Source organism: Streptococcus sp. F0441 (assembly GCF_000314775.2).
In the GTDB taxonomy this organism is placed as follows: domain Bacteria; phylum Bacillota; class Bacilli; order Lactobacillales; family Streptococcaceae; genus Streptococcus.
On record NZ_KB373321.1, the window covers coordinates 1,896,810 to 1,986,577 of the forward strand.

General features: G+C 39.2%; 91 protein-coding genes, 10 tRNA genes and 1 pseudogene. 5 read left to right on the plus strand and 97 right to left on the minus strand.

Annotated elements, in window-relative coordinates; all coding sequences use genetic code 11:
* Positions 1-461: 461 nt before the first annotated feature.
* From HMPREF9188_RS09395 to HMPREF9188_RS09540, 30 genes are all read right to left on the minus strand, one after another.
* Positions 462-533, minus strand: a tRNA-Glu gene (locus tag HMPREF9188_RS09395).
* Positions 534-597: 64 nt separating this feature from the next.
* Positions 598-1,071, minus strand: coding sequence for a hypothetical protein (locus HMPREF9188_RS09400; RefSeq protein WP_009730717.1), 474 nt, complete (start codon positions 1,069-1,071; stop codon positions 598-600).
* Positions 1,072-1,191: 120 nt separating this feature from the next.
* Positions 1,192-1,728 carry a transcription termination/antitermination protein NusG gene (gene nusG, locus HMPREF9188_RS09405; protein ID WP_000376728.1) on the minus strand — a complete coding sequence of 179 codons (537 nt, stop codon included), beginning with the start codon at positions 1,726-1,728 and terminating at the stop codon, positions 1,192-1,194.
* A gap of 51 nt (positions 1,729-1,779) precedes the next feature.
* Positions 1,780-1,956, minus strand: a complete 177-nt coding sequence (gene secE, locus HMPREF9188_RS09410; protein ID WP_000505776.1) for a preprotein translocase subunit SecE — start codon at positions 1,954-1,956, stop codon at positions 1,780-1,782.
* A gap of 9 nt (positions 1,957-1,965) precedes the next feature.
* On the minus strand, positions 1,966-2,118 hold the full coding sequence (gene rpmG / locus HMPREF9188_RS09415) for a 50S ribosomal protein L33 (protein WP_009755504.1): 153 nt from the start codon (positions 2,116-2,118) through the stop codon (positions 1,966-1,968).
* A 402-nt stretch (positions 2,119-2,520) separates the two neighbouring features.
* A complete protein-coding gene (locus HMPREF9188_RS09420; protein ID WP_009730718.1) occupies positions 2,521-3,858 on the minus strand; it encodes an ISLre2 family transposase in 1,338 nt (445 codons plus the stop codon).
* Between the two features lie 109 nt (positions 3,859-3,967).
* Positions 3,968-4,294, minus strand: a complete 327-nt coding sequence (locus tag HMPREF9188_RS09425) for a hypothetical protein (RefSeq protein ID WP_009730719.1) — start codon at positions 4,292-4,294, stop codon at positions 3,968-3,970.
* Between the two features lie 20 nt (positions 4,295-4,314).
* On the minus strand, positions 4,315-4,695 hold the full coding sequence (locus tag HMPREF9188_RS09430; protein ID WP_009730720.1) for a replication initiator protein A: 381 nt from the start codon (positions 4,693-4,695) through the stop codon (positions 4,315-4,317).
* A 26-nt stretch (positions 4,696-4,721) separates the two neighbouring features.
* A complete protein-coding gene (locus HMPREF9188_RS09435; RefSeq protein ID WP_009730721.1) occupies positions 4,722-4,994 on the minus strand; it encodes a hypothetical protein in 273 nt (90 codons plus the stop codon).
* Complete coding sequence (locus HMPREF9188_RS09440) at positions 4,991-5,809, minus strand: ParA family protein (RefSeq protein WP_000701737.1); 819 nt, start codon at positions 5,807-5,809, stop codon at positions 4,991-4,993. Before HMPREF9188_RS09440 ends, HMPREF9188_RS09435 begins: the two co-directional genes overlap by 4 nt.
* A 123-nt stretch (positions 5,810-5,932) precedes the next feature.
* On the minus strand, positions 5,933-6,523 hold the full coding sequence (locus tag HMPREF9188_RS09445) for a hypothetical protein (RefSeq protein WP_009730722.1): 591 nt from the start codon (positions 6,521-6,523) through the stop codon (positions 5,933-5,935).
* A 14-nt stretch (positions 6,524-6,537) separates the two neighbouring features.
* Positions 6,538-7,878: a CHAP domain-containing protein gene (locus HMPREF9188_RS09450; RefSeq protein ID WP_009730723.1), complete on the minus strand. Its 1,341-nt coding sequence runs from the start codon at positions 7,876-7,878 to the stop codon at positions 6,538-6,540.
* Between the two features lie 15 nt (positions 7,879-7,893).
* Entirely contained in the window at positions 7,894-8,145 is a 252-nt protein-coding gene (locus HMPREF9188_RS09455) for a hypothetical protein (protein WP_001107251.1), read from the minus strand.
* A gap of 19 nt (positions 8,146-8,164) precedes the next feature.
* A complete protein-coding gene (locus HMPREF9188_RS09460; RefSeq protein WP_009730724.1) occupies positions 8,165-10,111 on the minus strand; it encodes a hypothetical protein in 1,947 nt (648 codons plus the stop codon).
* Positions 10,112-10,121: 10 nt separating this feature from the next.
* Positions 10,122-10,769, minus strand: coding sequence for a hypothetical protein (locus HMPREF9188_RS09465; RefSeq protein WP_009730725.1), 648 nt, complete (start codon positions 10,767-10,769; stop codon positions 10,122-10,124).
* On the minus strand, positions 10,769-11,077 hold the full coding sequence (locus HMPREF9188_RS09470) for a DUF5592 family protein (RefSeq protein ID WP_006154524.1): 309 nt from the start codon (positions 11,075-11,077) through the stop codon (positions 10,769-10,771). Before HMPREF9188_RS09470 ends, HMPREF9188_RS09465 begins: the two co-directional genes overlap by 1 nt.
* Positions 11,078-11,224: 147 nt before the next feature.
* Positions 11,225-11,506, minus strand: coding sequence for a BRCT domain-containing protein (locus HMPREF9188_RS09475; protein WP_009730726.1), 282 nt, complete (start codon positions 11,504-11,506; stop codon positions 11,225-11,227).
* 8 nt (positions 11,507-11,514) lie between these two features.
* Positions 11,515-13,554: a pLS20_p028 family conjugation system transmembrane protein gene (locus HMPREF9188_RS09480; protein ID WP_033588945.1), complete on the minus strand. Its 2,040-nt coding sequence runs from the start codon at positions 13,552-13,554 to the stop codon at positions 11,515-11,517.
* A 122-nt stretch (positions 13,555-13,676) separates the two neighbouring features.
* Positions 13,677-14,174, minus strand: a complete 498-nt coding sequence (locus tag HMPREF9188_RS09485; protein ID WP_009730728.1) for a hypothetical protein — start codon at positions 14,172-14,174, stop codon at positions 13,677-13,679.
* Positions 14,175-14,257: 83 nt separating this feature from the next.
* Complete coding sequence (locus HMPREF9188_RS09490) at positions 14,258-17,386, minus strand: VirD4-like conjugal transfer protein, CD1115 family (RefSeq protein ID WP_009730729.1); 3,129 nt, start codon at positions 17,384-17,386, stop codon at positions 14,258-14,260.
* A gap of 4 nt (positions 17,387-17,390) precedes the next feature.
* Entirely contained in the window at positions 17,391-17,636 is a 246-nt protein-coding gene (locus tag HMPREF9188_RS09495; protein WP_009730730.1) for a hypothetical protein, read from the minus strand.
* Positions 17,637-17,807: 171 nt separating this feature from the next.
* Positions 17,808-18,245: a single-stranded DNA-binding protein gene (locus HMPREF9188_RS09500; RefSeq protein WP_009730731.1), complete on the minus strand. Its 438-nt coding sequence runs from the start codon at positions 18,243-18,245 to the stop codon at positions 17,808-17,810.
* 76 nt (positions 18,246-18,321) lie between these two features.
* Complete coding sequence (locus tag HMPREF9188_RS09505) at positions 18,322-22,611, minus strand: SspB-related isopeptide-forming adhesin (protein WP_009730732.1); 4,290 nt, start codon at positions 22,609-22,611, stop codon at positions 18,322-18,324.
* 26 nt (positions 22,612-22,637) lie between these two features.
* Positions 22,638-23,444, minus strand: a complete 807-nt coding sequence (locus HMPREF9188_RS09510) for an LPXTG cell wall anchor domain-containing protein (protein WP_009730733.1) — start codon at positions 23,442-23,444, stop codon at positions 22,638-22,640.
* 16 nt (positions 23,445-23,460) lie between these two features.
* On the minus strand, positions 23,461-24,534 hold the full coding sequence (locus HMPREF9188_RS09515; RefSeq protein WP_009730734.1) for a hypothetical protein: 1,074 nt from the start codon (positions 24,532-24,534) through the stop codon (positions 23,461-23,463).
* Positions 24,535-24,547: 13 nt separating this feature from the next.
* Positions 24,548-24,886 (minus strand): hypothetical protein, encoded by a 339-nt coding sequence (locus HMPREF9188_RS09520; RefSeq protein ID WP_009730735.1) that lies wholly within the window; start codon positions 24,884-24,886, stop codon positions 24,548-24,550.
* Between the two features lie 92 nt (positions 24,887-24,978).
* A complete protein-coding gene (locus tag HMPREF9188_RS09525) occupies positions 24,979-26,829 on the minus strand; it encodes an AAA family ATPase (RefSeq protein WP_009730736.1) in 1,851 nt (616 codons plus the stop codon).
* A gap of 2 nt (positions 26,830-26,831) precedes the next feature.
* Entirely contained in the window at positions 26,832-28,577 is a 1,746-nt protein-coding gene (locus HMPREF9188_RS09530) for a type IA DNA topoisomerase (RefSeq protein ID WP_009730737.1), read from the minus strand.
* A 161-nt stretch (positions 28,578-28,738) separates the two neighbouring features.
* Positions 28,739-34,240, minus strand: a complete 5,502-nt coding sequence (locus HMPREF9188_RS09535; RefSeq protein ID WP_009730738.1) for a PBECR4 domain-containing protein — start codon at positions 34,238-34,240, stop codon at positions 28,739-28,741.
* An 11-nt stretch (positions 34,241-34,251) separates the two neighbouring features.
* Positions 34,252-34,512 (minus strand): hypothetical protein, encoded by a 261-nt coding sequence (locus HMPREF9188_RS09540; protein WP_006155102.1) that lies wholly within the window; start codon positions 34,510-34,512, stop codon positions 34,252-34,254.
* A 183-nt stretch (positions 34,513-34,695) separates the two neighbouring features.
* Between HMPREF9188_RS09540 and HMPREF9188_RS09545 the strand changes: the two genes are divergently transcribed.
* On the plus strand, positions 34,696-35,433 hold the full coding sequence (locus HMPREF9188_RS09545; protein WP_009730739.1) for a DUF3553 domain-containing protein: 738 nt from the start codon (positions 34,696-34,698) through the stop codon (positions 35,431-35,433).
* Positions 35,434-35,585: 152 nt separating this feature from the next.
* A complete protein-coding gene (gene acrIIA6, locus HMPREF9188_RS09550; protein ID WP_009730740.1) occupies positions 35,586-36,137 on the plus strand; it encodes an anti-CRISPR protein AcrIIA6 in 552 nt (183 codons plus the stop codon).
* A gap of 140 nt (positions 36,138-36,277) precedes the next feature.
* On the opposite strand, the gene mobP2 is transcribed toward acrIIA6, so the two are convergent.
* The 23 genes from mobP2 to pbp2a form a co-directional block, all read right to left on the minus strand.
* Entirely contained in the window at positions 36,278-38,647 is a 2,370-nt protein-coding gene (gene mobP2, locus HMPREF9188_RS09555; RefSeq protein WP_009730741.1) for a MobP2 family relaxase, read from the minus strand.
* 18 nt (positions 38,648-38,665) lie between these two features.
* On the minus strand, positions 38,666-39,226 hold the full coding sequence (locus HMPREF9188_RS09560; protein WP_007520048.1) for a hypothetical protein: 561 nt from the start codon (positions 39,224-39,226) through the stop codon (positions 38,666-38,668).
* A gap of 10 nt (positions 39,227-39,236) precedes the next feature.
* The gene (locus HMPREF9188_RS09565; RefSeq protein WP_009730742.1) at positions 39,237-39,686 is read right to left on the minus strand and encodes a hypothetical protein; all 450 of its coding nucleotides are present in this window, start codon (positions 39,684-39,686) and stop codon (positions 39,237-39,239) included.
* Positions 39,687-39,696: 10 nt separating this feature from the next.
* Positions 39,697-40,485, minus strand: a complete 789-nt coding sequence (locus HMPREF9188_RS09570; protein WP_009730743.1) for a DNA/RNA non-specific endonuclease — start codon at positions 40,483-40,485, stop codon at positions 39,697-39,699.
* A gap of 2 nt (positions 40,486-40,487) precedes the next feature.
* Positions 40,488-40,835 (minus strand): hypothetical protein, encoded by a 348-nt coding sequence (locus tag HMPREF9188_RS09575; RefSeq protein WP_009730744.1) that lies wholly within the window; start codon positions 40,833-40,835, stop codon positions 40,488-40,490.
* A complete protein-coding gene (locus tag HMPREF9188_RS09580; protein WP_009730745.1) occupies positions 40,828-41,163 on the minus strand; it encodes a hypothetical protein in 336 nt (111 codons plus the stop codon). Before HMPREF9188_RS09580 ends, HMPREF9188_RS09575 begins: the two co-directional genes overlap by 8 nt.
* 404 nt (positions 41,164-41,567) lie before the next feature.
* Positions 41,568-41,855: a hypothetical protein gene (locus HMPREF9188_RS09585; RefSeq protein ID WP_009730746.1), complete on the minus strand. Its 288-nt coding sequence runs from the start codon at positions 41,853-41,855 to the stop codon at positions 41,568-41,570.
* Positions 41,856-41,887: 32 nt separating this feature from the next.
* On the minus strand, positions 41,888-42,244 hold the full coding sequence (locus tag HMPREF9188_RS09590) for a hypothetical protein (RefSeq protein ID WP_009730747.1): 357 nt from the start codon (positions 42,242-42,244) through the stop codon (positions 41,888-41,890).
* 120 nt (positions 42,245-42,364) lie between these two features.
* Positions 42,365-43,201 (minus strand): hypothetical protein, encoded by an 837-nt coding sequence (locus tag HMPREF9188_RS09595; RefSeq protein WP_009730748.1) that lies wholly within the window; start codon positions 43,199-43,201, stop codon positions 42,365-42,367.
* A gap of 16 nt (positions 43,202-43,217) precedes the next feature.
* Positions 43,218-44,219: a hypothetical protein gene (locus HMPREF9188_RS09600; RefSeq protein WP_033588988.1), complete on the minus strand. Its 1,002-nt coding sequence runs from the start codon at positions 44,217-44,219 to the stop codon at positions 43,218-43,220.
* A 10-nt stretch (positions 44,220-44,229) separates the two neighbouring features.
* Positions 44,230-44,715 carry a hypothetical protein gene (locus tag HMPREF9188_RS09605; RefSeq protein ID WP_009730750.1) on the minus strand — a complete coding sequence of 162 codons (486 nt, stop codon included), beginning with the start codon at positions 44,713-44,715 and terminating at the stop codon, positions 44,230-44,232.
* On the minus strand, positions 44,702-44,923 hold the full coding sequence (locus HMPREF9188_RS09610; protein WP_000284343.1) for a hypothetical protein: 222 nt from the start codon (positions 44,921-44,923) through the stop codon (positions 44,702-44,704). The genes HMPREF9188_RS09605 and HMPREF9188_RS09610 overlap by 14 nt, the downstream gene beginning before the upstream one ends.
* A 9-nt stretch (positions 44,924-44,932) precedes the next feature.
* On the minus strand, positions 44,933-45,163 hold the full coding sequence (locus HMPREF9188_RS09615) for a hypothetical protein (RefSeq protein WP_009730751.1): 231 nt from the start codon (positions 45,161-45,163) through the stop codon (positions 44,933-44,935).
* Positions 45,156-45,602, minus strand: coding sequence for a thioredoxin domain-containing protein (locus HMPREF9188_RS09620; RefSeq protein ID WP_009730752.1), 447 nt, complete (start codon positions 45,600-45,602; stop codon positions 45,156-45,158). The genes HMPREF9188_RS09615 and HMPREF9188_RS09620 overlap by 8 nt, the downstream gene beginning before the upstream one ends.
* The gene (locus HMPREF9188_RS09625; protein WP_009730753.1) at positions 45,599-46,021 is read right to left on the minus strand and encodes a hypothetical protein; all 423 of its coding nucleotides are present in this window, start codon (positions 46,019-46,021) and stop codon (positions 45,599-45,601) included. The genes HMPREF9188_RS09620 and HMPREF9188_RS09625 overlap by 4 nt, the downstream gene beginning before the upstream one ends.
* Before the next feature lie 15 nt (positions 46,022-46,036).
* Positions 46,037-46,240, minus strand: a complete 204-nt coding sequence (locus HMPREF9188_RS09630) for a hypothetical protein (RefSeq protein ID WP_009730754.1) — start codon at positions 46,238-46,240, stop codon at positions 46,037-46,039.
* A gap of 8 nt (positions 46,241-46,248) precedes the next feature.
* Complete coding sequence (locus HMPREF9188_RS10535; protein ID WP_009730755.1) at positions 46,249-46,410, minus strand: hypothetical protein; 162 nt, start codon at positions 46,408-46,410, stop codon at positions 46,249-46,251.
* Positions 46,411-46,498: 88 nt separating this feature from the next.
* Entirely contained in the window at positions 46,499-48,001 is a 1,503-nt protein-coding gene (locus HMPREF9188_RS09635) for a primase C-terminal domain-containing protein (protein ID WP_009730756.1), read from the minus strand.
* Between the two features lie 320 nt (positions 48,002-48,321).
* A complete protein-coding gene (locus tag HMPREF9188_RS09645) occupies positions 48,322-48,633 on the minus strand; it encodes a hypothetical protein (RefSeq protein WP_009730757.1) in 312 nt (103 codons plus the stop codon).
* Positions 48,634-48,657: 24 nt separating this feature from the next.
* Complete coding sequence (locus HMPREF9188_RS09650) at positions 48,658-49,329, minus strand: DUF2786 domain-containing protein (RefSeq protein ID WP_009730758.1); 672 nt, start codon at positions 49,327-49,329, stop codon at positions 48,658-48,660.
* 1 nt (position 49,330) lies between these two features.
* Positions 49,331-49,792 (minus strand): hypothetical protein, encoded by a 462-nt coding sequence (locus HMPREF9188_RS09655; protein ID WP_009730759.1) that lies wholly within the window; start codon positions 49,790-49,792, stop codon positions 49,331-49,333.
* Positions 49,793-49,795: 3 nt separating this feature from the next.
* Positions 49,796-50,296: a hypothetical protein gene (locus HMPREF9188_RS09660; RefSeq protein WP_009730760.1), complete on the minus strand. Its 501-nt coding sequence runs from the start codon at positions 50,294-50,296 to the stop codon at positions 49,796-49,798.
* A gap of 256 nt (positions 50,297-50,552) precedes the next feature.
* Complete coding sequence (pbp2a, locus tag HMPREF9188_RS09665; protein WP_009730761.1) at positions 50,553-52,757, minus strand: penicillin-binding protein PBP2A; 2,205 nt, start codon at positions 52,755-52,757, stop codon at positions 50,553-50,555.
* A gap of 86 nt (positions 52,758-52,843) precedes the next feature.
* On the opposite strand from pbp2a, the gene HMPREF9188_RS09670 reads away from it, so the two are divergent.
* Positions 52,844-53,719: an RluA family pseudouridine synthase gene (locus HMPREF9188_RS09670; RefSeq protein ID WP_083888905.1), complete on the plus strand. Its 876-nt coding sequence runs from the start codon at positions 52,844-52,846 to the stop codon at positions 53,717-53,719.
* Positions 53,720-53,791: 72 nt separating this feature from the next.
* Here the strand turns inward: HMPREF9188_RS09670 and gap are convergent, their stop codons facing one another.
* The 27 genes from gap to tgt all read right to left on the minus strand — a co-directional run bounded on the left by gap (position 53,792) and on the right by tgt (position 79,086).
* On the minus strand, positions 53,792-54,802 hold the full coding sequence (gene gap, locus HMPREF9188_RS09675) for a type I glyceraldehyde-3-phosphate dehydrogenase (RefSeq protein ID WP_009730763.1): 1,011 nt from the start codon (positions 54,800-54,802) through the stop codon (positions 53,792-53,794).
* Positions 54,803-54,979: 177 nt separating this feature from the next.
* Positions 54,980-56,281 carry an ABC transporter permease gene (locus tag HMPREF9188_RS09680; RefSeq protein ID WP_198006247.1) on the minus strand — a complete coding sequence of 434 codons (1,302 nt, stop codon included), beginning with the start codon at positions 56,279-56,281 and terminating at the stop codon, positions 54,980-54,982.
* Positions 56,250-56,933, minus strand: coding sequence for an ABC transporter ATP-binding protein (locus HMPREF9188_RS09685; protein WP_009730765.1), 684 nt, complete (start codon positions 56,931-56,933; stop codon positions 56,250-56,252). Before HMPREF9188_RS09685 ends, HMPREF9188_RS09680 begins: the two co-directional genes overlap by 32 nt.
* A gap of 187 nt (positions 56,934-57,120) precedes the next feature.
* Positions 57,121-58,041, minus strand: a complete 921-nt coding sequence (locus HMPREF9188_RS09690) for a helix-turn-helix domain-containing protein (RefSeq protein WP_009730766.1) — start codon at positions 58,039-58,041, stop codon at positions 57,121-57,123.
* Positions 58,042-58,165: 124 nt separating this feature from the next.
* Positions 58,166-60,817: a bifunctional acetaldehyde-CoA/alcohol dehydrogenase gene (gene adhE / locus HMPREF9188_RS09695; RefSeq protein ID WP_009730767.1), complete on the minus strand. Its 2,652-nt coding sequence runs from the start codon at positions 60,815-60,817 to the stop codon at positions 58,166-58,168.
* A gap of 295 nt (positions 60,818-61,112) precedes the next feature.
* On the minus strand, positions 61,113-61,526 hold the full coding sequence (locus HMPREF9188_RS09700) for an MORN repeat-containing protein (RefSeq protein WP_000413199.1): 414 nt from the start codon (positions 61,524-61,526) through the stop codon (positions 61,113-61,115).
* Entirely contained in the window at positions 61,513-61,956 is a 444-nt protein-coding gene (locus tag HMPREF9188_RS09705) for a low molecular weight protein-tyrosine-phosphatase (RefSeq protein ID WP_009730768.1), read from the minus strand. The genes HMPREF9188_RS09700 and HMPREF9188_RS09705 overlap by 14 nt, the downstream gene beginning before the upstream one ends.
* Positions 61,957-62,003: 47 nt before the next feature.
* Positions 62,004-62,324, minus strand: coding sequence for a preprotein translocase subunit YajC (gene yajC / locus HMPREF9188_RS09710; protein ID WP_001069055.1), 321 nt, complete (start codon positions 62,322-62,324; stop codon positions 62,004-62,006).
* A gap of 119 nt (positions 62,325-62,443) precedes the next feature.
* Positions 62,444-64,420, minus strand: coding sequence for a transketolase (gene tkt, locus HMPREF9188_RS09715; RefSeq protein WP_009730769.1), 1,977 nt, complete (start codon positions 64,418-64,420; stop codon positions 62,444-62,446).
* 96 nt (positions 64,421-64,516) lie between these two features.
* Complete coding sequence (locus HMPREF9188_RS09720; RefSeq protein WP_009730770.1) at positions 64,517-65,161, minus strand: hypothetical protein; 645 nt, start codon at positions 65,159-65,161, stop codon at positions 64,517-64,519.
* A 55-nt stretch (positions 65,162-65,216) separates the two neighbouring features.
* Positions 65,217-66,203 carry an RNA-binding cell elongation regulator Jag/EloR gene (gene jag, locus HMPREF9188_RS09725; RefSeq protein ID WP_000242594.1) on the minus strand — a complete coding sequence of 329 codons (987 nt, stop codon included), beginning with the start codon at positions 66,201-66,203 and terminating at the stop codon, positions 65,217-65,219.
* Positions 66,204-66,217: 14 nt separating this feature from the next.
* Positions 66,218-67,045, minus strand: a complete 828-nt coding sequence (locus HMPREF9188_RS09730; RefSeq protein WP_164497116.1) for a membrane protein insertase YidC — start codon at positions 67,043-67,045, stop codon at positions 66,218-66,220.
* Positions 67,020-67,391, minus strand: a complete 372-nt coding sequence (rnpA, locus tag HMPREF9188_RS09735; RefSeq protein WP_000748120.1) for a ribonuclease P protein component — start codon at positions 67,389-67,391, stop codon at positions 67,020-67,022. Before rnpA ends, HMPREF9188_RS09730 begins: the two co-directional genes overlap by 26 nt.
* 149 nt (positions 67,392-67,540) lie before the next feature.
* Positions 67,541-68,731 (minus strand): acetate kinase, encoded by a 1,191-nt coding sequence (locus HMPREF9188_RS09740; protein WP_009730772.1) that lies wholly within the window; start codon positions 68,729-68,731, stop codon positions 67,541-67,543.
* 50 nt (positions 68,732-68,781) lie between these two features.
* Positions 68,782-69,735, minus strand: coding sequence for a class I SAM-dependent methyltransferase (locus HMPREF9188_RS09745; protein ID WP_009730773.1), 954 nt, complete (start codon positions 69,733-69,735; stop codon positions 68,782-68,784).
* A gap of 60 nt (positions 69,736-69,795) precedes the next feature.
* Positions 69,796-70,383: a class I SAM-dependent methyltransferase gene (locus HMPREF9188_RS09750; protein WP_009730774.1), complete on the minus strand. Its 588-nt coding sequence runs from the start codon at positions 70,381-70,383 to the stop codon at positions 69,796-69,798.
* 32 nt (positions 70,384-70,415) lie between these two features.
* Positions 70,416-70,829 carry a competence type IV pilus minor pilin ComGG gene (gene comGG, locus HMPREF9188_RS09755; protein ID WP_009730775.1) on the minus strand — a complete coding sequence of 138 codons (414 nt, stop codon included), beginning with the start codon at positions 70,827-70,829 and terminating at the stop codon, positions 70,416-70,418.
* A complete protein-coding gene (comGF, locus tag HMPREF9188_RS09760; protein ID WP_000250702.1) occupies positions 70,807-71,268 on the minus strand; it encodes a competence type IV pilus minor pilin ComGF in 462 nt (153 codons plus the stop codon). Before comGF ends, comGG begins: the two co-directional genes overlap by 23 nt.
* Positions 71,231-71,533 carry a competence type IV pilus minor pilin ComGE gene (gene comGE / locus HMPREF9188_RS09765; protein WP_009730776.1) on the minus strand — a complete coding sequence of 101 codons (303 nt, stop codon included), beginning with the start codon at positions 71,531-71,533 and terminating at the stop codon, positions 71,231-71,233. Before comGE ends, comGF begins: the two co-directional genes overlap by 38 nt.
* The gene (gene comGD / locus HMPREF9188_RS09770; RefSeq protein ID WP_033588946.1) at positions 71,496-71,930 is read right to left on the minus strand and encodes a competence type IV pilus minor pilin ComGD; all 435 of its coding nucleotides are present in this window, start codon (positions 71,928-71,930) and stop codon (positions 71,496-71,498) included. Before comGD ends, comGE begins: the two co-directional genes overlap by 38 nt.
* Entirely contained in the window at positions 71,893-72,216 is a 324-nt protein-coding gene (gene comGC / locus HMPREF9188_RS09775) for a competence type IV pilus major pilin ComGC (protein WP_009730778.1), read from the minus strand. The genes comGD and comGC overlap by 38 nt, the downstream gene beginning before the upstream one ends.
* A 1-nt stretch (position 72,217) precedes the next feature.
* Positions 72,218-73,234, minus strand: coding sequence for a competence type IV pilus assembly protein ComGB (gene comGB, locus HMPREF9188_RS09780; protein ID WP_009730779.1), 1,017 nt, complete (start codon positions 73,232-73,234; stop codon positions 72,218-72,220).
* On the minus strand, positions 73,182-74,123 hold the full coding sequence (comGA, locus tag HMPREF9188_RS09785; protein ID WP_009730780.1) for a competence type IV pilus ATPase ComGA: 942 nt from the start codon (positions 74,121-74,123) through the stop codon (positions 73,182-73,184). Before comGA ends, comGB begins: the two co-directional genes overlap by 53 nt.
* 62 nt (positions 74,124-74,185) lie before the next feature.
* Positions 74,186-74,551: a DUF1033 family protein gene (locus HMPREF9188_RS09790; RefSeq protein ID WP_000286397.1), complete on the minus strand. Its 366-nt coding sequence runs from the start codon at positions 74,549-74,551 to the stop codon at positions 74,186-74,188.
* A 152-nt stretch (positions 74,552-74,703) separates the two neighbouring features.
* A complete protein-coding gene (nagA, locus tag HMPREF9188_RS09795; RefSeq protein WP_009730781.1) occupies positions 74,704-75,855 on the minus strand; it encodes an N-acetylglucosamine-6-phosphate deacetylase in 1,152 nt (383 codons plus the stop codon).
* Between the two features lie 140 nt (positions 75,856-75,995).
* Positions 75,996-77,813, minus strand: coding sequence for an acyltransferase family protein (locus tag HMPREF9188_RS09800; protein WP_009730782.1), 1,818 nt, complete (start codon positions 77,811-77,813; stop codon positions 75,996-75,998).
* 130 nt (positions 77,814-77,943) lie between these two features.
* The gene (gene tgt / locus HMPREF9188_RS09805; protein ID WP_009730783.1) at positions 77,944-79,086 is read right to left on the minus strand and encodes a tRNA guanosine(34) transglycosylase Tgt; all 1,143 of its coding nucleotides are present in this window, start codon (positions 79,084-79,086) and stop codon (positions 77,944-77,946) included.
* A gap of 116 nt (positions 79,087-79,202) precedes the next feature.
* Between tgt and HMPREF9188_RS09810 the strand changes: the two genes are divergently transcribed.
* Positions 79,203-80,060 carry a DUF975 family protein gene (locus tag HMPREF9188_RS09810; RefSeq protein ID WP_009730784.1) on the plus strand — a complete coding sequence of 286 codons (858 nt, stop codon included), beginning with the start codon at positions 79,203-79,205 and terminating at the stop codon, positions 80,058-80,060.
* Between the two features lie 40 nt (positions 80,061-80,100).
* Here HMPREF9188_RS09810 and HMPREF9188_RS09815 read toward each other — a convergent pair whose 3' ends face one another.
* The 8 genes from HMPREF9188_RS09815 to HMPREF9188_RS09850 form a co-directional block, all read right to left on the minus strand.
* A complete protein-coding gene (locus HMPREF9188_RS09815; RefSeq protein WP_009730785.1) occupies positions 80,101-80,463 on the minus strand; it encodes a DUF1304 domain-containing protein in 363 nt (120 codons plus the stop codon).
* A gap of 10 nt (positions 80,464-80,473) precedes the next feature.
* On the minus strand, positions 80,474-80,899 hold the full coding sequence (locus HMPREF9188_RS09820; RefSeq protein ID WP_009730786.1) for a MarR family winged helix-turn-helix transcriptional regulator: 426 nt from the start codon (positions 80,897-80,899) through the stop codon (positions 80,474-80,476).
* Positions 80,900-81,057: 158 nt separating this feature from the next.
* A complete protein-coding gene (locus tag HMPREF9188_RS09825; RefSeq protein ID WP_000184913.1) occupies positions 81,058-81,921 on the minus strand; it encodes a DUF2262 domain-containing protein in 864 nt (287 codons plus the stop codon).
* A gap of 149 nt (positions 81,922-82,070) precedes the next feature.
* Positions 82,071-83,294 carry a LysM peptidoglycan-binding domain-containing protein gene (locus HMPREF9188_RS09830; RefSeq protein WP_009730787.1) on the minus strand — a complete coding sequence of 408 codons (1,224 nt, stop codon included), beginning with the start codon at positions 83,292-83,294 and terminating at the stop codon, positions 82,071-82,073.
* Between the two features lie 164 nt (positions 83,295-83,458).
* Positions 83,459-84,079, minus strand: coding sequence for an HAD family hydrolase (locus HMPREF9188_RS09835; protein ID WP_009730788.1), 621 nt, complete (start codon positions 84,077-84,079; stop codon positions 83,459-83,461).
* Between the two features lie 3 nt (positions 84,080-84,082).
* Positions 84,083-85,363 carry an MATE family efflux transporter gene (locus HMPREF9188_RS09840; protein ID WP_009730789.1) on the minus strand — a complete coding sequence of 427 codons (1,281 nt, stop codon included), beginning with the start codon at positions 85,361-85,363 and terminating at the stop codon, positions 84,083-84,085.
* 60 nt (positions 85,364-85,423) lie between these two features.
* Positions 85,424-86,908, minus strand: a complete 1,485-nt coding sequence (gene thrC / locus HMPREF9188_RS09845; protein WP_009730790.1) for a threonine synthase — start codon at positions 86,906-86,908, stop codon at positions 85,424-85,426.
* A 75-nt stretch (positions 86,909-86,983) separates the two neighbouring features.
* Positions 86,984-88,261 carry a hypothetical protein gene (locus tag HMPREF9188_RS09850; protein WP_009730791.1) on the minus strand — a complete coding sequence of 426 codons (1,278 nt, stop codon included), beginning with the start codon at positions 88,259-88,261 and terminating at the stop codon, positions 86,984-86,986.
* A 225-nt stretch (positions 88,262-88,486) separates the two neighbouring features.
* Here HMPREF9188_RS09850 and HMPREF9188_RS09855 point away from each other — a divergent pair.
* Positions 88,487-88,881, plus strand: a pseudogene (locus HMPREF9188_RS09855) (transposase); the annotation flags it as partial.
* A 113-nt stretch (positions 88,882-88,994) separates the two neighbouring features.
* On the opposite strand, the gene HMPREF9188_RS09860 reads toward HMPREF9188_RS09855, so the two are convergent.
* From HMPREF9188_RS09860 to HMPREF9188_RS09900, 9 genes are all read right to left on the minus strand, one after another.
* A tRNA-Leu gene (locus HMPREF9188_RS09860) sits at positions 88,995-89,078 on the minus strand.
* 9 nt (positions 89,079-89,087) lie between these two features.
* Positions 89,088-89,159: transfer RNA gene (locus HMPREF9188_RS09865), tRNA-Gln, on the minus strand.
* A gap of 13 nt (positions 89,160-89,172) precedes the next feature.
* Positions 89,173-89,245: transfer RNA gene (locus tag HMPREF9188_RS09870), tRNA-His, on the minus strand.
* Between the two features lie 14 nt (positions 89,246-89,259).
* Positions 89,260-89,330: transfer RNA gene (locus HMPREF9188_RS09875), tRNA-Trp, on the minus strand.
* Between the two features lie 11 nt (positions 89,331-89,341).
* Positions 89,342-89,422: transfer RNA gene (locus tag HMPREF9188_RS09880), tRNA-Tyr, on the minus strand.
* Between the two features lie 17 nt (positions 89,423-89,439).
* A tRNA-Phe gene (locus tag HMPREF9188_RS09885) sits at positions 89,440-89,512 on the minus strand.
* A gap of 4 nt (positions 89,513-89,516) precedes the next feature.
* A tRNA-Met gene (locus HMPREF9188_RS09890) sits at positions 89,517-89,590 on the minus strand.
* A 10-nt stretch (positions 89,591-89,600) separates the two neighbouring features.
* A tRNA-Ser gene (locus HMPREF9188_RS09895) sits at positions 89,601-89,690 on the minus strand.
* Between the two features lie 6 nt (positions 89,691-89,696).
* A tRNA-Glu gene (locus HMPREF9188_RS09900) sits at positions 89,697-89,768 on the minus strand.

Sequence of the window (89,768 nt, forward strand, 5' to 3'; positions counted from 1 at the left end):
TTGCACCTTTCAATGGATTATCATGCGATAATCCATTTTATGCGGTATTAGCTATCGTTTCCAATAGTTATCCCCCGCTACCAGGCAGGTTACCTACGCGTTACTCACCCGTTCGCAACTCATCCGCTCGGTGCAAGCACCAAGCTTCAGCGTTCTACTTGCATGTATTAGGCACGCCGCCAGCGTTCGTCCTGAGCCAGGATCAAACTCTCATTAAAAGTTTGAGTTCTCACTCATTTCTGTCACTGACAGATTTATTGTTTTTTTCATTGTTCAGTACTATAACCTTAGTTATAGTGCCCTGCACATTGGTTCGTCTTGTTCAGTTTTCAAAGGTCTTTGTCACTCAATCTCTCTCAAGCGACAACTATATTAGTATATCACAGCTCCCCGCCCCTGTCAACACTTTTTTGAAACTTTTTTGAACTTTTTTCATCAAGTGTTCCATCCGCAACATACCATAGTCCGTACGGGATTCGAACCCGTGTTACCGCCGTGAAAAGGCGGTGTCTTAACCTCTTGACCAACGGACCTTGAGCTTTTCAACTCTTTCTATTATACCTACTTTTCCTCCTTTGTCAAGAACTTTTTTCAAACCTATACAAATTCTTGGAAGACGATAGAAAGCTCCCTCAATAACGCCTTGCGTCCTCTGAAGACTTCCCCTCCCATGAGACGGTCCACTAACTCTTGTTTCTCCTCACTTTGCTTGGATTTGTAAGTCTTTAGAAGTTCGTGAAAGAGATAATAATCATCCAGTCTGAGTCCTTTTTCTCCTAGGCGATGGCTAATCTCACTCACCTCTTCATAGGGTTCTTTGTTGAAACGGCGCTTATGGCTTTCCTGTTTTCGAATATTATCCAGGATGCGATTTCTAAATTTTGTTTTAAAGCAGACATATAGTCGATGGCGCTCACCCTCTAGCAACTCTGGATGGCTACTGACCAGTTCATAGAGGCACATCATGCCCTCCTGGTCCCAGTCCTCTTTCTCCCACAGATGTAGATGATAATCTTTGCGACACTTATGGACAATCCCCTTCGTTTCTTCGTATAGTTCTTTCAGATTCATAGACCTCTCCTTTCTGCATTTAGTTTAGCAAAATGCACGAACCCATGAATCTATTTCCTCTATTCTATACTTCTTTCTCTCTCAACGGCACATAAAAAGAGAGGCAAGGCCTCTCTGGGATTATAATTCTGCAATTTGGTTTAGGTTTACTTCTGCAATCGTATCATTACCAAACATAGAGATAATCATCTTCACTTTGTTGTTATCAATTTCAGTAATTTTACCTGTGTAGTCTGCAAAAGCGCCATCAATGATGCGGACTGTCTGACCAACTTCAACATCAATATCAAACTCTTGAACAGTTTGTCCCATTGAAACCAGAATATCACGAATTTCTTGTTCCAATAGCGGAGTTGGTTTTGATCTGTTGCCGTGGGATCCGACGAATCCTGTTACGTTCGGTGTGTTTCGAACGACGAACCATGCTTCATCTGTCATGACCATTTCTACAAGGACATAACCTGGAAAGCGATTCTCTTCAATTTCTTTTTTCTTTCCATTTTTCTCAACTTGCACAGTTTGTGTTGGAATCTCAACACGTAGAATATTATCCAACATGTTATACGTTTGTGCACGTTGCAATAGATTTTCTTTTACCTTATTTTCATAGCCAGAATAAGTTTGTAGAACAAACCATCCTTTGTCAAAACTATCCATGATATTTCCTTTCATAATAGAAGAAACTAGCAGAAGTTCTCCGCCTTTCTTCTAAAAAATGTTAATAAATCGAATCAAACCTGAAACAATCAACTGGTCAAAAATGTAAATGATGACCACAAAGAAGGCTGTGTATTCCATAATAGAGCGAAAATCTCTCCAGCTTTCCTTGCGAGTTGGCCACGTTGTTTCTTTAAGAAGTTTAAAAATATCCTTAATAAAACCCATCGTTCTCTCCTATCTCGTTTCTCTATGTGTCGTATATTTCCCACAATGTTTACAAAATTTATTTACTTCTAGTCGTGTTGGCTTGGGGTTCCCACTAGTTTTGATTGAGTAATTCCTTGAACCGCAAACTGCACAAGCTAGGCTTGCTTTTTTTAGTGCCATAACGCCTCCATCTTATCTATTATAACAAGAAACCTAGGCTTTGACAAGCCTCTTAACGAAATAGTATGCGGTAGAATTTTTTAGAACGCCTAAATTCATACAATTTTTAGGAGAACATCACCGAGTTTTAAAAAAAGACTGAACAAATTTCTTGCTCAGTCTTGACATTGATACACTTATCAGGTATCATTAATTAAAGACTGAGTAAGAAGGACGAGTTCTTACTCGGTAAGGCGAGAAGTGTTAGCGCACTTTTCGTCTTTTTTTATTCGATTAATTTAAGTAAATTATAACACATTTTTACATACCGTGCAAGCATTTTATGTTTGATTGTAGCACAAAAAGACCTTTTTTTACAAAGGTTATTGTTATATAACTTTTTATATACTTTGTTATGTACTTCTATTGTTTTCGGAAGTAGGATAATCTTTTGCTATCAGGGTAACATTGATATCTAGATGTATTTTCTTTATCCGTTTTACTCATTCTCTTTTTAATGGTATAAGCAGAAACTTCCTCTAAAGAAATAAATTTTTCATAATCTTCTCTCCAGGTGCCGAAGAATAATTCTCTCAAGGAATCCTCATAATTCAAAACAATAATTCGACTCATCGTTTCAGCTCCAGCAAGAGTCCAATACATTCCTCTTTTTTTCATTCTATAAGTGACCTTACGATGCTGACTCTCCATTATCCCGATTCCTGCATGACTGAATCCTCTCTGTTCGGCTGGTTTGGTATATTGGAAATTTCTCAATATTTTACTCTTGAACTTCTCAAACAACTCTTGTTCTTCTTCTGTATCGATGTAACTTTCGGTCGTATCTAGGACAGTTCTCATTAACTGCTTATCATGTTGCTTAATCGCCTGGAAAGCTCTCTCTAATAGATCCTCAGAGTAAAATTTTAGATAATTCTTCAACTCCTTATTTACATGATACTCATCCCAGAAATGTTCGTGGCGTTTAATTCGCAGAACCTTCGCAATCTCTTTGAAAACATAGGGTGTATATCCATGACCTCCATCAGAGTTCGTAATCAATAAAGTCTGATTCGTAATTTCGTAATTATTGAACAGATAATCGATCACCTGCTCCCTCACTAAGCGATTGTCAAGGCCAATAAATTCTTTTTTGTCCTGGAGTTCAAATCGATTGCTGCCAACTTTCTGGCTTCCTGTATGGACTACAAAATGGGATAAATCATAATGTTTATTATCCTTCTGTGTGTCACGTGCTTTAACCATCACACCATCACCCTCAATATAAATAACCTGGGCTTTTCTTTTGCGAACTTCTTTATTCTCTTCATAATATCGATAGTCTTCTCTTTCCTCCAACAACTTCTCACAAATTTTTACAGCCTTTACTACAATTGGCTTTGTGATAGAGATGTGATAAGTCAATTGGATCACCTGAGTTACTTTATCATATGGCATTAAAGTAGATAATTTAGCCACCTGATACATAAATTCCCAGGAGAAGCGGACGTTCTTCTGAAGCCCTAACTTTTCATCTACTGGAATAACCCAATGATCTCCCTTTTTCCAACGTCTTCTTCTGAAAGTAAACTCACCAAATGTGAAGGCAACGGTTCGCTCCATAGAGTGAATACAGGTATAGCCCTTTGCTTTCATGACTGGAATCATCTCCTCATCATACCTAGAAACAAAGTTATAAAATTCTTTTGCATTTTGAAACAGCAATTGATTTTTTAGTTCTCTCTCATCAAAGAAAGCCATTCAGAATCCTCCCTTATTAAAATTACGCTTATTTTAATAAATTTTGACCTGAATGTTCAAATAATCCTTTATTCTGACAAAAAAAGAGCCTATCTTTTCAGATAAACTCTTATTTGTCATACCAGGGTTTCTCTTTCTTACTAAAATAGGATTTGCTCATTTCAATAGTAGCTATCCCCATAGGAATCAAAATAATACTCCATAAAACCGTCACAATTCCATCTGCAATAAAGGAAAAACCGCCTGTAAAGTGAAGTCCCAAATACAGCAATAATACAACTGGTAAGAAAGCTGGAGCGAATTTTAAAACGGCCAACCCTAAAACGATTATAAACACCATACTAAGACCAAACGTCTTATAGAATACATAGACCGCTATAGCTCCGATAAAAATAAAGAATAGCTGAACAAGTCTTTTAACGTCAATGAAAATCATTATAGATTCCTCCTACTTCATCAGTAATATTTTAAAATCTCATCTGTTAGATAAATTCTATTGGGTAGATTGGATTCTTGGTGGACTTCTTCAATTAAACCATGATTCTTTAGCTTCTTTTTCAAAGAAATTACTTTGCTTTTACCTGCTTGAAGAGCCTCCATTAGCTCCTCTACAGGGTAACATACAAAAGTATTTCCATTTTCATCATATCCTTTTAATTCAAAGTCAACTGCTCCTCTTAAACGATTTAATAACAGCATGTAGAGAAAGATTCCGCTACTCTTCAAATCATTGAACTGTGGGTTGTCTATTATTGGACGAGGAATAAAGAATTGTCTTGAATCTGTTGCTGCTGAAGAAAACTCTGGAATCTCTGATAGATTTGATAAGTATTTCATTGCTACATTTCCTTTCTTATGGAACTCTATTTTTTCTTTCGCTCCATCTTTTCCCATTCTCTTATAATCAGATTCTCAATATAAGATGAAGCTGATTTTTCACCGTGATACTCTACTAAAGCATCTAACATATCATATCGAACATTATGATGCAGAGAGAAAGGGAAACGTTGCTTTTTATTGTAGCTTTCAGGAGACTTTCTTGCCTCCTGATTTTGTTTCCTAGACGAAGGAATCTTTTCTCTCTTTGGTGTACTTTGGAATGTTTGTTTTACTTGTGCGAATCGATTCTCTGTCATGCTACCTCTCCTTCTAACACACTCAAAATATTTTCATATACGTAGTTTATATTATCATAAAACTTTTGATGTGTCTCTTGTTGGTTAGCTGTCATCTCTTCATGCTGCTCAAAGACACTCTGACTGATCACAAGACTTTTGGCCATGAGCTCTTTCTCCTGGATAGATCCCAGGTAAGCCTGATCTTCTTCAACAACTTCTAAAAATTGTTTACAGGTGTCTGTTACATTGTTTCCAACGTACTTAATCTTATTTCCAATAAGATAAGGTTCTGCTTTAACATAACTTTTCTTGGTAATAACTTCGATAGCTTCGCTCTTAATGAAGTCTACAAAATTTTTCAAAGATAACCAGGCACGAAAACCATTAAGAGAGGCATCAGAAACAGCCAAGACAATATCTGATACAGCAATAAAATTTGCTGTAACTAAACTCTCATCATTGTGCGTATCAATCAGAATGACATCAAATTGTGCTTCTAACTCTTCGTAATGTTCGCTAAACCACATAAACAACTGGAGATACTTGTTGTTTCGACTAGCAAGATCTAACTGCTCATCTGTCAAACGCTCATCACCACAAATCAAACTGAGATTTTCTGATATTGGAACAATCTCATACTCTCCAGTCGTAAATATATCATAGACGGTTTTCTCACATTTTACATCAAATGTTCTTGTCAAATTACATTCCCAAGCTCCATCAATGAGTAGTGTTCTAAGCCCCTTAACACGTGCCAACCAATCCCCTTCATTAAAGGTATCTGTAGTCTTACCACCGCCACCTTTTCCTAAGTTTGTAGTCTGAATCTTCATGATTCCCTCCTTGGATAATTGTATATTTTGTTATATAACTTTTTATATACTTAATTATATCTAAAACAACTTTATTTGTCAATATAAAAGCACAAAAAGTTATATAACTTTTTGTGCAACTTATTATCCGTATGTACCACCTATATTTCCGCCAACATAGGCTTTTAGCTGGATTTGTTGAACCGTAGTATTGAAATTTCCAACGAAATAGCTGTTCTCTTCTCCATTTTTAGTTAGAACAACCAAAAATTGAATCACATCATCTGATTCAGTTGGCATCACTTCCAATTGTTTAGGTTGAAAATCATACTGATTCGTCAGAAGAGCCATCGCAAAGGTTTGAACCATCGCATTCTGTGTCATAGATAAATGATTCTCGATTGTCCCCTTGACATTTGGCAGAAAATTCGTCTTTTTTATATCTGCTACTGCTTCTTCAAAGGCTTTTAACACTTCTTTTTTGTCTTCTGGACTTGCCTCTGCATAGGGGCGTTCTAGTTTTAGCTTAGCTGTCCGATAATGCTTCTCGTCTGCTGTTTCCTCTTTGGAAGACGGCTCGTTTTGTGCGGTTCCTGAAGAACTCACCTGAGCAGCTTCTTCTATTTTAGTTTGTTGAGACGGCCTGAAACTCGATACAATCCCTATCCCTGCCAAAACCAATAGAATACCTACTACAATCGATACAACCATATTTTCCTTTATCCAATCAATCATCTTATATACTCCTTTTAATTTGAACTTAATTTAGCTTCTCTGTCATCTGGATAAGCAAAAGAGATTACCTGTTCTTGTTGTTGTGATTTAGTCCAAATACGATAATTCCATGTATATGGAGTTTTGAACTGATCCCAACCACTCAGAGGTGTATTTTGTTCTACAAATAAGATAGAGCCATTCTCAAAAACATGACATACAATTCCAGTATGGCCATATCCTCCGCCTCCTACCTGTGAAGAAAAAATAGCGCCTCTTTTAGGTGTATTCTTAACTGAATTTCCAAATATTGCAGCCCATGCAGCCGCTTGATCTTTCCCATTTCCTTGTACTGATCCAGAATGGCCCCATAAGTGATTTCCCATGCTAATTGTAAGATTCACACATTGACCAGCATCCTCGTCGTTTCCAGGATTGTACCATCCTGTAGACTTGGCATAATCCATGCCTAAGCTCTTAGGATCAATAATGAATGGTTTCAAGCTATCTGGTAAGTCTTCTGGTTTATACCCCCACGCAGTCGCATCCGAAGGGACAGTTCCCGTTCCATCGGTACTGTTACCTGACTCTCCACATCCACTTCTTTCAGCTGAAGAAGATACCGCACTATCTGAAGAACTGATATCTTGTGTACTGGATACTTCATAAGGTTTCTCGCCATGAGCAGCAATAGCTTCCTTATCAAGCCACTGATACTTCGTACCTAGTTTTTGGTACATATCAGTTAGTTTGCTCTTATAAGTTCCATCTGTGGCCCATCCGCCATCTGCTATAGCAGATAGGCTAGCAATGCCATTTGTATTGTTTATAGCCCCTTTATAAAGTGTCTGGTGAGCCATAAACTCAGCTTTCCCTACGATCCCTGCATCGTAGCTAGAGAACCAAGTATAAGCTCCTCCTGTACCGTCTCCGACATTCGCTCCAGGCTTTGTCCCACTTAAATCAACACTATCTTCACCATACGTCGCAAGAGTAACTGGAAAATTACTTTTACTAGAGGTTTTAACACCTCCCATATTGTGAGCTTTCCAGAAGGAAGTACCATTAGGATTCGTAAAATTGAAGCCATTCTCTATCATTGTTTGAGTGATAGAAGCTGAAGGTAGGAAACCTCCTGCCTTCCAAGACAGGATATAGGCTTCCTTGTGCTTTTTTACAAATTCATCGATGGAACCATCAGCTGAAGAAACTGTGGAGTCGCCAGTTGAAGATGTTGTTTCTACAGCACCACAATCATTTCTTCCATTATTGGTTACAGCTCCCATTATCCCAACTAACATGGTTATCCCAACATTGATAATTAATAGGAGAGCCACAAAAGGAATGAGGATCTTCAGTTTAAATATTTTTTTCATGGATACCTCGCTTATCTACCACAATCCTAATATTGTTCGCAAAATTCCATAAAAAACCAAAAATACAATAAATCCTATTCCAATCTTCTTGAGACCGTTCAAAAACTCCTTATCTCGTTCTTTTTGTGCTTCCAGGCGTTTTGGATCAGATTCTCCCTCTGAAGCGAAATAATCTCTTTCTTGTTGCATGCGATATTTACGAATCAATACGTATTGATCAAATCTCTGCTTAGTCCTGGCAATCATTCCTAGTTTATTTTTGGCCATTCTGGTTTACCTTCCTTTCTTACTCAATACCGCCATAGCGCTCAACTTCAGGGGCTAACAGCTGTTGGTTAAAGACCAGATTTCCTACCCCTGCAATATTCATGAATAACTGTCCTTTCTTCAGACGAGGCAAAGTCTCTAGTTCAGACTGGTTCATTGATCCAGATAAGGCGTTAGCTAGTAGAGGAACACTGGTTTCGTCCGTCTGAGCAAAAACTCTATATTGCATCAGACCAAAAATCCTCTGGACTGCCGTTACGTACGGATCCTTATGAGTGCCAATCCCCGTCTCAAACAGAATCCCTCGCAGTGAATTAACAGACAATACAACACCAGCAAAGTTTTCGCCCATTGTATCAATCATATCGGCCAGAAGGTTGACACTACTTTCATGCTTAGGGTCAATGAGTGTCTGTGCCCCACTAATATTGACAATATAGTGCTGCATATCCATCTCCGTTAAGTCAGGACGTCTCTTCAGTAATTGCTTACAGCGTTTTCCGTTATTGACAATATCAGCTGAGACAAGTGAAAGAACAGAGAATATCTGAACATTTAACAAATGTGGGGCGTTCTTCAACCCTGAGAAGTCAAATGTTACAACTTGCTCTGAAGAAATATCTTGAAATTTGGTTGTCCCCTCGAAAATTTCTGCGTTTGTTGTCAATAGTTCGTTAAACGTATTGTAAATACGCTTAACAGCCTTGTGTTCGGCTTTATCCGCACTAGTTTGTTCCAGTCGACGTTTGTAGGCATCAACAAACAAAATAAAATCAGACAGAATAGGATACTCTTCCTTCACAATATCTGTCGCTTTCAGTTTTTCTGGATTCAATGAAGGATTTCGAGCCCACATATTTCCCTCAATATAAAACTCATTCAGGAGAGTTCCAAATGTGATTAAATCGTCTCCTGTCACTTCATTATTCAGGAGTTTATAGATACTCTTCAGTTTCTCGATATGAAGGTTGTAAGATTTCTTCTTATCGATTTCAGTTCCTGCTTCATTGGTTACTGTTGGAAATACCTGGAAGATATTGATACGGTTAGCCTCACCTGATAAATCAAGAATCAATCCATGTTGTTTTCGTGTCTGATCAAGAAACTGGCCAGTAGCATCAAAGTTACGAATATAATGCCCCTTCGCATAGAGACCGTCTGTGTGTTTCATAAGAAAAGATCGCTGTCCCATCTTTGGATTTCCAGATAGGATCATAAAGGAGCGTGTTCTTTTCTCGTCACGTTCTAGAAAATTGAAATTTACCGCTCCATTTGTTGGAGTCCAACCCAGATAAAAACCCTTCTCATCTTCTAGTTTCGTATGATTAAAGAAATATCCACCAGCTATTGAGTGAGCTGGAGTCGGTATTCCTCTTCGATGATTGGGCAAATCAATCTGATATTCAGCTGGAATAAATGGAGCATGGTATTCAAAATCTAATTCTCCAGACAGAATAGTGGATTTGAATTTCGACGTTTTGTCTTTGACCTCTTCAACCTTCTTGAATAATTCTTCTTTGGTTGATGCGAACGTAAAGACACGAATATACATGCCGTACATAGCTATATTTTGCTTATCAATTTCACGGCTTAGTTTATTCAGATTGTCAATTTCATCTAGTTCTTTCCGATTATTGGTTAGTTTGCTATTGTTTGTAATCCGTGTTGACTTCTCTTCAATAGAGTCCTCAATCTCTTTTTGAAGCTGTCTGTTATCCTCCTTGTACAGTGACAGGAAGGAACGTGTACCAGGAATCAACAACAATTCAGAAAGCCAAAAACGATCCATCCCTTCAGTTGGATACTCATAATAGTGTAAGACCGTATGGTGCCCATCTCCACTTATCCAGGAGCGGTCATCCTTTTGAAAATCAATATTTCCTTGCGGTTGAATCTGACTAAGAAAAGCAAGGTCATATCCTTCATTTTTTAGTTGTCTTTGTCTACGTTTTGATAAATCAGGCATGCTATCTCTCCTATACTTTCTCATTCATATTGTTGTATTGCTTTATTATCTGAATTTTCTTCCTGTAGTTGATATCTTGCGGAACAAAATCATTATTTCCATAGGTTTTAGCCTTCCGAACCAATTCGTCCAATTCGGTTGTTGTGGGCGCAAATAGCCACAGAATGAATTCTGTATTATAGACTTCTTGTCGGATACTTTCTTCAACCTTAATTTGGCTTTGAAGCCAAATTTCACGATCCTTGAGTTGTAAAAAACGTCTATCGTTTACTGATAACTTAGACATATCTTGTCGCACTAAATCCAAATGATGGCGCAAGTCAGAAATTTGCGTGTCTGTATTTGTTGGCAAAGTTGTCGTCTCCACTTGGATATTCGGTCCAAATCGAGTCAACCAGGTTTCAAAATTTTCAATGGTTCTCATAACCTCGTTATAAGACATCGATCCTAAATCTTTACCTGGTATCTCCATCAGCTGCAAGTATCCATAATCAACTAACTGGATATAAGCCTGGCTGTTTGGAATGATTGATTTTACATCCAACAACTCAACGCAAGAATGCAAATCAAAATATTCCTGCGTTTGTTTCTTTGTTTCTTGAATACGTCCCAGCGGACGTTTCTTATTTTTTGGGGGTTGAGTTTGTTTAATCGCCATTATGGTTTTCTCCTTCTGATGTAATTTAAGCTGATATAACGTTTTCTTCTTCGTCTGAAGAAAAGAAACATGCTGTGCCAATTCTTTTTGCCACCGTTGGCTGGCAATACAAGATATAGACTCATGACTGGTGTCAACAAAATGAATGCGAACATCTGTATCCACTGGCTTTTAGGAAAGATCTTTAGCCCAACGCTCAAAGCGATTACGCCAGTAATTCCTACAAAAGCAATATCTAGAATAAGAAGACCTATAATCTTGATTTTGGCATAGATATCTCTAGGTACACCGTATTTTTCACCGTACATTGATTTCTCCTTTACATTTGTTTTGACACTCACATTATAATGAATAATCGAAAATATCTTTTAAAGGGACAATAGCATTTTTGCCATTGTCTTTCAGGAAAGAATTGTACAAAAAGTTATATACTTTTTTGAACAATAAAAGAAGCCTCAATCTTGAGACTTCTTAACTAGATCAAAGAATGATTCTTCAGAAAGGAAAGTGATGAATTGACCGTCTGATATTCGTCTAAGCGCTTCATCATGCTTTTTAGACCTTTTATCTAGATCAAAAAGATTCAACTGCTTGTGTCCTAAAACCAATATATCTGTCCTTGAAGATATATAGTTTTGAACGACAGCTCCTTTACTTTCTAAAAAGCGTATGGCTTCTTCTCGAGTTAGAGGACGTAGACTTCCTGTGATAACAATGTTCTTTCCTGTTAAATCCATAGTTCAGCCTATTCTTCTTCGTCCTCACTCTCAGCACCTGTGATATGACGACCTCCCTGCATACGCTGTCCTGCTTGTTGCATTTGTTGGTTCATGTAATTCATTTGATTCATGCTCTTTTGAAATTTTTGTTGAGAAGAATCAGGCTGTGCTGGTGGTTGTGATTCTGAAACTGGTGCATCTGCAGGTGGATTTGGATCTTGAATTGGGGACTCCATTTCTTCAGCTGGAGGAGTTGGATCGACAATAGGTGCATCGGTTGTTCCTGGATCAATTGGAGGCTCAGGAATATCAATTGGTCCAGGCTGCTGATCAATTCCAGGAACAGCATCATTTTTCAGAGCGTTATAGGTCGCATTTTGAGCAGAGGCAGCCTTATCATCCAGCTTATCTAATGCGCTACCAACTGCCCCTTTCGTATTTTGCATGGCTTCAAATGCTTTCCATTCTGCCAAATCAACCATATTGCTTACACCACCTTTGGCCGCATTCATAAAGCCTTGGTCTTTTACAGAGTTCAAAGCACCTTGAATACCACCTCCAGTTCTGGCAAGGCTATTTCCTAGGATCTGACTTCCTTTAGACAAGGCATCTGGAGCTTTTTTAGCCATATCCATACCAAATTGGCCAAGTGCCATACTGCCATTAAAGAGACCGCCTGCTCCAGCCGCAAAGGCATTCCCCATCATCATAGCACCCAACAATTGTTGAGCTGTTTCACTATGACCAGTCGAAACTCCAAGCCAGCGCTCGATCATGGCCACTCCTTGCATGGCCGCAAAGAATACTCCAACATATACAAAGGCAGCGGCGAGACACTGTTCCCACATGTTGAGTCCGTCAAAGAATCCGCCAGAAAGCTTCGTTACAGCTGAAACAGATAGGATCGGTAAATCTCTGAAAATCTCAAGTGTTACACGCATAATGATAACTTCAAAGAAAATTCCTGCTAAAGCACCACCAATCGTTCTTAACAGCTCTTTGTATTTCTTTGAGTTTGATAGGGAGCTATAACCAAGAATCGGAGAAATCATTGCTTCAATCAGAATATCAAAAACTGATTTGACGAGCTTGATGATCATGCTGACCAAAAGAACAACAAGGATAATATACTGGAGGAACATCCCTATCCAGTTGACTTTATAGCGCATATAAACTGATTCAAAAGCACTCAATTGATTGATGAGACGGTGTTCTGTTATGCTTTCAACTCCAGTATTATTGGAATTCAACTTATGGAGGAACAAGCCTTTAATCCCTGCTATTTTGTCGGTTTCCTGCATATCCTTTAACAGTTTTGGATTGGTCGTACCATAGTTTGCCCCAAAATCAATCTTGGTCGCAAAATCAGTCGTGTCCCGCTGTGCAGGGTCATCCGTGATATTATTGACAGGAGTTGACCCCTCCTGAACGGGCTTGATATAGCCATAATCATCCATTGGAAACAACTCTGTAGAAAAATCCTTGTAGATCAAAACTTTTAAGTCTACCACATTATTTTTCATGGGCTGAAGAGCCAAGGAGGAAGTTGGTTGACTACCAGATGGCGCTTCACTGGTGACCGTCTGGATAGACATGGCATCCTGCGCCACTGCGGTTGAGATAGTGGTCAAAGCTAGTGGCAATACGGCAGTTACAGCAGTCACCAAAAGGAAATTCGTAATGACCCCTTTGTATTTGACTGGTTTTGTAAAAACTCCTGCAACAGCCGACACAACCAAAATCAGGGTAAACAAGGACGTCCCCAATAACTGAAACCAGTAAAAGAACTGGCCTATAATCGTCTTCTGGTCGCCTAGATAACCGAAGAGACCAAAGAGCTTGAACATATTATTAAAAACATGTTCTAGGCTGGAAGTGATTTGATAAAGAGCCTTGGCAATCCCTCCTGGTAAATAAGTGAGAAATGCCATAAATGCAGGAGTCGGTTCTAAATAGTTGCCCCAGTAGGAATAAAATTCCGCCAGCTTTTTTGCATTCTCGCCTGTGATTTCACCATTGAGATTCTTGACCTCATTCATCAAATCTGAAAAGGTTTGATAGTGCACTAAAGGTACCTTCTTTCTTTCTAAGATACCCCTATCATATTCGATAATGGCAAAATCGTTTTTAAAGGGACAATGAAATTCTGACAATAAAAAAAGCCTCAAATAATTGAGACTTTTGTAAGTTAATCTGCTGTTCCATTGAAATCATAGAAAGCATTGTCTTCTTTATAGCCACGAAGTAATTCAATGACTCTAATTTTTTTACCACCTTCAGTCAAGACGACTTGATAGTAAGCACCAGCCTCTTCAGGCTTATCTGCGTTATCACCAACAGCTATAGTAAAATTATCCTTTCCTTTCAGTTGACTTTCTAAACTAACAATAGTTCCTCTGAAAGAGGCTGGAATTGCCTTCACTTGTTCTTCTGAAAGAACACTGTACCTAATGCTTTTACCGTCATTATTTGAAATGGTTCGCTTTTCTTTATCGAATTTTAAAGTAGATCCTACTCCACCACTAAAAATAGAACTATCATAACTATCTTCTTGTGAAAAGCCTGTATAGCTATCTTTTAGCACATTTTTAGCAATAGAATCAGGTGATTTTTGACCACATGCCCCTAGTAAAATCAAGGCTAACCCTACTAAAACAATTCTTAAAAAGTGCTTTGCTTTCATCATTTTTTCTCCTAATCATTATTTATTTCATTATAACAAACATCATTTTTTCTTGCAAGTGTTTATATAACTTATTGTACATCTTTTTAGATAACTTCATCCGCAAAGAAGTCGTCTCCGTCATCATAATAATCATAGTCACCGTGAATAATACTAGCTGCAGCTGCCTGGAATAATTCATCTGTGGAAGTAAAGGGTTGGGATTGTACCTTTTGCCCTTTACTGTGACGGCCTGATAGTTTAGGAGTTTCTCCATTGTTGCTGAGGAGAGGCATGGTCAAACGTTGCCTCCAGTCTATGATGTTGTTGAAGGCTGTACCAGCATCAACTGCTATTTCCTGGAGCTCTAGCTCACGGTGTGCACTTTCGACTGGAATATCCGCAAGAGTCATCGATGTATCAAACTCCTCTTGTAAAAACATGTACTTGTAAGGGAAGCTGTTCTTATCATGTGCGAAGATTGGATCCGTTGTGACCTTACGTCCAACATTATCCCGTCCTTTAACCCCACGTAAGATAACTGCTTCTCCCTCCTGAAGCTTGGCCAATTGTGTTGGTGTCAACAACTCTTGTTTTGGATTCTCGACAGCTACATTTGGATTGGCTTCGTCCAGGATATTGCTGGAGCGCCGTCTTCTGGTGATGGTACGTGTACCCAACTCCCCACTAAATCTCTTATTGGTATCTGGAGACGTCGTTTTGACGTAAACTTTCAATGAACAGTTATCCAGAATCGTTTGCGCAACATTTTCACCATAGACATTAACCAATTGTTCCAAGTTTTGAATCCAAAGATAATAGAGAATGTTTTGTCCCAATCCGATAGAAATTTTCGTATCCATGTGAGGAATAGCTGGAATGTTTGTAAACTCATCCAAGATATGGAGAATACGATTGATACATTTCCGCCCATTTGATAGGGCAAGGTCATAGTTGGCATTGTACAACTGATCCAAGAACAAAGAAACAATCCCATTATACTCTGTTCGGTTTGGTGGTGTTACCAGATAGACGACTCTTGGTTTATCGGAGTAAATCAGTTCAATATCCGACTCTTGGAGAAGATTTTGAGTGTCTTCTTTGCTCTTCAGAACCCTTACATCGATATGATCTAAAATCGGCTTCTTGGTATACTCATCTAGTTCTAAACTATCTCCATCTTTTCGATAGACTTTTTCAGCTGAGAATTGGAAGACCCGATCCCGAACTGGAGACTTACCATTTTTCTTATGATTAAAATCAATCGTAACCGTAAACTGATCTGGAAGTTTAGGTTCGATGGCATAAGTCAGATAGCCTTCTCCATCAATAAGAGCTGTCGCTTGCTTCACATAGTCGACTTGCTTTTCAACTTTGCCCCATTTCTTCAAGCCTGTAATGGTTACCCTAGCAGTCTTATGCTTGAACTCATTTTTTAATTGACTGTTGGTGCTTGATCTCAACTTAACAGACAATCGACGTGGGAAGGCAAAAGACTCTAAATCAATCGAGTTTTTGGAAGTGAGCTTCGCCACGTTGTCTTGCAAGAACAGGTTGATTCCTGTCATCATGCTAGAGTAGACATTTCCTTTAGTCTCATCACCACCAAAGTCTGAAGCACGAAATTCGATATCCGCCATTTGTCTAAATTTCGAGAATTGTTTTTGATTGACTTGTCTCAAATTATCAAAATAGACTGTGATTTTTGACTTCTTGGATACCTGTTGTTCTCGGCTTGGATTCTCAACGATTTCACCAGCACCATCTACAAAGACTTCTTCAGACCCCATTGTCGCCAAGAATTTCGCAACGTTAGGGATCGTAATGGTATCCCAGGCATCGTCTTCACCATTTTGATAAGTTTCATTAGCCCGATCCATCAAAGCCATTGTAAGAGCGTTAAACAAGGATATAGAAGACTTACGAAAATACTCCGCATTTCCCTTCTCACCACCTTTTTGTTTGGGAAAAATGGATTCTGCAACTGCATTGACATAGGTTTGCGTTTTCTCATAGTAACCTTTCTTGGCAGCTGCAATAGCTAGAGCCAAAGGATTGTAGGACATAGACCAATCCATATTTTGGAAAGAAAGCACATCAACTTCATAGCCACGTTGCCTCATCGTTTTGTAAGAGGCTTGGTAGTGTTCTCCTTTCGGGTCTGCCAGAACTAGCGATGGCTGCAACTCCGCACGACTGTTGATATCAATCGCTGTCGTGATCTGACCTTCCCCCTTACCTGAGCGAGTCATCCCAATCCCTAACAGATTCGTCGGCTTATCTTCAATGTAATAATATCCCGAAGGAAAAGATTGCATGCCCAAAATGCGCTCCGCATTGGTCACGTATCGACTGATTGTCTTATTTTGCCATAACATTTGCGTTCGGAGTGTTTGTCCTGCCAAATCATGAGTCAGTTCATGAAATACAGGAGCCCCACCTTCACCTGGATAAGTTAGAGCTTTATTGGGAATCTTTTTGTATTGACGACGAATTTCATCAACCGTCACAAAACGGTCATCCCCCTCCTCATTATGGTTGTAGTCACGAAACTGCTCAAAGTTGATCCAAGCAGATTTCCAAGCAAGGACTAGACCCATCAGAAAGAGAGGAAAAGCTAAAATCGGGGCAATCCAAAAGACTTTTACATTCAATAAACTTTGAAACAAGAGGCTGTTTAAGTCAAAGTTTACGGCCTTACTAGCATCTTTAAACGACCAAATACTAAAGTAGAGAAAGCGGATTGTAGCCCTCAAAACAGTAACCAGGTAATTGGTTAAGATAAAAGCAATAAAGCTAAAACCTAATCCCATATAGACGAAGCTACGATAACTTTTAAAATAAAGAATGGGTTTCATTTCTTTATCAAACCGTTTTCGTTCCTGTTTTACAAAGGGAATCATATAAACAATTCGAAAGAGAATATTCCAAAGAATGAGGGAGACAAGCGCAATGATTTTTGGAATCAATAACTTTACCCATTTGAACAGCCCTCTGGCTGATTGCTTCCATACCTGTTCCCAATCAATCGCTTTGCGACCTTTCCAACCTCTTTTAAAAATCTGCTGAAGAAAACTCTTGCTTTTTAGCAACCGCTGATACTGCCTTAAAAAATACGGCTGGAAGAGTTTGAATAGGTAATAACCTGCGACTCCTAAAAAAAGGAAGGTATTGAGCCAACTGGCTCGAATCACTTGGATAAGGGTATAAAACACTACTTCAAATAACTCAAACAAACTACTACCCCCTTACACCTTCCAAGAACCATTCCATTTTTCGAGTATAGAAGCTCGAAAAGAGAAATATGTGAAACTGTAGCCTTGGAGAGGCTTTCTCATAACGGTTAAAGTAACTTTCTAACCATTTCTCCCCATCCAACTGAAGAACATTCAATCGACTAGATCGACTTTGTTCTAAGTAATTGGTCACCTGAAGAGATTCTGCAATCAATTCATCAGACAGATAATTGTATTTTTGTCTTGCCATTGTTGCACTCCTTTCTTATTATCTCTTAATTCCCCTCTATTCTAAAGGATAATATCAAATTCTTTGTTAAAGGGACAAAAGATATTGTTATATCATAAGTTATATAACTTTTTATACAATAAATAAGCAACAAAAAAAGCATACAAGTGTTCTTGTATGCTTTCAATCCCTTTAGAATGGGGAATCCGCATCTATTGGTTCAGGATAGGATGTAGGAATAGAACTTGGTGTCGGCTGAGAAAAGCCTTGTTGTTCCTGCTTACGTCGGTTTGATGCTTCCCTATTTTCAAGGAAAGTGATTCCTCCTTGTTGACTTGGGGAAATAAACTGATACGTCCGACGTTGACCTTGTTCATCATTATATGGTCGTTGGATAATTTCTCCTTTTAAGAGGATTGGAGAGCCTTTAGATAAGCTCTGAGCCATCAATTCCGCTTGTTTCCCATAAACTTGCACATGGAAGAAACTAGGAATTGGTTTATTTGTATCATCAGTCATGCTAGAGTCACAAACAAACTCAAATTTAAAACTGACGTGACCGTTTTGAGTTCGACCTACTGCATCGCTTGGGATGAATGCAACACGTCCAGAAGCAATAAATTCTTGCATTTTTTCTCCTTTCAATAAAGACCACAAGAGAGTCTTTATTCAACTTGTGGTCATCATTTCATTTTAGTTCGTCAAATTAGTTTTCTTTCGACCTACGAAGGCCTGCAAGACTCAACAATCCCAAAATCATTCCCACAACTGGAAGCATGCTTGCTGCTGTTCCTGTATTTGGAAGTGATGGCTGCGGTTGTGGCTTGCCTGGTTCTTTAGGCTCTGGTTTTGGAGGTTCTGGAGTGCGGGTTGTTACCTTCGCAATCATTTCCTGTCCATTGACAATATTGACAAAAGTATTCTCAACTTCTCCAGCTGCAATACGCTCAACCTCGATGTAGAAGTCAGCATCAAAGGTACCTTTAACTCCTAGAGAGTTCAAGAAATCTTGATTGATAACATAAGACCATACCCCTGTTTTCTCGTTCCACTTAATAGTCACAAGTTTCTTGATAAACTCAGAATTTGTGCCTTGGTTGAACTCAAAGGTAAAGGCATAAGAGCTACCTTTGGCAATCTTATCACCTGCTTTGATAACCTTACCATCCTTAAGGATAACATCGTAAGGCAACGTTAGGTCTTTTTCTGCTGTGTATTCTGTACCCTTGATGACACCTTTCCAATTACCTGTATAACGGTCATGCTTCATATCGAGCTTATCCAAACCGTCATATTGGTACAACGTATGGTGTCTTTCTGGAACAGTTGCACCGTCAAGAAGGTACTGAATCAATTCACCCATTTGAACTTCTTTACCGTCAAGAACTTTCTGACCTGTTTTATCAAGCGCATGTTTTTCTGGGTGTTTTGGTTTAGGTGGTTCTGGTGTACGAGTAATAACCTTAGCGGTCATTTCTTGTTTATTGACAATATTGATGAAGGTATTCTCAATCTTATCACCAGTTTCAATACGCTCAACCTCGATGTAGAAGTCAGCATCAAATGTTCCTTTCACTCCTAGGGAGTTAAGGAAGTCTTGATTGATAACGTAAGACCATTGACCACCTTTGGCATCCCACTTAACAGTCACAAGTTTCTTGATGAACTCTGAATTGGTACCTTGGTTAAACTCAAATGTAAAGGCATAAGTGCTACCTTTGGCAATCTTATCCCCTGCTTTGATAACCTTACCATTTTTCAATGTCACGTCATAAGGCAACACAAGCTCTTTTTCTGCTGTATATTCTGTACCCTTGATGATACCTTTCCAATTACCAGTATAGCGATCATGCTTCGTATCGAGTTTATCCAAACCGTCATATTGGTACAACGTATCATGTTTTTCTGGAACAGTAACACCGTTAAGAAAATACTGGATATAGTCGCCTAATTGAACTTCTTTGCCATCAAGAACCTTTTTACCTGTTCTATCAAGCGCATGCTTTTCGGGTTTCACGTTAGGAACTTCAACTGTTACAAGATTTGACTGATAACTATTACCAAAATCGATCTGTTTAAAATCGTTCTTCACGATTTCCCCTGCTTTAACCAGAAGCTTAGCTGGAAGATCAATCGTCACGTTTTTATTTCGCTTCACGTAATTTTGGTAGAAACTCTGAGAGTTCTTCGGTGTCCAAAGATAGAACTCACCTTTAGGGTTCAAGTTTAATTCTTTCAGAATCTTATTGATTGCATCTGTACGTCCTTTGTCTGAAAGGACGTGATGCATCTCAAAGAGATCTTTCACATCTTGTCCTGCAGCAGTCATCTTGATCTTGCTGTGGTCAACTGTGAAGGCATTGTCTTGAACATCATCCAGGATAGCAAACTTCTTACCAATCGCTTGTGTTGAAGCAAGTGTTTTGGTGTAAGGGCTGTAATCTGTCATCAATCGGAAAGTCACGTTGCGATCAAATGTTGTCGCCCCGTTTATATTCTTACCAGAACGATCCAGGACAGCTTTGACTGGTTTTGGTGGTTTCGGTGTGTAGTTCGTAACAGGGTTTGAGAAAACTTCATAGTCGTTTACTAAAACCTTGTAGGTATTATCGTAAAATCCTTTATCATAGATTGGCTTCCAGGTAATCACTGGAGCTTCTAGGCGTTTTCCTTGATAGGTAGCAGTAAAGGTATATGTGTTCTTTCCTGCATTATATGAAACAGTCCATCCTGCTTTCTCTGCCGCTGCTTTTGTGACAGCTACATCAGGAACTGCTCCAGCTTCGAGTGGATCAATGATGGTAATCTTGTCCCCTTTTTTCAGGTTCGCATAGATATTGTCATGGGTCAATGTATAAAGCTGAGTAGCGTTTTTAGCTACCGTTTTACCATCTGTGTTGGTCTTATCTGTGTCTGCTACAGATTTTCTGACAACTGGCTTATACTGCAATTTGTAGCCGTGGTAGCTTGCAGATAATTTCTGATTTTTGGTTTCAGAAAGAGTTTTAAGCGCCAAGGTTGGCTTGGCTGGATTTTTCGCTTTGACCAATTCAGCTGATACAGGGTCAGTTTTGACAGGTTTCACAGTTGTTTTTACGATAGTTGCCGTAGTTGGAACTTCAACAACTGGTGCTACAACCTTCGTATTCAAAGCAAACCAGTAAGTTTGACCATTTGACTCTGCAGGGCCGTCCCATTGGATAAATTCGGTTGTAAAGGTTGTTCCTTGTTTGAACACACCTAATGCTGCTCCCTTGTACTGATACGCTGAGGATGAAGTATCCCAAAGATGACCTACCTCTTCCTCACGGTTATAGTCTTCTGCATAAACATATCCATAATCCTTGTTTTGAGTAACAGTTGAGCCATTGATTTCAACATGGGTACCATTGATAGCTTTTGCACCTTCCCAACCGATAGGATTGTGGTTCAGAGACGAGTAAGTTAAGGCTGCAGGTGTCTTTTCAGAAGCCTTGAAAGCTACTTCTTTGCCGTCCTCATTGTAGTAGTAAGTATCTGTAACCAGGAAATTCATGTAGTCCGCAGCTCCACCTGTTCCATCGTTACGAGCTACTACGAATCCTTCTGTTGGATCATTCAAGACATAGACATCATTCAATCCTGTCTTCCCTTGATTAAGAAGCTCGAATTTTCGATGGATACGAGAAATATCATGCTTTTTACCATCTGCAGTTGAAACAGTCAAACCTTTCAGATTAGTGTAGTCAATTTCTGTTTTCCATCCATTGCCCACATCTTTGTATTTCAAGACTTTAGTCGAGTCAAGAACACGAGTATAGCCTGATGTTCCATTTGATGAAGCGATGTAATCTTTAGTAGTTACCTGCGCTCCTGAAGCAGAGGACTCTACTGTTGCTTCAGGATTAGCTGTTGCAAGACTTAGAGCCTGTAAGACAACCTCTTTTGTGAACCCTTCCGTACTTGTTTTAGATTGAAGTTCATTGTATTTCTTCTGCCATTCAGCCTGGGTCTGCTTAGCTTTATCAAAGGCCGTTTGGTTTTGTTTGGCAATTTTGTTGGCTTCATCTACTGAAGAAACTTCCTGTGTTTTAGAAGTTAAAAGTACACCAGAATTTTTCAAATCCGCTGACTTACGATCAGCATCTTGATTGACTTGATCACTAGCATTCTTCTTCTCTGTGTAGGCAGCCATCAGGGCTTTGTTAAGCTCCACTTTGCCTTTTGCAGTCGCAATAGCCTGGTCATTTTGTTTCTTCAATGCTTCTACTTCTGCGACTGAAGAGACCGTACGTGTAACGACTTTAACGTCAACCTTTTCTTTCTTCAGCTGTTCAGATGCGCTTTCTACCGCTTTGTTTAGAGCAGTAGCTTGTTCAACAGTAGCATCATAGTTAGATTTTTCACCCAGGTATTTTGTTACTGCTTGTTGGTTATCTGACAAGACCTGTTTAGCTGTTTGAATAGCTTTCTTGTTTTGGTCTGCTGAACCATCTGTGGCAGTCGAACCGTCATTCGTCACTGTGACAGTTGTTGCTCCTTCATGCTTGGCTTTTTCATCCGCTACAAATTGATTGTTAGCGTGAATAGCTTCTTGCGCCTCCTGGAAGGCTTCATTGTTTTTGACTTGTTTTGTAGTCGTTTCTTCCAGTTCCTTGACTTGCTTGTCCTGATCTTGTTTAATCTCAGACTTAGACTGTTCAAGTTTTGGAGCAGTGGTATCTGTTCCCTTATCAATGCTTGATGTTTCAGATACAACTACTCCAGCTTTTTTGGCATTGTCAGCAGCCTTTGTGACTGCTCCATTATCAATCGCTACAGACTGGCTTCCTGTTGTTTTGCCAGCTTGTTTAGCGTATGCGTTGTTGTCGTTTTTAGTTTCAGGCTGTACTGCTTCATCCGCCAATACAGAACCTGCAGAGAAGGCTACAATACCTGCAACTGCAATTCCTGATACTAAGCCTTTAGCCCATTTTTTCTTACGGAAATATCCGTGTCCTTGTGTTTTTTCTGTCATTTAATTGTTTCCCTTTCCATTTCACCTTAAAACATTTTCTTCTTGTAGACGTAGCTGACTGCCGTCAACAACATAGCCCCAATAGCACCCAGAATGCTTTCTGCCGTTCCTGTATTTGGAAGAGTTTTGAGCTTCCCATCTTTGTCAGTAACAGAGATAGTCTTATCTTCGTTAACTGTTCCACCGACCTCTTCAGGAGCTACTACAGAGCCATCTGAAAGGACTACGTTTCCGCTTTGAGTGCTAACAATTGAAGCTCCTGTATTCGTTTCAACTGGTTCTTTTGTTACATCATGCACCACTTGACCTGTTGAAGTTGAAGTAGTTCCAATTTGTGATTTTCCTTGCTCATTGGCCTCATCTGTTGTTTTTGGCTTTTCAGCTGGGACTCCATCAAGGCTACCTGCGTTATCCTTGTCCTGTGGCTTGTCTGAAGGTGCTGGTTTATCAGCTGGCACTCCGTCAAGGCTTCCTGCGTTGTCTTTGTCTTGTGGTTTATCTGATGGTGTTGGAACACCATCGAGGCTACCTGCATTATCCTTGTCCTGTGGCTTGTCTGAAGGTGCTGGTTTATCAGCTGGCACTCCGTCAAGGCTTCCTGCGTTATCCTTGTCTGAGGGAGTTGTTGGATCAACTGGAGTAACTGAAGGCTCTGTTGGCTGAACTGCTGGAGCCTCTGTTTCTGTTGAAGCGCTAGGTACTGTTGGCGTAACTACTTCTGTTGTTGGAGCTGAAGAATCAATTGGTGCAAGTTCGTCTGCTGATACATAACCAGCTTGTGCAAGTGCGATAGTTGAAAGTGCTAGTGTAGCTAATACTTGTTTCTTGTTCATTTTGATTTTTCCTTTTCTAATTTTTAAGATAATTTGATTCTTTTGGTTCTGTTTCTACAACAAATCCATATTTTGAAGAATCAGAAGCTTTTACATCAAAAGTTAATCTAACGCTAGATGATTTATCCCCTCTTTTGACAGACAGGATATAGGAAACCGTATATCTTTGAGTTTCTGAATCATAATTCAATTTCTCTAAAATAACGGACTGTAAAATTCCTTCTTTCGGTTTGGTAAATTTTGCATCACCTTCAGAAAGAAAATCTACTAGGTTTTCTTTTTTGCCCGAGTAATAAGAAGGTAAGAAATAACGGCTAAATACATCAACTTCATTTTTCGTTGAAATGATAAGTTGAGTATTTTTTTGTTCCTGGTATAAGAAATTTACTTTTTCGGACTGGCTTGATAGTTGAGCGAAAGCAAAAAATACGCAAATGATATTTATTACTAACAACACTCCCAAACCACCTAAAAATAGATAAATTTTCTTCAGGGAAACTGACTGCTTTTGAGCAATAGGAGGGGCAACAGTTATTTGACCTCCTGCTTTTAGATCATGTGATGGACGATTTGGTTGTGAAACAGCCTCTGTCTCACCTTCAGCTGGAAAAAGCGGAAGAGAAGAATCGGATAATCCCAAACTTTGTTTATATACAGGATAAATCTGGTTCTCAAAATACTCCCTTTTTTCTTGATAGCTATAATTCGCAAATTCAGAGCGAGTAAGTATCGCTTGAATGAGAGGGAGCAAGAGGTTTTCATAGTCTTCAGTAATGAGGAATGGACTAGCATAAACCTCACCTTCTGTCACCACGCTTTTTCCTTCCAGATGGGCAATTGCTACTTTTTTCAGCTGAAACCGTCCATACACCTGTTTCAACTCTCTAAATAACAACTCGGCTTGTTGAAATGTTAGGTAGGGCAAACTTTTTGCAATCGGCTGAGAAAAATCAGAAAGATGATCCAATCCCTCGATAATATCAAGCAACTCAATATCATCCTCTGGACCTCTTCCATCTTCCCAGGTGATTTCTAGAAATAAGTCATCTGCAATCGTACAGCGACCTTTATTAAAGAGCGCAAAAGCCATATATCACCACCCCTTAATTTTTCACAAAATCAAAAATCCATTCAATGATACTTGGACCTGCAGAAACACCAATAATTGCAATTGCAATTGAAATCCAATTTTTTTTCATTGAGGCTTTTAACTCTCGTCCACCAAACGCATAAATGAGCGAAGTGACAACGGCAGCTAGACCAAATAGCGCAACACTGACTAGCTGAACTTTTGTAATTCCTTGTTTCGCCAAGTTATCCGACTTAGCAAATGGATCGTCCGCATAGACTGTAGATCCTGTTAGAAACAGGGAAAGGCTCAATAAAAACATCTGTGATTTTGTTTTTACTTGCTGAAGTTGTCTTGTCAAATAATTTTTCATAGAAATCCTCCTTTGTTTTTTTGACAACGTTAGTATAATAGATAATTGAAAAAAATTTTTTAAAGGGACAATCATTTTTTTTAAGGTGAATTTTAAGAAAATAATGCTTCACCAAATGACGTCTTTTCAGTTTCAACATCGAATAATATTTTTCTTTTATCTTCACGGTGATGCTCATCTGGTGCATCACCTTCTACCCAAAGATGAAAATGATACTCTTGATTGTGATCAGATAAGTTCAGAAACTCTTTAGAAATTAAAGGGAGAACTTTATGTTTAATCACTCTTTCCAGTGGCCGTGCCCCATCCTTTATATTGGTTCCTACATCCAATAAATAAGTAACCAAACTTTCTTCATAAGAGAGAGTCAACTGTTGATTCTTCATTCTTTCTTGAATTTCTGATAGTTGTTTGACAATAATTTCCTTATTCACTTTCTCGTCTAACATGTTGAAAATCAATTTATATTCAATTCGATTGAGAAATTCTGGTCGGAATTTAGTTTCCAACTCCAACGTCATGCTCTTTTCAAACTGAACTTTATCCCTATCTGTTAGTTTTTTAAAATTCCCTTTCAATTCATATTGCTTAATAATTTTTTCAGAACCAATATTCGTAGTAATAATGACGATCGTATTCTTAAAGCTCACTTGCCTTCCAGTTGAATCAGTCAAGCGCCCTGCATCAAGCACCTGCAAAAATAAATCTACAACTTCTGAATGTGCTTTCTCCACTTCGTCGATCAGAATAACGCTATAAGGTTTTTGTTTAACCTTCTCAGTCAATTGTCCTTTCGTTCTAGTTTGACGATCGCCAATCAGCTTTGTGATATCTCCCTTTTGTTTATACTCAGACATATCAAAGCGAATGATTGCCTCTTCATCATCAAACATTCCCTCTGCTAGTGCCAAAGCAAGCTCTGTTTTACCAACCCCAGAAGTTCCTAGAAACATAAAGGAGGATAGGGGCTTTCTTTGATCCTGTAAACCAGCTTGTGCAACAGTTATAGCATCCACAACAGCCTCTACAGCCTCATCTTGGCCTTTAACACGTCGTGATAGCTTTTCTTTTAAACCGTCAAGTCTTTCCTTGTCACCTTTCAAAATCGTCGTAACAGGAATACCTGTTTTATTTTTCAGCACCTCTGCAATTTCTTGCTTTCCGACATGAACCAATCCATTTGTAGAACAAATAGTCGCTGCTTCATCTATCAAGTCAAAGGCTTTATCAGGTAAAAATTGATCAGGTATGTAGCGAACAGATAGAAGTACAGCTTGTTTTACAGCTTCAGAGCTAATAGACACCTGGTGAAAGTTTTCATAAATAGTTTTAGCTTGTTCAAGAATTTCAATCGCTTGAGTAGTTGTAGGTTCAGAAACCATAATTGGCTGCATCCTTCGCTCAAGCGCTCGATCCATTTCGATATATTCATGAAATTCATCCAATGTAGTTGCGCCAATCAATTGCATCTCACCACGTGACAAAACTGGTTTAATAATATTTCCAGCATCCAAAGCGCCCTTATCTGAACCACCAGCACCAACAATAGTATGAAATTCATCAATAAAGAGAAGATTCTCTCCTTTGGTCTCGACCATCTCCTCAATAATTTTTTTAAACTTAACAATAAACCCTCCATCCTCATCTGACATTAAACTAGATAGTTCCAGAGATCGCACGGTCAAGTTTTTTAATTTGGGAGATACCTGGTTTCTTAAAATGGCTAAAGCAAATCCTTCAACAATAGCTGTTTTTCCAACCCCAGCTTCTCCTACCAAAATAGGATTATTCTTAGTTCGTCTGAGAAGAGTGGTCTGAACAGCTTCTACTTCTTTATCACGTCCGTACACCTGATAATCTTCTGCTTTTTTTGAAACTTTTTCTGTCAAATTATCTGTATAACGATCTAAATAGGGGGTTTTTTTCTTTTCTTCAGTAGTCACACTTAATCACCTCTCTCTTTTACTTCTTTGATTTGAAGAGTAAGCTTATCTTTTATCGCATCCACAAATTCTCGTGGATTGATTGTCCCTTCTCCTATCTGAGATAGAAACATTTCCCAGCCTCCTGTTGTCTCTGGATCAGAAAACTCATTGTCATAGAGATAATTGATCAGTAAATAGGCCTTGTTGGTAGGAGTTAGTTGACCTGTTTTTTTATCTTTAACAACATAGCCCTTGCTCTGAATTTTTTTAATGATTTCTCCTCTAGTGGCTTGGGTTCCCAAGCCATATTTAGGAAATATTTGGCCAATTAATTGGCTTTCAGTTAATCGTTTAGGTGGTTTTGTTTCACCCCCTACAATCTGAACCTGCGTATCAACTTTATCTCCCACTTTATAATCAGGAACTTCAACAGGACCTCGTACCTTTCGTGAACTCCATTCAGCCCATCCTAATTTATGAAGCGTTCTACCCTTTGTTTTAAAAACAAGACCATTATTCTTTACTTCAATAGTCTTGGTTGAATAATAACAATCATCCGCAAACATCAAGATCGCCTGCTTCACAACTGCTTCATAAATCAGTCGTTGATCAGTTTTTAAATTTGAAAGGTTTGGAATTCTTTCAGTCGGAATCAAGGCTGAGTGGCTCGTGCCAGAAACTTTTTCATCATTAACATAATTTTCTCTAGGATCCAAAAACGCTGGCTGAAAATGACAATTAATAGCTTTTTGATAGGCAGATAGATTTTCTTTTAAATCGTCAAATTCAAAATGATTGATGTATTCTGAGTCTGGTCGTGGATAGGAGAGAAAACCTTCCAAATACAGTCCCTCAACAATGCTCTCTGTTTTACTTGAGTCAAATTTCCAGGCGCTTGCTGCAAAACTTTGTAATTCAGACAAGGTAAATAGTTGTGGAGCTGATTTCTGATGTTTTTCTACCTCAACTGAAGAAACAACAGAGGTAGTTGATAATCCCCTTGAAGAGGCTAAAATAGCTTCACTATCTTTAGTTTTATCTTTGGTCGTAAAGAACACCCCATTTTTATTATCCTCCAGCTGAAGCTTCCAATATTTTTCTGGGGTAAAGTTGCGGATTGCTAAATCATTTTCACAAACTAGTCTGACCGCTGGTGTTTGAACTCGGCCAACCGATAGGTGGCTACCTTTTGTTCGAGGGAGTTGTCCTCTTGCTTGAAGATCAAGAGTTGCAAGAGGTGATAAGTTCATTCCTACCAACCAATCACTTTGTGCACGTGCTTCAGCTTCCAAATAGTAATTATAGGTTTCTGAAGGTTCCTTCAATTCCTGAAAAGCTTTTTGAAGAGCTTTCTTTGTCATGGAGCTTGCCCAAAGACGTTTCCAAATTTTCTCCTTCCCCCCTGGTATGTGCGATAAAATAGAGTACGCAATCCGCTCTCCTTCTCTATCAGCATCCGTCCCAATAATCACTTGATCTGCTGTTACCACTTCATCATAGATTCTCTTAAATTTTTCTCTTGAATCCTTGTCCTCTTTCAGATGTTGCTTAAATGAAACGTTTGTAAGAGGTAATTTATCAAGCGACCAATTGTCTGGTTCACTATATTCAAATAGGTGCCCTTCAGCAGCCACCACATGTACTTCAGCTGGGAAATAGGGTGAATGCCTAATGACATAGACACCTTTCTTTTTACTAAATTGTCCCAAAGCTGTAGCGTAAGCTTCTGCCTGTTTCTCTTTTTCAGCCAGAATAACTATAACCATATCATTCTCCTTCTACTTCATTTTCTGTCATTGTAAGCCATAATTAAAAAATCTTTTGTAAAGGGACATCAACAAAAAATAGAGTGAGTTGGTATCAAAAAACAGTACATAAAGTTATATAACTTTATACACAAAAAAGAGGCTCTTAAAGAGCACTCTTTCTAGACTTTAAGCCCCTTCTTTGGGCTTTGGATAAAATTTTGATTTTGTACCACCTGTCTGTTTAACTGGTAAGGCTTTGTATGTTGTTCAACACTTTTTACAATTTTTGAGACTGTTCCATGAATACGTTTCATAGACTGCGCTAGTTGTTGATCGTCAAGAGAGGTCAAATTATCAGTCCAAATTGCCATATAGCGAATGGCTTTCTCAGAGGTATCTAACCCAAAATGCTTAGAAACGAGATAACTTGTCATCTCAGCCTCAAGTTCTCTACGATCTTTTGAGACATCCTCCTTATATGAGTTAGCAAATTTAGGATTATGTAGACTAGCATGCGCCAACTCATGAATGGTTGTTGCAACGACTTCTCCAGGAGTATTATCTGGATTCAAAAGTATCTTTTGTTCATCTGGATAAAAAGCTCCCTTCGCACTCCTCAACTCTTTTGCATCGTCTTGATAGATTGTTACCCCAATGTTCTTAGCATAGTCTGAAAGCCCCTCTAGCACCTCTTTCGTGCGAATATGATCCATATTAAAGTCATAGTGACGATTTGGCATCGCTTTTGGATAAAATTCAGGCTTCAAGGTTGTTTGAGACAACTCAAATACTTTATACGTAGCGAATTTAGCCAAGCCAGTATTTGAATCTCTTTCCTGGAAGAAGCGAGATTTTAACTTTCCTTCTTTCTTTAAAACTTTTTCTTCAGGTGTCGCTTCAGAAAGTCTTTTATATTTTGGATTGCCTTTTCCGTTTTTTACCTGGTTCCCATTTTCATCCAATACAGGAATCATTTCAACCATCATAGGTCTAAACAAGGTAATATGTGATTTTTCTCCTGTTTTAACTGAAAGATTGTTATGGACAACTTCTTTTGTTCGACCTGTTTTTTTATTGGTATAGGTATTTCTAGTTTCAAATACCTGATCTGAAGTAATCCCAAGAACATCCCCCATCGATTGCCATTGATTATAGGTTGCGACTGCATTCGCTCCTGGCCACTGTTCCTGAATTAACGCTACATTTCTAGGTGAGAGTTCTGGAAACTTACTCATAAAACTCAGATACTCTTCTAACCGTTCTGGTGTTTCTGTGTACTCTCTCACTTTTTGAAAAGCAACCTCACTCAATTCATGAGGCGTTAAAGCAGCATAATCAATACTACTTGAGTTTACTTCAGGGGTTTCCAAATCCGAAATAGATTCCTCTTTCAGAATCTCCTCTACACGCTGAAGCAAATTAGTTTTAGTTTCTTGCTTAGAAGATTGAAAAGCTACCGTTTTTCTTGTATCAGGAGTTTGACCTTCTCCTTCTTCTATCAATCGAGACGATTCATTTGCTTCCTGAGAAATTTCCTTATTCACCACTCTATTTTCCAGCTGAGAAAGAATTTCTTCATCCATCGATGCTAGTTCAGATTGACCGTTGAGTCGACGATATCCTAACCCTAGCATTTGTGAAATTGGTTTAGTCTCATCTCCAACATCATATCGAATTCCCTCTTTAATCACTTTCCCACCTGGGGCATAAACATCAAACTTAATTTTGGTAGGAGGGATATAGCCTTCAGTATTGCCTGCAGTTACTTGTTTCATTCCTTCTTGATGAATTGGATAAAAGTCCTGATTGGCCTTATATAGCTCCCTAGCGAAATCTTGATAAGATATCAGCTCAGTTTCTTTAAAGGGCAATTTAGGCCCATCTGGGCGATCCTCAGACCATTGAAGACGAACATGGTAGTTTTCCTTATAAATATGATCTTGTTTCCACTCTCTATAAAAATCTGAATTTGTATCTAGGAGATGATCTTCTCCAGCTGCAGCCACAATCTGATCAAATTCACCATTGTACTGCTTCGCATAGTCAAGATAATGATTCCAGGCTTGATGAAATTCTTCTGGAGTTTTTGAGATGTCATTTGGCACACCTAAATTATAGACAGTATCTAAGACTTGAGTAAACTTATTCGCATCAAGTAGGGAGTTATTCAGTGTATTCTCTGGAGCTGGTGGTTCAGGTTCTTCAGAAACCTCCTCATACTGCTTATTTTTTAAGATAGATAACATTTCCTCGCCACCATCTTTAACATATTCCTCATTAATCGATAGCTGTTCAATCTGGCCATCACGTTCACGGAATACGCCAAGAATAGGTGTTTTATCTACCGTCTCCAGTTCCTTGGTAAGTTTTGTCCGAGACTTAAAAACTGATATTGGAATATAGTTTTCTTCCTCTAACTCTTTGAATAACAAGATAATATCTTTATCATCAGACTTTATAAGACTATCAAAACGTCCATCATATCGCCTAAGATCAGTTAAATCATCAAAATAGAAAGATGTACTTTCTGTTGCTACTGAAAGATCTGATAAGACCTTTAGTTTGTCAAAAGCTGCATCATTATTAGCCAATAAAATATTATCAAAATGCCCATTTCCTTCTGCAAAATCATGTAAAGTTTTCTCGGGTGTCTGCCCTAATGCAATTGGTTTAATTCCTGTTAGGTGCATGAAGTGCTTTTCTTCAAAATGAACTTGTACAGTCTTATCAGGGGTAACATAATAAATCTTTGAGTTGGCCAACTCATCCAAATAATACTGTGCTGCATTTTGCAAAGCTAGTCGACGGATTGGACGATTCAATTTAGTTAATTCATCTAAGGAAATAGAGTGATAGTAGCCATCGTTACTTGACTGAAACTCTTCATTTATGGTAAAATAAAGTAAATGAGAGGATGTCGTAGGACGACTGGTAACAGAGCGTTCAAAGGTGCCAGCTTTTGGTACGGGTGTGGGACTGCCTTCAGCTTCGGGCTGTAAAGACCCCAGACTACCACTGGTCCTCTCGTTTTTTTGTTGCTCAAAAATCATATCTAGCTCTTGAGATTTCTCAGGGGCTTTTTCTTTTTCTTCTGAAGCCTCTATTATCTTAATGGGCTGAGTATCAAGACGTGACATCAGGTTATCCAACAATTCACGGTTTAAAACCACTTCTCCCTCTTGTTCTTCCAGATAGTGGTACAGCGTATTTGGTGTTGTCACAAAACCAAAGGTAAAGTCTCTTTTACCCGATTCAATCAATGGATACTCCAACATTCGCTCAATCGATTGTGATAGATTATCAAGAGTTCTTTCATCATAATAGACGCCAAAACTGTCACTTGAAAGGCTTTCTATCTGCTTGTTGGTATTGTAGGCTGCAATTGCAAGTTCACCAATAAATCGGGTTGAAATATCTACTCCCAAAGTTCTCTGATGAGGTTTCAATGCTTGATACAAGGAATCTTGCTCAGGAGTCCCTTTTTTCTTGTATAAATCAGTCGTTTGATCATCAAGAGAGGTCAAAAGTGAATGAATAGGAGACAACACTTCCATTCGTTTAGCGTTGAGGTATTTAATAGGATGGCTATTTCCTAACTTCGCAAAGACATCATATAGATAGAAATCTGGGGCAAATTCAATTGATAATTCTCCAGATTGAATCCGATTATTTAAACTCTTTGTTAATGCTTCGTTTTCCTGTTTTACCTCTTCATAGCTCATCAATCTCACAGCATTCTCCTCTGTATTGACAATAGATTCTTGATTTTCTGGAGTTTGTTTTTCTTCAACCATCTCATCTATACTAGTCGGATCAATGACGACTGTTTTTTTATTTTCTATCGAAAACGTGAGATTGTCCCAATTTTTTTCTAACCACCCTGCTTCGCCTTGATTTTTTTCAACAGGCTCTGGTTGTGGTGAGATTGTTTTTTCCTGATTCGAGGGCGTTAATCCTACATTTTCTTGCCCTTGTTTGGCAAGTAATTCATCCACCTTCAGTCTTTCCTCATCTGTTTTCGGATGATACTTAGTTTGTGAAGATAATTGAAACTCTCCTTCTTCAGTCAACTCCAGGGCAACTCTTCGTAAACCTTTTACAAAATACGTATTTGGTTGTTTTTGCCACTGGTTCACTAGCCCCTCATCAATTAAGGCTTGAGTTGCTGGTTGAATGCTCGTTTTACCCATTTGTTCAGATATGGCTTCAAGTCTAGTCAACTCTTCTTGATAGCGTTTGAGAGTAGCTTTGGTAAAGAACGACTCCCCACGTTTAGCTTTTTCTAACTCTTCACGGATTCTAGGTATATTTTGAACACTCATCTCCAGACCACTTCCCTGACGATTCAACCCCATTTCTTTCAAATGTTGTTGGTGCTCCAGGCGCTCTACTCGCTCTTCCTGTTGCCTAATCTCATCCATCTTTGAGAAGACTTGATCTTCTATTTGTTCTTGCTTACGTTTAAAGCTAGCACCTCCTCGCTTATCATTCATGGGTTGCCCATTTGTTAGCGCTTGGTGAGAATAAGCCCTTGAAATAGCCTCGTCTTGTTCATCCCTTAGTCGTTCCAATTTTCGACGTGCCTGGGCAAGACGACTGTTGTCAGGCTTTTCTTCCTGTTGATTCTTTAGAACATCATTCCAGTCCGTTTTATCTTGTCCTGGTTTTAGTTCTGGTAGATCTGAATTGATAACAGCTCCTTTTGCCTCCAATTCTTGAATGAATGTTCTACCTGCTTCATCATTATCTAAAGCTAGAGTAATCAAATCCGCATTTTTCCCATCTTCAAAAAAGTGATGATCAATAGCTACTTGAAGTCCGTCCGCTAATTGTTCAGGTGTCCATCTTAGCGGTTTTCCTGATATTTCAGCTTGAATTTGAGATAGATGACGGCCTATAGTTGATTCTTTCAAACCATCCATAGAAACTAATCTGACGTCCTGAAGACTATCTTTGTGCAATTCATAGTAGGACATTAAATCAATTGGGCTCTCAGTAAAAATCAATCGTTTTGGACTGCCAATATCAACATGAATACCTGTCATAGGATCGGAGTTTTTCATAATCACTTTAGCATATCCATGTTTTGGCCACTTCTCCCAATTCTCCTGTATTCCTTGTAAAGAGGCTCCAACAACTTCACCTGAAGAAGAAAGGGACTTGAAGACAATAACTGGCTCAATCGCATTTGTTGTAACTCCATCATTGCCTTCCGCAAAGTAGTCAAGTTTGGCGTTAGCTTGGGCTAAAACACCCTGTTCCAAAAAATAATCAATCGTTTCGTCTGATAGCCCACGTTGATTCCGTAGATAATCTCTTCCAGCTGAAAACGGCTGCTCATATTTTTCAAGATAGTATTTAAAATCTTCTTGAGCTCTTTCAACCATTTGAAACTCTTTAAAATTTCCATCATTTAAAAAATCTACAGATTGGTTAAAATCCACTTCCTTTATCGTTTCAACTAAAGAAATCGCATCTCCTCCTGTATTTCTGGAGAACCATTTCCATAAATTCTTATCAGGCGATATAATTAGGCTATCATGTTCTTTCCATCGATAGTCTCGTCCAGATCGAACCAGCTCCATCTGGAGCTCGTTTGCAACATCCAAAATATCTCTAGAACGTGCAAATTCAACACGTTCTCTACGAGTTTTCCCACGTCTTGATTCTTGTTCTGTCATATAAAATCTCCTTAAAATCCTTCATACTGTGGTTTATACGGCTCTTTCTCTGCTTGTAGAAACGTTTCTGGATCTAAGTGAACCAATTCCCCTACTGAAAAAGATTCAAATAGCTCAGAATTTTCCTTAAAATCTAGAACCATTTCTAAATCAGAATTTCTTCCTTGACCCTCAAAATGCACTTGCTTGTTATCGGCATTCATTGCCGTAATTAACCATTCGGCTGAAAAATCAAAGTCTTCAACTGCGACATCTGGAAATAATAGCTTCATTTTTCTTCTCCTTTCTCTTTTTATCCTTCTATTCTATTCAATAACCAAAAAATCCCAGTTAAAGGGACAATATAATTCCATTTTTCAGGATAATTTTGCTCAAATAAATTAAAAAATAATAACAAAAGCTTGACTACTGCACTGGAATGCGGTATAATTAATAGTGTAAGGAGGTAATGAAAATTGAATAAAGCAGATTTTAACAAAATTCAAAAATTACTAAAGACTGTAACAGCTTATAAAATTTCTAAAGCTACTGGAATTGGTGACACTACAATCAGCAGATGGGTTACAGGAAAAACACCAATCGAAAAAATGAGTTTAGAAAATGCTATCAAATTGACAAATTATGCGGAGGAGCTAGAAATGAAAAACGCAAAACAACTACTTGAAGAAATTAAAAATAACGATGTAGCGTATGCTATTGTAAACGAAGATGGGGCAGTTTATTGCAATCTTGGTACAAGTAATATCATGGATATTTATGGTATTAATGGCGAAGATGGCCATTTCTACGGTGTTTATGGTGACGCAGTTGGTGGGCAGCTTGATAGTCGCAACGTCCCTGATGATGTTATTTTAAAAGCTATTAAACTAATGCTAGGGCTTGGCGAACCTGTAAAACGTTCAGAATTGTCTATGGGGTCAGATTTCAAACAGACATTTGTAGATGGATATTTTGAGGCAGTCGAATTGATGAAACAGTCTGGTCTTCTTCAGCCTCAGGAAGAAAATGAGAAAGTCAAAGAATGGATTGAGTCTCACAAGGACGTTATAGGTTCAACAGTTAAACACCCATCATTTGGAACTGGTAAAGTAACCGAAATCAAAGACAACACTATCACCATTGATTTTGTAGACCAAGGGAAAAAATCTCTAGCACTTGAGGCAGTCGTAGAAAGCAACCTCTTAAAATTTTGATCAACCGGCTTAAATGCTGGTTTTTTCATTCAATAATCTTACTTTTTTAAACACTTTTAAATAAAAAGTTTAAATCTCTTTGAGTTTTTTGTTGACAAACTATCTTTTATGATATATAATATACTTGTAAGATAAATAAAGGAGAAATAAAAATGGAAATCAACAACGACATCAAAGACTTAATTTTGGAATATGTAGGACGATACTTCAGATATGAAAATGATTTCTATAAATTACCAGGTATCAAGTTCACTGATGCCAACTGGCAGAGATTCAAGAGTGGTGAGACCTCTATCGAGAAGATGGGCGCTGCAAGAGTGAATGCAATGCTTGATCGCTTATTTGAAGATTTTGAACTGGCTATGATTGGCAAGGCTCAAAATAGTTACTATCTAAATAATTCTCTTAAAATGAACATGACATTTCACGCTTACTATGACCAGTTCAAGAAACAACAACTTCTAAAATGGCTTGAGAATAGTAGAGAGGACATCATCGGTGGTGCAGGTCGCATATATACTGCTGATGGGAATTGGATATGTAGTGCTTATTTAAAAGTAGCCTTAGAGAGTAGCAGTCTAGGAGATGGGTCATATATGCTTCAAATGCGATTCAAGAACTATTCTCGTGACCCAAGACCAATACCTGCAGGGCGTCAAAATCGACTTGAATGGATTGAGAAGAACTTGGAGAATATCCGATGAGAGAGAAGAAGCTACGAAAATGCGCCGTGAAGCGGAAGTGAGATATGGCTACAAATAAAACCGTTTCTTATACAACATTCCATTCGTACAGCAAAAGCCGTGATTTTTCACGGCTTTTATTTGGCTCCAAACACCTCCCTTTATATACTGTGTCCTTTTTCCTCCAGTTCTTGTTTCTCATCGCTTCTCTCACGTTCCATAAGGGCTTTTTTATTTGCACGTTGAGCCCTTTGAAGAGAATTGGTCAGGTTCCTCATGAAATCTGTATTGATGATTGCTTTACCTTGGGATTGTTGGATATTTTTTCTTTGCAGGACCTTTCTTTCTTGCATTTTCTGTGAAACAGCTTGGGCTAACTGACTTTTCTGATTACTTTCTTCCTCCGGCAATAATTTTTGATAGAGTGATTTGAGCTCAGAAAATCCTTTCGCATTCTCCTGTTTTAATTTTTGAACAGTAGTTTGATCAGTCGTTTGTGAAATTTCCTTGTTTCGACTGTAGATCTGATGCTTCAGCTGAAAAATGGAGATATGTGTCTGTAACTCTTCTATGTAGCTATCTTTCGTAACGGGATAGCCCTTTAGAATGGTCAAAACTCCTTCATCTTGAAGAGGTTGGATTGTAGCTAATTCTCCCTTCAAACGTTTAATAGGAGCTTGAATTGTCAATAAATCAGCCTTCTCTACTGAAAATGAAACACTATCTTCAAACTGGTTAGCAAGAGAACTTCTCAGAGATTGATCTGCTTCACTCAGTTTATAATTTGGAGTCAGCTGCAATTCAGTCAGCTGCAGTCTTTGAAGAATCTCCTTCTTTTTTAATTCAACAAATGGCTTATCCGTTTCAAGTGGTTGTATTTGATCAAAAAGAGTTTTACGAACTAATAAACTACTTTGTTTTTCTTCCAATAAACTCAATTTTAAAGCATAGCGGAATGTTCCTAACTCCTGGCGTTCTTTCAATGATCGATCGCTTTTCTTTTTGGCCGCTTCTACAAGATCTTTCAAATCAGCTGAAGAAAATAGCGATAAGTCCCTTAAACTAAGTTGCTTCTGTAGTAAGTCTTCTTTCATCTGACTCACATCATAAACTAATTCCGTAACAAATTCAGGTTTACCCAAACCTGTTCCGTGTTTATCATAAGCAGCATAGACTGGTTTTGTGATTTCAATAGATTTTGCTCCATCTTTCAAATCATAACCCAGTTTTTTCCAGGCATCTAGTGTTTTGATGACACTTGCGTTAGGATCCTGGGCTAAAATTAATTTTTGATTCTTTACTGAGAAATTGGCCAAATTTTTTTCCAGCCGAACGTCAGCTATTTCAGGAGCATTCTCACGAAATAGGTGCAAGATTCTATTTGCTAGTCGTTCTCTCAACTCCTTCTCTCGATTCGCTATTAATTGCTGCAGATGATAGCCTGCAGCCTCCTGCTGTGTTTTTTCAAAACGACCATCAACTTTTCGAATCTTTTCGTAGGTTGATTTTTTTTCAGCTGAATAAGCTCCTCTATAAGTTTCTAGGAAGTCCTTCGTTTCTTTCAGAAATTCTTGATAGAGCTCTTTCCCATCATTTTCTAAATAGGAATCCAGATAGCGGTCGATGAAGAATTTACTGACTGCAAAATCTCTTGCATTTGATCCATAACGCCATTTTTTATCCATTGGCAAATGGTTGTAAGCCTGCTCCAAAAAATTTTTTTCAGCCGAAAAACGAACCTTCTGATCTCTAAACACAGAATTGATCAACTCACTTCTGATATTGGCCAAGATTTGTTCTCGTCGAACAATCATTCCTCTAGTCTGTTCATTCAACAGGCCATGAAAAACATCGCTTTTAAAACGCTCAATAGTTTTCTGGGAAAAGTTTCCTCTGTACTCCATTCGTCCACGAGGTCGATAGAAAATTTTTTCTCTTGCAGATTCAACTTCAGATAAGCCAAAATGCACATGAATATTATCCGTATTTAAGTGAATGTTAGCCCACCAAAATGATGAATCAGATAAACCCTCTTTTTCAATCAACCTCGGCAATGCTTCACGTATGACCGACTTGATAGCTTGCTGATCGACTTTCCCAGTTTCCAGATCATATAATCCCTCCTTGGCCAAAAAATCATTATCAAAAGAGATAACACCCTGCCATAGAAGAGAGCCATTTTGATAAGCCTGTTCTAACTTACTTTTCAATTCAGTTACTTTGCTACGCTGCAAGTAATTGGCCTCTTTTGTAAAAATCGCTGTCATCTCCTCATTTTGATTTTCAGTAGCATAAGAACGATTCATATAATCGATGTACTCCTGGAAATTAAGTTTTGTTTCTGGGACTTCAGCTTGGATTTTTTGTATTTCATCTTCAGTTAGAGACTCAATATTTTGTCTGTGTGTCTCTAAATTTAATTCATTATCAACCTCGACAGCTTCATCTCTATTGGTGTAGTCTACAAACCCACTATTTGCTTCTGTATATTGCAGCATGAAGGTAATACTTGGACTAGAAGATACGTTCATTATTTTCCTCTCTTTGAATTAAAATAGTCCATTTTTTCTTAAAAGAGCATAGTCTTTTAATAACGGTTGTAATTCTTCAGGTTCAACTTGAAAATCATTGATCCACCGTCCTGATTGAGAAATATGTAATTCTTTTTGCTCTTCAACAAATTGCATGGGAATCAACAAAATATTTGGTTTTTCTAACTCTGAACCACTTTCTCGTTCTAAAAAGGCGACAATAAAATCTTGATTTCCTTTTGTCCTCAATTGCCAGTGATGGGAGTTCCCGTTTTTCCTTTTATACAATGAGCTGTATTTTACATCAATCGTTAGACCATCTAGCCAAAAATCATATACTGGATTATTTTTCTTGAAATACTTATTCGCATCCGTTGCATCTGGAACATACTTTTGAAAAAGCTCCTCGGCCATTCCCCCGAGCTTAGCTGTCCTAGAACCATACTGAATTTTATCTTGAATTTTGAGGCAGCCACTCTTTATTAATTTCAAATGAGCTATATGAGTAGGTAGCCCTGACTGTTTCACCGCTTCATGAAAATCTCCTGTTTCTAAATAGATTTCAACAATATCTACCATTTACTGTACCTCAATGAGAATGTTTGATAGTTTGACCACGTGCAATATCTTCTTGAATGACATCGTTGATTCGTGCCATCAATTCATGTTGTGTAGGATCCAATCGTGAATGAATAGATTCCAATTCTTGAACATCAAAATCATCTTTCGTAATAGCATGAAAGTTGGTTAGCGTTAGATAGAGAATTTGATCAAGTTGACGATGAATTGCCTTGTTATCATTTCCATAATCAAAGGCATCCCCCAAATTTTTTTCCAGCTGAGTCAGTCGCTCATAGAAATTTTTTCCTTCCCCTAATTCAATAAAAAGTTTATAAAAAACTTCAATCAAAGTGACAAGCGTTGCTGAATTGTTTCGATACTGTTTCTGCAAAGCAGACGATTCTTTCAAGTAGGATTTTATTTCCTTAAATTTTTCATGTGTTTCTTCGCTAAAATATAAGCTAAGTCTTGGATTCATTTTTCCCTCCTCAATTTTTCTGAGATGATCCTGTCAAATAATTAATTTTATATCCTGGTTGAATATTAAAGATATACACATCAAATGAGATCTCATCATCTTCAATACTCTGTGCCTCCATACGAACTCCTCTAGCAACTAATTCCACGTTTCTAAAGATGGGAGTTACTCGATAGCGAACATGGTGGTTCGTATTTTTTATGTAGTTAGCAATTTTATTTTCATAGTAGACCATTGATGATTGTTCATCTTCAAAATTTGCATTTAAAGCACGTGTGCCTGTAAATAAATTTTTAGCATTCGCATTTTCTCCACTTAATTGAAAACCGATTAAGTGAGAACGATTATATAAATAATCTTCTTTCCCGTTGAAAATTATTTTTTTATTTTTCCACCCTGTCGGTATGACAGACGAAATAGATTCTCTGTCTTCTGTTGGCATCAATTCTTTTCCTAACATCGCTTCAGCAATTCCTACACGATTTAAAAAATCTAGATCAGAATATTTTTCCCAGCTGCCAGTTCCTAAACTCAATTCACTTTTTGTAAATTGTGATTTTTCATTGACGACAATCACCTGATTTTTTCCATCATACTCCTTCGATTTCAAATTATCATTTTGCTGAGTAGGATTCAAATTTGAGTCAGATTTTTTCTCTTCAGCTGAATCGGCTATGTTCAATTGAGTTGGGATATCATTTTGTGTCAAGCCAGATTTGATAGCATTAAAATTGTTAGGTTGCACGATAAAGATTGCAAGAAAAATGAGAATGATGAACAGAGATTTATTCTTCTTCATTTCTAAACACCACCTGACCGTCTTTCAGCTTCAAGTGCAGATACATCATCCATAAAATGTAACCAATTTGTAGTTAGACCATTTACAATATCTTGTTTAACATTTAAAGCTGAAAGAGAAATTTCATTCTTCAACATCAATTCTAAAATCTGACTTTGTTGTTCTTTGATATCAGATAATGTTTCCGCAAATTGGTTATTGTACAAATTCAATCCGTCATTCATTACGATATTTTGAACTTGCGATAACATAAACTCATTGAAACTTGGATAGTTATATTTTTTTGAAATAGCCTGAAGTTGTTCAAACATATCGTCGGGAACATTTCGAATTAAAAAATTTTTAGTCATCACTTTCCACCTCTCCTTCATACTCTAACCAACGTGAAATATGAACGCCATAACAATCCATTTTTTCTCCAAATTCAGATAGTATCCTGGTCTGTTTTTTCATTTGTTCCAGAACATGGTCCGAAGCTAATTTCATATTTTCCAAATGAGCAACATACAAGTCTTGAGCACGATTAAATTTTCCATACTCAATTTTTTCACGACAGATTGAAAGCAAAAAATCGTTAAATGAGTTGGCTTTATTTTTTTTCGCAAGAGATTTTAGATAATTAATTTCATCATCAGTAAGGCCTCTAATCTCAATTCGATTTTGTTTTATATTTGCCATTATTTTAAATTTTCCTTTCTAAAAAATAGCGCCCTTCTTTTTTCTTTTGTCGAAGCAAAAGCAAAAAGAAGCAAAAAAGAAAACTTCAACCTCGCAACATCACGAACCGATACGGTTCTATTTTTGCGGTTTTTCAACACACTAACACACACAGAGGGACTAAGGTCCTTTTTAGGTGTGTTGTGGTAGAAAAGAGCATAAGGGAAACTGATATCACGTGCCGTGATATGTTGATAGTATCAACGTTTCCAGTACCGGTAATTTTCTCGGCTTCGCCTACTTACACACACATGCTATACTTACCTTTACATACTTTATAAGTGTTATACTTACACTGTTTTTCTTCTTTACATACTTTTACTTACACCGTTTTTAACTTCATTTGGAAGTTCAAAACTCAAAAATCAAGACTGATTTTCAGCTGGAAAATTTCCTTCTTCACGATTTTTCTTCGCTGCTAAACGTTGTTCTTTTTCATCTTCTTTGATGAGGTTTAATTCCATTTTTAACTCTTCAAAAATTGATTCATACGACTGATTTTTGTTCTTCTTCAATTGAATTTGAACATAAATTTTACCAATTTGTTTTTGAAGATTCTCTTCTGCGTCTTTACGTTCCTGTTCCAACATGGCAACTTTTTTCCTTGCCTCTTCTAGTTGATTATCAATTTTTGTTAAATCATTTTTAGCCATGATTATTTCTCCTTTTTCTAATTTCGTATTTCTTAATCCCTTAATTTATTTCCTGCAAAGCTGGCAATTTTTTCTTTTATAATTTGGAAGTTGCTCCACAAATCGCCATCTAATTTTTTCAAATCAATCACATAAACTTCATGATCATTTTTCTTGATAGTTAGTGTGAAAGAACGTTCATTAATTTTAATTTCCTGTAAAACGAGGTACATTGAAGAAAACATTTCTCCTTTATATCCTGGATTACTACGATAGGTTATTCCATATTCATCAATATCCAGCACAACCCATTTTTGTTTTCTAAACAAACCTTTTGTACTTGTGAATACAGTACGATGCTTTCTAACTGGTTGATTCTCCTTTGGTGCTAATTTAAGTTGTTCTTTCATTTTTCTGCCTTTCTTTTTTTGATTGATTCTAGTATAAGAGATAAATGAAAAAAATTTTTTAAAGGGACAATCATAAAAAACAAATCCCCTTAATTCAAAAATTAAGGAGATTTTTTACTACTATTTGTTGGTAAACACGAACTCGCCTTTCATAGAAAATGCACTCTTTTTACTTACATTAAATTGAATCAACTCGAAATAAAAATCATGTTTTTTCCCAAAAGGATATACACTAAACACTAAATGATACATTTCATCTACATCAGAAAATCCCTTTTTCAAAGGAGACTTAAAAGGAGCTTCAAAACCTTTCCATGTTACTCTATAATGAGAAAGACCTGTAAATCTTTTATAGTTCACAAAACTTAATTCTACAATATCTTGATAATCCTTTTTCACTGCTCGCTGATTAATCGTAATCATTCGTTGGTTTGCATCACCTTCATCAGCATCTGTAAAAAGATTGATTTTAGGAGGTAACTTATCTTTTAATTTTCGGATTCCAAGGTAGTCCTTATTTAAGATATTTTTGAATAGATACCGCTGAAATAGTTTTGCTTGAAACCACTTCATAAACTGATAAATACCAATACTAAAAAGAAACATTAAAATCCATAATTCAGATTCATTCTCTTGAAATGGAAAATCCAATGCTTTCGAAAAAATCCATAATAACACAAAATTTCTCATGAAGTAAAAAATAAATCTCTCAACTCCAAAACGCAACTTCAAAAAAGGACTAGCTAAGATAAATAAACCCATTAAAGATACTAAATAATCTGAACTAATTTCAAGTATTGCTGAAATTTCTTTAATCAGAACGGCACACGCTATCATTTCAAACACTAAAAATTGCCATTTAAAGGCTTGTCTAATAAGCCAATTCACTCCACAAATTGCAGATAATTTATATCCCAATTTATCAGTTTCTTTTACCATTTTAATTAAATTTTTCATTTTATTTTACCTCACTTTAATTCATTTCTACAGTTTCAATAGGGTTTGAGAATTCAAATGTTCCATCTTTGACTGCCTGTTTTTTCTTGTCCAAAGATTCCAATTTAGCCTTCAACTTTTCAATGTTTTTATAGGCTGTTTCAATGGTTCTATTCTTCGTTTCGATGTTTGTATCCAGCGTAGCAATATTCTTTTGATTGGCTTCGAGATCATCACCTGTTAGATATTTTGCTTCTGCTTGAAGACTCGCTTTTCGTGAATTATCATCTTCAATAGATTCCTTCAATTGAGAAATTGATGTTGTCAATTTTTGAGACTGTTCATTCTGGAAATTGATCTCTTTTTCGATTTCCTGAAGAGTAAATTCTTCTCTAGAGACAACCTCAATGGCTTTGATTTCAAGCTGAGGATTTTGAGGAGTTACAAAGAATTGTACAGTGTCCTCTTCTCCAGATTTCTTCTGAGAAACCTTTTTAGAATCACTGGATGGCGATGAAATATTCACATCAATTGAGCTAGAAGAGACTGTCTGATTCGTCACATCGATCGCAAATGCACCAAAATTTTTCGGAACTCCTTTAATAATAACTGATACTTTATTATCAATGATTGGCACAACATCCATCTCTATTTTTGAGTCTTTATGTTGCGCATAGAGTTTCCATTTCAATCGTTTGGCATCGATGCCCCGATCTATCGAAGTCGTAGCATCTTTCGTCTCAAATTGTAAAACGATAATTCCAGTATCTGGTGAATATTCCTGGCTGACCAGTTTCATCTCACCACTGCCATTCGCAAAAACCTGCTTTGTTTTGAGTTGTTCTGAAGTATAAGTTTGTCTTTGTGGCGAGAAAATTGCTCCCATCAAAAGGGTCAACCAGGTCACAAACAACATTGAGAAAATAACTAGTTTTCTCTTAATAATATTTTCTTGAAACCAAACTTTAATCTTAATAAATGGTTTCAAAATTGGGCTAGATTTTATCTTTTCAATCCATCGTTTGGATATTTCTATCAAAGTAGACATTTTATTTCTCCTTCCTGATTTTTTCATAATACTGATTTGTTAAAGAGTTTATATCTGTCTTTTTTTCAGTAGCCCAAATTATAAATAATGATAAAGAAAAAACTATAATAGCTACAAAAATAGTTGCAAACATATCTCTCATTAACTCGACACTTCCAAAATAAAATGATTCAAAGACTGTCATAAAAGAAACTTCTTTTACTCCTACTAATTTAAGAAAAGTTGGACTCATATTAACTAAATTTACAATTACATACGCATTAAATCCTAAAAAGAGATTTACTGATACTAAAACTAGCGAAATAAAACCAGATACACCTCCTAAAATTGCAAAAACTCGATACTTCACATTTGTTGCAAACAACATATCAGAAGTTGATACATCGTCGGAACTTTTTTGTTCACTCGATAGCGTGTAATTTTTTATACCTCTTAAATGTTTGTTAGCTCTTTTCTGCTTCAAAGTAGATGATTTAGTTCTTCTCATGCTTCTTATATCCTTTCCAAATAAATGAAACCTTACTTTTCGGCCAAACACTTTTTAGTAACATTAAGAAGGCTAATGGCAACCTTTTCGTTTTGATTTCATTTCCAAAGTTATCACATATAGTTATCCTGAAGAGCGGTACAAACCAGATCGCAATCAAGACAGTTCCAACCACGCCATGCGCAATGGCATTTAAAATTTGATACATACTGCCTCCTTAAATACAACCTAACTTTTCAGGTGCCAAATCCAATGTTAGCCAAAGGGCCTCATCTTGAGAAATATGTGTTAGTCTTCCTCCCTCATCATTAAAACGATGTAGGGTAAACGTTCCATCTGATAATTTTCCTAAAACAACCATTCCTTCATTTGTCCTAGTACGCCATAGTTCCCAATCATTTTGAAAAGCTGTCTCAGCCCATTTACTTAGTTTTACCCTTTTAGTCATTTATGGCCTCCTGAATACCTTTCTCATCTGCTACAATCTTTTCCTCTGAATCTCTTGAAGCATATAGATATTTCTTTATTTTTCCCTTACGAATCTTGATGATAGTTGCAGCTTTTTCAACCTGGTATTTTTCTACCAACTTTTGACCTTCTTCTGTCTGAGTGTCAATGTAAAATGTAGGATAGGAACCTTTATTGGCTGCATCTACAACTACACTTTTTCCAACCTGACAGTAAGGACAATCTTTTTTATAAAATACTAGATTTACATTTTGATCAAGTACAGTATTCTGGTATTCCTTCTGAGTAAGGTGAGGATCATAATCTAAGATAAAATGATCTTTATACAACCTATATCCTCCTAAAACTGCGAGACTCACGACTAAAATGACAAGAAGAGCCCCTAGAGCTAACTTAACGTGTCTAAAAAGCTCTTTCATCCTATCTCCTCCTCATCCATAAAATCAAATATGGAACCTTGAACATAATCAATCTTGGCCAATTCTTTTATTTCTGATTTCAAGTTAGTGAACGTTGTCATCACTTCTTGAAAGAGTAAAGGATCAAATTCCTCAGAATCCAATACACGAACAATTGGCAACATTGGATAATGATCTCTCAACTCCTCCTGCAGGTAATCTGAAATCATTTTATCATTCGAGATAACACTATCTACTCTAATGATCGCTGGAATGCTAGAAATACTCTCCTCGTTTTGATAAAAAGTTAAAGCCACATCCCCTGCAGAAACAGAATCAAATTTTAAGTTATCCGATGAAAGTTTAAAATAATAAGCCAATGCTTCCTGACCAACTCCTGTTAGGTAGTATCCTCTAATAATTTTGAATAACTCTGACATCGACCTTTCCCCTTCCTAACAAACTTTTAAAAGCCTAAACGGAGCTTGATACACATCAGGATAGTGAATCAGTCTCTTTTTTCTTTGTTCAGGAAGTGGTTTACGGTAATGCTTTTGAAGATACTGAAAAGCTAGTCCCAAGGTATCAAAAACTAAAACTTTATTCTCCCCATTACAAATATAGTCACCTGATTCAAAACTGAAAATTACATACTTCATTCTTCTTCTCACTTTCTATTTTCGCCAACCATTGCCAATAGATCTGTCTCTAATTCAAAATCATATCCGTTTTCTAAACGAACTCGTTGACGAATCCCTATAAGTGAGAAAACTAATAAAGATCCTCCAACAAATATAAGACTAAATAGTCCAGCTAAAATCAAAATCATATCATTCCTCCATAGATTATTTTATATACATTTATATCTTGGTAGTAATCGTAGATATAAATGTAAGGCAGTCTGCGGGTTTTAAAAATTATCCAATATCAAGCTCAAATAGAGATAGTTGTTGTGTTTGTTTAAAGCCATCTTTAACCCTTTCTATCACTCTCTGAGTGAACTCTATACTTTCTTCAAAGAAAGCAGCAATATTGACCATATAAGCCTCCTGGCGCTCTTTCTTCACCTGGATAAGGGAAAGCAAGATTGCTTTGATAGAGGCTAATCTGATGCCTCCTCCACGGCCATGTTTGACTGTGAAGAAGATCTTTTGTTCTGTTTTGAGAACCTTCAATACTTTGTCTAATGAGCGCTCAGGAATGTTCAACTTCTCTCGTATCTCTTTTTTCGTCGTCTGAATAAATGGATCCTCGGATTGATAGAAACCTTCTAAATAGGCCATTACGTCTGTTTTCCATTCATAGAGATGACTATTCTTCCTGTCAGCACGTTTCTTCTTAAATTTGTACCAACGTTGCTTCACAAAGAGATCTGAAGCCTTGAGTTCCTGATTGACCCATGCTTTACATAAAGTCATCACATAATCACGACTAGCAGCTTCATATTTTCCTGAGTAGGCGCTTGTGATAATCTTATGATATTCAGCTGAAGAGAGTGGCTCGTCTAGATTCGCATTAAAACTAGAAAGAACCTCCTCACACTCTTCCTGATCGATTCCTGAAGAGAAGTTGGCTAAAGCTAGCGTGAAAAGAACGTTGTTTCTTCCCATCAAGGCTTTTCCACCTTTGATATTCCCCTCTCTCATCAGCAATTGATACCAGGGTTCATCAATCTGTTTCACCCCTTCAGAGCCTGAAATAACCGTCAAATTGGGCTTTTTACTTGGGAAAGGAAGTTCTGATTGCTTCATTGACCAATCTAACCACTCCTGGAATGAATAGGTATAGTCGGGTTCAAAGAATTCGACATTATCAGTTCGAGGAATACGAGCAATCCCAAAATGGTTACAAGTCAAATCTACTGGTAAAGTTTGAGCAAAGTAATTTCTCAAATTTTGAGAGATAGCTTTGGCCACCTTTACCACTCGAAATTGAGAATGAACTGTAACATAAGCTGATTCTGAGAGGACAAAATAGGCTTGAAATCCTTTATCAGATTTTAGAATCAACGTTGGCATAAAACCTAGCTCCAGAGAAGCGGTTAAAATATCTCCTGTCGTCATTTCTTCAGCTGCAGAGGTAATATCAAAATCAATGTAGAATGTGTTAATCTGTCTTAGATTATCTTCAGAGTGGCCACGTGTAATCCGTCGACCAGCATCACTATAGCTTCCATAGCAGTACACATTAGGGGTCCAGTGTGTAAACTGATCCTGGTTCTCCAGCAATGATTCAACAGAGGTTAAAACAACACCACGTGCCTTCACCATATTTGCTTTTGAACGATAAGCAAATACAGACCCTCGTCTTCCTTTTTCAGCTGAAGAGATGAGCTGTAGATGACTATTCTTAAATTTTTGTGTTCTTAATCCGTCTTTTGTGATGATGGATAAGCATTTTAATAAATCAATCTTTTTCATGATTTTTTGCTCTCTCATATCCCTTCACTAGTTATAGTTTGAAGTCAAGTACACTTATAAAATATGGTACCAACTCCTTACATGAGAAGTACATCATTCCCCCTCCTACAAGAATTAAAAAGATACTCAATATCCATCCCAAAGCAGTTAGATGTACATAGAAGTCTTTCTCACCAGTCAAATCAAATCCGATATCTGTATTTTTACCTATAATAAATACTCCACTGAACGAAATGCACACTCCTACAACAAACAATACAATAAACCCAAAAATCATGTAATTTCCTCCTACCCTCTTCTGAGGTTTTTTATTTTAACACTTAAATTTTATTTAAGCTCTTAATGTGTGCATCATAAACACACTTTTTCAACTCGAAGAAAACGCTCAAATTTTCTTCGATAAACAAGCTCTTTTTCACCTCTCCGTCTGCGTAAAACAGACCGTTTAAGAGAAAATTTATTTTCTCTTGAAAAATGTCATCTAACATCAGCTTACTTTTCTCCAAGCAAGCTACCAAATGCGATGAATTGTTTGCGTAACGCATCGGCATCCCAAAAGCGCTTTCCACGCTTTTAAAATCAAAGCTAGTAAGGGGTCTTTGTGTAATTTTTTTCCAATCTGTATTTTTCATAGTTCTTTCCTCCTATGTTCATTCTCATTTATTCAATAATTCTTCTGATAACAACCTGGTCTCTTTTGCATGTTCAAAACCAGCAATATAGGCCTCATAATCAACATTAACTTTAACATTAATGGTTCTATTATTTAAACTTCCCATGCGACGATGTTGTTCTTCCAAAACTTCTGCTGGGATTTTTACCATCAAACCAAATTCTTCTGATGATTGAACCTGTCCCTGAAAACGTTGATCTACTCCATTTAAGAAACCAAGTAAGTACGATTTCTTATAGTCTTTCCATCTTGCTCTTGATACTGTAGGAAAAAGTCGTTTCAGCCGATATTTAAGGTATAAAAGCGCACCTTCATAAACCTTACTACAAAATTCAGCATCAGATTGATATCCAAAGAAAATTATCTGTGTGATGCCGTCTTCAGGAAGTCGTCTTCTTATCGTTTTACATCTAAAATTTTCACCTAAAATACCTGCCAACTTTTCTTGCCACCATGGAAGTCTGTATTCCCATGTTCCTATTGTTTCACCAATATCTTTTTGAGTTTTACTATTCGTTAAATCATTCATAGAAAGATTATGCTTCACCATAAGTCTTTGAGCCATCAGAAGGGCAGTCTGCCCCTCTTCATCGTTTGGTGCATCGTAAGCTAACTCTAAAAGATTTTGTATCTTCTCAATAATTTTATTATCCATATCAATCCACATGTTTATACTTTCTAGGCAAAGAACTAGCGTAATGTTTTGAATCATTGACCTTTGCATTATAAAAAATCATATTATTCCCAATAATTTCTTGCCATTTAGGAATCTCCTCACGATAAATGCGATTAAGGCCATAAAAGTTCCTTACAATAAATCTAACGGCTCCAATATGATCTCCTAAACCAACCACACACAACACATCATGTTCCATATCATATACCCAATGACTTTTTGAATTTGTCAGTATTTCCCAAGCAAATTCCCAATCTCTCTCAAGCCAATCATGCCCTGGTCTGTAATAAACTTTTGTCTGACAAGATTCATCATTAAATCCATAAAAACAGTGGCTACACAGCGTTCTGTTTTTATCTACCCACCAACAAGGACCATACTTTTCATTGATGCAAGGTGTAACCCAGTCACAAGAACATCGTCTACAAATACCCGTTTCCATTTTCTATCCCTCATTTATTCTCATACTTTTAGGTAGCTTTTTACTCGGTAAACAGTAACCTTCAGATAAGTCCCCTTTGCTATAAAATTCAGGACTATTTGTCATTATGTGATCACTTCTTCTCCATCCTCGACGAAGTTGCTTGTAAGATAAAGAAACACGCTTCTCAATCTCTTTAAAACTAAATCCTAGCTTCAAATAGGTTGTTACAATAGCATCAGCATGTTCTTTGGACTCTTCGCTTCTTGTTCTTCGCTGAAAGTTAATCTGCTTATCTTCTTCATTTAATGCTATCTGATAATCAATAAACAACTTCCGCATTTCCATAATTTTATGTTGCCAGGCCAAACTGTAAGGCTGCCCTGAATATCGATTCACTAAATCCTTTACGGGTTGTTTAAATTTCAGCTGAAGAGGATCGAATTCGCCAAGGTCAGAAAAGGGATCAATGAAACCTAGTGGTTCGCTTTGAATTAATTCATTGTATAGCGCTTCTCTGTCCATCCTAATGTATCTCCTTCTGTCAAATGCACGTCATTGAGTCAAATAAGCTTAACTGGATGGTTGTAGGCGCTTGTTCGCTGTTTCCATTCTTATCATGATCGATAACGTCAAAGATTTCTAACGTGTCTAAATTCATTACAATCTCTAATCCTAACATCGTTGAACTCCTTTCAAATAGAATTTTAAGCGAACAAAAAAGAGAACAGATTTCTCTGTTCTCCTAAAAATATTGAATTATTTGATTTTCTAAAAACTCTTACCACTTACAACGAAATAGATTAAGGAATGAGTCCCATATTGTCTGGGCTTTTTCTTTTATCTTAGCTTCTGAAATCGCACGTCCCGCTTCATCTACAAGATTTTGTGCACGGCTACGAATATCCGCTATCGGATCCTCCGACTGGTTTGCCTCATTTTCAATAGCTTGTTTTTTAGTATTTTCTGGTTCAATCCCATTTTGTTTATAAGCATTCTCAACTGTAAAAGTGCTACCTGGAGTGTAAGGCAAAATGGTATTAGCCATACTTCTAAAGACGTGGGCTGCTCCATTTGATGTCGAACCTGCCAGATAATGGTTTTCATCCGTCGTCGGGAAACCGAGCCAGTGGGTAATTACCACATCTGGAGTATAGCCAATCACCCACTGGTCACTAGTATATACTGAATTAAAAGCAGCCTCAGTAGTACCTGTCTTTCCAGCCATAACATAATCTGTTGGCGACGAACTAATTCCTGTACCATTGGTAAATGTTCCTAGCATCATGCTGGTCATTTTATCGGCTACCGACTTATCAATCACTCGTTTTTGGGAATTTTTATGACTCTTGATGACCTGGCCACTGGCATTTTCAATACGAGTGATAAAATGCGCTTCAGGCATCAGACCTTCATTAGCAAAGGTTGCATAGGCTTGCGCCATCTGGAGGGGATTCGTCTCTACGCCTCCACCGAGAGCGACTCCAAGAACTCGATCAACATTTTCCATATTCAGGCCAAATCTCTCCCCAGCGTCAAAAGCTTTGTCAATACCTAATGCATTTACAGTCGCAACTGCCGGTAAATTGAGTGATTCAGCCAAAGCCTGATACATAGGTACTTCTGGAGATGTCTTAATGCCCGCATAATTGTCCACTTGATAACTATCGTACTGCATCGTATGATTATCCAGTTGCTTGTTTAAGGCCCATCCTGCTTCTACTGCAGGTGTATAAACGACTAAAGGTTTAATGGTTGAGCCCGGGCTACGCTTAGACTGAGTGGCATAGTTGAAATTACGGAAGCCTGGTTTGTCATCGCCAGCTACGCGGCCAACAACGCTACGTACCCCACCTGTTTTAGGCTCTAAAGCAACACTACCTGATTCGGCGTGTGTTCCGTCTTCTGCCTTTGGAAATAGTGAGGTGTTTTCGTAAACAACCTGCATGTTGGCTTGGTAGTTTTGGTCAAGTTCTGTATAGATTCGATAGCCGTTGTTGACAATCTCTTCTTCTGTGAGATTGTACTTGGAAACCGCTTCGTTGACAACTGCATCAAAATAGGACGGGTAACGATAATCCGAAATCTTCCCTTCATACTTATCTTGCAGTTGAGAAGCCATATCTGTTCCAGCTGCTTCGGTCTCTTGATTTTTATCAATATAACCCGCTGCAACCATATTTTGCAAAACAGTATCCCTACGATTGGTTGAAGTTTCAACAGAATTTAATGGATTATACAATTCTGGTCCCTTGAGCATCCCTGCTAGAGTGGCCGCCTGATCAAGCGTTAGTTGTGAAGCCGATACACCGAAATATTTCTTACTCGCATCTTCAACACCCCATACCCCATTTCCAAAGTAGGCGTTATTGAGGTACATAGTAAGGATTTGCTCCTTGCTGTATTTCTTTGTCAACTCTAAGGCAAGGAAAAACTCCTTGGCCTTCCGTTCAACGGTCTGGTCCTGGGAAAGATAGGCATTTTTCGCCAACTGTTGAGTGATGGTAGACCCCCCTCCAGAACGACCTGCTGTAAGGATGGCTAGAAAGAAACGACCGTAGTTAATCCCATCATTTTTATAGAAGGAACGGTCCTCTGTCGCGACAACAGCATTCTGCAAGTCTTTGCTGATATCTGCCAGCTCAACATAGGTCCCCTTTTGACCGGATAGGGCTCCTGCCTCTTTTTCTTCGCGGTCAAAAATCAGAGTTCGGGTTTTTAGGGCATTTTGTAAGTCATTGACATTGGTAGACTTGGCTATCGCAAACAAGTAGGTTCCTACCAGTAAACCAGCACTTAACCCTAAAATGATGACAATCTTTGTCAGATGATAGCGACGCCAAAATTTCCGAATTGCCCCTACTTGTGACAATTTTTTTCTATCGCTCCGAGAACGACGCATACTAGTAGAATCCGACTCCGCCGATTCATTCGTTTCTTTTTTAAAGAGAGAAAGAAACTTCTCAAATAATTTATCTAATTTCATGCGTTTATTTTATCATCTTCACCATGGGAACTCAAGAATTTAGCTACTCCCTATCCAAATAGGGCTTTTTTTGTTACAATATCTGTATGCAATTCATATTTACATTACCCGAATCCCTGCCTCAAATGACGGTCAAACAATTTCTAGAGGAACAACTCCTCATCCCTAGAAAAATCCGTCACTTTTTGAGAACCAAGAAGAACATCTTAATTAACCACGAAGAAGTTCACTGGAACGAGACGGTGAAACCAGGGGATATTTGCCAATTGACTTTTGACGAGGAAGATTATCCCAAAAAGGAAATACTTTGGGGAAATCCAGACCTCGTTCAAGAAGTTTATCAGGACCAACATCTTATTGTCGTCAACAAACCTGAGGGTATGAAAACTCACGGTAATCAACCAAACGAAATCGCCCTTCTCAATCATATCTCTGCCTACGTTGGACAAACTTGCTATGTCGTTCATCGTCTAGATATGGAAACCAGCGGGCTAGTGCTTTTTGCTAAGAACCCTTTTATTCTTCCCATTCTTAATCGCTTGTTGGAGAAAAAAGAAATTGCTCGCGAGTACTGGGCACTCGTAGAAGGACGAGTGGAGAGTAAAGAACTTGTCTTTCAAGATAAAATCGGGCGTGATCGACATGATCGCAGAAAACGAGTAGTAGATCCCAAAAATGGGCAATATGCTGAAACGCATATCAGTCGATTAAAGCAATTCCCAAACAAAACAGCTCTTGTCCGTTGCAAGCTAAAGACCGGTCGAACGCATCAGATTCGTGTTCACCTCTCTCATCACAAGCATCCTATCTTGGGCGACCCTCTCTATAATAGTAAATCAAAAGCAAGCCGGCTTATGCTTCACGCCTTTCGCCTTTCTTTTACCCATCCACTCACCTTAGAAAAATTGAGTTTCACTGTTCTATCGGATACTTTTGAAAAAGAATTAAAAAAGAATGGATGACATTATCATCTATTCTTTTATCTATACAAAAAAGCAAGGCCAGAAAGCCTTGCTTTTTTATCGACTCAAGAATTATTTAGCGATTTTTGCAAAGTATTCAAGAGTACGAACAAGTTGTGAAGTGTAAGACATTTCGTTGTCATACCATGAAACAACTTTAACCAATTGTTTACCGTCAACGTCAAGAACTTTAGTTTGAGTTGCGTCAAACAATGAACCGAATGACATACCTACGATATCAGAAGATACGATTGGATCTTCAGTGTAACCGTATGATTCGTTAGAAGCTGCTTTCATAGCTGCGTTTACTTCATCAACAGTAACGTTCTTTTCAAGAACTGCTACCAATTCAGTTACAGAACCTGTTGGAACAGGAACACGTTGAGCAGCTCCGTCCAATTTACCGTTCAATTCAGGGATAACCAAACCGATTGCTTTAGCAGCACCAGTTGAGTTAGGAACGATGTTAGCTGCAGCAGCACGAGCACGGCGAAGGTCACCTTTACGGTGTGGTCCATCAAGAACCATTTGGTCACCAGTGTAACCGTGGATAGTAGTCATCAAACCTTCAACGATACCGAAGTTGTCATGAAGAGCTTTAGCCATTGGAGCCAAACAGTTTGTAGTACATGAAGCACCTGAGATAACTGTTTCAGTACCATCAAGAATATCGTGGTTAGTGTTAAATACAACTGTTTTAACATCTGATCCACCAGGAGCAGTGATAACAACTTTCTTAGCACCACCAGCGTGCAAGTGTTTTTCAGCAGCTGCTTTAGTAGCAAAGAAACCAGTTGCTTCAAGAACGATTTCTACACCGTCGTTAGCCCAGTCGATTTGTTCTGGATCACGTTCAGCAGAAACTTTAACGAATTTACCGTTAACTTCAAATCCGCCTTCTTTAACTTCTACAGTACCGTCGAAACGACCTTGAGTTGTATCGTATTTCAACAAGTGTGCAAGCATCACTGGATCTGTAAGGTCGTTGATGCGAGTAACTTCAACACCTTCTACGTTTTGGATACGGCGGAAAGCAAGACGACCGATACGTCCGAAACCGTTAATACCAACTTTAACTACCATTAGTGATTTCCTCCTTATGAAAATCCTGAAAATTTTATTGTGAAAAGAGTAACTTGGATCACTACAAATCACCTTTCAACGAACCTATTATATAACTATTTGAGCTTAATTGCAAGTGCTGACCTTGATTTTCTATGTCAGTTTCTTTTTGATAGGATGCCTCTGTAATTTCTTTCTCTACTCATAGCGTAAGGATTCCACTGGATCCATTTTGCTAATCTTACGTGCTGGGAAGAAGGCAGAAATATAGCCAAGAAACAAAGCAAAAATGAATGTCCCTAAAATAGAGAGAAGATTTAATTCAAAAACTTTAGAGATTGATGGATAGAAATGGTGAACAATAACATTCGCTAGACTTCCTATCCCTTGAGCAATGATGAAAGCTATAAACAAGGCAATTCCTACAATCCAAAGAGCTTCGTAGATAAAGATTCCTTTCACATCTCTATTTTGATAGCCAACAGCCTTCATGACACCGATTTCCTTAGAACGTTGCATGATATTGATATAAATGATGATGCCTATCATAACTGCTGCCACCACAATCGCTTGTGAAGAAAGTACAATCAGCAATCCCTGAATGACACGAATAAAGGTAATCACAATATCAAGAACGGCCTGTTGAGAAAGAACTGTATACTTTTTATTTTTCTGCAATTCTTCTATTACTGTTTTCGTACGAGATGGGTCTTTAAGCTCCAAAATAAAATAGGATACAGCCTTTGTGAATTCAGCTTCTTTTAAAATCGTTTCCATCTGGTTGGAAGACATGAAACTATTGCTATCCTCTGCATCATCTTCGTCATTGATGACACGCACAATATAAGTTTGAAAACCTGCCAACTTGCTACCTTCAGCAGCATTTTCTACAATGGTTGCCGATACTGGTTTTCCAATAACATCACTAGCCGTCAGATTGTTTCCTGTTTGTTCGTTCCAATTTTTGAGCAAACTCATCGGAATCGTCAATCCTTGTTCGTTAACATCCGTATAAAGGGAGCCTGCTAGCACTTTTTCTTTTTCATTGCTACTAACAGAAATACTTGTGTCTTCATACAAACTCACGACTTGAGCATAAGACGGCATGGCTTGGCTAAAATCTACTTCGTGTCCGTCTATGCTAATTTTTGACATGGTCATGCCAAAAGGACTTTCTAGATATTTAATATTTTCTTTCCCAATCGTATCCACGATATAGTCCTTATCATCTTGGTTCAAAAAACCTCTGCCAGCAGCACTAGAATTCAGCGCAATCTGAACTTGAGAAGGGAGCTTCCCCCCGTTGGTATTTTCATCAATCATCGAAATCAAGGCATTTCCTAGCCCAAACGAAACCAATACACCTACAAAACCAATCGAGGTCGCTACTGCAATCAGTAAGTTACGCCATTTTCTTTCCATAAAGTTACTTAAAGAAAGTTTGAATTTGTTTTTAAAGGACAATCCTTTATTTTTTGACTTCTTCAACGACTTCACCATCCTTCATTTTGATAATCACATCTGCATATTCAGTAACCTCTGGGTTATGAGTAACAATCAGTACTGTTTTCCCGGCTTGGGCCAAATTTTTGAACACTTCCAAAACCATCTCCTGAGATTGAGAATCGAGTGACCCAGTTGGCTCATCAGCTACAATCATATCTGGTTGATTTACCAAAGCACGTGCAATGGCTACACGTTGCTTTTGCCCGCCAGAAAGCTGTTTTACATTCTTAGCTATAAAAGGCTCCATCCCTAAACTATGAAGTTGCTCCTGAGCGATCCTTGTCATTTCTTTATCCGATAAATCTTTGACATAGAGAGGCAACTTGACATTATCCAGAACAGATTGATGGGGGATGAGATTGAAATTTTGAAAGACAAACCCAATGTTGTCTTTGCGAAATTGAGTCAATTCAATCTCCGATAGTTCTCTGAGAGACTCCCCTTTAAAATCTAAAACTCCCTCGTACTCTCTATCTAAACCGCTGATAATATTTAATAGACTGGTTTTGCCACAGCCTGACGGACCATAAATCGCTGTAATTTTCCCCTCAGCAATCTGCAGGTTAATATTTCTTAGAGCCTGCTCTTTATGTTTGCCGTCCAAAGCGTAATATTTTGAAATATTTTTCATGGATAAAATGGACATTATAATCTCCTTTAATCACTTGTAATATCGTGTACTGATACAAACTAAAATAAACAGTACCAATATAAATTATATTTAACAAAATCAGATTCAAAAGAAACAAGCAATTCCGTTCTCTTTTTTAGAATTCATTGTAACAAAAAAGCGACATTCCTCCAATGACAGAAATGTCACTCCTATAAAGCATTTAAAGATATCTTTCTAGATCCTCGGCCCATTCATTATCTAAACTAATGAGTAACTGCTCATTACCAAACATCCTTGCCATCATTTTTGCTTCTTCATACTTTTGTTTGGCTGTTTCATAATCCATCTGAATATAATATTTCCACTCCACCATCAAGACAATTGGTTGTTTTTGAAAATCTCGTGTTTTCTGTCCTATTTTATTTAAGGTCTCAACTGCTCTCTTAAAATAATGAAACAGCCCCATAATTTCTATACAAGCTAAAGAAGCTAACAAGGAATCTCTAAGCAAGTCCAAACAATCGAACTCTATCTTATCAACCTGAGAAATTAGTTTGTCATGAAAACAAAGAATGGTTTCATGCTCAGATTTTTTTATCTCACCCACATTTAAACCATCCATTAACTGACAGTTGAAATACAGTCTCAATTTCAAAAAGTCCTCGGCTTTATATACATCTCTGGATAGTAAGTCTTGAAGACCGCCCTCAATCACACTACTTCCGTATAAGGAATTACTAGTCGCCCTCACCTCATCTATAGCTTGAAGACAATCCACTATCACTTTCTCATCACGTGGCAAATCATCATAAAAACATTCAAAAATCTCATCAAAATATTCTTCCTTTCGTTCCTGCAACTCTTTGTCTCCATAGTCAGGATGATGAAGAAGAAAGTACTTTAATTCTTGATAACGCTTCGGTAATTCCTTATAGTCTGGCATCAAGACATAGGATGGGATGTCTAGCCTATCTGCAATGTATTCTAGTGTTTTTATAGTAGGACGAAATTCTCCTTTTTCAATGCGTACCAACTGACGAACGGATAACTCTGACTCATCTCCACAAAAAACTGGACGACTAAGACCCTTCTCCTCTCTAAGGAGTCTTACCTTTTCCCCTAAATCATTCACTTCTCTCATTTACCTCTCGAATCTTTTCAAAAACTTTGATATTCAAATAACTATATGCGCTTATTATAACATTTTTCAAGAAAATGTACAAAAAAAGAGACAGGATAACTCCTGCCTCTAGGCTGATAAACAATTATTTGCGACGTCCTGGTCGTTCTGCATAACCATAGTAAGCATCTGCCATGATTTCTTCCATGTCAGCTACCATTGGCAAGCGTGGGTTTGCAGGTGAACATTGGTCTTCGTAAGCAAGTAAGGCAATTTCATGCAAGCTGTCTTTCCAAGCTTTTTCATCAATTCCTTGATCCTTGAAGTTCATCTTGATACCTACTGCAACACCAAGTTCGTAAACAGCTTTAGCGTATGCTTCAACTGCTTCTTCTGGTGTTGAGCAAGGAAGACCTAGCATACGAGCAATATCTTGGAATTTTTCATCAGCTTTCCAGTAATTGTACTTAGGCCATGTTGTAGTTTTAGATGGACGAGTTCCGTTGTAACGGATAACGTATGGAAGCAAGATTGCATTTGTACGTCCGTGAATGGTGTGGTGAACAGCACCAATCTTATGCGCCATTGAGTGACTCATTCCAAGGAAGGCATTTGCAAAGGCCATACCAGCCATTGTAGAGGCATTATGCATCTTTTCACGGGCTTCTGGGTCAGCTGTTTTTACAGATTTCTCCAAGTATTTGAAGACTAACTTGATGGTTTGAAGAGCAATACCATCTGTATAGTCATTAGCAAAGTTAGAAGTATAAGCTTCAGTTGCGTGTGTCAAGACATCCATACCTGTGTCAGCAGCAATAAATGCTGGAACAGATTCTACCAAAGCAGGGTCAACAATTGCAATGGTTGGTGTCAAAGCGTAGTCAGTGATTGGGTATTTCCGGTTGTTTGCCTTGTCAGAGATAACTGCAAACGGTGTTACTTCTGAACCTGTACCAGATGTTGTTGGAATACCGATATATTGTGCTTTCTTACCAAGTGATGGGAATTTGAAGGCACGTTTGCGGATATCCATGAATTTTTGAACGAGGTCACCGAAGTCAACGTCTGGCTGTTCATAGAACATCCACATACCTTTAGCTGCATCCATTGGTGAACCACCACCAAGGGCAATGATAGTGTCTGGTTCAAACGAACGCATTACTTCAACACCACGACGAACTGTTGTGATATCTGGATCTGGTTCAACATCTGAGAAGACTTGAATCGTGACTTTGTTTTTACGAAGATTCAATTGGTCAATCACACGTTGTACAAAACCGAGTTTTTCAATTGATTTATCGGTAACAATCATGACACGTTCGATACCTTCGCAAGTTTGAAGGTATTGGATAGAATTGCGTTCGAAGTAAATTTTTGAAGGAACTTTAAACCATTGCATATTATTTCTACGTTTCCCTACTTTCTTGATGTTTAGAAGGTTGATCGCACTCACGTTATCACCGACTGAGTTGTGTCCATATGAACCACATCCAAGTGTCAATGATGGGATGAAGGCATTGTATACGTCACCGATACCACCGAAAGTAGATGGAGAGTTCCAGATAATACGCATTGCTTTGATTTCTGTACCAAAGCGTTTAACAAGAGCTTCGTCTTTTGTATGGATAGCTGCTGAGTGACCAAGTCCGTTAAACTCAACCATTTGACGAGCTTTTTTAAGACCGTCTTCTGTATCTTCAGCTTTTAGGACAGCGATAACTGGTGACAATTTTTCACGAGTCAATGGTTCTTTTGGTCCTACTTCTGCACATTCTGCAGCCAAGATGTTTGTTCCTTCTGGAACGCTAAATCCTGCTTGTTCAGCAATCCATGCTGCTGGTTTTCCAACGATGTTTGCGTTTAGTTTAGCACCTGCACAGTTTTTGCTGTTTGCTTTCACGCCGAAACAGAATTCTTCAAGAAGTGCTTTTTCTTTCTTGTTTACAAAGTAAGTATGGTATGATTTGAATTCTTCTACAAATTCGTCATACACTTCTTTATCAATGATAACGGCTTGTTCTGATGCACAGACCATCCCATTATCAAATGATTTTGACATAACGATGTCATGAGCAGCTTGACGAAGGTCAGCAGATTTTTCTACATAGGCAGGAACGTTTCCGGCACCTACCCCAAGAGCTGGTTTTCCACATGAGTATGCAGCTTTAACCATGGCATTCCCACCAGTTGCGAGGATAGTCGCAACACCTTCATGGTTCATAAGTGCCCCAGTTGCTTCCATAGATGGCTTTGTAATCCATTGAACACAGTTTTCAGGAGCACCAGCTGCAATCGCTGCATCACGAACGATTTGTGCAGCATGAGCAGAAGATTCTTGAGCTGATGGATGGAAAGCGAAAACAATTGGGTTACGTGTCTTCAAAGCAATCAATGATTTGAAAATCGCTGTTGAAGTTGGGTTTGTTGTTGGAGTGATACCACAAATAACTCCGACCGGCTCCGCAATCTTCGTCAAACCTGTAATTGGATCATCTTCGATAACTCCAGCTGTTTTAACTCCACGCATATTGTTCACTACGTGTTCACAGGCAAATAGATTTTTTGTCGCCTTATCTTCAAACACACCACGACCAGTTTCTTCAACTGCGTGTTGTGCAAGGATACCGTGCGCATCAAGTGCTGCAACAGACGCTTTTGCTACGATGTAGTCAACTTGCTCTTGGTTCAACTTGCGCATTTCATCAAGCGCAACCAAGGCTTTTTTCACGAGACCGTCGACATGCTTTTCAGCAGCAAGTTGTTTTTCCTCTGGTGTTACTGTTTTTTTATCAGCCATATTATCCTCCATAGCCTTTAAGGATGTTATCCTTTGTTAATTTTTTCACAAGTTCATTATAACTCTTTTTTTATGCTTTGTAAACAGTTTCATAAGCATTTCACAAAGAAATTTCCTAAGTTTGTGAGATTTTTCTCAACCTACCTATGCAATAGAGTTTTATCTGGATGATTGTGAAATTATGAAAAATATTTTTTTATTTCACAAAGTTTTTCTAGTTGATAGTTATTTACCGAATTTAATCAAAGAGAGCGCTTTCTTTCTTGCTTTTAAAAATAGCCTCCTCATCTGGAGACTACTGTTTTTGTTGGAAAACGCCTTGTTTAAAGGTTCCTTCATAGACAACTTCTTGCTCTGTCGTCAACTTTCCTTGACCTTCAGCCTGGCCATTTACAAAATCACCTTCGTATTTCCAGCCATCTTTTGATTGGAACGTTCCTTTTCCATTAAAGGCTCCATTATTGAAATCACCTGTATATTGGTCCCCATTTTCAAAGGTCATGGTCCCCTGACCATTCATTTTCCCTCGCACCAGGGTACCATCATAAACAAGTGCACCACCATCAAGTGTCAGGACACCCTTTTTGGGTGTATTTAGTAGAAATACCGAAAGGGCACAGAGTGCAATTACGACTACTGCAATGAACTCTAGCCTAGGGCGAGTTAGGTAAACTCTATACTTTTCATAGATTTGTTTAAGCTTTTCCATTGTCACTCTCATTTTCTAATCGATCTAGCCAGCTTTTACATCCACTTGTGATACGAGCATAGGTTTCCTCAAAATCTCCTGTATACCAAGGATCTGGAACACTTTCAAATGCAAAAGGGTAGATCTTATGCTGCAATTCCTGAGGACACATTTGACGCAGATCTGAAACGTTTGAAGCATCCATACCGATAATGTAATCAAACGATTCAAAATTTTCTCTACGAATCTGGAGTGATGTTTTGTCTTTGTCATAAGGAATCTGATACTGCTGGAAAATCCCCTGCGTTCCCTTATGAATCAGATTACCATGTTCCCAAGCCGAAGTCGCACGACTCTCAATCTGGTAATCACTCGTCATGGATTTCATCACAAACTCTGCCATGGGGCTACGGCAGATGTTTCCTAGGCAAACAAATACTATTTTTCTCATCCCTTTTCCTCTCACTTCATAGAAAAACGGGAGTGACAGGTCCCGTTTTATTCTTCGATTGCTCCGCCTTCGTCAACAACTGTTCCTTCTGGTGTCACAGCCTCTTTGAGTGGCAACACTGTCTTGATAGCAGCCAATTCAAAAGTCAAATAAACGCCATCTACATCAAGTACGATTGTTCTCTTCTCAGTGTCTACTTCATCCACTGTTCCGTAAAGGCCGCCAATTGTAATAACTTCATAGCCTTTTTGAAGTTTATTTAAGCTTTCCATACGCTTTTGAGCTTGTTTCTTTTGAGAGCGTTGCATAAAGAACATCAAGGCCATCATACCTACAAGCATGATTAAAAAAGTAATATTTGGATTCATTGTTTTCTCCTTTGTCTTTTACATAGGACTACTATATCAAATTTCAGCTACTTTTACAAGGTTGTGCCTTGTTTTATGGCAATAAAAAAATCAGAGTTTTTACTCTGATTTTTCTGCGATTATTTCAAGTTTTGAACGACTTTGACTAGATTTTCAACTGTAAATCCGTACTCTGCCAATACTTTTGGTGCTGGGGCAGATGCTCCAAAGGTATCAATACCGAGAACTGCACCATCAAGACCAACATATTTGTACCAGTTTTGAGTTGCACCCATTTCGACTGCAACACGACGGCGGACTGCATTTGGAAGGATTTCTTCCTTGTAAGCTGCATCTTGTGCGTCAAAGACATCTGTAGATGGCATGCTGACTACACGGACTTTTGCGCCTTGACTAGCCAATTCTTTGGCAGCTGCGACAGCGAGATTCACCTCTGAACCTGTTGCAATCAATATCGTATCAAAGTCAGCTGCATTTTCATAGACAACATAGGCACCTTTCGCAACTTTGTCAAAGTCTGTTCCCTCTTCAACAGTCAAGTTTTGACGTGTCAAGACAAGGGCAGTTGGTGTTTTTTCGCTTGTCACAGCAAGGTACCAAGCCGCTTGAGTTTCACGCGCATCTGCTGGGCGGAAAACATTGAGATTTGGCATAGCACGCAGACCTGCTAAGTGTTCAACTGGTTCGTGAGTTGGACCATCTTCACCAACTGCGATCGAATCGTGGGTAAAGACATAAGTCACAGGAAGTCCTTGCAAGGCTGACAAACGGACAGCTGCTTTCACATAGTCAGAGAAGACAAAGAAAGTACCACCGTATACACGAAGTCCACCATGAAGAGCCATCCCGTTCAAGATCGTTCCCATTGCAAATTCACGAACACCAAACTGAATGTTGCGGTTCAAGCGATTAGCGTCGTCTTGAAGTCCATCCGTTTTGATATAAGTCATGTTTGAGTGAGCAAGGTCAGCTGATCCACCTAGGAAAGTTGGCAACTTGGCAGCGACAACGTTCAAAGCATCTTGACTTGAGTTACGGGTTGCTTGAGAAAATCCATTTTCTAAGGCTGGGAAGTCTGCTGGAGTCACCTCAACTGGATCACGTCCGTCGATAACGGCTTCTACTTCTGCAGCCAGTTCTGGATGAGCCTCTTTATAGTCAGCAACTAATTTAGTCCAAGTTTGATAAGCTGATGCACCACGGTCTGCAACATTTTCCTTGAAATCAGCATAAACTTGCTCTGGAATTTCAAATGGTTCATATTCCCAACCAAGAGCTTGGCGAGTAGCCGCAGTTTCATCTGCTCCAAGAGGAGCACCGTGTACCGCATTAGTTCCTTGTTTGTTTGGAGAACCGTATCCAATCACAGTCTTCACTTCAATCAAAGATGGTTTGCCTGAAGCTTTAGCTGCTTCGATAGCGGCATGGATAGCTTCCAAGTCTGTTCCATCATCAACCAAGGCTGTATGCCAACCGTAAGCTTTGTAACGGTCACGAACACTTTCTGTGAAGGAATCTTTTGTCTCACCATCCAAGTTGATGTCATTTGAATCATAAAGAACCACCAACTTGTCGAGTTTTTGCAAGCCTGCGTATGAAGCTGCCTCACTTGAGACACCTTCCATTAAATCTCCGTCTCCACAGATCACATAAGTATAGTGGTCAAAGATATTGAAACCTTCGCGGTTATACTTGGCTGCTAAGAAACGTTCTGCTTGGGCAAAACCAGTAGCAGTAGAAATCCCTTGTCCTAGAGGACCAGTTGTAGCGTCAACCCCTGCTGTATGGCCAAATTCTGGGTGACCAGGTGTTTTAGAACCCCATTGGCGGAAACTCTTGATTTCATCCATGCTAACATCTTCAAAACCAGAAAGGTGAAGAAGGGCATAGAGAAGCATAGATCCGTGTCCTGCTGAAAGAATAAAGCGGTCGCGGTTGATCCAGTTTGGTTGAGCAGGATTGATACGAAGTTGTTTTGTAAAGAGGCTATAGGCCATTGGAGCAGCCCCCATAACCACCCCTGGGTGACCTGAGTTTGCTTTGTTAATGGCGTCAATACCTAGAAAACGAATTGCATTAACAGATAGATTTGACATAGAATTTCCTTTCTCTTTGAGGTGATTAATGAATCACACATCCTATTTTTCTATTATATGAAAAAATGCATAGAATAGCAATAAAACAATTTGCGTTCATCTAACACATTTGATTTTCCATTCCCTCGTCACTTCATAGTACGGGAGCAAGCGAGTATAAGCGTCTTCTAGCTCCTCCAATATCGCTTCTACTGACTGATTTTCAATGAAGGAAACATCTGACTTGACTAAGACTTTACGAACTTCTTGATTTCTCAGCTTCTCTCGTAAAGTACGGCGATTCTCCTCAGTAGCCTCCACCTTATGACTTTCTCCATTTGAGTAGACTAGATAATAAATTCCTTCTACCGCTGGAAGCTCTAAAACCTTGGCTTGCTTGTCTAAGGTCTGTTCATCTTTCTTTCGCTCGATGAAACTAACTTCCAAAGAAATCCCAAAGTCAGCAGGTGTTCCATACAAACGAAGAGCCATCATAGGTTCTGTCACTTGTCCGTCTCTCTGTAGATAGGCCCAGAAATGCGGCCGCAAGCGTTGCGCTTGGTTCATCCACTGACTAGTCTGTTGCAGTTTCCATTCTGGATGACTTGCTTGAAAGGTTTTGGCCAATTCTGTGAAAGTTTTTCGAGCCTCTTGGCCTTTGTGACGCAATTCCAGCATCTTCTCTCGCTCTTCTCCCGCTTTATCAGGATTACGGTACTGGACCCCTGCAAATGATAGGTATTCTCTAACTGCTTTCAGCATATCTGAATCTTTCCTTTCCTAGCAAAAAATCAGGATGAACCTGATTTTACTTTGCTTATTCTGCATCCACGACAACATAGCGATTTGGCTCGTCACCTTCAGAATAACTCGTCACGCCATCCATGCGTGAAATAATGCGATGGATTATCTTGCGTTCGCTATTTGACATTGGATCTGTTTGTTGGCTACGTCCTTCTTCTAAAACGCGAGTCGCCAATTTTTGAGCATAGGTTTGTAACACTTCTGCACGGTGTTCAACATAATCATTGACGTTAATCGTAATGTAGAAAGTTCTCGAATAGCGATTATAAAGGTAATTTTGCGCTAACAGTTGAAGAGCTTTCAAGACTTTTCCGTGATAGCCGATAATACGACCTGGTTCATTGGTGTCAATTTGAAGATTGATGGTGCGGCGATTGTAGTCGCTCGAAATCGTACCTTCAACATCCATATCATCCACAATGGTTTGAACGTAGCTAGCTACTTCTGTTGCCACTTGTTCGATATCATAACTTGGCTCTACTTTCAAGCCCAAGTCTTCCAACGATTGGCTTGCTGCTTCCTGCGTTTCAGTTTCTTTTTCCGGAGCAGATTCCACTTCCTCAATAACATCTTCTGCTTGAAGTTCATTTAAAATTGAAATATGACCTGTTTCTTCCAAAATCGTGCTAGCATGCTTTTCATTTTTCAGGATTTCAGCCTTGACCTCTTCAGAAACACCTTGACCTTCTTCTTCAATCTTCTTGATGACTTCCACTACATGCCCCAAATCAACTGTTGCTTCGCTGACGGTCTTCACTGGTTCATTCTTTTCATTGACTTCTTTAGGAACACCCTTGACGGCCTGCTGATTGGCTTTGATCACTGTCGTTTCACTAATCGCTTCGATATCAACTTGAGCTGGCTTCTTACCAAACAAGCCCAAGAAACCTTTTTTCTCTTTTGAAACGACCTTGATGTGGGCCTTCATTCTTGGAATGTCTAATTCTTTCAATCCTTTTTGGATTGCTTCTTCAACCGTTGAACCTGTAAATAATACCATTACCAGATTCCTCCTTATTTTTTCTTTTTCTGTGCTTTTTTCAAGGCTTTTCTCTTCTTACCTTCTAAATCTTTTTCTGCTTGTGCCACTGCTTCTCTTTCAGCAATAATCTTGAAAGGATTGTTCAAGAAATAGGTTTGCAGAACTTGATAAGCATTGGATACAGCCCAGTACAAGGCTACACCACTTGGGGCAGAGATGGCAAAAACAAAGATCAATACAGGCATACCATACATCATCCCTGTCGTAGCCCCACTTTTTTCGGACAAAGCTTTATTCGATAACCAGCTACTCAAGAAGGTAAAGACTGCCGCCAAAATCGGAAGAACAAAACTTGTATCTACTCCTCCCAAATTAATCCATAAAAAGTGACCTGTTTTCAAAAAGTCTACTCGACTCAAGGCTTGAAAGAGCGCCAAGAGGACCGGCATTTGTATTAAAATTGGCCAGAGAGAGGATGAATGCTTGATCCCTAACTCTTTATAAACCTTGCGCATCTCCTGGTCTAGCTTGGTTCTACTTTCCATATCACGACCCGGATATTGCTCTCGCAAAGCCTTGATGCGTGGTTGAGCCTCTTGCATTTTTCTAGAGGCAACCATCTGTGTCTGAAAGACCGGTAATAGAATCGTCCGAATCAAGATTGTGAAGAGGATAATCCCCACTCCGATACTAATGTCAAAGGACAAAAAGCGGATAATTTCAGCAAAAAAATAGACGAATTTACTCCAAAAATCTGTCGAATCTGCTGTTATATCGCTAGCTGTACCATTTGTTGCACAGGCTGTCATGATAAACAAGGACAAGCCCAACAAACTAGTCAACTGTAGTTTCTTTTTCACTCCCATTTCCTTCCTGGTAAATCTTTGATAACTTTAATACGTGGAGTAGGTTTTTCTCCATCTCTGCATATTCCAAGGTTTCCACCCCTTTTCGGGCAATCACGACAAAATCAACATGCTCTACTAAACTCCCTTTTACACTTTGTAGAATGTGCCGGATTCGTCTCTTAATTTGATTTCTGGTAACTGCATTCCCCAGCTTTTTGCTGACGGACAGTCCTACTCGAAAATGGTTTTGCTGGTTTTCCAATTGATAGACAACAAATTTTCGATTGGCAAAACTCGTTCCGTCCTTGAAAATCGCCTTAAAATCTTTCTCTCTTTTTACACGAAAGCTTTTCTTCAAAACTCAACTCCATCTATTAAATTACTACTATTATACCATATTTTTTGAAAAAGCCAATAACAGCAAGGTTTTAGACATTTTCTACATAAAAAAAGCTGGAAAATCTCTTTCCCAACTTCTTTTCACAATCAAATTTTACGTGTATTTACTTATTTTTTCAAGCGCTCAACATCGCGTGCAATCACCAATTCTTCATCTGTTGGAATAACCAAGACACGGATTTTCGCTGCGTCAGTTGAGATGTCTCCCGTTACACCAAAGACATTCTTTTCTGGATCTACATCACAACCAAACCAAGAGATACCTGAAATGACATCCTCACGGAAATCTGCTGCATTTTCACCGATACCTGCTGTGAAGATAATCGCATCTGCTCCATTTAGGACTGCAAGGTACTGACCGATATGTTTTTGGATACGATCAACATACATTTCATAAGCCAAAGTCGCATCATGGTCCCCTGCTTCCATGGCAGCAATCACATCACGCATATCGCTTGACTGACTAGAAACTCCCATGAGCCCTGATTCACGATTGAGAATGCGGCTAATATCTTCTGGGGTATTGAAATCCTCTGTATATTGCATGAGATAAGGGATGATAGCAGGGTCAATATCTCCTGTACGAGTTCCCATCATCACACCGCCAAGTGGTGTGAATCCCATAGAAGTATCTACAGACTTCCCGCCCTTAACAGCTGTGATAGAAGCCCCATTACCAATATGGCAGGTAATCAATTTCAAATCTTCTAGAGGACGGCCCAAAAGTTTCGCTGCTTCTCCTGCGACAAACTGGTGGCTTGTCCCGTGGGCACCGTATTTACGAACCTTGTTTTCTGTGTAGTATTTAGTTGGTAGAGGGTAGCGATAAGCCTTTTCTGGCATGGTTGTGTGGAATGAAGTATCAAATACAACAACACTGGTAATATCTGGAAGCAATTCCTTAAATGCACGAATTCCAGCTGCGTTGGCTGGATTGTGAAGAGGAGCCAAGAGTCCCAACTCCTCAACTTTTTCTATCACATCTCCCTCAACAACTGTTGATTCCTTGAAATATTCACCACCTGCAACGACGCGGTGTCCGACACCTGTAATCTCGTCGTACCCTTTGATGATGTCAAAACGAATCAAGTCATCCAATAAAATTTTAACGGCTTGTGTATGGTCTTCAATATCAAGAATTTGTTGCTCCGAACGACCGTCAAATTTTACTGTTGAAATTGAATCTTTCAATCCAATACGTTCAATCAAGCCTTTAGCCAAAACTTTCTCTTCAGGCATTTGATAAAGTTGCCATTTCAAGCTTGAGCTTCCTGCATTGATTGCAATTGTTTTTGTCATAAGATGATACCTCTTTTTAAGCGTTTTCATCTATTATAACAAAATCTCTTTTATATTTCAGTACCTTTGCTCCAATTTTGAAAATTTTCTTTAAAGGCCAACAAAACTGACGGATCTTGCAAGCTAGTAAGAGGGTAAACAAAGGGTTCTATTTCCTTGTCTCTTTTCTTCTGTAAGACAAAAATACTTTTAGCTTGGCTTGCAGTTGAGAAAATATCCTCCGGCAGAGCGATGATAGCAGCCAGACTCACTTCGTCTTTGAGCCACCCTTTTAATAAGTCACTTTGAGGACTGGTCAATAAATCACTCGGAGCTAGAAAAATAGCATAGCCATCTGACTTAAGGTACTTGAGGCCTTGTTCCATCAGCAAATGATGGGCATAGGTATGCTCTTGACTAGAAGACACTTGATAGCGCGAAGCGATGGCATCGTCTGGGTAATAGCCAACAGGCAAGTCACTGATGACCACGTCGCTTTCTTTAAGCATTTGCGGACGAACGGCGTCTCCTTGAACAAAACCAGCCTGCAAACCGATCACATCTGCCATACTAGCTGCCAAATCAATCAGCAAATCATCCACTTCTGTTCCCAAATAGTCCACCTTTTTATCAAGCGAGGTCAAGAAAGTAGCGCCTAGAATTCCCATCCCAGAACCCATTTCGAGAATAGTAATTTCCTCCTCTTTAAGCAATTCTTCCACAATAAACACCAAAAGTAAAGCAATGGCATCTGGTGTAAACTGGTGATTGGCCTGTAGGGGCTCTGTCTGCCCAGCCTTCATCAAGAGAAACTGGTAAGTCTTGAGCCATTCTTCTTTGCGAAGCGCTAAACGCTTAAGGGACTGATTGTTCTCCTTGACCTGATTTAGCTCAGTTTCACCATCCAGATAAATGCTGTTTTGCTCCACCAGGGCGTCATAAAAGTTGGTCGCCAAATCACTTTGGATGACTTGGACATTCTCTAGTAAATAGGTATAAGCTTGTTCAATTTTTTCAAAATCCATATTCCTATCTTATCAAATTTCCCTTCTTTTTTCCATCTTTATAGAAAAATCACTCCCTGACTAGGCGAGTGATTTTGGGGCTACTGTAAAAAAGAGTTCTGAGTAATTTCCTTGAAACAGGTCTTCAGCACTGTAAAGAATCTGACTATCAATGCTCGAAAAACCAAACTGGGCGAGCTTATTTTCCAGTTCAGTCAGCTCAAAGCCGTGGTGGTTGGTAGCTGTCTTGACAAAATCAGCGATGAGGACTTGTCCATTCTCCCTAAGATGATGGTGAAACATAGCAAGAGTCGCATCTAGATCAGGCATATGATGAAGAACTCGACTGACAACAATCAGGTCAAATTGTTGCTCCAAAGGATTCACCAGTAAATCCTGTTCCAAAAACTGGATATTCTTGATGTCTTGTTGCTCTGCTTTCAAACGGGCTTGCTCCAGCATTTTCTCTGAGATGTCTACAAGGGTAACAGACTTGGCTTGCTTAGCTAGAGGCAAGGCTAACAGACCTGTCCCACCACCAAAGTCCAATATTTCCTTGTCTGATAGAAGAGCAATCTGTTTTTCAATTTCTTGACAAACCAAGTTTGCAAGAAAGATATTTTTGGGCGAATCAAAGGTTTCTGCTTTGTGATTAAAATCGTGTTTCATGCTTTTAGTGTAACACAAAGAAGTTGAATTGCCTAGGAATTGGCTTTCTTTTCTGCCTTATCTTCTGTTTTTTGTTGATTTTGTTCTGGGTTTGAATCAGTCGCTACCTGTTGCTTTTTATCCGTTTTCTTTTCCTTGGGTTTCATCGAAGGAAAGAGAAATTCATAGTTGCTCTTATTCATACGAACACTTGTTGCAAAACCTGTTTTCGTATTTTGATACCTGACTTTTCCTAAGTTGAAGACTCGTTCCCCACTTTCTTGTTCAACCTTATCTTTACTTTGCTTGGCCATGGCAAAAGCTACCAACTTTTCTTTGTTTAGGGCAAAGTCTTTGTGATGGGCTACTTGCCGATTCAAATAAAACTGCAACAAAAGACTAAAGATGGCTGCCATGGTGACTGCATATAAAAGAACGCCTGCCTTAACTTTTTGCTTTTTCCACACGATAGATGAACTCCCTTTCTAAGCCCTTTTGAAATTGGAAACGAAAGCGAACCAATTGATTTTCTTCTGTAATTTGAGCTGATTTAAGCCCATAAACCATAGGTTGGTAGCCCCTTCCGCTGGTATCCGTTTTCCGAAAATCATCCGATTTAGACTTCCCTATAGAGATATCCTTACCATCCTGTTTCATGTAGAGGCGATTGTCTTCCACCTTTTCAAACTGCGAACGCTCTAACTCAGCCTCTAGCTGGTCCACAAACAAGAGCCACTCCTTTTGCTCGCTTTGCTGCTGGTAACGAACTTCTGAAATGAGGAGCTGACTCATAGCTTGAAAAAGGAGCAAACCTCCGCTAATGACGATAAGGGCAAGCAGAGATTCTAAAAGAGTGAAAGCTCTTACCTTACTGCTCTTTAAGATCGAGCAATTTCTCTGAACCATGGTAGACCTCCAATCCTTTTTCACTAGCAAATACCTGAATCTCAACTCCATTTATGTTTACCTGATTTTGCCCTGTTTGCAGAGCCATCTTCGCCACACGCAAGACTTCTTCCTTTTGCAAGATTTCTACCTCTTCCTGCCTATTTTTCTGGATTTGTCCCAAAAGAAGGGTCGCAATGCTGGCAAACACGGCTAGAGCAACTACCGCTTCCAGTAAGATTACTGCCTTAATTTTTTGTTTCCTTAGTGCGTTTAATTTTTCCATTTCCTAGATATAATTGATAGCGAATCGCTCCTTTGCTGGTTTGAAATTCAACCTTAGCCAGAGACGAATTTCCTCCAGCTCGATCAAATATAATGCTTTGGCCTGATGGTGCCTGAATTCCTTTTGGAACTGTCAAGTTTTGATTGCCATTGCTAATCGTCTGTCCATCTAAATTCAAGCTGGTCTTTTGCTGACTGGCTAGACTGCGTTTTTGCGTTTCCCGATAGAGTTCTTCAAACTCCATAAAGAAAATTTGCTCCTCCACCGCTGCAAAACTGGACTGAACTGAGCCGGACAAGCCCAAGGCAAGGATACTCACAAGTCCCAAAACCAAGAGACTTTCCAGCATAGTAAAGGCCTTAATCTGCAACAGTTTGACTTGTTTTTTGTTTTGCATGGTAGTCTTTATAAGCTTTGGCTTGCTCTGCTGTGATACGACCGTCCGCTTGTAATTTGCTGAGGCTGGCATCATCATTTTTATCCAAACGATAAAGTTCTGCCTGGCTTTCCACAACCTTGACAACAGCAGCTTTTCCTTTATCATCTACGGCATCCTTTTGCTTGGTCAAATTGGGTACAAAGAGCAAGAGAAGAACGCTGATGATGAGCAAGACGACTAACATTTCTACCAAAGTGAAAGCTTTAACCTTAGCTTTTTTTAGTTTTATCATGAGTTTTTTCATTTTAAAAATTTACCTCCATATTTTGATACATGGGCATAAGCATTGCCGCATAAAGTAAAACGATAATCAGGGCCACAAAAATAAAAACCAGTGGCTGCACTAAGTTCATGGTGCGGTTGACTCGGGTAAAAAAGGCTTCCCAAGTCTTTTCCGCGTAGATTTCCAACTCACTCCCCAGCTTGGACTTGACTTCCCCATACTCGATGATGAGACTCAACTCCTTTTTAAAGAAAGGATAGGTCGCTATGGTTTGAGAAAATTCGCGGCCATTTTGCAGGGCTTGAGTCAAATCTTGACCGATTTCTTTAAAGAGCTGAGAACCCTGTTCCTGCATGATCTGAAAAATCTGCGTCAGCTCCATCCCCTGTGAAATCATATTGCCCCATTCACGCGCATAATAAGCTGTCAGATAAGTCTGGACAAAGATTCCTAGAAAGGGAACCCGTGCCAACATCGAGAAAACCCGCATCTTGGAACTTCTTTTGTAGAAAGTGAGGGCTAAAAGTAAAGATAGAGAGCAAACCAGCACTAGTCCCAGAAAAATTTGTGGCAGATTACCGATGATTTGGGTAGCGATATTGCTACTGTCCAGTTGAGGCAGCAAATAGTTCCTCAACCCCAGCATGATTAGCAGGAGAAATCCCAGCAAAATCAGGGGATAGGTCGCCACTTCGATTAATTTTTTCTTGACCTGGGCCAGATTGTCCAGATATTCTTCTATCTTTCCCAAACTCAGATGGAGATTTCCATGAACTTCAGCTAGAGATAATTGGGTCACAATGGCACTTGAAAAGCCCAAACTTTCCATCATTTCTGAGAAGGATTTCCCCTGAGACAAGCCTTGGTGCATCTGGGCTACATAATCCTTTTCCAGCAGGGCACTTCTGCCCAAGAAAGAAATAATTTCCACCAAATGAAAGCCACTGGAGAAGAGGTTGTTAAACAAGGTGATGATTTTCTTCTGCTTAGCTGTAGCTAATTTTTTCCGTTTCAGCCTGAAGACTTGTGATATGTCCATCTTTAAGAAGCTGATCAATCTGCTCATTCCAGCTAGTTGGCTGGTGTTCTTGATAGTCTTTGTTTGCAAAGTCAACGATTCCTCCTCCCCCGATTAATCTCTGGTAGCAGACTCCTTGCAGAACAACTGCTAGTTCCTCCTCCGTCACACCCAACTCCAGAAGGCGTTCATAAACACCTCGGATACTCTTGGCATGAATGGTTGAAAAGACTGTCGCCCCTGTCAAACTGGCTCTGACCACTGCACGCGCCGTCTCACTATCCCGAATTTCACCGATAATCAAGAGGTCAGGACGATGCCGGAGAGACAGTTTGATCAGATTTTCATAGGTCAAGCCAATCGCCTCATTCAACTGCAACTGGAGCATGTCGTCCTGCTTGATTTCGACAGGGTCTTCGATAGACATAACCTGCTGCCCCTTAAAGAGGGACTTGGCCAATTCGTGCATCAGAGTCGTCTTGCCACTGCCGACTGGACCTGCAAAGAGATAGAGGCCCCGTTGCCTGTACTGCCCACCCAGTTCGTTCATATCCTGAAACCAGAAATGTAGCTCCTGCTCCTCATCGTGCAACAAACGAATAACCAAACTCTCATGTCCCCGATAATCTCCCACGGTAGACAAACGCAGAGAAGACTTCTTCTCCCCATACTGATAATCGCAAGAGCCCAGCTGACTGCGCCTCTTCTCTCCTACGTTCATACCCGCCACAAACTTAAAATGACTAATCACAGCAGCTAAAACATCAAACTCATAGGAGTCAACTAGACACCGCTCGTCTCCAACCCGCATGTGAAGTTCATAGGACTTTTCCTTGGGGATAAAATAGATATCCTGAGCCTTCTTTTCTTTCGCAGTAGCAATAATTTTCTGTGCAATTTCTTGTACCATACCGCCCTCCTTATCTAACTATTCGCAAAAAAATAAAAAAAGCAACTTAAAAAGTTACTTTTTTATCTCCATTTCATACGGCAAGAACGGTGTTTTTCTTGACCTGTTTGTTTTTCATAACCTGGACGTAGCTTTTCATCGGGGATGACTTGCTCATCCTGTAAAAGTGCCAAAGAATGATACTGCTGCAAATACTCATTACACTCATCACACCAGCGTTTATCAGCAGGATCCCAAAAAATAGTCATCAAATCACTCCGACTCTTATAAAGAGGATTCTTCTTTTCCAGCTCAAACCAGCATGATTTATAATATTTTAGAGCATCATAATACTTGTCAAAAGATTGACTCATGATGACATCTTCTTCCCAACCTTCTATGAACCACCACGGTTCAAAGTCCCCATACATTTCTATAACACGATACATTCTTACTACTTCCTTTGTACCGTATATTATATCTAATTTTTTAATACAAGAAAAGGATTTTGCTTGTTTCACACATTAGAAATTTCTTTAATCCTATTATTTTCATCTGATAATAAAAATAGGAGTCCCTTATTGACCCCTATTTTATCATCTTAGGCTTGATAACGTTTCACACCGTCTAGATAGGTTGCTACCAATTCCAAATCTTTATCTAGTACGATAAAGTCAGCATCGTAGCCTTCACGGATTTGTCCACAGACATCATCAATGTGAACAGATTTTGCTGGGTTGAAGCTGGCCATCATGACTGCTTCATGCGGATTCGCAATGCCCCATTCGACAACATTCTTCAAACCATCTTTGAGTTTGAGGATAGAACCTGCCAAATTGCCTGTAGATTTGAGGCGTGCAGTTCCATTGGCAACAACTACCGGGAATTCTCCCAACATGTAGTCACCGTCTTCCAAGCCACCAGCTGTCATACAGTCTGTGATAAGGGCGATATTTTCAGTTCCTTTTTGTTTGAGCAAAATATCACAGGCCTTTGGATCTACGTGGTGACCGTCACAAATCAATTCTGCGTAAGTATGTGGCAATTCATACATGGCTCCCACCATACCGAGCTCACGGTGAGTCAAACCACGCATTCCGTTGTAGGCATGTACCCAAACGCTTGCTCCAGCATCGACTGCTTTTTTAGCTTCATCAAAAGTCGCATTTGAGTGTCCAAGAGCAACCGTTACGCCTTCTCCAGTGATAGTTCGTACAAAGTCTTCTACACCTTCGCGTTCTGGCGCAAGGGCGATTTTATTGAGCAAGCCATTGGCAGCTTTTTGCCAAGCACGAAACTCATCCATACGAGGGTCTTTCATATAGGCAGGGTTTTGGGCTCCCTTGTATTTCTCTGTGAAATAAGGCCCTTCAAAATAGATCCCACGAATCTTGGCTCCACTTGCTTCCTGGTAACGAGCACCGATATTTTCAGTTACCGCAAGCAATTGCTCATAAGATGATGTCAAAGTGGTTGGCAAGAAACTCGTTACTCCCATGCTGAGGAGTCCTTCACTCATAGTATGAAGGGTTCCTTCAATGTTATTATCCATGACATCCACACCGCCAAATCCATGAATGTGGGTATCCACAAGTCCTGGTGCAATGCTATAACCGGTATAGTCAATCACCTCAGCTCCTTCAGGAATCTCTTCTACATGTTTACCAAACTTGCCATCCACAAGTTCCAAGTAACCGCCACGACGAATTCCGTGTGGGTAGAAAAACTGATCCGCTTTAATATAATTAGGCATAATGATAACCTCCTTGATAGATTGATTCTAGAATTTATTATGTCAATTACATTATAAACCTTTCTTTTTCATTTGTAAATGGTATAGACCTATTTTTCGTAGATATTTTAAAAGAGCTGGATATCTCCAACTCTTTGATTTTATTTTGATTTCACAGGTAGTTCTTGAGCGGCCTTAACAGCAGCTGCAATCGTCTCTGCGTAAAGTTTAGCACCTTCTTCAATCATGTTGCTATCATTTCCAAAGTGGACTTGGTCAGTTCCAGCCCAGATTTCAGGGTGTTCCTTAGCGACCTTATTCCAGTCAGCGATGCTCACATATGGATTCTTTTCAGCTAATTCTCTCGCATAAGCCGCATACTGCTCCACTGATGCATAAGTGTCCTTGCTCTTGTCTCCCTCATAAGGTGTCACCAGTATCAGATGGTGTCCTTTCGGTAGATTGTTCACGATGCTGTCCAAATCATTCTTATAGCCTTCGGGATTGTTGACCCCCGTTGCAATGACAACTGTTTTTAAAAGCGCCTTGTTCTGGCTATTATTGAGCATGATGTCATTGGCTTGCTTGGTCGTCCGACTAACCTGAGCATTGATATTTGCATCAGGAAGCGCCTCTTTTAAGGCTGTATTGGCACGTAGAGTCACTGAATCTCCTATTAGGCTTGTTCCCTCAGAAATTCCTAGGCGACTGACTTCAGCTTGTTCAGCAAGAGTCTTTGTTTGTCCTATATTGGTCTGAGCTTGCTTGAAACCATTGATCATCAAGTCTGTCTCAAAGGCTCCAACTTGAGGAGCCATAGCTATGATAATCAAGGTAAGTAAGGAAAGAGCGCCCACAATACTAGCACTAATGGGTTTGATATGATGTAGCTTAGTGATTTTTCTAACTAAAGCGTTGGTCTTACCAGCAATCAATGGCTCAATAATATAGAAGGATAGGATAGCAAAGAAATAAGAAAAGATAACGGTTAAAATAACAGCGGGCAGATTGCTCATCAACTGCGAAAAGATAATATAAAAAGGCCAGTGGAAGAGATAAACCGCGTAGCTGGTATCCGCTAAAAATGTAATGATTCGAGGTTCTTGTATCTCAGGCGTTTTCTCATGCAAGACACGCGCAGCAAAAATCATGGTCACGGCCGCTAAACTTGCCAGTAAGAAACCGAATAGATAAGCAAACAGGTAGGTGAACTTGACAAAGAAAGTCAAGAGCACTAATACCAAAAGGCCTGCAGCAAACACCAGTAAATTCTGACGAAGATCCCACGTCCGGTCAAACTGCTTGACTAAATCGCTCGTCTGACGAACCCCCACAACCGTCGCCAAAATGCTTCCTAAAAAGAAGGGATAGACATGGGTTAAACTTGAAAAGTAGACAGACGAATGGGAACTAGCCATTAGACTACCAATAAACATGGAGAAAAAGCTAATGATGAAAGCTCCCGCAGAAAGAAGAAAGACCATCCCTCTCAATTGACTACTAGATTTTGAACGTTTCGATAAGAACCAAACCGCTAAGCCCCAAAGGATATAGTAGTGAACCTCAACAGCTAGGCTCCAGTTGTGAACAAAGAGATGCGGAATGAACTGAGATTCATAACTTCCCCCTGTTAACATTTCGTAGAAGTTGGTCATAAAACCGAAAACTCCAGCAATCTGACCGCCAATTCCAGCAACATAGTCTTGGCGAACTAGGAGGGTAAAGGGCATGGTCACCAAAACCATCAGAACCACAGGTGGTACGATGCGGTAAAACCGTCTCTTAAAAAAGCCCAGTAAATCAATCTGGCGTTTTTTTCCAAATTCTTCTAAAAGGAGGGCAGTGATCAAAAATCCTGAAAAAGTGAAAAAGACATCTACCCCAAAGAAGCCTCCAGGAAAGATCGTTTGAAAGAAGTGGTACAAGAGCACCAAAAGTAAACCTGTAATCCTAATCAAGGAAAACCATTTAATACGCATACGAGTTTATTCCCCACTCAATTAGATCGTAAAAACATCTAATTTTATTCCATAATACACCTTATTTTATCAAAAAAAGAAGAAAAATCCTAAGAGAAAACTTAGGATTTTGGCATTCTAATTTTACACTTTAAAAATTGCGTCCTGACTTGTTGTAGCCATATTTTTCTACAAAATACTCACGAAATTCCAAGAGATTGTCATCCATGATGGCTTGGCGTACTTGCTTCATCAGGTTGAGCAAGAAGTAGAGATTGTGGTAGCTAGTCAAGCGGATACCAAAGGTTTCATCAGCCTTGAGCAGGTGGCGAAGGTAGGCGCGTGTATAGTTCTTACATGTGTAGCAATCACACTCAGGATCCAGTGGCGTAAAATCCTCAGCAAACTGAGCATTCTTGACAACCAAACGACCTTGGCTGGTCATACAAGTCCCGTTACGAGCGATACGAGTCGGCAGGACACAGTCAAACATATCCACACCACGAATGACCCCATCAATCAAGCTATCTGGCGCTCCCACTCCCATCAAATAGCGAGGTTTGTTTTCAGGTAGCAGTTGAGTTGTGAAGTCCAAGACTGCATTCATTTCTTCGTGGGTTTCTCCCACTGCTAAACCACCGATAGAGTAGCCAGGGAAGTCCATGCTGACAAGGTCATGAGCTGACTGACGACGAAGGTCTTCAAATCCTGCCCCCTGCACAATTCCAAACAAACCTTGATCATGTGGGCGACGGTGAGCCTTCAAACCACGCTCAGCCCAACGGCTGGTACGATCGATGGATTTCTTAACATAATCATAGGGTTGGTAAAACTGAGGACATTCGTCAAAGGACATCATGATATCTGAGCCTAGATTATTCTGAATAGAGATGGCTTTTTCTGGCGATAGGAACATCTTGGAACCATTGAGATGGTTTTTAAAGGTTACGCCTTCTTCTGTGATATTTCGGCTATCTGCTAGGGAATAAACCTGGAAACCACCACTATCTGTCAAAATCGGCTGGTCCCAATTCATGAACTTGTGGAGACCACCTGCGCGTGCGATGAGTTCATCTCCAGGACGAAGCCAGAGATGATAAGTATTAGAGAGGATAATCCCTGATCCCATCTCCTTTAATTCTTCAGGTGACTGAGTTTTGACAGTGGCTTGGGTCCCAACCGGCATAAACATAGGTGTCGGGAAGGTGCCGTGAGGGGTGATGATTTCTCCCAGACGAGCTCCCGTGTGTTTTTCTTTCTTAATCAAACGGTATTTGATTGGTGAATCTGACATTTTCTACCTCCGAAGCTGGGAAAGACAGTCCCAGTTCATACTTTGTGCCCAAAGGCATACTGTATGATTTTATCAAAAAAAGCTGGAACTGTCACGAACTATGGTATAATGAAAGAATGAAATACCCAAAAATTGATTTAAAAACCATTCGTCTGCAGACTAGGCAATTTCAGGCTGAAAATCCCCGCCTCTTTCTCGTCTATCTCTTACCCAGCATACTGGTCATCTTATCAGGCTTTCTCAACCCCTTGGCTCGTCTCCAAGAAAGTGTTTTAGAGCAATCCTTTTTCAGCATGCTGGCACAAGTGCTCCAAACCTATCTCTTCCCGCTAGTTGTTTCTTTTGTGAGCACGATTTTTCTAGCAGGTGCTGCCTTCGCGACACTCCGACTTCTCAAGGATCCTGATACGGAACTCTCAGTAAAATCAAGCCTGACCCTCTTTGCTGAAGAGCGCTTCTCGCAAACTTTCCTAACCCTGCTCCTCAAACGTTTCTACCTCTTTTTATGGAGCATTCCAAACTTAGTAGGCGTTTATTTTCTCTTTTATAGCAATCTCTTGGCTCGGAGATTTGTCGCCCTACATCCTGAATTTCCAAAATTAGACCTCTCATCCGTTGAAACCGAGCAATTCCTTATGACCTTTGGCCTCTACTTTTTCGCGAGTCTCATCTTGATGATTGTAGGGAACATCCTCTATATCCCGCAACATTACGCCTACTCGCAGGTAGAATTCCTCCTCTGCGATACTCTGGATTTAGGACAGGCTAAACCCCGTCAAATCCTGAAAACCAGCCGTTTCTTGATGAAGGGTTACAAGTTTCAACGCTTTGTCCTCGACCTACAACTACTCCCTTGGTACTTCCTCAACTGGATTACTTTTGGAATTGCTAGCTTTTCAATCCTTCCCTATATCCAAAACAATCACATCTTCTTTTACAGAGTCCTACTAGCCCGTAAACGTCGAAATGGATAAGAGTCTACAAAAACCAGCGTCGTTCAGGACGCTGGTTTTCTTATTTCAAAAGTAACATACTCAGCAGAGTCAAAATAGCAGGCTCACCTTGCTTCAGAATAATCTTCTTGTCTGCTGTCAGAGAACCGTAGGTCGCTGCACCAAGCACAAATAAAACAAAGATGGTCACCATTTCCAAACTTTGTGAGAAATAAATCCCGTACAAGAGAAAGACACCTATCAAAGCATTATAAATTCCTTGATTTTTAAATAATGAACTCACTGAAGGACGAGCCAGTTCTTCCTTATCCACATTAAACACTCGACTAGTAGTGTCTGATTGCGTAGCCACACTTTCCAAATAAAAAATGTAAAAATGCTCTAAAGCAACGAGAGTTGCTAAAATAGTAGTAATGATTGACATCGTTTTCTCCTTAAAATTCTATTTTTTCTAGACCTGACACTAGTTTCGTCAGTAAAGTTGTTAGCTCTTTCTGCTCGGCTGTCGATAAGATGCTCTCCATCTGTTCCTTCACTCGCAAATGATGTTTAGACGGACTGACTAAGAGTTGATTCTTGGCTTCTTGGGTTAATTCAACTAAGACTTCTCGCTGATTGGCCGGATTACGCTTGCGGCTGACATAGCCCTCTGACTCTAGTATCTTAAAATGACGGGTCAAGGCCGCCTGGTCGATTTGCAACTTCTCCTGAACGGCAATCTGGTTGCAGGGTGACTGCTGCAGTAAAAACTGCAAGATTTGATAGCGGGTCAAACTAATTCCCAATTGTTTCTCAAAAAGTTGAGTGATCATCTGATCTGTTAAATGGAGCTGGTACAGTAAGTCGTTAATTTTTTTCATTTCTACCTCCTTGCGTACACTTGATTTATCAACTATTGATTTATCAAGTATATTACAGAAAGATTAAAAACGCAACTATTTTGCTTACTCACGAAAAATAGCCTCTTGGTTTCAATCCCAAAAGGCTATTATTTCTATATTCTAGATAAAATCCAGCACTAACCTACCAAATCTGCTCGAAGGATCTCTCCCTCTTTATCAATGACAACTTCGATGGCATGGCCTGCAAAAATTTCCTCGCTATCATCATAGTAGAGGGTCAATTCCCCGTCTTCGTTGATCGATAGTTCACTCAAGGAAAGAGAGTTGGTAAAATACTCTTCTGTTAACTCCACATCATTTTCATCTGAATCTATCCAGTCTTGAGCTGTTTCCCACAGTTCTTTGACAATATAGTCTTTAATCCGAGTATCTTGAACTTGGAAAGTTCCCATAAATTTCTTTAGATCATCAAAAGAACTTGGAGGGAGACTTTCATCTGCACTCGCAGCAAAGATAGCATGAATCTTACCACCCTCGTAAGTGATAAATCCTTCAAACCAAGAATAGGCTCTGTTTAAGGTGAATTCGCCAATATCGTCTTGAATGATGACCGGTTTTTGATAGGTTTCAATCAAGGTCTCTAACCTAGAGTCTGAGGATTGGTCATCTAGGTATTCCAGCAAGTGGTAGCAGTTATTAGCTACTTCTGACATATATGGCTCTAACTCCATGAAGGGGCGTTTTTGACATTTGATATGATGAATTTTGTAGGGTTCAAAACTAAAGCCCCATCTCTTTTCTTCAAATTCCTCAGGAGTTAATACCCATTCCAAACGTCCCTCACGTTCAGAGAATTCCTGGGTTGCAACATTGACACTAGCTTTAAAATGAACGGACGGCATTTTACAACCATCTTTTAAAGAAGCGGCCCCAGTTACATTTTGGAGGGTAAAAATCAAGAATTCGACAATTTCACCACAAAATTCCTCTTCAAAATCATCTCTTGTTTTCTCAAATGGAGTTTTTAATCGATTTGTCATTCACTTCATCCTTTCTCTCTATGCTTAAAAGCGTTAGTATGGTTTTGTATCCGCTTACATTTTAACATGTTTTAGATTTTATTTCACTTATCAACACTATTTTACACAAAAAGAAGCTACACTTTTAAATGTATAGCTTCTTATTATTCTTAATTCATTGATACGTGAACGTGGTCATAGTGATTTTCGGTCACACTACCACGGTCTGGCATTGGATTCCACGTGTAGGCAGGTCCATATTTATTATCGTATGGAGCGTAGAAACGTTGTTTCCAGATGATGTAGTTGATACCACGGCTAGCCATATTTTGAACCGCGTATTCCGCGATTTGATCACCAAGTGCTGAACTCACTGGGACCATAAAGTCGATGGCCAATCCTTTACCATGGTCTCCACTGTCACCAGGACGGTAGCCGCTAAAGGATGTAATTCCAAACAAATTGGCAATTTCTTCTTTGAAGGCTGCAGTTTGTGGTTGAAGACCAGCATTCTCAGACTTAGCTACAGCAAGTCCTGCATAGTCAGGAGCCGCTGGAGCCGAATACGTTCTTGAAGGAGTTTGGCTTTGCTCTGCTTGATAAGTCGAAGTTGCAGTGTCAGAAGTTGCTGTTGATGCTGTTGATGCTGCTGTTTCTTCTGTTGCACTTGTTCCTCTTGTATCAGCAGGCGTTTCAGTTGCTGGAGCAGCTGCTACTGGGGCTTCTGCTGGAGTTGTTGCTGCCGTTTCTTCGGTAGCTGGAGTCGCTGCTTGAGGAGCTTCTTCTTCAACTGGGCGAGTTGTTTCTGCCACTGGTGCTTCCACTGGAGTCGTTTCAGCTGTTTCTTCAGCTACAGGTGTTTCTGTAGATGGTGTCTCTTCAGCAACTGTCGCTGTCTCAGAAACTTCAGAACTTGGTGCTACTTCTGCTGGTTTTTCAGTCTCTGTTGCAGTTGGAGCTTCCTCAATCGGTTGAGAAAGGTCTTCTACTTGAACTGTTTGTTCATCGACTGTCACTTGATTCGTCGTCAAATCAGCTGTCGCAGTCGTAACTTCTTCACTAGCATCTGCTTGAGGAGCTTGGATTTCAACTTTCGTTACCTCTTCTTCCTCATTGACAGTTGTGGTGAGGACAGTATCTGGGAAAATCAAGTCCATATTGGTGATTTTGTTCAAATTTGCAAGAACTGTGACATCTACACCCAAGGCTTCTGCAATGGTGCTCAAGGTATCACCATACTGTACTGTATAGCTTGTTTTGTTGTCCGTTTTAGTCAAATCGCTTTGGATTTGCTCAACACTACGTGCAGTCCAAAGGACTTCTTCTGCTTGGGTTGCCAATACTGGGGCAAATGACAAGGCTACTGTTGAGGCAAAAATAATTCTTTTCTTCATTCGTTCATATTCCTTTCAAATGAGTACCTGTCTATCATAACACAAAAAAACAGAAAAAAAGCCCTCTCGGGCCTATTTAACAGAACTGTCTATTCCTTTTAACAAACTCGATTACTTGAAATAGTTTGTTAGGTTTCTGTCACAAAATTGACACAATCTTCTCGTTACTTACTCTCAAAAATATGAGGAATATCTGCTAGTGCTTGAATCATGTGATTGCCTTCAAAAGAAGATTCTAAAAAGTTAATGCTTTGAATACCGCTATTCTGGGCAAATTCCACATCCAAAGTCCGGTCTCCTATATAATAGGTGCTCTCAGGATCCAGCTGATACTTGTCTAGCAGATAGTTAGCCGCTTCTGGATGAGGCTTGCGCTCAAAGCCACTCTGACTGGTTAAAATCTCTGTAAAATAGGATTCCAATCCCAGATCCTTTAGAATAGTAAAAGCATTATCCCCTTTATGAGTGTAAATAAAGTTCCGAATCCCTACTTGGTCTGCCCAATTCAACACCTCACGCGCACATGGCATCAAGACTACCTGGGCATTTTTCTCAGACAAGCTCTGGGCACGCACCTGATTGAGCACTTCCGCATCCAGTTTTCTCTCTTCTGACACCTGCACAAGCAAATTCTTCACAGAATACTTGAGGATAAACTCTCTCACTTTCTCCTTATCATAAGGAATAGAAAACTGAGCAAAGGTCTCCTCAATCCCTGATAAAATCGCTTCGTAAGAGTCCAATAAAGTCCCGTCTAAATCCCAAATAAAAGCTATTTTTTGCATCTTCTATCCTTTCAAGCTCATATAACTCTGGTAACGGTAGCGTAGAAATAACCAGCGAAAACCATTATCCAAAAGAGTCCCTGCCCAAATACCAGACAAGCCCCAACCAAGAACAATGCCCATCAGATAAGCTGTCCCAATACGGATACACCACATCCCTATACTTGTCGCATAAAAGGGAAGGCGAGCATTTCCCAATCCCTGCCAAATCGCCGTATAAATAACTGTCCCTGTCGCCATGGGAGTCCCTAGTAGTGAGAACAGTGCCACCAAAACGCTAGCTTCAACCGCTACAGGATTGGTCGTATATAGATGAGTCAGTGGTATCCCTAAGGCATAGATACTAAACGTCAAGGGCAACATGAGGAGCAGAGAAAGCCAAAAGGTTTGTTTGCTCAAATTATCTACTCTTTTCCAATTATCCTCTCCAACTGCTCGAGCTACCAGCATGACCGTTGCCGTAGCGACGCCAAAGGCAGGCATGTAGTTAAACTGGGTCAAGACTTCTCCAACTGCATTTCCAGCTACTGCCTCCGTCCCAAAAGAAACAACCAAGGCAATGATCACTACATCTCCAGCTCGCATCATGAGACGTTCTCCTGCCGCTGGCAAAGCCAAAGTCAATAGTTCCTTATCTAAACCAAAAGTCGGTTTCTCAAAAGGCAGCTTTAATTGCGACCACAAAATCACAAGACCGACTAAGCGAGACAAGATAGTCCCCCAAGCAACACCCGCTATGCCCATATCAAGGACAAAAATAGCTAGACTTGAAAAAAGAATATTCAAGGCATTGGATAAAAGACTAACATAGAGAGGCAGACGCGGATTATGCGTTGCACGAATCAAGGCACCTAGACTGGTCATCAAGCCCAAGAGAACAATCGATCCACCCACCAAAGATAGGTAGAGTCCACCACTCTCGGCCACATCCTGCTCAGTTCCCAAGAGCCCTATCATCTCTTGCCCAGCAAAGATGGATAAAGCGCCTAAAAGTGCACTCAGCAATAGGGTTATCTTGAGAGCCTCTGTCACGTGATAAGCCAACTTGGACTGATCTTTCTGCCCCAAACTTTTTGAAATAACACTGGAAATAGCAGCTCCCAGAGCGATAAAAATCGCCTGGTAAATCGTGATAATATTGCCAGCCACTGAAACACCTGAAATAGCGATCAAGCCCAAGTGGGCGACCAAGTAGCTGTCCACCATTCCCATGAGCATCTGCAAAAAGTTTTCACCCATAGCTGGAAATGCAATATTAAGAATGTCTTTATTTTTCTTAAACAATCCTTCCTCCTGATGAAAAGAAACTCAGTTGGTTTCCCAACCGAGTTTACTGCCTCTGTCTTAAAGTCCTAGATAAGTCTCAACCGCTGCTTGCATGTCAGCAGCTGCCACTGTTGTTTTATGACGAACTGGAGCTGTTTCAAGGCCAGCAACCGCTGGTGGCACTGCCACTCCTGAAATGTCATGTAATTGAGCCAAGGCTTCAAAGTCTGTCAAGCCTGCTTTTCCTGTTACCGCTTCTACGGCAACCACTGGGAACTTGTATGGACTAGCTGTTGAAGCAATCACTGTCTTAGTCGCATCGCCAGTAGCCGCTTGGTATTTTCTATAAACAGCTGAGGCAACCGCCGTGTGTGGATCCTCGATGTAGGCATCTGTTTGATAAACACGTTTAATTTCTGTCGCAGTTTCTTCCTCAGTTGCATATTCAGCTGCAAAGAGATCCAGAATCTCTGCATCAAAGTCTGTCAATTCATATTGTCCTTGTGTACTCAAGGCATTCATGAGTTCAGCTGTCTTAACCGCATCATTCCCCAAAAGATGGAAAATCAAACGCTCCAAGTTTGAAGATACTAAGATATCCATAGATGGACTAGTTGTTACTTTAAACTCACGTTTCTTGTCGTAAACACGAGTTTTAAAGAAGTCAGTTAAAACATTATTGTCATTTGAAGCACAGATCAATTTGCCAACTGGCAGACCAATTTGTTTAGCATAAAAGGCAGCCAAGATATTTCCAAAGTTTCCTGTTGGTACTGTGAAGTTGACCTTTTCACCAGCCACAATCTCACCAGACTTGACCAACTGAGCGTAAGCATAGACATAATAAACAATCTGTGGTACCAAACGACCAATGTTCATAGAGTTAGCTGATGAAAATTGCAGTTTATTGGCAGCCAACTTTTCACGAAGAGCTACATCGTTGAACATGTGCTTCACATTGGTTTGCGCATCATCAAAGTTTCCATCGATAGCGATAACATGAGTATTGTCGCCAGTCTGAGTAGTCATTTGCAACTCTTGTACCTTGCTGACACCATCCTTTGGATAAAAAACGATGATCTCAGTACCAGGCACATCCGCAAACCCTGCCATAGCCGCTTTCCCAGTATCACCAGATGTCGCTGTCAAAATGACGATTTTGTTCTCCAAACCATGCTTTTTAGCAGCCGTCGTCATAAAGTACGGCAAGATAGACAAGGCCATATCCTTAAAGGCAATAGTTGAACCATGGAACAATTCCAAGTTGTATTGCCCATCCAGTTTCACCAATGGCGCAATCGCTGGAGTATCAAACTTGCTATCGTAGGCATTGTTGATACAGTAGTCCAACTCCTCCGCAGTAAAGTCATCTAAAAAGGCTGACAAAACTAACTTAGCCACTTCTTGGTAAGAAGCATCTTTCAATTTTTCAAAGTCCAAATCCACCTTTGGATAAGTAAGCGGTGTAAACAAACCACCATCCGTCGCCAAACCTTGCAAAATAGCTTGGCTGGCAGTTACTGTATTATTGGCATCACGCGTTGATTGATAAACTAATGTCATGAATCTCTATCCTTTATCTATAGTCTCTTTTATTATATCATGATTTTTCAGAAAATTCCCGCTTTATAACAAAAATTATAACCCCAATTTGTCTCTCAAAGGCTGTAAATAAACCATTTCTTGCTTATCTCTTTTCTCCAGTCCCTCCTCTGCCAGGATGAGTAAGTCTTTTGAAAACTCAGAAATCGCAGCTTCTTCCTCATATGTGAGTTTTTTCCTAGAAAATTGCCGTCTCAATGACTTGTAATCACGACCAAATGTGATTAAAAATGGAGCCTTTTGCAAATAAGTTTCTAATTGATCTAAATTCACCAACAAACCTAAGTGAAAAGCCGTCGCGGCAAAGGTCCTATTCAAGGGTTGCGTACACATACTACGAAACTCAACTGTTCCTCGAGTCGTTAAGTCTTGGTACTGGTAACTACGATGAGTTTCAAAATCCTTCTCCTGAGGATAAAGAAGAATCTCCTCCCCATCAAGAGCAAAGGCATGAATTTCAGGGGTTCCTAAGTAATCTTTTGCTCGAATTGGATAAAAATAATAGGTTTCACAATCCCGCTCTGCTGTAAAAATCGCAGAATGATTTAGATAGTCAAAAAAATCAGCTTCATCTTTAAAGAGTCTAGCATTGACACCTACATTCTCTGGATAGATACCATGCATGGATTCTTCCCAAAAAATATCTCTTGAAACTTTGGTATCCCAATCTGCCCCTGAAAACTCAGAATTTGCAAACAAATAAGCTTTGGCAGCTTCAATCTGAGTAAAAGCGTTGATAACACGCAGGTAGTTGGACCTTGAAACGTCCAGTTGAACCTGACTACCGCAGATAAAGGCTCCATACTCAGGAAAATCGTGTAAACCTCTACTAGTCTTACTTCTACTTAAGTTCAAATAATCCATCAACATCTGATAGCGGGGAAAAGCCACTGGACAATTCTCATTTTTATCCCAGTTAGGATGAAGGCCACAGCCAACAATAGCATGATTAGCTTCACCTAACTTATTCTGAATCGTAGCCATATAGAAGTTAAAGCGTTCTTCTACCTCTTGGATAGATTCAGCTTTTCCGAATGCAAACTCAATTGTCGTATAAGCAACCTCAAACAAGATCGTATCTTGGCTGACTGGATCAAACAACTGAATTGGATTCCCAAAATCATCCACTTTTTCGATAGTAAAACCCAGTACTGATGGTAAATACCGAAAGAGATCCTTAACAACTTCACCATCTGTAGCTTTACCCTCTAAATTTACAATAGGAAATTCTAACTCAATCCCAATAAATAAATCTGGGTTCTCTTTTATATTCTTTAAGTAACGTTTCTTTAGTAATTCAATAGACCGAGACATTGATCTCCAAACTCTTTCATAATCAAAATAAATTGTGAATAAGTAATATTATACCAAAAATCTAAGCAAAAAAGATTAGAATGGCACTCAAAAATAAGGCTCTATAATATTTGTAGTGGGTAAATCCCCTATAGATATTATGGAGCCTATTTTTGTGTGATAAATTGTAAAATATAGTGCAACAAAAAACTTATAGCGTTTCATTGGTGTAAACTGTAAGTAACCACACAAACTATCATCCGAAATTACTTTCTTCACTACAATAGAATCGTTCGCTGTCAGGTGAAAATCATTACGATGGATATGTTTAGTCTTTACTATGACTTAGCTAAACAGCTTCGCTTTCAAATTTCTAGGCTCAGGCTCATTGAGGAGAATCTAAAGCAGGTTCATCCTCTTTTTCAGACTGTCTTTAAAACCTTCCTCAAGGACAAAGAGAAAATCGTCAACGCTCTTCAGTTACCCTATTCTAATGCAAAATTAGAAGCGACTAATAATCTCATCAAACTTATCAAGCGAAATGCCATTAGTTTTAGGAACTTTGAAAACTTCAAAAACGGATTTTCATCGCTCTCAACATCAAAAAAGAAAGGACGAAATTCGTCCTTTCTCGATCTTAGCCGACTTCAACCCACTACAGTTGACAAAGAGCCGTAATTTTTAGTAACTCAAGCAAATACAGATAATCAAATAAGAGAAAAGACAAGGCCTAGAAACCTTGTCTTTAATACTATACCGGCGGCCGGGGTCGAACCGGCACGTCCTTGCGGACACTGGATTTTGAGTCCAGCGCGTCTGCCAATTCCGCCACGCCGGCAAATAGTAACTGGGGTAGCTGGATTCGAACCAACGCATGAGGGAGTCAAAGTCCCTTGCCTTACCGCTTGGCTATACCCCAATAATATAAAATAGGCGAGTGATGGGGATCGAACCCACGCATGCCAGAGCCACAATCTGGTGTGTTAACCACTTCACCACACCCGCCATAATTTTATTAACACGGGCAGTAGGAATTGAACCCACACTGAAGGTTTTGGAGACCTTAGTTCTACCTTTAAACTATGCCCGTAACTAAAGCAATGGAAGGGGAGGGATTCGAACCCCCGAACCCGAAGGAGCGGATTTACAGTCCGCCGCGTTTAGCCTCTTCGCTACCCTTCCAAGTTATAAATAAAATATGGCGCGAGACGGAATCGAACCGCCGACACATGGAGCTTCAATCCATTGCTCTACCAACTGAGCTACCGAGCCAATATTGCGGGAGCAGGATTTGAACCTACGACCTTCGGGTTATGAGCCCGACGAGCTACCGAGCTGCTCCATCCCGCGTTAATATAAAAGGAGGATGTGGGATTCGAACCCACGCACGCTTTTACACGCCTGACGGTTTTCAAGACCGTTCCCTTCAGCCGGACTTGGGTAATCCTCCAACAAATAGTCCGTACGGGATTCGAACCCGTGTTACCGCCGTGAAAAGGCGGTGTCTTAACCCCTTGACCAACGGACC

What these genes read in the sequence shown, in the direction of transcription:
- HMPREF9188_RS09400 (WP_009730717.1), bottom strand. Translation starts at nt 1,071, where the DNA reads ATGAATCTGAAAGAACTATACGAAGAAACGAAGGGGATTGTCCATAAG.
- nusG (WP_000376728.1), bottom strand. Translation starts at nt 1,728, where the DNA reads ATGGATAGTTTTGACAAAGGATGGTTTGTTCTACAAACTTATTCTGGC.
- secE (WP_000505776.1), bottom strand. Translation starts at nt 1,956, where the DNA reads ATGGGTTTTATTAAGGATATTTTTAAACTTCTTAAAGAAACAACGTGG.
- rpmG (WP_009755504.1), bottom strand. Translation starts at nt 2,118, where the DNA reads ATGGCACTAAAAAAAGCAAGCCTAGCTTGTGCAGTTTGCGGTTCAAGG.
- HMPREF9188_RS09420 (WP_009730718.1), bottom strand. Translation starts at nt 3,858, where the DNA reads ATGGCTTTCTTTGATGAGAGAGAACTAAAAAATCAATTGCTGTTTCAA.
- HMPREF9188_RS09425 (WP_009730719.1), bottom strand. Translation starts at nt 4,294, where the DNA reads ATGATTTTCATTGACGTTAAAAGACTTGTTCAGCTATTCTTTATTTTT.
- HMPREF9188_RS09430 (WP_009730720.1), bottom strand. Translation starts at nt 4,695, where the DNA reads ATGAAATACTTATCAAATCTATCAGAGATTCCAGAGTTTTCTTCAGCA.
- HMPREF9188_RS09435 (WP_009730721.1), bottom strand. Translation starts at nt 4,994, where the DNA reads ATGACAGAGAATCGATTCGCACAAGTAAAACAAACATTCCAAAGTACA.
- HMPREF9188_RS09440 (WP_000701737.1), bottom strand. Translation starts at nt 5,809, where the DNA reads ATGAAGATTCAGACTACAAACTTAGGAAAAGGTGGCGGTGGTAAGACT.
- HMPREF9188_RS09445 (WP_009730722.1), bottom strand. Translation starts at nt 6,523, where the DNA reads ATGATTGATTGGATAAAGGAAAATATGGTTGTATCGATTGTAGTAGGT.
- HMPREF9188_RS09450 (WP_009730723.1), bottom strand. Translation starts at nt 7,878, where the DNA reads ATGAAAAAAATATTTAAACTGAAGATCCTCATTCCTTTTGTGGCTCTC.
- HMPREF9188_RS09455 (WP_001107251.1), bottom strand. Translation starts at nt 8,145, where the DNA reads ATGGCCAAAAATAAACTAGGAATGATTGCCAGGACTAAGCAGAGATTT.
- HMPREF9188_RS09460 (WP_009730724.1), bottom strand. Translation starts at nt 10,111, where the DNA reads ATGCCTGATTTATCAAAACGTAGACAAAGACAACTAAAAAATGAAGGA.
- HMPREF9188_RS09465 (WP_009730725.1), bottom strand. Translation starts at nt 10,769, where the DNA reads ATGGCGATTAAACAAACTCAACCCCCAAAAAATAAGAAACGTCCGCTG.
- HMPREF9188_RS09470 (WP_006154524.1), bottom strand. Translation starts at nt 11,077, where the DNA reads ATGTACGGTGAAAAATACGGTGTACCTAGAGATATCTATGCCAAAATC.
- HMPREF9188_RS09475 (WP_009730726.1), bottom strand. Translation starts at nt 11,506, where the DNA reads ATGGATTTAACAGGAAAGAACATTGTTATCACAGGAAGTCTACGTCCT.
- HMPREF9188_RS09485 (WP_009730728.1), bottom strand. Translation starts at nt 14,174, where the DNA reads ATGATGAAAGCAAAGCACTTTTTAAGAATTGTTTTAGTAGGGTTAGCC.
- HMPREF9188_RS09495 (WP_009730730.1), bottom strand. Translation starts at nt 17,636, where the DNA reads ATGGCAAGACAAAAATACAATTATCTGTCTGATGAATTGATTGCAGAA.
- HMPREF9188_RS09500 (WP_009730731.1), bottom strand. Translation starts at nt 18,245, where the DNA reads ATGCAAGAATTTATTGCTTCTGGACGTGTTGCATTCATCCCAAGCGAT.
- HMPREF9188_RS09505 (WP_009730732.1), bottom strand. Translation starts at nt 22,611, where the DNA reads ATGACAGAAAAAACACAAGGACACGGATATTTCCGTAAGAAAAAATGG.
- HMPREF9188_RS09510 (WP_009730733.1), bottom strand. Translation starts at nt 23,444, where the DNA reads ATGAACAAGAAACAAGTATTAGCTACACTAGCACTTTCAACTATCGCA.
- HMPREF9188_RS09515 (WP_009730734.1), bottom strand. Translation starts at nt 24,534, where the DNA reads ATGGCTTTTGCGCTCTTTAATAAAGGTCGCTGTACGATTGCAGATGAC.
- HMPREF9188_RS09520 (WP_009730735.1), bottom strand. Translation starts at nt 24,886, where the DNA reads ATGAAAAATTATTTGACAAGACAACTTCAGCAAGTAAAAACAAAATCA.
- HMPREF9188_RS09530 (WP_009730737.1), bottom strand. Translation starts at nt 28,577, where the DNA reads ATGGTTATAGTTATTCTGGCTGAAAAAGAGAAACAGGCAGAAGCTTAC.
- HMPREF9188_RS09535 (WP_009730738.1), bottom strand. Translation starts at nt 34,240, where the DNA reads ATGACAGAACAAGAATCAAGACGTGGGAAAACTCGTAGAGAACGTGTT.
- HMPREF9188_RS09540 (WP_006155102.1), bottom strand. Translation starts at nt 34,512, where the DNA reads ATGAAGCTATTATTTCCAGATGTCGCAGTTGAAGACTTTGATTTTTCA.
- acrIIA6 (WP_009730740.1), top strand. Translation starts at nt 35,586, where the DNA reads ATGGAAATCAACAACGACATCAAAGACTTAATTTTGGAATATGTAGGA.
- mobP2 (WP_009730741.1), bottom strand. Translation starts at nt 38,647, where the DNA reads ATGAACGTATCTTCTAGTCCAAGTATTACCTTCATGCTGCAATATACA.
- HMPREF9188_RS09560 (WP_007520048.1), bottom strand. Translation starts at nt 39,226, where the DNA reads ATGGTAGATATTGTTGAAATCTATTTAGAAACAGGAGATTTTCATGAA.
- HMPREF9188_RS09565 (WP_009730742.1), bottom strand. Translation starts at nt 39,686, where the DNA reads ATGAATCCAAGACTTAGCTTATATTTTAGCGAAGAAACACATGAAAAA.
- HMPREF9188_RS09570 (WP_009730743.1), bottom strand. Translation starts at nt 40,485, where the DNA reads ATGAAGAAGAATAAATCTCTGTTCATCATTCTCATTTTTCTTGCAATC.
- HMPREF9188_RS09575 (WP_009730744.1), bottom strand. Translation starts at nt 40,835, where the DNA reads ATGACTAAAAATTTTTTAATTCGAAATGTTCCCGACGATATGTTTGAA.
- HMPREF9188_RS09580 (WP_009730745.1), bottom strand. Translation starts at nt 41,163, where the DNA reads ATGGCAAATATAAAACAAAATCGAATTGAGATTAGAGGCCTTACTGAT.
- HMPREF9188_RS09585 (WP_009730746.1), bottom strand. Translation starts at nt 41,855, where the DNA reads ATGGCTAAAAATGATTTAACAAAAATTGATAATCAACTAGAAGAGGCA.
- HMPREF9188_RS09590 (WP_009730747.1), bottom strand. Translation starts at nt 42,244, where the DNA reads ATGAAAGAACAACTTAAATTAGCACCAAAGGAGAATCAACCAGTTAGA.
- HMPREF9188_RS09595 (WP_009730748.1), bottom strand. Translation starts at nt 43,201, where the DNA reads ATGAAAAATTTAATTAAAATGGTAAAAGAAACTGATAAATTGGGATAT.
- HMPREF9188_RS09605 (WP_009730750.1), bottom strand. Translation starts at nt 44,715, where the DNA reads ATGAGAAGAACTAAATCATCTACTTTGAAGCAGAAAAGAGCTAACAAA.
- HMPREF9188_RS09610 (WP_000284343.1), bottom strand. Translation starts at nt 44,923, where the DNA reads ATGTATCAAATTTTAAATGCCATTGCGCATGGCGTGGTTGGAACTGTC.
- HMPREF9188_RS09615 (WP_009730751.1), bottom strand. Translation starts at nt 45,163, where the DNA reads ATGACTAAAAGGGTAAAACTAAGTAAATGGGCTGAGACAGCTTTTCAA.
- HMPREF9188_RS09620 (WP_009730752.1), bottom strand. Translation starts at nt 45,602, where the DNA reads ATGAAAGAGCTTTTTAGACACGTTAAGTTAGCTCTAGGGGCTCTTCTT.
- HMPREF9188_RS09625 (WP_009730753.1), bottom strand. Translation starts at nt 46,021, where the DNA reads ATGTCAGAGTTATTCAAAATTATTAGAGGATACTACCTAACAGGAGTT.
- HMPREF9188_RS09630 (WP_009730754.1), bottom strand. Translation starts at nt 46,240, where the DNA reads ATGAAGTATGTAATTTTCAGTTTTGAATCAGGTGACTATATTTGTAAT.
- HMPREF9188_RS10535 (WP_009730755.1), bottom strand. Translation starts at nt 46,410, where the DNA reads ATGATTTTGATTTTAGCTGGACTATTTAGTCTTATATTTGTTGGAGGA.
- HMPREF9188_RS09635 (WP_009730756.1), bottom strand. Translation starts at nt 48,001, where the DNA reads ATGAAAAAGATTGATTTATTAAAATGCTTATCCATCATCACAAAAGAC.
- HMPREF9188_RS09645 (WP_009730757.1), bottom strand. Translation starts at nt 48,633, where the DNA reads ATGAAAAATACAGATTGGAAAAAAATTACACAAAGACCCCTTACTAGC.
- HMPREF9188_RS09650 (WP_009730758.1), bottom strand. Translation starts at nt 49,329, where the DNA reads ATGGATAATAAAATTATTGAGAAGATACAAAATCTTTTAGAGTTAGCT.
- HMPREF9188_RS09655 (WP_009730759.1), bottom strand. Translation starts at nt 49,792, where the DNA reads ATGGAAACGGGTATTTGTAGACGATGTTCTTGTGACTGGGTTACACCT.
- HMPREF9188_RS09660 (WP_009730760.1), bottom strand. Translation starts at nt 50,296, where the DNA reads ATGGACAGAGAAGCGCTATACAATGAATTAATTCAAAGCGAACCACTA.
- pbp2a (WP_009730761.1), bottom strand. Translation starts at nt 52,757, where the DNA reads ATGAAATTAGATAAATTATTTGAGAAGTTTCTTTCTCTCTTTAAAAAA.
- HMPREF9188_RS09670 (WP_083888905.1), top strand. Translation starts at nt 52,844, where the DNA reads ATGCAATTCATATTTACATTACCCGAATCCCTGCCTCAAATGACGGTC.
- gap (WP_009730763.1), bottom strand. Translation starts at nt 54,802, where the DNA reads ATGGTAGTTAAAGTTGGTATTAACGGTTTCGGACGTATCGGTCGTCTT.
- HMPREF9188_RS09680 (WP_198006247.1), bottom strand. Translation starts at nt 56,281, where the DNA reads ATGGTGAAGTCGTTGAAGAAGTCAAAAAATAAAGGATTGTCCTTTAAA.
- HMPREF9188_RS09685 (WP_009730765.1), bottom strand. Translation starts at nt 56,933, where the DNA reads ATGTCCATTTTATCCATGAAAAATATTTCAAAATATTACGCTTTGGAC.
- HMPREF9188_RS09690 (WP_009730766.1), bottom strand. Translation starts at nt 58,041, where the DNA reads ATGAGAGAAGTGAATGATTTAGGGGAAAAGGTAAGACTCCTTAGAGAG.
- adhE (WP_009730767.1), bottom strand. Translation starts at nt 60,817, where the DNA reads ATGGCTGATAAAAAAACAGTAACACCAGAGGAAAAACAACTTGCTGCT.
- HMPREF9188_RS09700 (WP_000413199.1), bottom strand. Translation starts at nt 61,526, where the DNA reads ATGGAAAAGCTTAAACAAATCTATGAAAAGTATAGAGTTTACCTAACT.
- HMPREF9188_RS09705 (WP_009730768.1), bottom strand. Translation starts at nt 61,956, where the DNA reads ATGAGAAAAATAGTATTTGTTTGCCTAGGAAACATCTGCCGTAGCCCC.
- yajC (WP_001069055.1), bottom strand. Translation starts at nt 62,324, where the DNA reads ATGAATCCAAATATTACTTTTTTAATCATGCTTGTAGGTATGATGGCC.
- tkt (WP_009730769.1), bottom strand. Translation starts at nt 64,420, where the DNA reads ATGTCAAATCTATCTGTTAATGCAATTCGTTTTCTAGGTATTGACGCC.
- HMPREF9188_RS09720 (WP_009730770.1), bottom strand. Translation starts at nt 65,161, where the DNA reads ATGCTGAAAGCAGTTAGAGAATACCTATCATTTGCAGGGGTCCAGTAC.
- jag (WP_000242594.1), bottom strand. Translation starts at nt 66,203, where the DNA reads ATGGTATTATTTACAGGTTCAACGGTTGAAGAAGCAATCCAAAAAGGA.
- HMPREF9188_RS09740 (WP_009730772.1), bottom strand. Translation starts at nt 68,731, where the DNA reads ATGACAAAAACAATTGCAATCAATGCAGGAAGCTCAAGCTTGAAATGG.
- HMPREF9188_RS09745 (WP_009730773.1), bottom strand. Translation starts at nt 69,735, where the DNA reads ATGGATTTTGAAAAAATTGAACAAGCTTATACCTATTTACTAGAGAAT.
- HMPREF9188_RS09750 (WP_009730774.1), bottom strand. Translation starts at nt 70,383, where the DNA reads ATGAAACACGATTTTAATCACAAAGCAGAAACCTTTGATTCGCCCAAA.
- comGF (WP_000250702.1), bottom strand. Translation starts at nt 71,268, where the DNA reads ATGGTTCAGAGAAATTGCTCGATCTTAAAGAGCAGTAAGGTAAGAGCT.
- comGE (WP_009730776.1), bottom strand. Translation starts at nt 71,533, where the DNA reads ATGGAAAAATTAAACGCACTAAGGAAACAAAAAATTAAGGCAGTAATC.
- comGD (WP_033588946.1), bottom strand. Translation starts at nt 71,930, where the DNA reads ATGCAAAACAAAAAACAAGTCAAACTGTTGCAGATTAAGGCCTTTACT.
- comGC (WP_009730778.1), bottom strand. Translation starts at nt 72,216, where the DNA reads ATGAAAAAACTCATGATAAAACTAAAAAAAGCTAAGGTTAAAGCTTTC.
- comGB (WP_009730779.1), bottom strand. Translation starts at nt 73,234, where the DNA reads ATGGACATATCACAAGTCTTCAGGCTGAAACGGAAAAAATTAGCTACA.
- comGA (WP_009730780.1), bottom strand. Translation starts at nt 74,123, where the DNA reads ATGGTACAAGAAATTGCACAGAAAATTATTGCTACTGCGAAAGAAAAG.
- HMPREF9188_RS09790 (WP_000286397.1), bottom strand. Translation starts at nt 74,551, where the DNA reads ATGTATCGTGTTATAGAAATGTATGGGGACTTTGAACCGTGGTGGTTC.
- nagA (WP_009730781.1), bottom strand. Translation starts at nt 75,855, where the DNA reads ATGCCTAATTATATTAAAGCGGATCAGTTTTTCTACCCACACGGAATT.
- HMPREF9188_RS09800 (WP_009730782.1), bottom strand. Translation starts at nt 77,813, where the DNA reads ATGCGTATTAAATGGTTTTCCTTGATTAGGATTACAGGTTTACTTTTG.
- tgt (WP_009730783.1), bottom strand. Translation starts at nt 79,086, where the DNA reads ATGTCAGATTCACCAATCAAATACCGTTTGATTAAGAAAGAAAAACAC.
- HMPREF9188_RS09810 (WP_009730784.1), top strand. Translation starts at nt 79,203, where the DNA reads ATGAAATACCCAAAAATTGATTTAAAAACCATTCGTCTGCAGACTAGG.
- HMPREF9188_RS09815 (WP_009730785.1), bottom strand. Translation starts at nt 80,463, where the DNA reads ATGTCAATCATTACTACTATTTTAGCAACTCTCGTTGCTTTAGAGCAT.
- HMPREF9188_RS09820 (WP_009730786.1), bottom strand. Translation starts at nt 80,899, where the DNA reads ATGAAAAAAATTAACGACTTACTGTACCAGCTCCATTTAACAGATCAG.
- HMPREF9188_RS09825 (WP_000184913.1), bottom strand. Translation starts at nt 81,921, where the DNA reads ATGACAAATCGATTAAAAACTCCATTTGAGAAAACAAGAGATGATTTT.
- HMPREF9188_RS09830 (WP_009730787.1), bottom strand. Translation starts at nt 83,294, where the DNA reads ATGAAGAAAAGAATTATTTTTGCCTCAACAGTAGCCTTGTCATTTGCC.
- HMPREF9188_RS09835 (WP_009730788.1), bottom strand. Translation starts at nt 84,079, where the DNA reads ATGCAAAAAATAGCTTTTATTTGGGATTTAGACGGGACTTTATTGGAC.
- thrC (WP_009730790.1), bottom strand. Translation starts at nt 86,908, where the DNA reads ATGACATTAGTTTATCAATCAACGCGTGATGCCAATAATACAGTAACT.
- HMPREF9188_RS09850 (WP_009730791.1), bottom strand. Translation starts at nt 88,261, where the DNA reads ATGTCTCGGTCTATTGAATTACTAAAGAAACGTTACTTAAAGAATATA.